This is a genomic window from Salinibacterium sp. NYA9b (genome assembly GCF_976973725.1).
This window is the reverse complement of sequence record NZ_OZ333476.1, coordinates 2,784,938-2,900,280: the sequence shown is the minus strand read 5'-3', so window position 1 is coordinate 2,900,280 and position 115,343 is coordinate 2,784,938. Positions and strand designations below refer to the sequence as shown.

96 protein-coding genes (2 of these 96 running past the window's edge) are annotated in these 115,343 nt (G+C 62.3%); 60 read left to right on the top strand and 36 right to left on the bottom strand.

From position 1 onward, the window contains the following. Positions 1-861, bottom strand: partial view of a sugar kinase gene (locus ACWFSR_RS13905; RefSeq protein ID WP_447522679.1) — the 5' portion only. It extends 48 nt beyond the left edge of the window; 861 of the gene's 909 nt are visible here — the first part of the coding sequence; its start codon is at positions 859-861; the stop codon falls past the left edge of the window. Positions 862-950: 89 nt separating this feature from the next. Between ACWFSR_RS13905 and ACWFSR_RS13900 the strand changes: the two genes are divergently transcribed. Further along, positions 951-1,688, top strand: coding sequence for an IclR family transcriptional regulator (locus tag ACWFSR_RS13900; protein ID WP_447522678.1), 738 nt, complete (start codon positions 951-953; stop codon positions 1,686-1,688). A gap of 37 nt (positions 1,689-1,725) precedes the next feature. Beyond that, positions 1,726-1,935, top strand: coding sequence for a hypothetical protein (locus ACWFSR_RS13895; RefSeq protein WP_447522677.1), 210 nt, complete (start codon positions 1,726-1,728; stop codon positions 1,933-1,935). On the opposite strand, the gene ACWFSR_RS13890 is transcribed toward ACWFSR_RS13895, so the two are convergent. From ACWFSR_RS13890 to mgrA, 3 genes are all read right to left on the bottom strand, one after another. Then, positions 1,932-2,699 carry a DNA alkylation repair protein gene (locus ACWFSR_RS13890; protein ID WP_447522676.1) on the bottom strand — a complete coding sequence of 256 codons (768 nt, stop codon included), beginning with the start codon at positions 2,697-2,699 and terminating at the stop codon, positions 1,932-1,934. The two genes, ACWFSR_RS13895 and ACWFSR_RS13890, sit on opposite strands and share 4 nt — an antisense overlap. An 86-nt stretch (positions 2,700-2,785) precedes the next feature. After that, positions 2,786-3,811 carry a DUF3179 domain-containing protein gene (locus tag ACWFSR_RS13885; protein WP_447522675.1) on the bottom strand — a complete coding sequence of 342 codons (1,026 nt, stop codon included), beginning with the start codon at positions 3,809-3,811 and terminating at the stop codon, positions 2,786-2,788. 128 nt (positions 3,812-3,939) lie between these two features. Next, positions 3,940-4,968, bottom strand: a complete 1,029-nt coding sequence (gene mgrA / locus ACWFSR_RS13880) for an L-glyceraldehyde 3-phosphate reductase (RefSeq protein WP_447522674.1) — start codon at positions 4,966-4,968, stop codon at positions 3,940-3,942. Positions 4,969-5,092: 124 nt separating this feature from the next. Between mgrA and ACWFSR_RS13875 the strand changes: the two genes are divergently transcribed. Next, on the top strand, positions 5,093-5,800 hold the full coding sequence (locus ACWFSR_RS13875) for a TVP38/TMEM64 family protein (protein ID WP_447522673.1): 708 nt from the start codon (positions 5,093-5,095) through the stop codon (positions 5,798-5,800). Positions 5,801-5,846: 46 nt separating this feature from the next. On the opposite strand, the gene ACWFSR_RS13870 is transcribed toward ACWFSR_RS13875, so the two are convergent. From ACWFSR_RS13870 to ACWFSR_RS13855, 4 genes are read right to left on the bottom strand one after another with little or no spacing between them, the layout of a single operon-like run. Then, on the bottom strand, positions 5,847-6,968 hold the full coding sequence (locus ACWFSR_RS13870) for an ABC transporter ATP-binding protein (protein WP_197109243.1): 1,122 nt from the start codon (positions 6,966-6,968) through the stop codon (positions 5,847-5,849). Beyond that, on the bottom strand, positions 6,965-7,852 hold the full coding sequence (locus tag ACWFSR_RS13865) for an ABC transporter permease (RefSeq protein ID WP_231603892.1): 888 nt from the start codon (positions 7,850-7,852) through the stop codon (positions 6,965-6,967). Before ACWFSR_RS13865 ends, ACWFSR_RS13870 begins: the two co-directional genes overlap by 4 nt. Next, positions 7,849-8,709 (bottom strand): ABC transporter permease subunit, encoded by an 861-nt coding sequence (locus ACWFSR_RS13860; RefSeq protein WP_447522672.1) that lies wholly within the window; start codon positions 8,707-8,709, stop codon positions 7,849-7,851. The genes ACWFSR_RS13865 and ACWFSR_RS13860 overlap by 4 nt, the downstream gene beginning before the upstream one ends. After that, the gene (locus tag ACWFSR_RS13855) at positions 8,709-9,986 is read right to left on the bottom strand and encodes an ABC transporter substrate-binding protein (protein WP_197109245.1); all 1,278 of its coding nucleotides are present in this window, start codon (positions 9,984-9,986) and stop codon (positions 8,709-8,711) included. The genes ACWFSR_RS13860 and ACWFSR_RS13855 overlap by 1 nt, the downstream gene beginning before the upstream one ends. A 141-nt stretch (positions 9,987-10,127) precedes the next feature. On the opposite strand from ACWFSR_RS13855, the gene ACWFSR_RS13850 reads away from it, so the two are divergent. Further along, positions 10,128-10,859, top strand: a complete 732-nt coding sequence (locus tag ACWFSR_RS13850) for a TVP38/TMEM64 family protein (protein ID WP_447522671.1) — start codon at positions 10,128-10,130, stop codon at positions 10,857-10,859. 50 nt (positions 10,860-10,909) lie between these two features. Next, a complete protein-coding gene (locus ACWFSR_RS13845) occupies positions 10,910-11,506 on the top strand; it encodes a CDP-alcohol phosphatidyltransferase family protein (protein ID WP_447522670.1) in 597 nt (198 codons plus the stop codon). Between the two features lie 29 nt (positions 11,507-11,535). Here ACWFSR_RS13845 and ACWFSR_RS13840 read toward each other — a convergent pair whose 3' ends face one another. Continuing rightward, entirely contained in the window at positions 11,536-12,975 is a 1,440-nt protein-coding gene (locus ACWFSR_RS13840; protein ID WP_197106779.1) for a dihydrolipoyl dehydrogenase family protein, read from the bottom strand. Between the two features lie 113 nt (positions 12,976-13,088). Here ACWFSR_RS13840 and ACWFSR_RS13835 point away from each other — a divergent pair, with 113 nt between their 5' ends. The 9 genes from ACWFSR_RS13835 to ACWFSR_RS13795 all read left to right on the top strand — a co-directional run bounded on the left by ACWFSR_RS13835 (position 13,089) and on the right by ACWFSR_RS13795 (position 21,295). After that, positions 13,089-13,838 carry a flavodoxin family protein gene (locus ACWFSR_RS13835; RefSeq protein WP_197106778.1) on the top strand — a complete coding sequence of 250 codons (750 nt, stop codon included), beginning with the start codon at positions 13,089-13,091 and terminating at the stop codon, positions 13,836-13,838. 9 nt (positions 13,839-13,847) lie between these two features. Then, positions 13,848-14,480, top strand: a complete 633-nt coding sequence (locus tag ACWFSR_RS13830) for a class I SAM-dependent methyltransferase (protein ID WP_197106777.1) — start codon at positions 13,848-13,850, stop codon at positions 14,478-14,480. A gap of 97 nt (positions 14,481-14,577) precedes the next feature. Beyond that, positions 14,578-15,273 (top strand): Crp/Fnr family transcriptional regulator, encoded by a 696-nt coding sequence (locus ACWFSR_RS13825; RefSeq protein ID WP_197106776.1) that lies wholly within the window; start codon positions 14,578-14,580, stop codon positions 15,271-15,273. Between the two features lie 81 nt (positions 15,274-15,354). After that, complete coding sequence (locus ACWFSR_RS13820) at positions 15,355-16,032, top strand: hypothetical protein (RefSeq protein ID WP_197106775.1); 678 nt, start codon at positions 15,355-15,357, stop codon at positions 16,030-16,032. 75 nt (positions 16,033-16,107) lie between these two features. After that, complete coding sequence (locus ACWFSR_RS13815; RefSeq protein WP_447522669.1) at positions 16,108-16,770, top strand: hypothetical protein; 663 nt, start codon at positions 16,108-16,110, stop codon at positions 16,768-16,770. 213 nt (positions 16,771-16,983) lie between these two features. Continuing rightward, positions 16,984-18,087: an ABC transporter substrate-binding protein gene (locus ACWFSR_RS13810; RefSeq protein ID WP_307783764.1), complete on the top strand. Its 1,104-nt coding sequence runs from the start codon at positions 16,984-16,986 to the stop codon at positions 18,085-18,087. 73 nt (positions 18,088-18,160) lie between these two features. Further along, entirely contained in the window at positions 18,161-18,961 is an 801-nt protein-coding gene (locus ACWFSR_RS13805) for an ABC transporter ATP-binding protein (RefSeq protein WP_447522668.1), read from the top strand. 22 nt (positions 18,962-18,983) lie between these two features. Continuing rightward, positions 18,984-19,841: an ABC transporter permease gene (locus ACWFSR_RS13800; protein ID WP_197106772.1), complete on the top strand. Its 858-nt coding sequence runs from the start codon at positions 18,984-18,986 to the stop codon at positions 19,839-19,841. Between the two features lie 86 nt (positions 19,842-19,927). Continuing rightward, a complete protein-coding gene (locus tag ACWFSR_RS13795) occupies positions 19,928-21,295 on the top strand; it encodes an NtaA/DmoA family FMN-dependent monooxygenase (protein ID WP_447522667.1) in 1,368 nt (455 codons plus the stop codon). On the opposite strand, the gene ACWFSR_RS13790 is transcribed toward ACWFSR_RS13795, so the two are convergent. Continuing rightward, positions 21,292-21,891: a PadR family transcriptional regulator gene (locus tag ACWFSR_RS13790; RefSeq protein WP_197106770.1), complete on the bottom strand. Its 600-nt coding sequence runs from the start codon at positions 21,889-21,891 to the stop codon at positions 21,292-21,294. The genes ACWFSR_RS13795 and ACWFSR_RS13790 overlap by 4 nt on opposite strands. Before the next feature lie 141 nt (positions 21,892-22,032). Between ACWFSR_RS13790 and ACWFSR_RS13785 the strand changes: the two genes are divergently transcribed. The 3 genes from ACWFSR_RS13785 to dcd all read left to right on the top strand — a co-directional run bounded on the left by ACWFSR_RS13785 (position 22,033) and on the right by dcd (position 23,649). Beyond that, on the top strand, positions 22,033-22,527 hold the full coding sequence (locus tag ACWFSR_RS13785; protein WP_197106769.1) for a flavin reductase family protein: 495 nt from the start codon (positions 22,033-22,035) through the stop codon (positions 22,525-22,527). Positions 22,528-22,569: 42 nt separating this feature from the next. Then, entirely contained in the window at positions 22,570-22,977 is a 408-nt protein-coding gene (locus tag ACWFSR_RS13780) for a riboflavin kinase (RefSeq protein WP_197109254.1), read from the top strand. 66 nt (positions 22,978-23,043) lie between these two features. Beyond that, the gene (dcd, locus tag ACWFSR_RS13775) at positions 23,044-23,649 is read left to right on the top strand and encodes a dCTP deaminase (protein WP_010204399.1); all 606 of its coding nucleotides are present in this window, start codon (positions 23,044-23,046) and stop codon (positions 23,647-23,649) included. Positions 23,650-23,699: 50 nt separating this feature from the next. Here the strand turns inward: dcd and idi are convergent, their stop codons facing one another. Beyond that, positions 23,700-24,230: an isopentenyl-diphosphate Delta-isomerase gene (idi, locus tag ACWFSR_RS13770; RefSeq protein ID WP_447522666.1), complete on the bottom strand. Its 531-nt coding sequence runs from the start codon at positions 24,228-24,230 to the stop codon at positions 23,700-23,702. 106 nt (positions 24,231-24,336) lie between these two features. Between idi and ACWFSR_RS13765 the strand changes: the two genes are divergently transcribed. Genes ACWFSR_RS13765 through ACWFSR_RS13745 form a run of 5 tightly spaced genes read left to right on the top strand, consistent with a single transcriptional unit; the run spans position 24,337 to position 28,276 of the window. Beyond that, on the top strand, positions 24,337-25,203 hold the full coding sequence (locus tag ACWFSR_RS13765) for a phytoene/squalene synthase family protein (RefSeq protein WP_447522665.1): 867 nt from the start codon (positions 24,337-24,339) through the stop codon (positions 25,201-25,203). After that, entirely contained in the window at positions 25,200-26,789 is a 1,590-nt protein-coding gene (crtI, locus tag ACWFSR_RS13760) for a phytoene desaturase family protein (protein ID WP_447522664.1), read from the top strand. Before ACWFSR_RS13765 ends, crtI begins: the two co-directional genes overlap by 4 nt. Next, positions 26,786-27,118: a lycopene cyclase domain-containing protein gene (locus ACWFSR_RS13755; protein ID WP_197106764.1), complete on the top strand. Its 333-nt coding sequence runs from the start codon at positions 26,786-26,788 to the stop codon at positions 27,116-27,118. Before crtI ends, ACWFSR_RS13755 begins: the two co-directional genes overlap by 4 nt. After that, a complete protein-coding gene (locus tag ACWFSR_RS13750) occupies positions 27,115-27,426 on the top strand; it encodes a lycopene cyclase domain-containing protein (RefSeq protein ID WP_197106763.1) in 312 nt (103 codons plus the stop codon). The genes ACWFSR_RS13755 and ACWFSR_RS13750 overlap by 4 nt, the downstream gene beginning before the upstream one ends. Further along, on the top strand, positions 27,419-28,276 hold the full coding sequence (locus ACWFSR_RS13745) for a prenyltransferase (RefSeq protein ID WP_447522663.1): 858 nt from the start codon (positions 27,419-27,421) through the stop codon (positions 28,274-28,276). Before ACWFSR_RS13750 ends, ACWFSR_RS13745 begins: the two co-directional genes overlap by 8 nt. Here ACWFSR_RS13745 and ACWFSR_RS13740 read toward each other — a convergent pair. The 3 genes from ACWFSR_RS13740 to ACWFSR_RS13730 all read right to left on the bottom strand — a co-directional run bounded on the left by ACWFSR_RS13740 (position 28,273) and on the right by ACWFSR_RS13730 (position 31,100). After that, complete coding sequence (locus ACWFSR_RS13740) at positions 28,273-28,734, bottom strand: hypothetical protein (RefSeq protein WP_197106761.1); 462 nt, start codon at positions 28,732-28,734, stop codon at positions 28,273-28,275. The two genes, ACWFSR_RS13745 and ACWFSR_RS13740, sit on opposite strands and share 4 nt — an antisense overlap. Positions 28,735-28,762: 28 nt before the next feature. Then, a complete protein-coding gene (locus tag ACWFSR_RS13735; RefSeq protein WP_447522662.1) occupies positions 28,763-29,566 on the bottom strand; it encodes an isocitrate lyase/PEP mutase family protein in 804 nt (267 codons plus the stop codon). Between the two features lie 76 nt (positions 29,567-29,642). Next, the gene (locus ACWFSR_RS13730) at positions 29,643-31,100 is read right to left on the bottom strand and encodes an MFS transporter (RefSeq protein WP_231603889.1); all 1,458 of its coding nucleotides are present in this window, start codon (positions 31,098-31,100) and stop codon (positions 29,643-29,645) included. A 362-nt stretch (positions 31,101-31,462) separates the two neighbouring features. Here ACWFSR_RS13730 and ACWFSR_RS13725 point away from each other — a divergent pair, with 362 nt between their 5' ends. The 20 genes from ACWFSR_RS13725 to ACWFSR_RS13630 all read left to right on the top strand — a co-directional run bounded on the left by ACWFSR_RS13725 (position 31,463) and on the right by ACWFSR_RS13630 (position 57,561). Beyond that, on the top strand, positions 31,463-38,737 hold the full coding sequence (locus ACWFSR_RS13725) for an SdrD B-like domain-containing protein (RefSeq protein ID WP_447522661.1): 7,275 nt from the start codon (positions 31,463-31,465) through the stop codon (positions 38,735-38,737). A gap of 236 nt (positions 38,738-38,973) precedes the next feature. After that, positions 38,974-40,842, top strand: a complete 1,869-nt coding sequence (gene dnaK / locus ACWFSR_RS13720) for a molecular chaperone DnaK (RefSeq protein WP_197106758.1) — start codon at positions 38,974-38,976, stop codon at positions 40,840-40,842. Further along, the gene (locus tag ACWFSR_RS13715) at positions 40,843-41,493 is read left to right on the top strand and encodes a nucleotide exchange factor GrpE (RefSeq protein WP_231603888.1); all 651 of its coding nucleotides are present in this window, start codon (positions 40,843-40,845) and stop codon (positions 41,491-41,493) included. It abuts the gene before it with no gap. A gap of 17 nt (positions 41,494-41,510) precedes the next feature. After that, the gene (locus tag ACWFSR_RS13710; protein ID WP_197106757.1) at positions 41,511-42,509 is read left to right on the top strand and encodes a DnaJ C-terminal domain-containing protein; all 999 of its coding nucleotides are present in this window, start codon (positions 41,511-41,513) and stop codon (positions 42,507-42,509) included. 5 nt (positions 42,510-42,514) lie between these two features. Further along, positions 42,515-42,949, top strand: a complete 435-nt coding sequence (locus tag ACWFSR_RS13705) for a heat shock protein transcriptional repressor HspR (protein ID WP_197106756.1) — start codon at positions 42,515-42,517, stop codon at positions 42,947-42,949. A gap of 13 nt (positions 42,950-42,962) precedes the next feature. Continuing rightward, complete coding sequence (locus ACWFSR_RS13700) at positions 42,963-43,748, top strand: YqjF family protein (RefSeq protein WP_197106755.1); 786 nt, start codon at positions 42,963-42,965, stop codon at positions 43,746-43,748. A gap of 241 nt (positions 43,749-43,989) precedes the next feature. Further along, complete coding sequence (locus ACWFSR_RS13695; protein ID WP_197106754.1) at positions 43,990-44,835, top strand: nitrilase-related carbon-nitrogen hydrolase; 846 nt, start codon at positions 43,990-43,992, stop codon at positions 44,833-44,835. Between the two features lie 73 nt (positions 44,836-44,908). Next, positions 44,909-46,372 (top strand): dihydropyrimidinase, encoded by a 1,464-nt coding sequence (gene hydA / locus ACWFSR_RS13690; protein ID WP_197106753.1) that lies wholly within the window; start codon positions 44,909-44,911, stop codon positions 46,370-46,372. An 81-nt stretch (positions 46,373-46,453) separates the two neighbouring features. Continuing rightward, the gene (locus ACWFSR_RS13685; RefSeq protein ID WP_197106752.1) at positions 46,454-47,470 is read left to right on the top strand and encodes a TIGR03842 family LLM class F420-dependent oxidoreductase; all 1,017 of its coding nucleotides are present in this window, start codon (positions 46,454-46,456) and stop codon (positions 47,468-47,470) included. Positions 47,471-47,474: 4 nt separating this feature from the next. Further along, the gene (locus ACWFSR_RS13680) at positions 47,475-48,428 is read left to right on the top strand and encodes an ABC transporter permease (RefSeq protein WP_197106751.1); all 954 of its coding nucleotides are present in this window, start codon (positions 47,475-47,477) and stop codon (positions 48,426-48,428) included. Continuing rightward, positions 48,425-49,315 (top strand): ABC transporter ATP-binding protein, encoded by an 891-nt coding sequence (locus ACWFSR_RS13675; RefSeq protein WP_197106750.1) that lies wholly within the window; start codon positions 48,425-48,427, stop codon positions 49,313-49,315. Before ACWFSR_RS13680 ends, ACWFSR_RS13675 begins: the two co-directional genes overlap by 4 nt. Beyond that, complete coding sequence (locus ACWFSR_RS13670) at positions 49,312-50,157, top strand: ABC transporter permease (protein ID WP_197109266.1); 846 nt, start codon at positions 49,312-49,314, stop codon at positions 50,155-50,157. The genes ACWFSR_RS13675 and ACWFSR_RS13670 overlap by 4 nt, the downstream gene beginning before the upstream one ends. Before the next feature lie 90 nt (positions 50,158-50,247). Further along, positions 50,248-51,390, top strand: a complete 1,143-nt coding sequence (locus ACWFSR_RS13665; protein ID WP_197106748.1) for an ABC transporter substrate-binding protein — start codon at positions 50,248-50,250, stop codon at positions 51,388-51,390. Positions 51,391-51,528: 138 nt separating this feature from the next. Next, complete coding sequence (locus ACWFSR_RS13660; RefSeq protein ID WP_447522660.1) at positions 51,529-52,854, top strand: aminotransferase class III-fold pyridoxal phosphate-dependent enzyme; 1,326 nt, start codon at positions 51,529-51,531, stop codon at positions 52,852-52,854. A 97-nt stretch (positions 52,855-52,951) separates the two neighbouring features. Beyond that, positions 52,952-53,383, top strand: a complete 432-nt coding sequence (locus ACWFSR_RS13655; protein WP_447522659.1) for a hypothetical protein — start codon at positions 52,952-52,954, stop codon at positions 53,381-53,383. A gap of 100 nt (positions 53,384-53,483) precedes the next feature. Continuing rightward, positions 53,484-53,906, top strand: a complete 423-nt coding sequence (locus ACWFSR_RS13650; protein WP_447522658.1) for a DUF6153 family protein — start codon at positions 53,484-53,486, stop codon at positions 53,904-53,906. Between the two features lie 89 nt (positions 53,907-53,995). After that, positions 53,996-54,586 carry a DUF305 domain-containing protein gene (locus ACWFSR_RS13645; RefSeq protein WP_447522657.1) on the top strand — a complete coding sequence of 197 codons (591 nt, stop codon included), beginning with the start codon at positions 53,996-53,998 and terminating at the stop codon, positions 54,584-54,586. An 83-nt stretch (positions 54,587-54,669) separates the two neighbouring features. Next, complete coding sequence (locus ACWFSR_RS13640) at positions 54,670-55,938, top strand: APC family permease (RefSeq protein ID WP_447522656.1); 1,269 nt, start codon at positions 54,670-54,672, stop codon at positions 55,936-55,938. Positions 55,939-55,969: 31 nt separating this feature from the next. Continuing rightward, the gene (locus ACWFSR_RS13635; RefSeq protein WP_447522655.1) at positions 55,970-56,314 is read left to right on the top strand and encodes an ArsR/SmtB family transcription factor; all 345 of its coding nucleotides are present in this window, start codon (positions 55,970-55,972) and stop codon (positions 56,312-56,314) included. Beyond that, on the top strand, positions 56,311-57,561 hold the full coding sequence (locus tag ACWFSR_RS13630; protein ID WP_447522654.1) for an MFS transporter: 1,251 nt from the start codon (positions 56,311-56,313) through the stop codon (positions 57,559-57,561). The genes ACWFSR_RS13635 and ACWFSR_RS13630 overlap by 4 nt, the downstream gene beginning before the upstream one ends. A 46-nt stretch (positions 57,562-57,607) precedes the next feature. Here ACWFSR_RS13630 and ACWFSR_RS13625 read toward each other — a convergent pair whose 3' ends face one another. The 4 genes from ACWFSR_RS13625 to ACWFSR_RS13610 all read right to left on the bottom strand — a co-directional run bounded on the left by ACWFSR_RS13625 (position 57,608) and on the right by ACWFSR_RS13610 (position 61,705). Further along, positions 57,608-58,420, bottom strand: a complete 813-nt coding sequence (locus ACWFSR_RS13625) for an ABC transporter permease (protein ID WP_447522653.1) — start codon at positions 58,418-58,420, stop codon at positions 57,608-57,610. A 7-nt stretch (positions 58,421-58,427) separates the two neighbouring features. Then, complete coding sequence (locus tag ACWFSR_RS13620) at positions 58,428-59,255, bottom strand: ABC transporter permease (RefSeq protein WP_197109274.1); 828 nt, start codon at positions 59,253-59,255, stop codon at positions 58,428-58,430. 101 nt (positions 59,256-59,356) lie between these two features. Next, positions 59,357-60,535, bottom strand: coding sequence for an extracellular solute-binding protein (locus tag ACWFSR_RS13615; protein WP_447522652.1), 1,179 nt, complete (start codon positions 60,533-60,535; stop codon positions 59,357-59,359). Positions 60,536-60,646: 111 nt separating this feature from the next. Beyond that, entirely contained in the window at positions 60,647-61,705 is a 1,059-nt protein-coding gene (locus ACWFSR_RS13610; RefSeq protein WP_447522651.1) for an ABC transporter ATP-binding protein, read from the bottom strand. Between the two features lie 131 nt (positions 61,706-61,836). Here ACWFSR_RS13610 and ACWFSR_RS13605 point away from each other — a divergent pair, with 131 nt between their 5' ends. Beyond that, on the top strand, positions 61,837-62,640 hold the full coding sequence (locus tag ACWFSR_RS13605) for a FadR/GntR family transcriptional regulator (RefSeq protein WP_197109277.1): 804 nt from the start codon (positions 61,837-61,839) through the stop codon (positions 62,638-62,640). Between the two features lie 97 nt (positions 62,641-62,737). Further along, complete coding sequence (locus ACWFSR_RS13600) at positions 62,738-63,442, top strand: cache domain-containing protein (protein ID WP_447522650.1); 705 nt, start codon at positions 62,738-62,740, stop codon at positions 63,440-63,442. On the opposite strand, the gene ACWFSR_RS13595 is transcribed toward ACWFSR_RS13600, so the two are convergent. The 6 genes from ACWFSR_RS13595 to ACWFSR_RS13570 all read right to left on the bottom strand — a co-directional run bounded on the left by ACWFSR_RS13595 (position 63,429) and on the right by ACWFSR_RS13570 (position 67,192). After that, positions 63,429-63,680 (bottom strand): hypothetical protein, encoded by a 252-nt coding sequence (locus ACWFSR_RS13595; RefSeq protein WP_447522649.1) that lies wholly within the window; start codon positions 63,678-63,680, stop codon positions 63,429-63,431. The two genes, ACWFSR_RS13600 and ACWFSR_RS13595, sit on opposite strands and share 14 nt — an antisense overlap. Continuing rightward, entirely contained in the window at positions 63,677-64,240 is a 564-nt protein-coding gene (locus ACWFSR_RS13590; protein WP_447522648.1) for a GNAT family N-acetyltransferase, read from the bottom strand. Before ACWFSR_RS13590 ends, ACWFSR_RS13595 begins: the two co-directional genes overlap by 4 nt. Before the next feature lie 43 nt (positions 64,241-64,283). Further along, positions 64,284-64,973, bottom strand: a complete 690-nt coding sequence (locus tag ACWFSR_RS13585; RefSeq protein ID WP_447522647.1) for a hypothetical protein — start codon at positions 64,971-64,973, stop codon at positions 64,284-64,286. Between the two features lie 64 nt (positions 64,974-65,037). After that, positions 65,038-66,138: a CU044_5270 family protein gene (locus tag ACWFSR_RS13580; RefSeq protein WP_447522646.1), complete on the bottom strand. Its 1,101-nt coding sequence runs from the start codon at positions 66,136-66,138 to the stop codon at positions 65,038-65,040. Further along, positions 66,104-66,685, bottom strand: coding sequence for an RNA polymerase sigma factor (locus ACWFSR_RS13575; protein WP_447522645.1), 582 nt, complete (start codon positions 66,683-66,685; stop codon positions 66,104-66,106). The genes ACWFSR_RS13580 and ACWFSR_RS13575 overlap by 35 nt, the downstream gene beginning before the upstream one ends. Before the next feature lie 213 nt (positions 66,686-66,898). Further along, on the bottom strand, positions 66,899-67,192 hold the full coding sequence (locus ACWFSR_RS13570) for a hypothetical protein (protein WP_197106724.1): 294 nt from the start codon (positions 67,190-67,192) through the stop codon (positions 66,899-66,901). A 193-nt stretch (positions 67,193-67,385) separates the two neighbouring features. Here ACWFSR_RS13570 and ACWFSR_RS13565 point away from each other — a divergent pair, with 193 nt between their 5' ends. Both ACWFSR_RS13565 and ACWFSR_RS13560 read left to right on the top strand, forming a co-directional pair. Continuing rightward, positions 67,386-68,198: a shikimate 5-dehydrogenase gene (locus ACWFSR_RS13565; RefSeq protein WP_447522644.1), complete on the top strand. Its 813-nt coding sequence runs from the start codon at positions 67,386-67,388 to the stop codon at positions 68,196-68,198. 35 nt (positions 68,199-68,233) lie between these two features. Continuing rightward, positions 68,234-69,070, top strand: coding sequence for an alpha/beta fold hydrolase (locus tag ACWFSR_RS13560; protein WP_447522643.1), 837 nt, complete (start codon positions 68,234-68,236; stop codon positions 69,068-69,070). 164 nt (positions 69,071-69,234) lie between these two features. On the opposite strand, the gene ACWFSR_RS13555 is transcribed toward ACWFSR_RS13560, so the two are convergent. The 5 genes from ACWFSR_RS13555 to gabT form a co-directional block, all read right to left on the bottom strand. Continuing rightward, complete coding sequence (locus tag ACWFSR_RS13555) at positions 69,235-69,783, bottom strand: DUF7010 family protein (protein ID WP_447522642.1); 549 nt, start codon at positions 69,781-69,783, stop codon at positions 69,235-69,237. Between the two features lie 61 nt (positions 69,784-69,844). Next, positions 69,845-70,636, bottom strand: a complete 792-nt coding sequence (locus ACWFSR_RS13550; RefSeq protein ID WP_447522641.1) for a CPBP family intramembrane glutamic endopeptidase — start codon at positions 70,634-70,636, stop codon at positions 69,845-69,847. A 263-nt stretch (positions 70,637-70,899) separates the two neighbouring features. Further along, on the bottom strand, positions 70,900-72,036 hold the full coding sequence (locus ACWFSR_RS13545) for a class I SAM-dependent methyltransferase (protein WP_447522640.1): 1,137 nt from the start codon (positions 72,034-72,036) through the stop codon (positions 70,900-70,902). 277 nt (positions 72,037-72,313) lie between these two features. Further along, positions 72,314-73,780: an NAD-dependent succinate-semialdehyde dehydrogenase gene (locus tag ACWFSR_RS13540; protein ID WP_447522639.1), complete on the bottom strand. Its 1,467-nt coding sequence runs from the start codon at positions 73,778-73,780 to the stop codon at positions 72,314-72,316. Positions 73,781-73,900: 120 nt separating this feature from the next. Beyond that, positions 73,901-75,277, bottom strand: a complete 1,377-nt coding sequence (gene gabT / locus ACWFSR_RS13535; RefSeq protein WP_197137190.1) for a 4-aminobutyrate--2-oxoglutarate transaminase — start codon at positions 75,275-75,277, stop codon at positions 73,901-73,903. A 160-nt stretch (positions 75,278-75,437) separates the two neighbouring features. Between gabT and ACWFSR_RS13530 the strand changes: the two genes are divergently transcribed. Together ACWFSR_RS13530 and ACWFSR_RS13525 are read left to right on the top strand one after the other, a co-directional pair. Then, entirely contained in the window at positions 75,438-77,009 is a 1,572-nt protein-coding gene (locus ACWFSR_RS13530) for a PucR family transcriptional regulator (RefSeq protein ID WP_447522638.1), read from the top strand. A gap of 85 nt (positions 77,010-77,094) precedes the next feature. After that, positions 77,095-78,459 (top strand): NAD-dependent succinate-semialdehyde dehydrogenase, encoded by a 1,365-nt coding sequence (locus ACWFSR_RS13525; protein ID WP_197106714.1) that lies wholly within the window; start codon positions 77,095-77,097, stop codon positions 78,457-78,459. A gap of 21 nt (positions 78,460-78,480) precedes the next feature. On the opposite strand, the gene ACWFSR_RS13520 is transcribed toward ACWFSR_RS13525, so the two are convergent. Both ACWFSR_RS13520 and ACWFSR_RS13515 read right to left on the bottom strand, forming a co-directional pair. Then, complete coding sequence (locus ACWFSR_RS13520) at positions 78,481-81,282, bottom strand: hypothetical protein (RefSeq protein ID WP_447522637.1); 2,802 nt, start codon at positions 81,280-81,282, stop codon at positions 78,481-78,483. Continuing rightward, entirely contained in the window at positions 81,279-83,138 is a 1,860-nt protein-coding gene (locus ACWFSR_RS13515) for an HSP90 family protein (RefSeq protein ID WP_447522636.1), read from the bottom strand. The genes ACWFSR_RS13520 and ACWFSR_RS13515 overlap by 4 nt, the downstream gene beginning before the upstream one ends. A 119-nt stretch (positions 83,139-83,257) precedes the next feature. On the opposite strand from ACWFSR_RS13515, the gene ACWFSR_RS13510 reads away from it, so the two are divergent. After that, positions 83,258-85,420 (top strand): ATP-dependent Clp protease ATP-binding subunit, encoded by a 2,163-nt coding sequence (locus tag ACWFSR_RS13510; RefSeq protein WP_197106711.1) that lies wholly within the window; start codon positions 83,258-83,260, stop codon positions 85,418-85,420. A 58-nt stretch (positions 85,421-85,478) separates the two neighbouring features. On the opposite strand, the gene ACWFSR_RS13505 is transcribed toward ACWFSR_RS13510, so the two are convergent. Beyond that, positions 85,479-86,315 (bottom strand): exodeoxyribonuclease III, encoded by an 837-nt coding sequence (locus ACWFSR_RS13505; RefSeq protein WP_447522635.1) that lies wholly within the window; start codon positions 86,313-86,315, stop codon positions 85,479-85,481. 71 nt (positions 86,316-86,386) lie between these two features. On the opposite strand from ACWFSR_RS13505, the gene ACWFSR_RS13500 reads away from it, so the two are divergent. From ACWFSR_RS13500 to ACWFSR_RS13490, 3 genes are read left to right on the top strand one after another with little or no spacing between them, the layout of a single operon-like run. Beyond that, complete coding sequence (locus ACWFSR_RS13500; protein WP_197109292.1) at positions 86,387-86,530, top strand: hypothetical protein; 144 nt, start codon at positions 86,387-86,389, stop codon at positions 86,528-86,530. A 30-nt stretch (positions 86,531-86,560) separates the two neighbouring features. Beyond that, the gene (pyrE, locus tag ACWFSR_RS13495) at positions 86,561-87,112 is read left to right on the top strand and encodes an orotate phosphoribosyltransferase (protein ID WP_197106708.1); all 552 of its coding nucleotides are present in this window, start codon (positions 86,561-86,563) and stop codon (positions 87,110-87,112) included. Next, positions 87,109-88,587 (top strand): septum formation family protein, encoded by a 1,479-nt coding sequence (locus ACWFSR_RS13490; RefSeq protein ID WP_447522634.1) that lies wholly within the window; start codon positions 87,109-87,111, stop codon positions 88,585-88,587. Before pyrE ends, ACWFSR_RS13490 begins: the two co-directional genes overlap by 4 nt. A gap of 56 nt (positions 88,588-88,643) precedes the next feature. On the opposite strand, the gene ACWFSR_RS13485 is transcribed toward ACWFSR_RS13490, so the two are convergent. After that, positions 88,644-89,417, bottom strand: coding sequence for an HAD-IIA family hydrolase (locus tag ACWFSR_RS13485; RefSeq protein ID WP_197106707.1), 774 nt, complete (start codon positions 89,415-89,417; stop codon positions 88,644-88,646). Continuing rightward, on the bottom strand, positions 89,414-90,274 hold the full coding sequence (locus tag ACWFSR_RS13480) for a DNA-methyltransferase (RefSeq protein ID WP_197109293.1): 861 nt from the start codon (positions 90,272-90,274) through the stop codon (positions 89,414-89,416). Before ACWFSR_RS13480 ends, ACWFSR_RS13485 begins: the two co-directional genes overlap by 4 nt. A gap of 232 nt (positions 90,275-90,506) precedes the next feature. On the opposite strand from ACWFSR_RS13480, the gene ACWFSR_RS13475 reads away from it, so the two are divergent. The 7 genes from ACWFSR_RS13475 to ACWFSR_RS13445 all read left to right on the top strand — a co-directional run bounded on the left by ACWFSR_RS13475 (position 90,507) and on the right by ACWFSR_RS13445 (position 113,374). Continuing rightward, positions 90,507-108,734: a DUF7507 domain-containing protein gene (locus ACWFSR_RS13475; RefSeq protein ID WP_447522633.1), complete on the top strand. Its 18,228-nt coding sequence runs from the start codon at positions 90,507-90,509 to the stop codon at positions 108,732-108,734. Continuing rightward, on the top strand, positions 108,731-109,180 hold the full coding sequence (locus tag ACWFSR_RS13470) for a hypothetical protein (RefSeq protein WP_197109295.1): 450 nt from the start codon (positions 108,731-108,733) through the stop codon (positions 109,178-109,180). Before ACWFSR_RS13475 ends, ACWFSR_RS13470 begins: the two co-directional genes overlap by 4 nt. A 75-nt stretch (positions 109,181-109,255) precedes the next feature. Further along, positions 109,256-109,894, top strand: a complete 639-nt coding sequence (locus ACWFSR_RS13465) for a TrmH family RNA methyltransferase (RefSeq protein ID WP_447522632.1) — start codon at positions 109,256-109,258, stop codon at positions 109,892-109,894. A 6-nt stretch (positions 109,895-109,900) separates the two neighbouring features. After that, positions 109,901-111,148 (top strand): NAD(P)/FAD-dependent oxidoreductase, encoded by a 1,248-nt coding sequence (locus tag ACWFSR_RS13460; RefSeq protein ID WP_197106702.1) that lies wholly within the window; start codon positions 109,901-109,903, stop codon positions 111,146-111,148. A gap of 170 nt (positions 111,149-111,318) precedes the next feature. Then, positions 111,319-111,897, top strand: coding sequence for a hypothetical protein (locus ACWFSR_RS13455; protein WP_447522631.1), 579 nt, complete (start codon positions 111,319-111,321; stop codon positions 111,895-111,897). A gap of 8 nt (positions 111,898-111,905) precedes the next feature. Continuing rightward, positions 111,906-112,469: a signal peptidase I gene (locus ACWFSR_RS13450; RefSeq protein ID WP_447522630.1), complete on the top strand. Its 564-nt coding sequence runs from the start codon at positions 111,906-111,908 to the stop codon at positions 112,467-112,469. Positions 112,470-112,477: 8 nt separating this feature from the next. Then, positions 112,478-113,374: a hypothetical protein gene (locus ACWFSR_RS13445; protein ID WP_447522629.1), complete on the top strand. Its 897-nt coding sequence runs from the start codon at positions 112,478-112,480 to the stop codon at positions 113,372-113,374. A gap of 18 nt (positions 113,375-113,392) precedes the next feature. Here the strand turns inward: ACWFSR_RS13445 and ACWFSR_RS13440 are convergent, their stop codons facing one another. Together ACWFSR_RS13440 and ACWFSR_RS13435 are read right to left on the bottom strand one after the other, a co-directional pair. Beyond that, positions 113,393-113,737 carry a protealysin inhibitor emfourin gene (locus ACWFSR_RS13440; RefSeq protein WP_231599623.1) on the bottom strand — a complete coding sequence of 115 codons (345 nt, stop codon included), beginning with the start codon at positions 113,735-113,737 and terminating at the stop codon, positions 113,393-113,395. A 126-nt stretch (positions 113,738-113,863) separates the two neighbouring features. Further along, positions 113,864-114,967, bottom strand: a complete 1,104-nt coding sequence (locus ACWFSR_RS13435) for a M4 family metallopeptidase (protein ID WP_447522628.1) — start codon at positions 114,965-114,967, stop codon at positions 113,864-113,866. Between the two features lie 168 nt (positions 114,968-115,135). Between ACWFSR_RS13435 and ACWFSR_RS13430 the strand changes: the two genes are divergently transcribed. After that, a protein-coding gene (locus ACWFSR_RS13430) for an adenylosuccinate synthase (protein ID WP_197106697.1) crosses the window boundary here: on the top strand, positions 115,136-115,343 show its 5' portion. 1,079 nt of this gene lie beyond the right edge of the window; the window shows 208 of its 1,287 coding nt (coding positions 1-208); its start codon is at positions 115,136-115,138; the stop codon falls past the right edge of the window.

Below are 115,343 nucleotides of genomic sequence, written 5' to 3'. Positions count from 1 at the left end.
GTCGTGGCCGAGGCTCAAGCGCTGTTCCGGAGTGAGCCCGGTGAGGTAACCGCTGAGGTAGCCGGCAGCGAACGCGTCGCCCGCTCCGACGGCTTCAACGACGTCAACCGTGTGGGCGGGCACGAAGACGCTGCCCTCGGCGCTGAACTCTGTCGCGCCGACGTCGCCGTCTTTGATCACGAGGATGCCGGGGGCGTCGAGCAGCGCCCGCACTTCTTCCGGCGTGGTCGTACCCCACAGCACTTCGGCCTCATCGAGACCGACGAGCACGATGTCGGCGCGGCGGGCGAGAGCGAGAAGGGTAGGGCCTGCCTCTTCGACCGGCCACAGCGCGGCGCGGTAGTTCACGTCGAAGCTGACGACAGTGTCGCTGAGCCTGGCGCGGTCGAGAACCGCCTCGATCAGTGCGGTGCAGCTAGCGGAGAGGGAGGGCGTGATTCCCGAGATGTGGGTTATGGCCGCGTGCTCGAACGGAACGGTGGCGAGATCATCCGGTGTCATTGCCGATGCCGCAGAACCCGCGCGATAGTAGGTCACACCGTTGCCGGGATCTTTGAAGTAGAAGCCGGTGGGGGCATCCGGGGTGAATTTCACGAGGCTCGTGTCGACACCGCGCTCGCGGAGTTGGCGTTCAACGCGGCGACCGAAAGCATCGGTGCCGAGGTGGCTGGCCCACGCGGCGTGATGGCCGAGAGCGGAGAGGTGAACGGCGACGTTTGACTCGGCGCCACCGGTTTCGAGGTGGAACAGCTCAGCCGTTTCGATGGGCTCGGCGACCGTGGGCGTGATGAGCACCATGGTCTCGCCGATCGTAATGATCTCCGGCTTCGTTGTCGTTTGCACAGTCTTACTATCGACCATGTGCGCATTCTGTGCAACACTGTTGCATATACTGCAACACGCGCGTGAGGCGAGTCAGCCGACCTGCGCGGCAATCAGAGGGAGCCCGGATGTCGCAAAGCGTTCGTCGAGCAGCGCGCATCATCGACTCGGTTGCCCTTCGCCCGGCTAGCGTGAGTGAGCTCGCCGAAGAGTTCAGCGTGCACCGCTCCACGATGTTCCGCGAAGTGCAGTCGCTCGAAGAAGTCGGCTACCTGCGCAAGCGAAAGAATGGCGAGTACGTGCTCGGGCTGCACCTCATTGCTCTGGCTCATCAGGCATCCGACAGCCTTGATCTGCGGGAAATTGCGCACGATCGACTCGCGAAACTCCACCGCACGGTCGGTAACACCATCCATCTCGCGGCGATGGTCGACCACAGCATTGTCTACGTCGACAAGATCGAAGACACCAGCGGGGTGCGCATGTATTCGCGCATCGGCAGCCCAGCCCGGCCCTACTGCAGTGGCGTTGGCAAGGCGATCCTCGCGGAACTTACTGCCTCTGACCGGGATGCCGTGCTGCGAAACGTGGTGTGGGAGAAGTTCACGCCCAAGACGCTCACGACGCGCCCCGAGCTCGATGCTGAACTCGCGATCGTCTCCGCCCGCGGCTGGGCGGTCGACGACGGCGAGTTTGAGGACTTTGTGAACTGCGTCGCCGTGCCGATCTATGGCCCTGCCGGTGTCGTAGGCGCACTCTCGAACACAGCGATTCGGATGGTCGCCGACCTCAATGCGCTCAAAGCCAACCTGCCGCTGCTGCAGAGCGTGGCGCGCGAGATCTCGACGGAGCTCGGCGCGGCCTGAACAGAATTTTCCTCGCGTATTCGCCTAGGGTTGCAGCATGGCCAACTTCACCGCGTTCCTCTATCGCCTCGGCGCGACGGCGGCGAACATCGCGCAGAGCGTTCTGCAAGCCAACGGCGGCGGTAACGGTGATCCCCAGGTTTTCGACGAAACGTCGAAGCGTAAGCGTGACTCGGCGGCTGAAGCCAGCCCCAACGTTAAACCCGACGCGGGGCCCAAGGCTGAGCCCGAAGCCGACCCGAGCTAAGCAAGCGACGCGCGAACGCGGTCGCGCTCGGGCTGCGGCAGGCGCTCGGTGGCGCGACGAATTGCCGGCCGCGGCAGGCGCTCCGCGTGCGTCTCAAGAAACGCGAGTACGGCATCCGGATGCACGGCTAACAGTTCGCGCAGCACCCAACCGAGCGCGCTCGAGACTGTTTCGCGCTGGTCATCGACGCAGTTGGCGAGCAGACGAAGGCACGGGTCGATCGGCATGAAGACGGCGTTCTTGCCGCTGTAGTGGATGAGGCTCACCACCGCGATACGCCGTTGCCATTCGCCGTCGGCACGGCTCCACTCCTCGAGCGTCGGGATCACAAGCTCCGGCTGGTCAGCCAGCGCGAACGAATACAGCCGAGCCAAGTCGTCGGCGTGAGCCCAGTTGTCGATGCGCCCGATCCAGCCGACGGCGGTGCTCCAGAGTTTGGCGCTGTCGTCAGCAGTCCAGGAGCGCGAACCGATCCGGCGCCGATAGAAATCGAGTGCCGCGAACATCACGTCGCCGTTGTTGGTCAGGTTCCAGATCTGATCCCACGCAGCGAGTACGGATGTCGAATCTTGGTCGGTGAACGAAAAGCCAGCCTCAACCCGGCGGCGTCGGTCGGGCGTTCGGAGTCCGAGGTACTCATAGTCGGAGCGCCGGTCGGCCCGCACGAGATCGCCTCGTTCGGGCGAGATGCCGGTCTCGGTGGCGAGCGCGGAAAGCGCGCCGAGTACTTCGGCGAGGTGCTGATGCGTGTCGGAAGAACTCACGCCCAACCTTCCCACAGCACACTCCGCGCGGCGAGGCGGATGCTCGGCCCATTGCGCACCAAGGGCAGTGCGCGCGCAGGTGACCCCTACCGCGTGGGGTCGAAAACTTCACCGTCGTCGTTTTGCACAGCCCAGCTGAACCACATCTCGAAATAGAACGGAATCTCAGCTCCGTCTGGCCCGATGATCTCCAGCTCGCCATCAGTCTTCGTGAGCGAGACCGTGCCCTCAGCGACAGTGGTTTCGTAACTGATGCCGTCGTCGAGCGTCAGCCACGGGGCTGCCACGTGGGTGTCGCCCACCGTGAACGCCACGAAGATTTCTTTGGACGGGTAGCGGTCATCTACTCGGCTGGGCACGAAGTAGAAGCTGTCGCTGTCGTCATAGCCGGCGTAGGGATTGTTGGAGTAGTCGCGCGTATGGCCGGTAGCTTCGCTGAGCACCACGGCATCCGGGTGGCGCTGCTTGATCTCACCCAGACTGAGCAACTGGAAGCTGTGCAGCTGGAGTTCGCTCGGGTAGTGCGTGCCAGCCAAGGCGTTGCCGGTGCTCTGCTGCCAGAGCGTCTCAGTCTCACGGTCGAACATGATCATGTTGCTCTCGAGAAGTCCGCCGCTCACTCCGAAAGTAGTGACGGTTCCGTCGGGCAGCACGCTGTCGTACACGGCTGCGCTGCCGCAGAGCGGGCAGAAGCTCACAGCGATCGGTGCACCATCGATCGTGTCGTTCACAATTTCGTGCCAGACCAGAATGTTGTAGGGGTACACCTTCGTTTCGGTGTCGCCCTGCACCACAATGGCGAGAACGTCATCCGGATGCTCGAAGTCGGCTACTGGCTCAAAGCGGGGCTCATCGATCGCCGGGATGCCATCTTTGGGCGGCCCGCCGCTGAGCGCCTGGCTGATTGCCGGGTCGGCCTGCGACCAGTCGGTGGCGGCAAAGCCTTGCTCAAGGAAAGGCGGGATATCAACCGCGCTGGATGACGAACCTGTCGTTCCCGCGGAACCGCTCGGCGAGGTGAGGTTACTGCCGCTCAATGCAATGCCCGCGACGATGGCTGTGATTCCCGCGACGGCGGCGGCAATCACGATTGCGGTTGTTCGCTTCTTCATGAGCTGGCTCCCGGTCGTGGCGCGTGGTATTCGCCCAGACTAAGAGGAGCCTGCTATTCGTGTCTGTGACATGGCGCACAGAGCGGTCGATAGCGCGCTATCGACCGCTCTGCCGCTAAGAATTCGGTTTAGGAAACCGCGCTCGATGCTGCCCACAGGTTGATGCCGGCATCCTTGGCGTGCTCGTCGATCGCAGCCAGTTCAGCATCCTCGAACGAGAGGTTCTGAACCGCAGCAAGGTTCTGCTCAAGCTGCGTCACGCTCGAGGCGCCGATGAGGGCCGACGTGACGCGGTCGTTGCGCAGCGCCCACGAGATGGCGAGCTGCGCGAGCGACTGGCCGCGTCCGGAAGCGATGTCGTTGAGCGCCTTTACGCGACCGAGCGTTTCATCGTTGAGCATTCCCGACTTGAGCGAGCCACCCTTGGCTGCGCGCGAGTCTGCGGGAACTTCGCCGAGGTAGCGGTCAGTGAGAAGACCCTGAGCGAGCGGCGAGAAGGCGATAACGCCGAGGCCGAGTTCGTCGACGGTGTCGAGAAGGTCGGCTTCGATCCAGCGGTTGAACATCGAATACGAAGGCTGGTGGATGACCAGAGGCGTTCCGAGGTCATTCATGATGCGAACGGCTTCGCGCGTGAGTTCGGGGGAGTAGCTCGAGATTCCCGCATAGAGTGCACGGCCCGAAGTTACGGCGGTGTGCAGCGCACCCATCGTCTCCTCCAGAGGAGTGTCGGGGTCGGCGCGGTGGGAGTAGAAGATGTCGACGTAGTCGAGACCGAGTCGGTTGAGGGACTGGTCGAGGCTCGCGAGCAAATACTTGCGCGACCCCATCACACCGTAGGGGCCTGGCCACATGTCGTAGCCGGCCTTGCTCGAGATGATCATCTCGTCGCGGTACGGGCGGAAGTCTTCGCGCAGAATCTGGCCGAAGTTCGACTCGGCAGAACCGGCGGGAGGGCCATAGTTGTTGGCGAGGTCGAAGTGAGTGACGCCGAGATCGAAAGCGCGGCGCAGAATGGCGCGCTGATTCGCGATCGGTTTGTCATCTCCAAAGTTCTGCCAGAGGCCGAGAGACACGGCCGGCAATTTCAGGCCACTACGCCCAACACGGCGGTAGGGCATCGGTTCGTAACGGGCATCATCAGCGACATAGACCATTCGCTAATGCTGCCATAACTTTCCTCACTGCAGCAGGGAACGGGAGTTCCTCATCGGGACCAGTCTGCTGCTGAGTAAGTCACATCACACTTCCGGCCAGTGCGGGAGCCGTAGCATTGGCCTAATGACAAAGCCCCGCACCTCAACTCTGTGGCGCGCTGGCGTGCTTCTTGTCATTTTTGTGGCAATTGTGGTCGTCGCGTTGACGGTGCAACTTCCTTCCGTGGATGAGATCCACGAGTGGACCCAGAGCGCCGGAAGTCTCGGGATTGCCCTTTTTGTGATCGGCTACGCGCTCCTCACGCTGACTCCCATTCCCAAGAGCGTGCTGAGCATGGCTGGTGGTGTCGCGTGGGGACTCTGGGTAGGCACTCTTATTGTGCTGATCGGCGCCTTGATCGGTGCGACCCTCTCGTTCTGGCTGGGCAGAGTACTAGGGCGGGATGCTGTCGAACATTTCACGGGAGGGCGAGTGCGCGCCGTCGATGAGATGTTGCAGCGCCGCGGACTGCTCTCGGTGATTGCGTTGCGACTCATCCCTGTGCTCCCGTTCACGCTCATCAACTACGCGGCAGGACTGACTGCTGTGCGCATCCGGGATTACGCCCTGGGCACTGTCATCGGGATCATCCCGGGAACCTTCGCGTATGTCGCCGTTGGGGCGTACGGGGCAGAGCTCAACAGCGGGTTCTACATCGCGGTGGGAGCACTTGGCGTGCTCGCCCTAGGCGGTGTGATTATTGCGCACCGCATCCGCAAAGATGACTCGGCGCCAGAAGAAGTTGTGCCAGAGCAAGCTGCTCCAGAGCAGGCTGCTCCAGAGCAGGCATAGTCCTGCAGGGGCGGATGATCGCCCCAAGGTCGCCGCGTCTGTCCCGCTAAGCGGGCACCGTCCACAGCGCTTCGCAGGGCAAGCTCACGGTGACGGGGTCGCCGACCGAGAGTAGATTGCCGGGAGCTGCCTCGGTGTGAACATCCGCATCTCCGACCCGCACGACAAGTTCGCGGCGCGGGCCACGTTGAACGGCAGCCGTGACGGTGCCGCGAAGCTCGCGCGGGCCTAATCTTTGGCAGGCCGCAGCATCAGGGTGGGCAACGGTAAGCCCCGCATCGCTGGAAGGGCTGCCCGTGAGACGCAGGGACGCGGTTACTGCTTCATGACGGAACACCAGCGTGGCGGGGCCCGAAGCAACGTGCGCGTCGATGGCGACAGCACCGATCGCGGAATGGTGCACGCCATTGTCGATCACGCCCGCAAAAGCATTCTTGCCGCCAAGCAACCGGGCGACGGCAAGCGACGCAGGCTGATGAAAAACATGATCAACGGTGTCGTGCTGCAGCAGTTGACCGTTCTCCAACACGACGATCCGTTCGGCCATCGCGCTCGCTTCGTCGCGGTCGTGAGTAACGAAGAGAATAGTCGGATTCACGGCCGCACGAATGCTCGCAATCATCGCGTGCATTTCATCCTTCAGCCCGGGATCCAGGGCACTGAATGGCTCATCGAGCAACAGCACCGAGGGCTTCGCTGCGAGAGCACGCGCCACGGCAACGCGCTGCTGCTGACCGCCCGAAAGCGACTGCGGTGAGCGAGAAGCGAACGTGCCCATCTGCACCATCTCGAGATGTTCGCGGGCCTGTTCCCGCGCCTGCGCACGGCTGACGCCCGCAGCGCGATCGGCGAACGCGACATTGTCGAGCACCGTCAAATGTGGAAACAGCAGCGGGCGCTGGAACACCATCGAGATACCGCGCTGCTCCGGGAGAAGCGCGGTGACATCCCGGCCGCTGAGGCGCACACGGCCACCATTGGCATCCTCAAGACCAGCAATAATGCGCAGAATCGTGCTCTTGCCTGAGCCACTCGGCCCGACAATGGCGGTGCTCGTGCCCGGCAGAATGTCAAGGTTCACGCCGTGCAGCGCGGCTGGCGCGGTGGTCGAATAGCTCTTCGTGACAGACGTGAGCGTGATCGCAGAGGTCATCAATTCAGTGGTCATCGTTGTCTCCCTGGGTCAAGATTACGGCTGCGAGCGATGAGGCCAAGCAGAATGAGCGGCGGAATCACCGCAGACAACGACAGCACCGCCACACTTGATTCGTTGCCGACCCCGGATGCGCTTGACGCAATAATCAGCGGCAGTGTCACCAGGTGGCCACCTCCCACCACCAAGGTGATGAGGTAATCGCTCCACCCGACGAGGAACGCGAGAAACGCGGACCGTGCCAGCGCCGGAGCAATCAGCGGCAGGTGGATGCGCCACAACGTCAGCCGCGAACTCGCCCCGAGCGTGCGGGCGGCTTCATCGTACCCATCGTCGTAGGCGGCGTAGGCGGCACGCATCGAGAAGGTCGTATACGGAATCGCGACGGCCACCAGCACGAGAACCACGCCAACAACGGGAGGAACCCACGCCCGCAACAGCAGCACATTGAGACCGAGTACCGCAGCAAAGGGCGGCAGCATCACCGGCGAGAAAAGCAGAACGCTGATCGCCTTGCCGAAACGCACCTGACCGCGAGAAAGGGCGCGGGCGGCCATCGCACCGAGCGGGGTTGCGATCGCGGCCACGACAAGTGAGAGCGCAAGCGAATGGAGGAAAGCGCGCCCGCCCCCGTTGGCGATAGCGGCGGTGAGGCCGTCGGTGCCGGTCTCCATCGGAAACGCTGCGGGGTGCATCCATTGGTCAGCAAACGACCACAGCACGAGCGGTAAGAAAGGTAACGCGAACCACAGCGCAATCAGCACGGTCGACAGGATGCGCAGGGCACGGGCGAGCCCGCGAGACTGGGTCAGGGGCCGACCGTGATCTCCGGGCATCCGCCGCTGCTGCTGGTTGCTGCGCGCTGTGTCGAGGTCGACGCTCGTGGTGGTGACGGTCATTGCCACGCTCGCATCCGGCGGAGTCCGAGCATGGCGAGCACGACAACGGCGGCAGTGAGAAGCAGAGTAATCACGGCAACGGCGGCCGCTTCTGGTCGCGCGGTGAGGCTAGCCGAGTTGAAGAGGCGCAGCGCCATCACCGAGAGCGGTTCGGGGTAGGTCTTGCCGAGCAGCCATGCGACCTCATAGGAACCGAGCGTGTAAGCGAAAGCGATAGTGGATGCCACGAGCAGCGACGGGGCGGCCAGCGGCAAAACGACGAAGCGCAGCCGTGCTCCGCGGTGAGCGCCGAGCACCGCGGCAGTTTCGTCGTAGGACGTGATGCGGGTGGCGAGGGTGCCGACAATGATGAGCGCGATGAACGCTGACTCTTTCCACGCGTACTCCGCGATCACGGCAAACCAGGTGGGGCCGGCGACGAGCGCGGGCCATGACTCTGGCGGGATGCCGAAAATGCGCGCGAGCACACCAGAGTCGGAGAGGAGGAGTCCAACGCTCGCGGCGCCGACGAGGTGGGGCACGGTAACGGCGGCAGCGCTGAGCGCACCCACGATGCGGCCGCCCCAGTTTCCGGAGATGATCAGCACGGCGGTGAAGAAGCCGACGACGGCAGCGATCGCGGTTGAGACGACGGCGATCCCGAGGGAGAGCAGCGCCGAGCTGAGGAGACCGTCGGTGCCTTCGAAGGCCTCAACGCTCAACGCGGGCGTGCCCACGAGGGGCATGAGGCCGAGACTTTGCACCACTGTGGTGCCGATGCCACCGATCACCACAATCGCGACCGGGATCACCGCCGGCAGCACGAGAAGGGTGGCGCGCACCCCTCGGCGTCGCGGCCGGCTCAGCATCGCTGTCATCAGCGAGCAGCGATCCTCGTGCGCCAAGCGTCATCGAGAGCGGGAACCCATTCGGCCGAAAGTTCGGGGTTGGCGTTCTGCGAAAGGATGTCAAAACTCGGCACGACGGGCGATTGCGGCAGCGCATCGAAGAGGGCACGGTCATCGGCAGAGAGAGCATCCAGATCAAGAACCGTGAACTGGCCCCACACGGCCGGGTCAGCCTTCGCGACCTGCTGCTCAACCGACAGGGCCTCGTTGGCGACGACCATGGCGCCGGCAATGTTGCCGGAGTTGCTGGGGATGCCGAAGAAGCTGGCGTTGCCGAGCGTTCCGTCGTCGACGGTCAGCACTCGCGTCGTGTCGGGCAGGGTGCCGTTCTCGACGAGGGCGGTAAGGGTGGCTGGCCCGTAGGTCATCATCATGTCGATCTCACCATCGGCAAAGAGCTTGGTGAGTTGTTCGGATGTTGCGGGGTACGTGCTGCCTTCACGCCACAGCGACGGAGCGAGGGCGTCGAGGCGGTCGAACAGCGCCGGCGAGAGTTCGTCGAAAGCCTCATCGCTGAAGGTGGATGGGACGTTCTCGTAGCCACCGGACTCGCTGTAGAGCACCGACCGCAAGAAAGCGGAGCCGGTGAAGTCGGGGGCGGCCGGATACGTGAAGCGGCCGGGGTTGGCTTCAGCCCACTCGAGGATGCCTTCGATCGTGGTTGGCGGGTTCGGCACGGTCGCCGAGTTGTAGACGAACGAGAACTGCGCTTTGTGCCAGGGCGCCTCGCAGCCGTCGACGGGGGTGCCGAAGTCTTCCGTGAGGAGCGGGTCGGTGGCGGAAACTGCCGTCATGTTAGGTAGGAGGTCTGTCCACTCGCAAAACCAGGCATCCGCCTGTTTGCCGGTGCGGAAGTTGTCGCCGTTGATCCACACGAGGTCGACAGCGCCATCCGTATTGCGGCCAGCCTGCAGCTCAGTGAAAACGCGGTTGAGCGCATCCTTGGTGTCGGCAATCGGTACGCGTTCGAGCGTGACGCCCTGCGCCGCCGCGGCCGGAGCTAGTACGTCGTCGACGTAGGCGTTGCCCTGATCGTCGCCGCCCCACATCCACAACTTCACGGTCTGGCCGTCAGCAGCAACCTGTACGTCAGACCAATCGAAGAACTCAGGACCGCTCGGAGCGGTCGTCGGCGCCGAGCACGCGCTCAGGGCCAATGCGGTCACTGCTGCCGTAGCAAGCGCGGGAAGGATGCGGCGGCGTGCGGTCGTGGAGTGTTGAGGGCGAAACGGATTGCGAATCGGCACGCACGTGCTCCTTGACGGTCGACGGAAGAGGAAGCGCCAGACACCCAGCGCAGCGAACTCTAAGACTAAGTGCGAACTTCTTCATTGCTCAGTAAGCCACATCACATACGCAGCGCGGAGCCTCGACATAACATTGGCCAAATGAAAAAGAACCGGTCCTCTTCCCTGTGGAAAGCTGGCGCGTTTGTCGTCTTCCTCATCGCAATTGTGATCGTGGCGTTCACGATCGAAATCCCGTCCGTTGACGAGATTCAAGGATGGGCGGAAGGCACCGGACTGCTGGGTGCTGTGATCTTCATCGTCGCCTACGCCGTGCTTACCCTCACTCCAGCGCCGAAAGCCGTGATCAGCATTGCGGCCGGGCTCGCCTGGGGATTGTGGATCGGCACGCTGCTGGTGCTCGTGGGTGCCGTTATCGGCGCAGCCCTCTCCTTCTGGATTGGCCGCCTTCTCGGCCGCGATGCCGTTGAGCAGTACACCGGCGGCAAGGTTCGCGCCGTCGACGAGATGCTGCAGAAGCGCGGACTGCTTTCCATGATCGCGCTGCGCCTCATCCCGCTCATCCCCTTCACTGTTATCAATTACGCCGCTGGCCTCACCGCCGTGCGAGTGCGCGACTACATGATCGGCACCGCCGTCGGCATCATCCCCGGCACCATGGCCTTCGTCGCCGTCGGCGCCTACGGGGCCGAACTCAACAGCGGCTTCTTCATCGCCCTCGGAGCGCTCGGCGTGCTCACTATCGGCGGCGGCATTGTTGCTGGCCGGCTGCGCAAAAAAGATGCTGCGGCCGCAGCGGCTCCCGGTGAGAGCCCGGTGCTCGCGACAACCGACGACGTCACAACCGGCGACGCGGCTGCGGAGAACAACTAACGATGCTGGATGTCCAGCTGCGTCGGGCGGTCAGCAAACCTCTCAACGCAATGGCTTCCGCGCTCGACGTGCCCTGGATCACGCCCGACCGCCTCACCATCGCCGGACTCGTGATCGGGTTGAGCAGTGCGGCGCTCGCCGCAACTCAGCTCTGGGCGCTGGCCCTCGTGGCGTGGTTGCTCTCGCGAGTGTTCGACGGGCTCGACGGAACGCTGGCTCGCCGCCGGCGCGCTGCGGCATCCGTTCCCCGGCCCGCCACGGCGAGCGAAGCGGGCGGTTTTCTCGATATCGTCGCCGACTTCGTGGTTTACGGCGCGACGGTTCTGGGCGTCGCAATCGGCGCCACGGCTGCCTTCGATGCGCCGTGGTGGCCGTTCTTGGTCGTGCTGTTCGCGTACTACATCAATGGCGCTGCGTTCTTGGCGTTCTCATCGATCGCTGAACGCACCGGCCGCACGCTTTCAGACGACGACAATCGCTCGCTGTTCTTTCTCGGACGCATCGCCGAGGGCGGCGAAACCGTCTTCGTTCATACCCTCTGGCTCGCGCTGCCGTTCATTGCCTGGCAGATCGCACTCGTCTGGAGCGTTGTCGTTCTCGTCAGCGCTGCCCAGCGGATGATCGTCGGCTACCGCATACTGCGCTAGCGCCGCCTTCTCGCCGGGCCGCCTCACCTCTAGTCGCGGGGCGTGCCCAACAGTGCACGCCGCACTCGAGCCAGCAGTTGGATGCCCGACTTCACGACTCCGCTCTTCAAGCGGAATTGCACGTCGGCGATCGCGGCATTCCACAGCGCATCGGTGAACGTCGGGTAGGCGTGAGTGGCGCTGGCCAGAGTGCTCGTGGAGAGTTTTGCGCTCACGGCAACCGTCAGCTCGCCGAGGCTTTCTCCGGCACGGGGGCCGACGATTGTTCCGCCGAGCACGCGCCCGCCGGAGTTCACAACGATCTGCGCGAAGCCGTCGTCGTCGCCTTCAGCAATGGCGCGATCAGTGGCACTGTGTTCGCCGGTAAAGACGCGGTGCTTTCCTTCGACGGCATCCGCTGCGGTGAGGCCAACCGCGGCAATTTCGGGCGAGGTGAACGTCACACGCGGCACGACTGCGTCGTTGAATTTGCGGCGCAATCCGAGGATGGCGTTGGTGCCGGCGGTGCTGCCGCTCACGCCAGCAACGTGGCTGAACTTCGGCAGCCCGGCAACGTCTCCCGCCGACCAAATGTGCTTGTTTGTGGTGCGCAGCGAGGCATCCACGTCAACGTAGCCCTGATCGGTGACGGCAACGCCGGCCGTTTCGGGGGAGAGAGTGTCGAGGTTGGGGGTGCGGCCGATAGCGGCGAGCAGGCGATCGAAGGGAACGCGGGTTCCATCATCGAGCACGAGTTCGCCACTGAGGCCATCGCTCGAGACGACCTCAACGGCGCTGCGGTTGTGAAGCATGGTGATGCCGTCGCGCTCGAACGTGGCGTGAAGCACCGCGCTCGCGCGCTCTTCTTCGCCGGGGAGGATGCGGCTGCTGCGGTTCACGATCGTGACGTCAGAACCGAGCCGTGCCATTGCTTGGCCGAGCTCGCTGCCGATTGCGCCGCCACCGAGAACCACTAAGCGTTGAGGGAGTTCGTCGAGTTCCCAGATGGTGTCGCTCGTGAGTATCTGAACGCTGTCCGCGCCGGGGAAAGAGGGAACGCGCGGCACGGTGCCGGTCGCGATGACCGCCTGCACGAAGGTGTGGCGAGTGCCGTCGATCTCGAGAGAGTGGCGCCCCGTGAAGCGAGCATCGCCGTGGGCGACTTCGATGCCGAACTCGGCAAAGGCTTCAACCGAGTCGTGTGGTTCGATCGTGGCTACCGCATCCTGAACGTGGCCCATCGCGCGAGCGAAATCGACCGTCACGTTCTCGGCGATGACGCCAAAGCGTTCCGAGGTGCGCGCAACGTGCGCGGCATGAGCGGCAGCAATCAGTGACTTGGAGGGCACGCAGCCGGTCCATAGGCAGTCCCCACCGAGGCGGTGTCGTTCGACAAGCAGCACGCGTGCTCCAAAACGGGCGGCGGTCTTGCTGGCGACAATTCCGGCGCTGCCGGAGCCGATGACGATGAGATCCCACTGAGCGGGCATGCGTGTTCCTTTCGAGAGGGCGTTTGCCCCCAGTCATGTTTAGCAGCGCATTGTTCAGCGAACCGTACGCTAGATCACAGTTCGCAGGGAGGGCTCGCCCGTAACATCGGGTCATGGCTACCGAAACTAACGCGAACACCGTTCCTGCTGACGCTCCCCGCTACGACGGGCTCAAGGCCGTCTTCATTAACTGCACGCTCAAGAAGAGCCCCGAGATGAGCCACACCCAGGGGCTCATGGATTCCAGCATCCAGCTGATGCGCAGTGCCGGAGTGCACGTCGACAACGTGCGCTTCATTGACCACGACATCGCGATCGGCGTCTACCCCGACATGCGCGAACACGGCTGGGAGAAGGACGCCTGGATGGACGAAGTCTGGCCCCTCATCGAAGCGGCAGACATCCTCGTCATCGGCGGACCAATCTGGCTGGGCGACAACTCCTCTGTCACCCGGATGCTCATCGAGCGCCTCTACGCGATGAGTGGCGAGTTCAACGACAAGGGCCAGTACGTCTTCTATGGCAAGGTTGGCGGCGCGCTCTTCACCGGTAACGAGGATGGCGTGAAGCACTCCGCCATGTCGGTTCTCTACAGCCTTCAGCACATTGGTTACGTCATCCCGCCCGCAGCGGATGCCGGCTGGCTCGGCGAAATCGGCCCCGGCCCCAGCTACCTCGACGAGGGTTCAGGCGGCCTCGAGAACGACTTCACGAACCGCAACACGACTTTCATGTCGTGGAACCTCATGCACATGGCCTCGATTCTCAAGAACGCCGGCGGCATCCCCGCTTACGGAAACACACGTAAAGCGTGGAACGACGGCGAGCACTTCGGCTTCGAAGCCAACCCCGAATACCGCTAGGCGCACGACATGGCTTGGAAGAAATACCGCTTCGGCACGCAATTTTACGATGCGATGTCTGGCGAATGGGCGGTCTATCGTTCAGGCCGTGTTGCCGGTATCGAGCTCATGGGGCTGCGCCCGGGAGACACTGTTGTGGATCTCGGCTGCGGCACCGGGCTCAGCTTTGAGTTGCTCGTCGATGCGGTTGGCCCAACGGGCCAGGTGATTGGCGTCGATGCGAGTGCCCAGATGTTGCAGGTCGCGGCCAAGCGGGCGGCCCGCAAAGGCTGGTCGAACGTGCGTGTCGTACAGGCGGATGCCACGAAAATGTCGGCAGAAGATCTTGCGATAGATGGTTTAGCACCCACCATCGATGCCGTCTTCTCGGCTTACGCGCTCAGTGTGATGGGGAGCCACCCCGAAGTGCTGGCAGAAGCAGAACGGCTGCTCACCCCTGGTGGTCGAGTCGGCATCGTCGACATGCAGCGACCTGTGGGGATGGCGAAAGTGTTTACCCCGCTCGCGCGCCTCGCGTGCCGAATGGGTGGCGCCGATATCGAAGCGCATCCGTGGAAGTGGCTAACCGAGCGTGCCGACGACGTGCTGCAGGCAAGCCGTCGCGGCGGTCACATTCAAGCCGTCACGGGAACACTCAAGTGAGCATGTCATGATGGATCCGTGTGGCGAGAGAGTGGCGTCAGCCCCTGTGGCGGGCGAACGCCCGTGGTCGCCTCAGCGAAGGGATCCTGAACCACTCATGCCGATCGACAACGGTTCATTTAGTTGCCTCAGCGAAGTCGACCTGTTCGCCGACCTCTCGCCTGCCGAGATCGAGCAGATGGATCGCATGGCGCCCTCGCGCTCGTATTCGCTCGGCGAAATGGTCTTCAGCCAGAGCCAGCCCGTCACGGCACTCTTCATTCTGAAGAAGGGCCGCATCCGCATCTTCCGGGTCACCGAAGACGGCAAGGCGCTGACGATGGCCATTCTTGAGCCCGGCGCAGTCTTTGGCGAAATGATGATGGTCGGCCAGCGCATGTACGACAACTACGCCGAAGCGATCGACAACGTCGAAATCTGTCTCCTCAATACGGCGGATGTCGAACGGTACCTTCTTGCCGACCCACGCATCGCGATCCGCATTTCGCGCCACCTTGGCGAGCAAGTAGTTCGGCTCGAAGAGCGCCTCACCGATCTTGCGTTGCGCCCGCTGCAATCGCGCGTGTGCAGCACCCTGGTGCGCTTGGCGGAAACCTCGCGCACCCCACGCTTCGCGAACCCCACGATTCGACTCAGTCACGACCAGCTCGCTGGGCTCCTCGGCGCGACCCGCGAATCCACGAGCAAGGCCATGTCTGATCTGGCCAGCCGCGGCATCATCCGGCAGGGCCGCGCCCGCGTCGTCATTCTCGATGCGGATGCCCTCGGCCAGCTTGCGCGTCAGTCCAGCTAAGGCGCTCGCGAACGTCCCGCTCGCGCGATGAAGTAATTCTTACTCACGCGCAGGGTAGAGCGGTTGTTCTACCTTGCTGTTATGGATGTTCTACAGGGCCCAAAAACAGGGGTGGCGAGTTCACCCGTTCGCGCGATCGTGGCGTCAGCCGGAGCGTTTCTCGTTGCGCTTTCGCTGGCTGGGTGCACGCCAGCTAGCCCTGATGGGGGAGCGCCGTTGCCATCGCAGCCGCCAACCACGGCTGAACCAGGGCCGTCAGTGTCGTCAGAGCCCGAGGTTGACCCACTGTCTCTTCCGGAATGCGACACGTTGTATCCGATCGCTGATGCACGGGCCCTGTGGGGTGCAGCAACCGAGCTCTACTTCGAGGGAGACGGGTCAGATGCCGCGCACTTCACTGCCGAGCCCATCGCGGCTATCGATACTGCGGGGGCGAACGCGACGGTAGGGCGCACCTGCTTTTGGGGCCTCCCCAACTCGGGTGCGATTTTCGGACTCACCGTTGCCGATATCGCGCCGACAGACGCCGACCTGCTCTCGGCGGCTCTGATGGGGGCTGGGTATTTCAGCTTTGAAAGCCGCGGCGCAACGTCCCTCATGCTCGAAGCAGATGGTCCGATAGAGGCCAGTGGCCGAACGCATTACCTGATCGATGACCTCTGGGTTTACGCCGCAGGCACCAGCTTCAGCATTACGGTTCCCGTCGCGAATAGCGCGCTTGAGCAGGTTCGCGCAGCCAACCCGACTCGTGACTACTAGAGGCCTGAGAGCGGCGCGCGCATCAGCCGGAGTTGCCGTCTTCCGGTGCGAGCCGTACGGGGTTACTCTTCAATCATGAACAGTGGGTGGGGCGAAAAATTGGTACTCGGGCGTCGACAACAGACGCGGATGATGGTGGCTGCGGCATCCGCACTGCTCGTGAGTGGGGTGCTTGCCGGGTGCGTTCCCGCGGCGCCAGAAAGTTCAACGACATCGAGCGCGCCTTCGGCCACTGCCTCACCGAGCTCCACTCCGATTCCGACGCCGGATCCGCTGATCCTTCCCGGCTGCGCCACTTTGCTGCCGTTGAGCGACGCGAAGAGTCTGTTCTCTCCCTCAACCGTTGTCTTGGGCGCTGACGACACGATTCCGATTCGCGGCGATGAACTGCCCGAAATCGAGACCGCGGCAGGCAACGCCTCGATCGCCAAGAATTGCATTTGGGGTGTTCCGAACTCCGATGGTGGCTTCACCGTGATCGTCACCGACATTTCAGAGGCGGATGCCACGAACCTCCAAGACGCGCTGCTAGCAACGGGATTCACCGGTGCAAGCGCGGGAACGGTGACGACTCTGGAGAAAGAGTTCGAAACCGCGGTGGGCTGGAGCGCTCAGACTCACTACTTCGTGAGCGACCTCTGGGTGTACGTCTCCGGCACGAGCACCGAGCTCACGGTTAACGTCGCTGACGCGGTGCTCGACGAAGTGCGAATGGCGAACCCCACGCGCACCTATTGACTCTCGCTGCCCTCCGCTAACGTCAATAGCAACCATCCGTGTGCCGTCGGGCACACGATTTGTCTACCCGCGACACAATTATTGGCGCGCACTGTCGGCGCGTGGTGGCAGTCAAAGCGACCGTAAATCAAGTTTGCACAGTCAATCTTGATCATGTACGTTTTGTCTAGCCATCCAATGACGGATACGGCCTAGGAAGGAACCTGGATCCAAGTGACTACACCTCTTGATTCCAAGAAATTGCGAGGCTTCGGCATCGCAGGACTCTTGGTAACAGCACTCACGCTCTCCGCCTGCACAGCCCCCGCAGAAGAATCCACGCCCGACGCCGGCGACCTCCTGATTTCTCAGGAAGCCTGCGACCGCAACGCCGCGGTGGGCACCATCACCTACATCTCCGGCTACGGATACTCGGCCAGCGCTGGCCAGCTCGACGTATTCCTCGCCGAAGAGCTCGGCTACTTCAAGGACCTGTGCCTTGACGTAGAGATCAATGCCTCCGGTGCGAACGGACAACAGCTCGTTTCCTCCGGCCAGGCCGAATTCACCGCCCTCGGTTCGGCATCCGATGTCATGCTTGCCGCCGCCAACAGCAAGAACCTCACCGCGGTAGCGACCTACGGCAACACCCCGCCGTTCTCGATCTTCGCCAACGAAAAGATCGAGAGCCTCAAGGATCTCGAAGGTGGTTCGCTCGGCTATTTCATCAACCTCACCCCGATCGCATCCGCCATGTTGGATGCCGCTGACGTCGATGTCAGCAAGGTCGAACTGATCAAGATGACCAACTACGACCCCACCGTGGTCACCCGCGGACAGGTCGACGCCATTGTCGGCTACGCCTCAAACCAGCCCGAGAACCTTCGCGCTCAGGGTCTGCCGTTTAGCGAGTTCTTCCCCTCTGATGTGGGCGTCGAAGGCACCTACAACGTCATGGAGATCAACTCCGAGTTCCTCGCCGACAACCGCGAAGTCGCCGCTGACTTCATGCGCGCATCGCTGCACGCCCTGCAGTTCTGCCTCGACAGCTCCGACGAGTGCCTCGACATGATCGCCCAGCTTGCCGAAGACAACGGTCAAGGCTCTGCTTTCCCGCGCGAACAGCTCGAGCGCACCTGGAATGTGGAATCGCAGTGGGTCGAGGACAGCAACAGTGGGCTCCCCGGAACCCAGACTGCTGCTGACTGGGAGGCCGAGTACGAACTCGTGAAGAAGTTCGGCAACGTTGACACCCTTCCCGCTATCACCGACATGATGGATGAAACGCTCGTCGCTGATCTCTATGCAGACGGCGAACTGATCTGGCCGGGCAACTAACCCGACCACCCCGCTCGGATGCCGCACCAACCCACCCGGTGCGGCATCCGGCTTCACAACTCAGGGAGTAACTGTGGAAACCGCACAGCCACACGCGGGCGTTCATATCGAGAACGTCTCTAAGAGCTTCGGCCCCGATGGGGCTCGCACGCTCGTGCTCAATCAGGTGAGCCTCTCGATCAAGATGGGCGAGTTTGTCTCCGTGATCGGACCAAGCGGTTGCGGCAAGTCGACACTGCTCAAGACGGTCGCTGGCCTCATCGACGCCGACAGCGGCACCGTCATGGTCGACGGGATGACGGTGAAAGCCGCGACGAAGAACAAGATGATTGGTCTTGTTCCCCAGTCCCCAGCGCTGCTCCCGTGGCGCACTGTGCTCGACAATGTGCGGCTGCCGATGACGGTGAACCCGAAAGCGAATGCGAACCGCAACCTGCGAGACCCTCGCGAGATTCTGGAGTCGTTCGGGTTGGGTGCCGCGCTCGACAAGTACCCCGGTCAGCTCTCGGGCGGAATGCAGCAGCGGGTCGCTATTGCCCGCGCGTTCGTGTTCGACCCGAGTGTGTTGCTCATGGACGAGCCCTTCTCGGCACTCGATGAGATGAACCGTGACGCTCAACGTTTGGGGCTGCTCGATTTTTGGCAGTCCAACCGCAAGGCCGTCATGTTCGTGACCCACTCGGTGCCGGAGGCAATCATGCTCTCCGACCGCATCGTCGTGATGGGAGCCCACCCGGGCCACATCGCCGAGATCATCGATGTTCCCCTGCCGCGCCCTCGCACGATCGACGTGTACGCGACCGACGAATTCCGTGACCTTGAAGGCCAAGTTCGTGGCACGTTGCGCGAAGTGATGGGACAAAAGAGTGCCTAAGTCACGCAAGAACGAGGACACCATGTCAACAACCGACACGTCAGCGCTCGCCGTTCAGGCGGCCACGAGCGCTACCGGCCGACGCTTCTCACCGTTGGCCTCGGCCAAGTTCAAACAGAATCTGCGCTGGAGCAACTGGGCTCCCGCCGTCATCACCTTTGTGATTGCTGCTGCGCTCTGGCAGATCACCGCGATCGCGAACCCGTACGTGATTCCGACCATCGACCAGGTGTGGGTGAGCCTCATCAAAGATGCCGACACTTACTGGGCGAACATGCTCGTGACGGGGCTTGAGGTTCTCGTGGGCGCTAGCTCGGGCATCATCGCCGGTTTCATTCTGGCGATCATCATGGCTGAGTTTCAGGTCATGGAACGCGCGGTCATGCCGCTCGTCGTTGTCGTCATGGTTACGCCGATCGTGGCCATCGCACCGGCTCTGGTCGTGGCCTTCGGCTTCGGCATGACGCCCAAGTTCATTGTGACCGCACTGGTCGTGTTCTTCCCGATGCTCGTCAACTCGCTTGCCGGGCTGCGAGATGTGGATGACCGAGCTCTCGACGTGATGAAGACACTGCATGCCAGCCGCTGGGAGATCTTCCGCGACCTGCGTTTCACCGGTTCAATGCCCTACGTGTTCGCGGGACTGCGCATTGCGCTTCCCCTCGCGATCGTTGGTGCAGCCGTTGCCGAGTTTGTCGCTGCCGGTCAACAGGCGGGGCTCGGATCCCTCGTGACGATCGCCGCAGCCCAAGCCAACTTGCCCGTCACCTGGGCCAGCATCACCTTGCTCTGCTTCATGGGCGTCGTGCTCATTTCACTGCTCGCTCTCGTGCGCAAGCGAGTGCTGTGGTGGAGCGATGGAGCCGCCGTCGGCCGCTAGTTTTCGGCTCCGCCCACCTTTTCCCGCTACCACTCTGACTTTTTTCACCACCACCTGACTTTTTCACCACCACGAAAGGTTTCACCATGAAGAAGCTTCGCTTCGGTCTATTCGAAAACCCCCAGGCCAACGACTCGGGAACGTCCACGTGGCGTCACCCCGACAACAAGCGCGACATGTTTGACCGCCTCGACTACTGGCGCGAAATCACCACCATGTGCGAAGAAGCCGGCTTCGATTTCATGTTCTTGGCGGATGCCTGGGGCTGGGCTGACGTCAACGGCGAGCGTCCCGAGATCTGCTCGGTCGAGGGCCTCGACCTGCCGCGTCTCGATCCGGCGATTCTGGCTGCTGCCCTCATCTCGACCACCACGAACCTCGGACTCGTGCTCACGGGATCCACTCTTCTTGAACAGCCCTACGCTTTTGCTCGCCGTATCGCGAGCCTCGACCACCTTTCGGGTGGCCGCATCGGGTGGAACGTCGTGACGACGGGAACGGCCGAGACGGCATCGCAAGCCTTTGGTGTCCCGATGGTCGCGCACGACGAGCGCTACGACATGGCCGATGACTTCATGGAGGTCGTCTACAAGTTGTGGGAGGGCGCCTGGGAGCGTGACGCGCTTGAGCGTGACAAGAATGGTCGCTTCGCTGACCCCGCCAAGGTTCACCGCATCGAGCACGATGGTCCGTACTTCACGTCGCACGGCTACGGAAATTCCTCGTACTCGCCGCAGGGCACCCCGGTGCTCTTCCAGGCCGGCACCTCACCGCGCGGTCGCGAGTTTGGCGGCAAACACGGTGAAGCTGTCTTCCTCGGTGGCGGAGCCGTGGAGAAAGTGGCCGAGCAGGTCGCATCCATTCGTGAAGAAGCGGTGAAGAACGGTCGCGCCGCCGACTCGGTCAAGATCATGTCGGCGTTCACGTGCGTCATCGGCGACACAGCCGACGAAGCGAAGGCCAAGCTGCAAGCGGTGCTGGATGCCGAGAGCCCCGACGTTGCTGTCGCCTCCTACGCGTGGTTCACGGGCCTCGATCTCTCATCCTTCGACCCGGCAACCCCGATGAAGGAGCTCCACACTGAGCTGTCGCAGACTCAGGTCACCCGCTTCGGCGACCAGACCGTTGGCGATGTTCTCGCTCAGTGGCACGGCAACGGTGTGCGCAGCAAGCCTTTCGTGGGCACTGCTGAGCAGATCGCTGACGAGATGATCGCTCTCGCTGAGGGTGCTGACCTCGACGGCTTCTTGCTGACGCCGATGATCCAGCCCAGCTCGACGGTCGAGTTCATTGAGAAGGTGCTGCCGATTCTGCGCGAGCGGGGAGTTGCTGGCGAAGGCTATGACGCTCCGACGCTGCGCGAGCGTCTGCTCGGCACCGACGATTCGATCTTGCGCGACGACCACCCGGGTGCCGCCTACCGGGCGACAGCCGCGGTCGAAGCGACGAGCTAGCTAGTAGCGCGTCGAGCGGGACGGTCGCCATCTTCTCCGGCAAAGACATAGTCGCCGGAACGGATGCGACCGATCACGTCTCGAGCCCACTGCTGTTCTCCGCGCAAGCGAGATGTCGCAAGTTCGAAGATTTCGCGAACGTAGGCGGGAGTGGAAGTCGAGGTCGCAACATCGCCGATGTGGTACGCGTTGCTGGCAATGCGGGCATCAATTTCGGTGACGCGATGCTCAAGGCCGGCGAGCACTTCTTCGCGCTGCAGGGCGTACATAAACGAGGTGAGCACCATGACGGGTTTGGTGTCGAAGACCTCGACCGTCCAGAGGGCATCGCGCAGCATCCGGAGCAGTTCAACTTCGCCGGCTTCGGTGACGCGGTAGGTCGTGCGCTCGGGTCGGTTGCCAGCAGACTCGGTGCCGTTCTCTGCGAGGTAACCGTCGTTGGTAAGCGATCGCAGCGCGTTGTAGATCGAGCCGGGTTGGATGTTGGCCCATTCGTCGATGTGCCAGGTCATGAGTTCGCGGCGCAGGAAGTAGCCGTGAACTGGCTGGAACTGGTTTACAGCTCCCAGCACGACCAAGCGAGTTGTAGTCGACATGCCCCCAATCGTAGGCCAAGCGATGTGCGTGCAGGGCAGAAAGTCAGTTGTTTACATGATCAAAAATGACTAACATGTAGTCATATGTTCAAACTTGACTAGCAGTCGCTGGTTGAACATTTCAAGCAAAGGAGTCCGCCCATGTCGCATCAGACCACCGCGGAAGAAGTTCCCCCACAGGTTGCTCTTCGCCGAGCACTCTCGCTCTTTCCCACCGGCGTCGTCGCTCTCGCGGCCGTCGTTGACGGCGCGCCAACCGGCATCGCGGTCAATTCGTTCACCTCCGTGTCCCTCGACCCACCCCTCGTGGCCGTGTGTCCCGCGCGCACCTCCACCACGTGGCCGGTGCTCGCTCGCGCCACTCGCATTGGTCTGAGCGTGCTCGGCGCCGATCAAGAGAGCACTGCGCGCAGTCTGGCGTCCCGCACCGGCGACCGTTTCGCCGACATCGCGTGGCGTGCCACCGAAGGTGGAGCAATACATATGGATGGCGCCGCGCTCTGGCTTGAGTGCGAGATCCGCAACAGCTTTGATGGCGGCGACCACGAGATCGTGACTCTCGAAGTCATCCACTCCGAGGCATTCCCCGAAGTCACTCCTCTTGTCTTTCACCTCAGCCAGTTCCGCGGGCTGTAGGCCGCGAGCGTGCTCGGCAGGCCCGCCGCTAGGGTGGGGCTAATGGAGCATCCACCGACGCTGAGCTTTCGTGGCATCGTCGTGCACGGCGATAAGCGTGGTCGCGAACTGGGATTTCCCACCGCGAATATTGCGGTCACCGACCACGCGGCGTTGCCTGTCGACGGTGTGTACGCGTGCTGGGTGACCTTCCCGCCGGCTGCCACCCGTCATGGCGCGACCATCAGCATCGGTGACAACCCCACTTTTGACGACGTGACCGAGCGTCGAGTTGAAGCCTTTATTCATGATTTCGACAGCGACCTTTATGGCGCTGAGGTCGAGTTCACGGTGCACGCCTGGTTGCGGGGAATGTTCCGTTACGAGAGCCTCGACGAACTCATCGAGAAGACGGCGGCGGATGTCGCGGCCTCCCGCATCGCTCTCGCTCTCCCGGCGCAGCGCCCGTAACTTTCGCGGCTCCCCAGATTTGCTCATCTGAGCACTACGCAGCCGGGATTTCGTTAGTCTTAGGCCATGCTTCTCAGTGATCGTGACATCCGGGCCGAACTTGCCACTGGCCGCATCGGCCTTGACCCTCTCGATCTCGACATGGTGCAACCGTCGAGTGTTGATGTGCGGCTCGATCGCTTCTTCCGCCTGTTCGATAACCACAAATACCCATTCATTGACCCGGCCGTAGATCAGCCAGACCTCACTCACCTCATGGAGGTGGATGCCGACCAGCCGTTCATCCTTCACCCCGGTGAGTTTGTGCTCGGTTCCACATTCGAACTCGTGACTTTGCCCGACGACGTTGCGGCTCGCCTCGAGGGCAAGAGTTCACTCGGGCGCCTCGGTCTGCTCACGCACTCGACTGCTGGCTTCGTTGACCCTGGCTTCTCGGGTCACGTCACCCTCGAACTCAGCAATGTGGCGACCTTGCCGATCAAGCTCTGGCCAGGCATGAAAATTGGGCAGCTGTGCTTCATCAAGACCACGTCGCCGGTTGAGTCGCCTTACGGCTCGGGGCAATACGGTTCGCGCTATCAGGGCCAGCGTGGTCCAACGGCTAGTCGCAGCTTCCAGAACTTTCACCGCACCGACGTGCGCGCGAATGACGCGGGTTCGCTCGGGGGCTAGCGCGCGATTACTCGTCGTGCGAGCTCCGCGTGGTTCACTTGACGCGGCTATTAGTCGCGCTGAGCGTCCAGCTGCTCCAACTGCCAGCCGAGCCACGGGCTAAACGCGAACGGAGTTGCGGCCACTGAGGTGTGCAGCGACTGAGGATCGACCCAGTCGAATTCGTCGACCTCGGCCGGGTTGGGGGCTGCGGCATCCGTCGTCACGGCACGGTAGACGGGGCAGATCTCGTTCTCGACGATGCCGGAGGAGTCAACGGCGCGGTAACGAAAATCGGGCAGTACGAGTTGCACGTCGCTGACGGTAATTCCGAGCTCGTACTTGGCCCGGCGGATGATCGCAGCGGCCATGTCCTCGCCGGGAGCCGGATGCCCGCAAAACGAGTTTGTCCAGACGCCAGGCCAGGTGAGCTTGGAGAGTGCGCGACGAGTGACAAGTACTTTGCCGTCGGCGTTGTAGACGTGGCACGAGAACGCGAGGTGCAGGGCGGTGTCGGTCGTGTGAACGAGGGCCTTGTCAGCGACGCCAATGTGCTCGCCGGACTCGGAGAGAAGTACAACCTGCTCAGGGATTTCACTCATGATCGCGATAGTCTGCCTAGGTGGAACGAATCGAAATGCCGCACCCCATGTGTCGGCCTGCACTCAGCCTAACTAATGTGCCTGAGCATGCTGAAGGCGGGCGCGCGTGAGCTCACGCCTCAAGTTGTATGACCGTGTCGCCGAAGACGCGGCCGGTATCGTCATCCGCAGCTATTCCACGTCATTTTCCGCGGCATCCCGCCTTCTCGGCGCGGATGTTCGCCAGCACGTTGAGAACATTTATGCGCTCGTGAGGGTTGCCGACGAAATCGTCGACGGTGGGGCTGAAGAGGCCGGACTCGACCTGATCGCCACCGGGCGCCAGTTGAACGAGCTCGAGCGAGAAACCGAAAATGCGATCGAGAGCGGTTTCAGCTCGAACCTCATCGTGCACGCTTTCGCCCTCACCGCGCGTGAGGTGTCGTTCGGCGCAGAACTTACAGCTCCCTTCTTCGAGTCGATGCGCATGGATCTCAGCCAAAAAGAGCACGACCAGGCCAGCTTTGACCGCTACGTCTACGGCTCCGCTGAGGTTGTTGGTCTCATGTGCCTGTGTGCCTTCTTGCATGGCCACGATGTCAGCGACGAGCAGCGCGCCAAGTTTGAGCACGGCGCACAAGCGCTCGGTGCTGCCTTTCAGAAGGTCAACTTCTTGCGCGATCTTGCCGACGACTTCGAGACTCTCGGGCGCAGTTACTTCCCCGGCATTGATGTCGCGTCGTTCACCGAAGCGGAGAAAATCCGTCTGCTCGACGATCTCGACTCCGATCTGGGGGATGCCGCGATCGGTGCCGAGCTGCCGGCGAGCAGCAAGAAAGCGGTTGCGCTCGCGCATTCCCTTTTTGCCCAACTTTCCAAGCGCATCCGGGCAACTCCGGCGAGTGAATTGGTGAAGACCCGGGTGCGGGTTCCAGATGTTGTGAAACTGCGGTTGGCTGCGGCTGCCGCGATGGGAGTTACCCCTCGATCATGAGTGACGTTGTTGTTATTGGTGGCGGAATTGCCGGGCTCGCGAGTGCGGCGCTATTGGCCAAAGAGGGCCATTCGGTCACGCTGCTCGAGGGCCGCCCCGAGGTGGGTGGCCGTGCTGGCTCGTGGGAGCACGACGGGTTCCGTTTCGACACGGGGCCATCCTGGTATTTGATGCCCGAGGTCTTCGACCACTTCTACAAGCTGATGGGCACGACTGCCGCCGAGCAACTCTCGCTCGTCACCCTCGACCCCGGTTACCGGGTCTACTTTGAGGGAGAGAAAGAATCCCTCGACATCTCGACCGATCTCGAAGAGAACCTCGCGCTCTTCGAGAGCATCGAGCGCGGTTCGGGCGCCCGCATGCGCAAGTACTTGGCCTCGGCCGAAGACACCTACGAGCTCGCTAAGAAGTACTTTCTCTACACGAGCTTCGCCGATCTGCGCACGAGCGCGACGAAAGAGGTGCTCGCGAAGGCGGCACGCTTCATCCGGTTGCTCATCGAGCCCCTGTCGAAGCTGGTTGCTCGCACCGTCAAAGACGACCGCTTGCGCAAAGTGCTCGGCTACCCGGCCGTGTTCCTGGGCTCCTCGCCGTACCTCACGCCGAGCATGTACCACCTCATGAGCCACCTCGATCTCTCGGATGGCGTGCTTTACCCCATGGGCGGTTTCACCCGGGTGATCGAGAGTATTGCCGACATCGCCCGGGCTGCTGGCGTCGACATCCGCACCGGTTCGGCGGTCACGCGCATCGTGACGGTCGATGGCGTTGCAACAGGTGTTGAATACACGGATGCCGCGGGCAAGCGTCACACTCTGAACGCCGACACCGTGGTTTCTGCGGCCGACCTCCACCACACCGAGACCACGATGCTCGAGTCAAGCGAGCAAACCTATCCCGCGGAGTACTGGGAGAAGAAGGTTCCTGGCCCCAGCGCGCTCCTGTTGTATCTGGGTGTGAAGGGTGAGCTGCCTGAGCTCGAGCACCACACGCTGTTGTTCATGAAGGACTGGCAAGAGGGCTTCGAGGCCATCTTCGGTGACGAGCCCAAGGTGCCCGAGCCGGCATCGCTCTACATTTGCAAGCCCAGTGGCGTTGACCCGAATGTGGCGCCCGAGGGATATGAGAATGTGTTTGTGCTCGTGCCGATTCCGGCCGACCCCGCCATTGGTCACGGTCAACTGGCGGGCGCTGGAGCTGGCGATGAGCGCATCGAAAAGCTCGCCGATTCGGTGATCTCGCAGATCAGTGAGTGGACCGGCATCCCCGACCTCGCCGACCGCATCACGGTGCGCCGCACGGTGGGCCCTGGCGACTTCGCCGACGATCTCAACGCGTGGCGTGGCACCGCACTGGGGCCGGCTCACACGCTCAAGCAGAGTGCGTTTTTCCGCGCGGGCAATGTGAGCAAGAAGGTCAAGGGGCTCTACTACGTCGGTGGGTCCACCATCCCCGGCATTGGTCTTCCCATGTGTCTGATCAGCGCCGAAGTGCTCGTCAAGCGACTGCGCGGCGACACCTCTGCCGGCCCGCTTGCTGAGCCGCTGACGCCCGTGGTTGCGCCCCAACCGAGGCCCTGGCCGTGATCGTTCTCTACCTTCTTGCTCTGCTGATTTCGCTCACCGGGATGGTCGTGCTTGATCGACGTTTCTCGCTGTTCTTCTGGCGGGATGCCCGGCGTGCACGCATCGTGCTGCCGGTCGGGGTTCTGTTCTTCCTCGTGTGGGATCTCTTCGGAGTGGGGCTCGGCATCTTCTTTCGGGGAGAGACCGACTTCATGACCGGGCTGCTCGTCGCGCCCGAAGTTCCGCTCGAAGAAGTGTTCTTCCTCACGCTGCTCTGCTACCTCACGATGAACGCCTACGGGGCACTCTCCCGTGAGCGTTCGGCGGCGATCGAGGAGAGCGCAGCATGACCTACTGGCTCCTGAACGCCGTGTTCTTGGCGCTCGTCGCCGCCCTCGTGATTGCGGTCGTCGTGCGTCGCCGCTCGCCGCAGTGGCGCGCCATCGCTATCACGATGGGCATTTTGCTCGTGATGACCGCGGTCTTCGACAACGTGATGATCTCGGTCGGGCTGGTCGGGTACAGCGCGGATGCCATCAGTGGTGCGTTCATCGGTGTCGCCCCGCTCGAAGACTTTGCGTACACGATCGCAGCCGTCGTCGGTCTACCGTGCTTGTGGATGCTGCTGGGTTCTCGCCGAAAGGACTCCAATGCTTAAGGATCTGTTCCTCTCCTCGCGTCCGCTCAGTTGGGTCAATACGGCGTTCCCGTTTGCGGCCGCGTATTACCTGACCGCGGGTGCGATCGATCTCACGTTCGTGCTCGGCACGATTTTCTTCCTCGTGCCCTACAACCTGGCGATGTACGGCATCAACGACGTGTTCGACTACGAATCCGACCTGCGCAATCCGCGCAAGGGCGGCGTCGAGGGTGCCCTTCTTGACCCACGGATGCACCGGCCAACGCTCATCGCCGCCGCCGTCACGACTATCCCGTTCCTGATCTATCTCGTGATCGTCGGCAACCCACTCTCGTGGCTCGTGTTGCTGATCAGCATGTTTGCCGTCGTCGCTTATTCGGCGAAGGGTTTGCGTTTCAAGGAGCGCCCGTTCCTCGACTCGCTCACCTCGAGCACCCACTTTGTCTCGCCCGCGATCTACGCGCTCGTGCTGACGGCAGCCTCGTTCACTCCGCAGCTCTGGGCTGTTCTCGGCGCATTCTTCCTCTGGGGAATCGCCTCGCACGCCTTCGGCGCGGTGCAAGATGTGCTGGCCGATCGTGCCGCCGACATCTCGTCGATTGCGACCGTCATCGGAGCGCGAGCCACCACTCGCTTCGCCGTTGTGGCTTACGTGACCGGCGGCATCCTCTTGCTCTTCTCTGCCTGGCCAGGCCCACTCGCCGCCATTCTCGTGCTGCCCTATGCGGCCATGTGTGCGCCATTCTGGAACATCACGGATGCCACAGCCGAGTCAGCAAACCGCGGCTGGAAGAACTTCCTAGCCCTCAATTTCGTCACCGGGTTCTTCGTGACGATGCTGCTCATCTGGTGGGCGTTTATCCGCTAAACGGGTCGGCCGGTGAGGTGCGGGGTGAGGTTTCTCGCCATGGTTTCGAGCACCGTGACCGTCGTGTCGTACTGCTCAGGCGTGACGCCCTCGGTCGCTTTCTGGCGACCATCGGCAATCACGATGGTGAGGCGGTCGACAACAACACGGCCGCGATCAGTGAGTTCATACAGCGCACCATCGGTGGTGAGCCAGTCGCTTTCGACGAGTTCGGTGAGCGACTCGAGCGACGTGGTGTGCAAACCCTGGGTCGGAGGAACCGCACCATTCGGGCGGTCTAAGAAGGGCGCGATTTCGATGTCGAGAAGCTCGACACCGGCAGCGCCTTTCGACAGCACGGTGAGCAGTTGCCATTGGCGGCGGGTGATTCCGTGCTCTTCGAGGGTGGTGGCGAAGAGCTCATCAACGATGCGATCGACGAGCTTCACCCAGTAGCTGATGGGTTGTTGCGTGTCCATAATCCGACAGTACTCCTCACCCCGCGAATTAGTAGACGAAACCGAGTTCTTCGGGGTAGTCGCCCAGAGCGGTGAGCTGAGTGGCAGCCTGCTGTAGGTGGGACAGCGTGAGACCCAGCGTGCGCGGTCCAAAGCTCACGCGGGCGACCCCGAGCTCGGCGAGAGTCTTCAGCGGCACATATCCTGCTCCGCCAATCACTGAAATGGGCCCATCGATCTGAGCGATCGCTTGGGCGACCATGTGCTCGTCGGCGAGACCGAGAACGAAAATGCAGTCGGCGCCAGCGGCAAGGTAGGCGCTCGCTCGGGCGACCATGTCATCCCATTCCCCGCCACCGGCCAGCACATCAACGCGGGCATTGATGGCAATCGGCACGCCGGTAGCCTCGCCTGCTGCGCGGACCGCAGCAACGCGGGCGGCCGCATGCTCGAGGTCAAAGAGGGGCGCCTTGGCCGGGCCAGAGCTGTCTTCGATGTTCAGCCCAGCAGCGCCGGCCGCGATCAATCGTTCGACGTTTGCTTGCACGCCGGCGGCATCCGAAGAATAGCCCTTCTCGAAGTCCACAGAGACAGGAATCTCGACGGCGTTGCACATGATGGATGCAGCGTTGATCGCTTGGTCAACCGTCAGGCCTTCGCCGTCGGAAACTCCGTGCGCGAAGCTCACGGCGTGGCTCGCGGTGGCGAGGGCACGCACTCCGGGGGCTTCGGCAACGATGCGGGCGGTGATGGCGTCCCACACGTTGGAGACGATCAAGGGCGTGCCGGGGATGTGGAGTGAGCGGAGAAGTTCCGCGCGGGCGGCGGGGGAGCTGGGGGCGATTTCAGTCATGAGCCAAGCATCCTCCGCGTGCGCGCTCGGCGCCAGCGAATTTCAGACGTGACCAGCACACTCTCGCAAACGAGAACTAGTCGATCACTGACTGCTTCGCCTTCACCGGCAGCATGAGCGCGAGGCCGGCGAGCAGCACGATCACGATTCCGATGAGGCCGTAGCGAGTGTCGCCCGTCATCGCGACGAAGAGAGTGAAGAGGCCGGGAGCGAGGAAGCTCACGGCACGACCCGTTGTGGCATACAGGCCGAAGATCTCGCCTTCACGCCCGACCGGTGTGATGCGAGCGAGGAAGCTGCGGCTTGCTGCTTGAACTGGTCCGACGAAGAGGGTCAAGAAGAGGCCCGCGATCCAGAACCCGGTTTTGGCGTCGCCGACGAAGAGCACTGCCAAGCCGGCGAGTACGAGACCGATCAGTGAGCCGATGATCACGTTCTTGGCGCCGAGCGTGTCGTCGAGCCATCCGCCAATAAAGGTTCCGATACCGGCGACCAAGTTGGCGGCCACCGCGAAGTAGATGACCTCGCTCGGGCTGAAGCCGAAGACCTGGGCCGCAATGATCGCGCCGAAAGTGAAGACGGCGGCGAGACCATCACGGAAGACCGCGCTGGCGAGCAAGAACATGAGAACCTGCGGGCTCTTCTTGGCGAGCGTCTTGATGGTGCCAAAAAGCTTGGCGTAGCTGGCCAAGAAACTCACGCGGTTTTCACGAGCTCCCGCAGGAATCTCGGGAACTGCAATCAGTACCGGAATAGCGAAGATCGCGAACCACGCTGCCGAGGCCAGCACGGCATAACGGATGTCGAGAGCCCCGCCCTCGGTGCCAAACGGAACGTTCAGGAGGCCGTTGCCGGTGTCGCTTCCGAAGTTCTGGATGAACAGCACGAGCAGGATGATCAGCAGCACGATTCCGCCGATGTAGCCCATGCCCCAACCGAACCCGGAGACCCGACCGACTGTCTTGGGCGTGGAGACCTGCACGAGCATCGCGTTGTAGTTGACGCTGGCGAACTCGAAGAAGATGTTGCCGGCGGCCAGAAGGGCAGCGCCGAGGTAAATGTAGGAGGGCACCGGGGCGACGAAGAACATCGCGCCCATCGCGACCACGACAAGGCCAGTGTTGATCGCGAGCCAGAGCTTGCGACGCCCCGACCCGTCGGAACGCTGACCAAGAATCGGAGCCAAGAGCGCAACGAGGATGCCGGCGATAGTGAGGGCACCGGAGATGACTGTGGTGTTGTTGGCCTTCGCGAGCACGAGCGCGGGATTCTTCTCGTCATCACCTGCGGCGGCAATGATCTCAGGATCGATAAATAGACCACTCGCCAGGTAGGTGCTGAACACAAAAGTGGTGACGACGGCGTTGAACGCGGCGGAGCCCCAATCCCAGAGCGCCCACGCGCGAACGCGGCTCTTGGGGATCGTGGCATCCGTGATGAGGCCTTGCCCGACAGTGCCGATCGCGCGGGTATTCGAGACGCGCGGAACAGCCGGGGTGCTGGGGGCTTCGTTGTCGCCGGTGTTGTCCGTCATGCGAACAGGCTAGTGGTGTGCGGTTAACAATGGGGGCCGCGCGGGCAGCAATCTGCGTGTTATCAAAAAGTTGTTTCGAAGGCGGGGCTCGTGCGCGGGACGAAAATTCGCGCACATCCCCGCGTTTCCGGGCTTGTCAGCGCTTGGGGGGACAAATCGGGGGACGTAGACAGACCGTTTCACCCACCTACTAGGGCTACAAGCGATCATGGGCCCTCACGTACCGTGGTGCACGGTGTTACAAATCTGTCCTCCATAGGGGGGACTCATCCCGAATAACACCAACCCGACACCACCCGAGTTATCTATGGCCTACACCCGAATCTAGGTAGGCCCTAGGTCAATCTTTAAGGCTCTTACCCGTGAAGTTTCTGCTGCGCTCATTACTCATTGCTGCCCTGCTAGCCGCCGGAATTACCGTGCCCGCCGCAGTGGCAACTGCCGCCGAGGCAACTATCGCCGTCGACCTCCAGCGCCAGGTGAGCGCGTCGACGTTGTTTGGCGACGATGTCTCCGTGACGCTCACAGCACAGCAAACCTCGGGCACTAACGCCTACAACCTGACGTTCACCGACATTCTGCCCGCGGGAGCAACGCTGGTTACGAACTCCAACTACGGCGCACCGCAGCGGATTCCGCTCGCCGATGGCAGCACCAAGCTCATCTGGAACAATGTTGCCGACCTCTCGTCAGGCGCCGTCGTTTCATTGACCTATTCGTTCTCGTACCCGACGACGGGCACCTACAAGGTCGGCGACACATTCACGGGTGCCGCTGAAGCGCTGGCCAACACCAACGAGCGCACGCTGGTGAAGTTCGATGCCAACACCGGTGATGTCATCGAAGACTCACGCGATGTCGGCGGAGCCGCAGAATCAAGCACCACGCTCGTTCCCTTCGTACTCGACAAAGCCGAGCTAACCACCACGGAATCTGAACTGCTGCGCGGTGTGCACGATCACCAGACGGTGTACGAACTCACCATCACCAACAACGGTGTGAACCCCAGCTCCGACTTCACCATCACCGACTACCTACCAGCGGGCCTAGAGTTCCTCGGGTGTGAGGCCGCCGATAACAGCGCAGCCGACACTGAGGAATACGCCGGGTCTGGTCGCATCGTTAACTTCCCCAGTGCGGTTGATTGTGACGGCTTGGTCCCGACCACGAGCACCGTTGTGGTTGACCCTGATGGAGCTGGCCCGCTCGCCGAGGCCGTCTACACAAAGGTTGTGTGGACTATCGATCGCGAGCTCGCGGCCGGCGAAGTAGTGACCATTGCCTATGCTGCTGCGATCCCGCTGCGCGAAAATGTTGCGTTCGATGGCGAAGCGACCGCGAACCTCGACAACAACACGGGTGATCTCACTTACGACGAGCAACAGCTCACGAACTACGCCGAAACGAGCGGCACCTACTCCGGCGACGGTGAGAGCTACACCGACGACGCCACAGCAACTGTCTCGGCTGAAGATGTCGCCATCCAGAAAACAGTCGACGTGGATGCCATCACTCAGGGTTCCGACAGCGTCTGGACGCTCGACTACCAGTCGTCTGAATATGCGCTTTCCACCGACACGATCGTGATCACCGACACGATTCCCGACGGACTCGAATTCGAAAGCAGCATTCCTGATCCGACCTCTGGCCCCACCTACAACGACGACGGAACCATCACCGTGTCGTGGGATGCTGCAGCATTTGACGAAGCGTCCGACAGTGGAGAAATCAAGGTCTTCACGACCGCGCTCGCCTCGTACCGCGTCACAGGCTCTGGTGACGTGGAACGCCCCGTCAGCTCGAACGACTCGTGGACGAACACCGTTGACCTAGCGACATCCACCACCATCATCACCGACAACGAGGCCACGACTTCAGTTTTCGAGATTCTTGACACCTCAAGTGCCAGCCAGCAGGCCGAAGGCATCACGCTCACCAAAAAGGTAGCTGAGCCAGTAGCCGCCATGACGGGCACATGCGACACCATCAGCGGTCTTGATTTCAAGGATGAGCTTGCCGTGGGTGCGTTCCACCCGGGCGATTGGGTTTGCTACGAGCTGACCGTCACGTTCCCGAGCCAACTCGACACGCTCGACAATGTCGTGAATGACTTCTTGCCGGCCGGCTTCACTTTCGTTGACTACACCGAAACCGCGCTCAACAACGTTGCCTCCACGTTCGTGCCGGAAGATCCCGCCGACCCGTCACGTCTGCTCACGTGGAATATCGGAAATGTCGACAAGGGAACGACGTTCCAGGTTCTCGTCACCGCCGAAATCACCAATCCTGCGGCCATTACAGATGGCGACATCACATCGAACCTCATGAAGATGACGTACCAGAACACAGCTGGCGATGTCTTTCAGCTGCGGGACAGTGCAGACACGCTCGTCGAGAAGCCGATCGTGACCCTCAGCAAGGGCATCACTCACCTCAACACTGACGCTGTTACCAATGGCCCGCTCAACACTCTTAAGGTGCAGGCGACTGATCGCGTCACGTACGCGGTTGTCGTGACCAACAGTGGCGGCCAGGATTCCGAAAACGTCTCCATCCGTGACAACCTCCCGGGCCTCTTGGAGTGCTCGGATGTCGAGAACATCAGCGATGTGGGCGTCTGTGGCAGTGACCCGCTACTCCCGCGCTCAATCGAGTGGACGATTCCTTCGCTGGATGCTGGCGACTCCTACACGGTCACCTACGACGTCATCACTCCGGCAGATTCGTCTGCCGGTGACACCTTCCTCAACACTGCCGGTGTTCGCAACTACGAAGGCGTCACAAACACGGGTGACCAGCAGGTCTACGTTCCGGTCAACAACATCGACCCCACGCTTGAGGACGATGCGAACAGTGTCGAGGCGAAGGACACCGCCAGCACGAGCGTGCGCCTGCCTACGATCCTGAAGACTGCGACGACCTCGATCACTGAGTCCACCTACAACACCCTGAGTGAAGCGACCATCGGTGAGGAAATCACCTACACGGTCACGACGACGATCCCCGAGGGTTCGTCGGTCTACCAGAAGCCTGTGGTCTCTGACACGATCGACAGCCGGTTTGTGATCGTCGGTACGCCTACCTTCACTGTCGAGGGCGGTGCCAGCCAGAATGCAACCGTCACAGGGCAAAAGGTTGAGGCGCCCTTGGGGGAAACCTACGAGAACCTTCCGAATAGTGGCGATGATGCGGTAGTTCTGACAATCACCGTACGCGTGCTGGATGCTTCGGGGCCGGTGCGTAACAACAACGTCAACAACACGGCCAGATTTACGTGGAAGCCGGTCAACGGTGACGCGAAGACGATCTCGAGTTCTGCAGCTATCCGCATTGTGGAGCCAGTGATTTCAGTCGCTAAGACCAGTGACGCAGTTGCTGGCCGCGTCATTGCTGACCAGGTTGTGGAATACACACTTGCTGTGCGCAACAGCAGCACAGCCACCGCTTCAGTTGCTCATGACACCACCGTTGTGGACCACGTCCCCGACACCATCCAGCCCGTTGATGCGAGCAATAACCCGGTGACTACGAGTCAGATTTTGCCCGGTGGAGGCGCGTGGGACCAAACAGCGCGCACCATTACTTTCACGGTCACCAGCATCAACCCCGGTGCCGGCCCCAACCTCAAGTACAAGGCCCGCGTGATCGACCCGCTGTTGAGTGGAACTGAAATCGTGAACACGGTTGATGTCACCACGACATCACTTGCGGGCACCGATCCCAACGAACGAACCTCAACGTCAACGACGGGTTCTGCAGCGTACAAAGACGACGATGTGCTGACACTGCGGGCGCCAGACTTGGGCGTTAGTAAGTCAGCATCGCCCGGAACCCGCACCATTGGTGAGGTCGTGACGTACACGATCGACGTAACAATTCCGAAGAACGTCGTTGCGTACGACGCGACAATCCTCGACACGATGCCCACCAACGTGCGTTTCGGTCAGTTCCTCGACTCGACGTGTGACCAAAATGGCACGCCGTGTGCTGCCGCGGCCACACTCATCGGATCGCCGTCAGTGACCGACCGCACCATCGGCTACTTCATCGGCGACCTCGACCCGGCCGAGGCCGAAGCTCGCACCGTCACGATTACCTACACCGGCATCGTGACGACTGCTGCAGCATCCGGAAACACTCTCGTCAACACGGTTCGCCCGTACTGGAACAGCGTTAACACCATCACGGGAACCCCCACAACGGTGCCGGCACCCGGCGACTTCGACAAGGTGGGAACGCCGTCGACCGCCAACGTTTCGGTTATCGAACCGCGACTGACTATCGATAAGGATGTTGCTGGCCAGGTTGGCGACAGCGACACTCGCCGCGCCAAGCCCGGTGAGCCGCTCGAGTACACGATTGTTGTGCGCAACGCGGGCAACTCCCCTGCGTATGACGTGACAGTCACCGACACTCCTGACGTTCGCGTCACGGACTTCACCTCCGCGGGAGTTGTGGGAGTTTCCCCGACCGATATCGATCCGTCAGACGGAACGCTCGGCTGGACGATTGCTGGTCCGATTGCGGCTGGCGCATCCGTGACGATCAAGTACACCGTCACGATGCCTGTCGTCGACGAAACGAGTGAAATCGTTGCGTCGCAGGAAGTCATCAACACGGCTGACGTGCCGCACTACTTCGGTGTTGCTCCTAGCGCGCAGGTCGATGACATCGACTACAAGGACTACGACAATGTGACCCCGGATGTGGTGAGCGTCGAACTCGACCTCGCCTCCATCGGTGACTTCATCTGGTTCGACGTCAACAACGACGGCGTGCAGGATGCCACCGAGCCCGCTCTTGAAGGAGTCGGCGTCACGGTTCTCTACGCGGGAGCAGACGGAGTCTTCGGCAACGCCGACGATGAGACGTTCACTCGAACGACTGACAGCGATGGCGAATACCTCGTCAACCAGCTGCCCGGTGGTCTCTACCGCGTGACAGTGGATGCCTCAACGCTTCCCGCCGGAATGACTCCGAGCTTCGACCTCGACGGCACCACCGCAACGCCTAACGGCATCTGGCAGGGCACCCTCGCCGAGAATGCCAAGAAGCGCGACGTCGACTTCGGCTACACGGGAACCGGTTCGATCGGTGACTTCATCTGGTTCGACCAAGACAAGGATGGCGTTCAAGACACGAACGAGCCCGGCCTGCCCGGCGCGACCGTCACGGTTGTCTTCGGCGGCCTCGACGGGGATCTCTCCACGACTGACGACAACATCACGTACACAACGTCGACGGATGCCGATGGCGAGTACACGGTTGGCCTACTGCCTGCTGGTCCGTACACCGTCACGGTGAGCGACCTGCCCGCAGGCTACGCCGTTGTCTCCGACCCCAATGGCGGAACGAGCACGAGCTCGACAACCGCATTGACGGCCGGCCAGAACCGTGTTGACCAAGACTTTGGCTACGCCGGTACGGCATCCATCGGTGACTTCGTATGGATTGACCGCAACGGCGATGGTGTTCAAGATGACGCCGAGCCCGGAATCTTTGGCGCTCAGGTTGAACTGACCTGGTTTGGCGAAGACGGTGTTCTTGGCGGCGGTGACGACGGAGTCTTCACTACGACGACCGACGGCGACGGCCTCTACAGCTTCCCGAACCTGCTCCCGGGCAACTTCTCGGTAGCGGTAACGGGTGGCCTGCCGGCCGGCGCTACGAACAGCTTCGACCTCGATGCCGACAACGACTCCGAGGCGCCTGTGACGCTCGAGAACGGCGACGCTGTCACCAATGTTGACTTCGGCTACGACGTGACCTCCGTTATCGGAGATCGCGTGTGGTGGGACCGCAACAAGGATGGCGTTCAAGACAGCAACGAGCCTGGGTTGGCTGGCGTGAAGATTCTCGTCACCTACCTCGGTACCGATGGTGTTCTTGGCGGCTCAGGCGCTGCTGGTGACCTCGAGTTCGAGGCAACGACGGACAGCAATGGTGACTGGACTGTCACCGAGATCCCCGACGGTAACTTCATCGTCGAGGTTGTCAGTGGCGTGCCTGCTGGCTTCAGCCCCACCTTCGACAACGACAGCGGCACGACGTCACCTGACGAAGAGTCGGCTGTAACGCTCGTCGGCTCTGATCTCAAGCAGGACTTCGGTTATGCCGGCAACTCCAGCATCTCCGACACCGTGTGGCTCGACCTCAACAAGGATGGCGTCAAGGATGCTGGCGAGCCCGGCTTGCCCGACGCCGAGGTCACCCTCGTCTGGTTCGGTGCGGATGGCGTAGCGGGTGGCGGCGATGACGTCACGTTCGTTGAAACCACCGACTCCAACGGCAAGTACCTCTTCGACGGTCTGCCCGAGGGCAACTACACCGCCACGGTTGACACGACGACGCTGCCTTCTGGCGTGACGCCGACGTTCGATGCGGATGCTGGACCCAACCAGCCGACGGCAGCCACGGTTGCTTCCGGTGTTGGCCCCAACTCCACGACCGCCGTTGCGCTGCCTGCAGCGACCGATCTCGACAACATCGACTTCGGTTACGTAGGCACCGGCAAGATTGGCGACACTGTCTGGCTTGACCAGAACGGTGACGGCATTGTTGACGCGACTGAGCCCGGCATCGCCGAGGTAGTCGTCACGCTCACTTGGGCTGGCCTCGACGGCGTACTCGGCAATGCCGACGATGTGGTCTCGACGACGAAGACGGATGCCAACGGCAACTACCTCTTCGAAGACCTTCCTTCGGGACTCTTCACCGTCGAACTCTCGAACCTGCCTGCAGGGCTGACCTCAACGGTTGACCCCGATGGTGGAGCCGACGACGCTTCTGAGCTTCCGCTCCGTGGCGGCGAAGAGAACCTCGATCAGGACTTCGGTTACCGCGGTGACGCGGGAGTCGGCGACCTGCTCTGGCTCGACGTCGACAACGACGGAGTTCAGGACACCAACGAGCCCGGACTTTCCGGAATCGTCATGACGGTGACGAGCCCCGGCTCCGACGGAATCTTCGGTAATGAAGACGACCTCGTCATCACCACCACGACGGATGAGAACGGCAACTACCTCGTTGAGGGACTGCCGGCTGGCGAAGTGAAGGTCTCCTATGACCCCACGACGTTGACCGAAGGTTACGTGCCGAGCTCGGACCTCGACGGCGACGTGTTCTCCGAGACCACGGCAACGCTCGTCTCGGGTGAAACTCGCCTCGACGTTGACTTCATCGTGGTCGGTAGCGCAACGCTCAACGGCATTGTGTTCGATGACCCGAACGGCAATGGCGTCCGCGACAGTGGCGACAAGGGCATCCCGAACGCGGAGTTGGATGTCGTGTGGGATGGCCCGAATGGTCCGGTAACCGTGCGCGTCACCACCGACGCGAATGGAGCGTGGGAACTCACGAACCTGCCTGCCGGTACCTACACGGCAACGGTCGACCTCGCGTCGGTTGCCGCCGAGTACCGCCCGTCGACGGGAACTACTTCAACGGTCGAGCTGCCTGCCTTTGGCACACGCTCGGTCATCCAGGGACTCACAACGTTGATGCTCGCCTTCACGGGTTCGAACATCGCGTTAGGAGGATCGCTCGCAGGGCTGCTCCTGCTCGGCGGACTGTTCCTTCTCTTGCCGGCACGTCGGGTGCGTGGCGGAGAAAAGCAGAAGCAGATAACAAGTAGCTAGCAGCGCTAGCGAGTTGGCGCGGTGAGCGTGTGGGGCGTCGGGCCCTGTGCATGCTCACCGCGCCATTTGCTTGTGCCCTCGTGGCTCGTCAGTCATTGATTGAGCCAACGACGTTACCTTGAGTCACTCCCACTCAACTTTCAGCTACGCGGCTTGACTCTCGGCGCGAGCAGGCGCAAACTTGATACAGCGCGACTCAAGTTCGTGCTTCACGAGACTTAAAGGAGTAAGAGCACATGGCTCGAGCAGTAGGTATTGACCTCGGAACCACCAACTCGGTAGTTGCCGTACTCGAAGGTGGAGAACCCACCGTCATTGCAAACGCCGAAGGAATGCGCACCACGCCATCCGTCGTCGCATTCACCAAGGATGGCGAAGTCCTCGTTGGTGAAACCGCAAAGCGCCAGGCCGTCACTAACGTCGACCGCACCATCGCATCCGTCAAGCGCCACATCGGTACTGACTGGACCGTCGCGATCGACGACAAGAAGTACACCCCGCAGGAAATTTCCGCTCGCACGCTTGCCAAGCTCAAGCGCGATGCCGAACAGTACCTGGGTGAAGACGTCACCGACGCAGTAATCACCGTTCCCGCCTACTTCAACGACGCTGAGCGTCAGGCAACGAAGGAAGCCGGTGAGATCGCGGGCCTCAACGTTCTGCGCATCATCAACGAGCCCACCGCTGCTGCACTGGCCTACGGCCTCGACAAGGGTAAAGAAGACGAACTCATTCTGGTCTTCGACCTCGGTGGCGGAACGTTCGACGTCTCGCTGCTCGAAGTGGGCAAAGACGACGACTTCTCCACCATCCAGGTCAAGTCGACCTCTGGAGACAACCGCCTCGGTGGTGACGACTGGGACGCCCGCGTCGTTGACTACCTGATCAAGCGCTTCAAGGACTCGACCGGTGTTGACGTTTCTGGCGACAAGATTGCCAAGCAGCGCCTCAAGGAAGCTGCCGAGCAGGCCAAGAAGGAACTCTCCTCGCAGATGACGGCAAGCATCCAGCTCCCGTATCTCTCGCTCACCGAGAGTGGCCCAGCCAACCTCGACGAGACCCTCTCGCGCGCCAAGTTCGAAGAGCTCACCGCCGACCTGCTCGAGCGCGTTCAGAAGCCCTTCAACGATGTCATCAAGGAAGCCGGCGTCAAGCTGAGCGACGTTGCACACGTTGTACTCGTGGGTGGATCGACTCGTATGCCCGCCGTCGTTGAGCTCGTCAAGAAGCTCACCGGTGGCAAGGAACCCAACAAGGGCGTTAACCCCGATGAGGTCGTAGCCGTTGGTGCTGCACTCCAGGCTGGTGTGTTGAAGGGTGAGCGCAAGGACGTTCTGCTTATCGACGTCACCCCGCTGAGCCTCGGCATCGAGACCAAGGGCGGAATGATGACCAAGCTCATCGACCGCAACACGGCAATCCCGACCAAGCGCAGCGAGACCTTCACCACGGCGGATGACAACCAGCCTTCCGTGTCGATTCAGGTCTTCCAGGGTGAGCGTGAGTTCACTCGCGACAACAAGAACCTCGGAACCTTCGAGCTCACCGGTATCGCACCGGCGCCTCGTGGAATCCCGCAGGTTGAGGTCACTTTCGACATCGACGCTAACGGCATCGTGCACGTGTCCGCTAAGGACAAGGGCACCGGCAAGGAGCAGTCGATGGTCATCACGGGCGGTTCAAGCCTGTCGAAGGACGACATCGAGCGTATGGTTCGCGAGGGCGAAGAGCACGCTGCAGAAGACAAGGCCCGCCGCGAGGCAGCCGAGGTTCGCAACAACGCAGAGCAGCTCGCGTACTCCACCGGAAAGCTCATCACCGACAACGCTGAGAAGCTGCCGGAAGACGTCAAGACTGAGGTTCAGGCCGACGTTGACGCACTCAACACTGCGCTCGCCGGAGACGACGAAGCAGAGGTCAAGACCGCGTTCGACAAGCTCACCGAGAGCCAGCAGAAGCTGGGCGAAGCAATCTACAAGCACCAGGAAGAAAACCCTGAGGCCGCTGCAGAGGGCGAAAGCGCTGCCGCTGACGAAAGCTCCGACGAGGACATCGTCGACGCTGAAGTTGTCGACGAAGACGAAGCTGACACGGACAAGAAGTAGATGTCTGACAAAAACACGGACCACGACGACAACCAAGAGCCGGTGAACGACGACGAAAGTCGTGTTGATCCGGAAACTGGCGACGTGAGTGCGGCCGACTCGGCTGCTGCAGAGGAATCTGCGGCAGCCGAGGGGCAGCCTTCCTCTGACGAGGAGCCTGCCGAGGACGCCACGAAGGCCCCCGATGAGCTGAGTGAAGAAGACAAGCGTCTTCTTGAGGAAGCTAGTCGGGACCTCGTCGCTGAGATGCGTGATCAGATGTTGCGTGCTCAGGCTGAGTTGGTGAACTTCCGCACTCGCGTTGAGCGGGATCGGGTCGCGAACCGCGAAGCCGTAATCGCCGACGTCATCCGTTCACTGCTTCCCGCCCTTGATGACCTCGATCGTGCCGACAAGCACGGCGACATCCTTGAGGGAACCCCCATCGCGCTTGTCGCACAGAAGATCAACTCAAGTTTTGAGCGGTTCGGACTGCGCAAGATCGGTGAAAAGGGCGAAGTCTTTGATCCTGCGTTCCACGAGGCTGTTGTTCATTTGAACGATCCTGAGGCGACCGAAAACACGATCGCTGATGTCGTTGAGCCGGGCTACATTCTTGGTGAGCGCGTTGTGCGTGCCGCGAAGGTTGCTGTCTCCGGCCCCGCTGATTAGGTCGGGGGTGGCGTGTAGTGGCTAGCCAAGATTGGTTCGATAAGGACTTTTACAAGGTGCTCGGGGTGTCGAAAGACATCTCCGAGGCCGAGTTGAAGAAGACCTATCGCAAACTCGCGCGCCAGTTTCACCCGGATTCGAACCCGGGAGATCCGAAGGCCGAAGAGCGCTTCAAAGAAATCAGTGAAGCGCACTCCGTGCTTTCTGATGCCGAGACGCGCAAAGAATACGATCAGGTTCGTGCCATGGGCTCGGGCGCTCGCTTCCAAGCGGGTGGCCAAGGTGGTCAGGCCGGCGGCTTCGAGGATGTCTTCGGTGGCATGTTCGGTGGCGGTGGCCAGAGTTATGGTGGCGGTCAGAGCTACGGCGGAGGGCAATCAAGCGCAAGCTTCGAAGACCTTCTCGGTGGCATGTTCGGTGGCCAAGCCGGCCCCGGCGGTGGCCCCGGATTCCGTGGTGGCCCCGCAAAGGGCCGCGATCTGGCAGCAAACACGACACTCGATTTTGCAACCGCGATAAACGGCGAAACGATCAAACTCCAGCCTGCTGGCGGTCGTCCGATGAACGTCAAGATTCCTGCGGGCGTCAGCGACGGTCAGAAGATCCGCCTCAAGGGCAAAGGCGAGGCGAGCCCCAATGGTGGCCCCGCTGGCGACCTGGTGCTCACGGTCTCTGTGCGCAAGCATCCGGTGTTCGAGCGTGACGGCAGCAACCTTCGTGTTGTTGTTCCTGTGACGTTTGCGGAAGCTGTGCTCGGCGCCACTATCGAGGTGCCGACCCTGGGCGGTGCACCGGTGAAACTGAAGGTTGCGCCGGGAACCCCGAGCGGACGAGTATTGCGAGTAAAGGGTCGCGGAGTGGCGACAGCGAAAGCAACCGGAGACCTGCTTGCTGAAGTGCAAGTGGCGGTGCCTAACCGCATCCCAGAAGCTGCGCTCAAGCACCTCGAGGCCTTTGCTGAAGCGATGCCCGCGGAAAATCCGCGGGAAGAACTGATTGCCAGAGCCAGGAGCTAATAGTCATGGATGAGCTGAGTCCCGCCTTTGCTATCGCCGTTGCGGCGGAGTTGGCGGGCATGCATCCGCAGACACTGCGACAGTACGACCGTCTGGGTCTCGTGTCTCCCACGAGAACCAGCGGTCGTTCGCGGCGTTACTCCATGCGCGACGTGATGCAGTTGCGTGAGATCGCAGCGCTCAGCGCTGAAGGTCTCAACCTTGAGGGCATTAAGCGGATCCTCGATCTTGAGAATCAAGTGTCCGAACTCAGTACGCGCGTGCGCGAACTCGAAGCGGCGCTTGCCGATGAATTGCTGTCAAAACCGGGCCGACGCGTCTTCGCGGCCGGTTCTGCTGGTGAGGTGATCTCGCTCAAAGCGGGAACCCGCACCGAGCGCGCCAATCAGGTCGAACTGTGGCGCCCCTTCGTGAGGCGCGATAACCAACTTCCCCGGTGATTGCGGGCATCTGATGATGTTTCGGCAAGCCCCACCGCTCGGCGGCTCCGCTATTCTGCGGCAGCGCTGGAGCGAAGTTACGTTCCTGCACTGGCGGGTTGATCCTGCGGTCGTGGCTCCGCTGCTGCCCGCGGGATGCCGCCCCGATACGCTCAATGGCAGCACGTGGGTGGGGCTCATCGCCTTTCAGATGTCGCAAAGTTCCTTCTTTGGCGGGCCAAGCATCCCGTGGCTCGGTGACTTTCCCGAAGTGAACGTTCGCCTGTACTCCGTTGATGAGCACGGGCGGCGCGGAGTGGTCTTCCTCTCGCTCGAAGCGTCGCACCTGATTCCGGTGCTCACCGCGCGGCTCGCTTTTGGGCTGCCGTACCAGTGGGCGTCGATGAAGATCGGGCAGCGAGACGGGCAGATTGCCTACAAAACGAAACGGCACGGCCAGCCGGATGCCGCATCCCACATCATTGTGAAACCGGTGGATGATCCGGCGGCGAGTGTTGCGCTCGCGGCTGACCCCTTGGCTACGTTCCTGACCGCTCGGTGGGGGTTTCACGAAACTCATCGTGGACGCACGATCTACTCGCGCAACCACCACGAACCGTGGCCGTTGCAATCGGCTGAATTGGTCTACCTCGAGGATGGCTTGCTCGCTGCGGCTGGTTTTGAGGGCCTGGCCGACCGTGTTCCGGATTCGGTGATGTACGCGAGCGAGGTGACGACGGTGTTTGCGGCGCCTCGCCAGCCTGCTCTTGCGCGTCAGCCCCGAGCGAGCGCAATCTGGACATTCGCGCCGACTTCGTAAGTATTTCGAGAAATATTGTGGAATTGTATAGACAATTTTGCACAACATGGTCTCATCAGCACAAATGAGCATTGCCTCTTGCGCTGGAGAGGGACATGATGAGTAACCACACCGTCACATAGGCACAACACGATTGAAACGATGAACCTAGAGAATGGGTGAACGGGGATAGTTCCCGTTCGCGTGTCATTTTCCCGGTTCATCGCCGCAGGCAATGACGCCGAATAACGCAGGAGGCACAATGACAACGGTTCGCGCAGCAATCACTCAGACCACTTGGACAGGCGACAAGGAGTCGATGATTCAGAAGCACGAGCAGTTCGCTCGGGATGCGAAGGCGCAAGGCGCCCAGATCATCTGCTTCCAAGAGCTTTTCTACGGTCCCTATTTCGGGATCACTCAGGACAAGAAGTATTACCGCTACGCCGAGCCTGTTGATGGCCCGATCGTGACGCGCTTCCAAGCCCTGGCTAAAGAGCTCGATATGGTCATGATTCTGCCGATCTACGAAGAAGCGATGACGGGCCTGTATTACAACACCGCCGTCGTTGTTGACTCCGATGGCACCAACCTTGGTTCGTACCGCAAGCACCACATTCCCCACCTCGACAAGTTCTGGGAGAAGTTCTACTTCACGCCCGGCAACTTGGGTTTCCCGATGTTCAACACCGCCGTCGGCAAGGTGGGCGTTCACATTTGTTACGACCGCCACTTCCCCGAGGGATGGCGCGAACTCGGGCTCAACGGCGCCGAGATCGTCTTCAACCCGAATGCCACGAAGCCCGGACTCTCCAACCGCCTCTGGGAGGTTGAAGGTCCAGCAGCAGCAGTGGCCAACGGCTACTTTGTGCTTCAGCCCAACCGTGTTGGTCTCGAAGACAACGAGTACGGCGACGAAGCTGTCGACTTCTACGGCACCAGCCAGGTCATCGACCCCCGCGGAAACTTCGTGGGCGAACGTGGCTCAGGAACCGATGAAGAGATCATGATTCGCGATCTCGACATGGATCTCGTGCAGGAAATGCGCGACGACTGGCAGTTCTACCGTGACCGTCGCCCCGACGCCTACCTGTCGATCCCTAAGTAAGCCATAACTTCAACCCCAGGTTGTTTTGGCGCCTGGGGAACAGTAGGCACACGACATCGCAGAGGAGCGAATCATGGCCACCACTCTCATTTCCGGCGGTACGGTCGTCAGCTCAACGGGGCGCGCCCCAGCAGACGTCCTGATCGACGGCGAAGTAATCAAAGCTGTGTTGTCTCCCGGCAGCACGCTTTTTGGAACCGACATTGCGGCATCCGTCGACAAGGTCATTGATGCCACGGGAAAGTACGTCATTCCCGGTGGCATCGACGCCCACACGCACATGGAGCTGCCCTTCGGCGGCACCGCGGCAATCGACACGTTCGAGACGGGCACTCGCGCTGCGGCGTGGGGCGGCACGACCTCGATCATCGACTTTGCGGTGCAGACCTTTGGAGAGCGCATCCAGGATTCGCTCGCTGCGTGGCACGGCAAAGCGGCGGGCAACTGCGCCATCGACTACGGCTTTCACCAGATCGTTGGCGACGTCACTCCCGAGTCGCTCAAGGCGATGGAGAAGCTGCCCGACGAGGGCATCACGAGCTTCAAGATGTTCATGGCGTACCCCGGAGTTTTCTACTCGGATGACGCACAAATCCTCAAGGCAATGCAGGTGTCTCGCGACACCGGCTTGATGACGATGATGCACGCCGAGAATGGGCCGGTCATCGACGTTCTCGCCGAGCAGCTCGTGGAGCAGGGCAAGACTGACCCGTATTATCACGGTGTCGCTCGTGCCTGGGAGATGGAAGAGGAAGCGACGCATCGAGCGATCATGCTCGCGAAGCTCACCGGCGCCCCGCTCTACATCGTTCACGTCAGTGCGAAGCAGGCGGTCGAACAGATCGCCACCGCTCGTGACCGCGGCCAGAACGTCTTTGCTGAGACCTGCCCGCAGTACCTCTACTTGAGCCTCGAAGAACAACTCGGTGCGCAGAGTGAGCAGTACGGCCACTTCGAGGGTGCCAAGTGGGTGTGCTCGACTCCGCTTCGTTCACGCGAAGAGGGTCATCAGGATGCCATGTGGCAGTCGCTGCGCACGAACGATGTGCAGATGGTCTCCACCGACCACTGCCCGTTCTGCATGAAGGACCAAAAAGAGTTGGGCCTTGCGGACTTCCGCAAGATCCCCAACGGCATGGGAACCGTCGAACACCGCATGGACCTCATGTATCAAGGTGTTGTCACCGGCGAGCTCACGCTCGAGCGTTGGGTCGAACTGACGAGCACCACCCCCGCTCGTATGTTCGGAATCTACGGACGAAAGGGTGTCATCCAGCCCGGCGCCGACGCCGACATTGTGGTCTACGACCCCAACGGTCACACCTCGATCGGTATGCCGGTCGACGAAAACGGCAACCCCACCGGCAAGAAGCACCACATGAACATGGACCACGCAGCCTGGGAGGGCTTCGAGATCGATGGTCACGTTGACACCGTTATCTCGCGCGGCAAGGTCATCGTCGATGACGACCAGTACCTCGGCACCAAGGGTGACGGTCGCTTCATGAAGCGCGGCCTCACTCAGTACCTGACCTAAACGGTTTCGCTGCAGCATCCGCTGGCTACCACCAGCGGATGCTGCACTTTAAACGACCTTCCACCACGAATGAGGAGCCCCATGGACTTCGGAGCAGTACTTCAGACCAACCCGCCGTCAGCACGAACCGTTCAACTCGCGAAGCTTGCAGAGGCGCACGGCTTCACCTACGTCTGGACTTTTGACTCGCACATTCTGTGGCAAGAGCCCTATGTGATCTATAGCCAGATTTTGGCCGAGACCCGCAAGGTGATCGTCGGACCGATGGTGACCAACCCGGCCACGCGCGACTGGACCGTCACGGCGTCAACCTACGCCACGCTCAACGAGATGTACGGCAACCGCACCGTCTGTGGCATCGGCCGCGGCGACTCGGCTGTGCGCGTGACCAACGGCAAGCCCACGACCCTAAAGGATCTGCGGGAGTCGATTCACGTCATCCGCGAACTCGCGAACTCGCGTTCGGTTGAATACGGCGGAGCGCAGTTGCAGCTGCCGTGGAGCAAGGGTTCTGAGCTCGAGATGTGGGTTGCGGCCTATGGCCCGCTCGCGCTCAAGCTCACCGGTGAAGTCGGAGACGGCTTCATCTTGCAGCTCGCTGACCTCGACATTGCCGCCTGGATGATCAAGAAGGTGCGCGACGCTGCTGAAGCTGCGGGACGCGACCCGATGTCGATCAAGTTCTGTGTTGCAGCGCCGATGTACATCGGTGATGACTGGGAGCACATGCGCGACCAGTGCCGCTGGTTCGGAGGCATGGTGGGAAACCACGTGGCCGACATCGTGAAGAAGTACGGCTCTGACGGAGACGTGCCGAAGGCTCTCACCGACTACATCGAGAAGCGTGAAGGCTACGACTACAACCAGCACGGTCAAGCGGGCAATACGCACGCGGCGTTTGTGCCCGACGAGATCGTCGATCGGTTCTGCGTCATGGGAACCGCTGAGGAGCACATCGAGAAGCTCGAGAAGCTGCGCGAGCTCGGTGTCGATCAGTTCGCCGGCTACCTGCAGCACGACAACAAAGAAGAGACCATGCGGGTCTACGGCGAGACGGTAATCCCGGCCCTCACCGAAACAGTGACGGCGAAGGTCTAACCCGATGACGGCAACCCGAAACGATAAGCGTGGGGAGGTTGCCGTCCGCCCTGCGAGTTCGCCGGGTGCGGTGGCTAACCCCGCGCGCACTCGGCTGCTCGGCGGCTTCCTCTGGGGCATCGCTGGCGTAGCGCTCATCGCACTCATCTGGGAGGGCTACAAGTTCTTCGGTCCAGACAACGGCGTGCTCATCGGCGAACTTCGCGTGCTTCCGCGCACGACCGACCTCGCTATGCCTCACCTGTGGGACATGATGACGCGGCTCGCGGAGCCCGTCACGCGAGCAGATGGTGCGCTTCCGCTCTGGGCAGTCGTGGCGCTTGCCTCGCTCATGACGCTCGGAATCGCTGCTGCTGGCTGGGCTGTCGGAGTGATTGTGGGAGTCGTTTTTGCGCTCCTCATGCAACGCTGGCGTCTCGCCGAATTCGGCCTCCTGCCCTGGATCGTCATCAGCCAAACCGTGCCGCTCATCGCCTTTGCGCCGATCGTCAAGAGCTGGGGCTCGCGCGTGGAGATCGGCTCCTTCGAGTGGCAAGACTGGATGTCGGTCGCACTCATTGCGAGCTATCTGGCGTTCTTCCCGATCACCGTTGGTGCGCTCAAGGGGCTGCAGTCTCCCGACCGCATCCACGTTGAGCTCTTCGACACGTATGCCGCTGGCTACTGGCCGACGCTCGTGCGACTGCGCTTGCCCGCAGCCGTTCCATACCTTCTGCCTGCGCTGCGACTCGGAGCAGCGAACGCTGTCATCGGCGCGGTTGTCGCGGAAGTATCGACCGGACTTCAAGGCGGCATCGGACGCCTACTCATTCAATTTGCCGGTCAAGCATCGGGCGACCCCTCGAAGGCGTGGGGCCCCATCTTCGGCGCAATCGTGCTCGGGCTTGTGGCGGCCGGTTCCGTTGCACTGCTCGGCATCATTCTCAAGGACTACCGACGAACCGAGGAGGCCGCATGAGCGACCAGATCCCGACCACCACTCCCGCCGCAGAAACGGTGACGACCGATGTTTCGGATGCTGCTGTTGCCGTTCGCGGTCTCAACAAACAGTTCCAGACTGCCTCGGGCATCGTTCACGCGCTTGAAGGAATCGACCTCACCGTTGAGGCCGGCGAGTTCGTCTCCCTCATCGGCCCGTCGGGCTGTGGCAAGTCAACGCTCATGAGACTCATTGCCGACCTCGATGTTCCGACTTCGGGGGAGCTGACGGTGTTCGGCAAGACGGCGACGCAGGCTCGACTCGACCAGGACTACGGCATCGCTTTTCAGCAGGCCGGGCTTTTGCCGTGGCGCACGGTGGCAGCGAACGTTGCGCTTCCGCTGGAACTGCACGGGGTGGCATCCGCTGCTCGGCGCACTCGCGTTGCTGACCTGCTCGAGATGGTTGGCCTCACCGAGTTTGCTGATCGTTTTCCTGACCAGCTCTCGGGCGGAATGCAGCAGCGTGTGGCGATTGCCCGCTCGCTGGCGGAACAGCCGCGACTGTTGCTGATGGATGAACCGTTCGGCGCCCTCGACGAGATGACGCGCGAGAAGATGCAGACCGACCTTGTGCGCATCGCCGCCGACACCGGAGCTGCTGTCGTATTCGTGACTCACTCGATTCCTGAAGCCGTGTTCCTCTCCGACCGCGTTGTGGTCATGTCGCCGCGGCCCGGTCGCATCAGCGACATCATCCCGATGCGATTGGATGCTGCTGACGGCCGCGAAGAACGTGACGACGACCTGCGCGAAGCATCCTCGTTCTTCGAGATGGTGACCGAAGTGCGTGAAGCACTGCACGGCGGAGCCTCGGATGCGGAAAACCCCGCACCGCGCGCCGCCAGGGGAGTGGACACCCGATGACGACAAACACGACCGCCAACGCGATCATCGGTGCCGGAACCGGTGCCACGCGCACCAAGGGCTGGAGCCCGCGAACGGAGTCGATCCTTCGCGTGGTCGCGCCCGTCACGCTCGGAATCATCGTGCTCGCCATCTGGCAGTTTCTCGTCACCGTTGGTGGCGTCTCCGACTACCTGCTGCCGAGCCCGACATCGATCATGGCGGAACTGGTCGCATACTGGCCAGCCGTCGTCTCGGCAACGGTGCTCACCGGCACGAACAGCCTCCTGGGTTTGCTCGTCGGTTCGCTGCTCGGGATCGTTCTCGCGGCGGTCGCCGCACGGTGGCGCATCGCCGACCAGATGAGTGCACCGATCATTGCCGCGCTCGCGGTTGTTCCGATCGTGGCTCTCGCCCCTGTGCTCAACTCCATGTTTGGGGCCGACAGCCAGTTCGGTCGCCAAGCGATTGCCGCTATCGCGTCGTTCGTTCCCATCTTCATCAACACCCTGCGCGGGTTCCGCCAAACGCGGCCAGTGCACCGTGACCTGATGAAGGCTTACGCGGCAAGCTCCGGACAGATGTTGCGCTCGCTCACCCTGCCGACAGCCCGCCCCTTTATCCTCACTGGCATCCGCATCGCTTCGTCGCTCGCCGTCATCTCTGCCCTCGTGGCGGAATACTTCGGTGGACCACGCGGCGGACTCGGCAGCCTGATTGCGACCTCGGCAGCCTCAAGCGCGTATTCCCGCGCGTGGGCCTATGTCGGGGCATCCATCGCTCTCGGTCTGCTCTTCTACCTCGCGACGCTCGCACTCGAACGACTAGTGCTGCGCCGTGTACCGACCGGGGGCTCCCGATGACAGCACCCCGCGCAGAAAAGGGAAGGAGATAACCGCTCCACCAGCTCTACCAGCAGTATCCACTTGCACCGTGAATCTGGAAGGTCTGACATGAAGTTCACCAAACGCCGCGCACTCGCGGCTGGAGCGTTCGCCGTAACGGCAGCGGTCCTCCTCGCAGCATGCTCCACCGCCGAAGAGCCCACCAGCGAATCTGGTGAAGCCCTCACCGAAGTGAAGCTCCAACTCCAGTGGCTCCCTCAGGGACAGTTCGCTGGCTACTTCGCCGCAGCCGATCAGGGCTATTTTGAAGAAGAAGGCCTCAGCGTCGAAATCATCCCGTCGGGTGGCGACATCGTTCCGCAAGACGCTCTCGCCAACGGCGACGTTGACTACGCCGTAGCTTGGGTTCCCAAGGTTCTCGGCTCCATCGAGCAGGGCGCCAACCTCACCGACATTGCTCAGATTTTCCAGAAGTCGGGCACCCTTCAGGTGTCGTGGGCTGACTCGGGCATTGACTCCGTCGCTGACTTCGAGGGCAAGAAGATTGGCTCGTGGGGCTTCGGAAACGAGTGGGAGATCTTCGCAGCAATGGCTGCTGAAGGACTCGACTCCTCGACCGTGCAGATCATCACGCAGGACTTCAACATGAACGCGTTCCTGCAGGGCGACATCGATGCCGCACAGGCCATGACGTACAACGAGTACGCTCAGCTGCTTGAGTCGACCGACCCCGACACCGGAGAGCTGTACCAGCCTGAAGACTTCAACGTCATCAGCTACGAAGACACCGTAGGCGCCATGCTCCAGGATGCAATCTGGGCTGACACCGACCGTCTCGACAGCGACGAGGACTACCAGGAGACCACGGTCAAGTTCCTCAAGGCCGTTGTTAAGGGCTGGATCTACTCGGCTGAGAACCCTGAAGATGCTGCCGAAGGCACCGTCGCTGCTGGTTCCGGTTGGGGCCCCAGCCACGAACTGTGGATGGTCAACGAGACCAACAAGCTGATCTGGCCGGCCGAGAACGGCATCGGCGTCATCGATGAAGCCGCTTGGGACCGCACCGTTGAAGGCGCCATCAGTGCCGTCAACGAGACGGGCGCGAGCCCCATCACCACGGCACCGCCGGCAACAGCATGGTCGAACGACTGGATCATGCAGGCACTTGAAGAGCTCGAAGCCGAGGGTGTAGACACCACCGGTTCCAGCTTCGCACCGATCGACGTCACCCTCCTCGAGGGCGGCAACTAGTCACACTGAATAACCGCTAGTCGGATGCCGCCCTTACTCTGGTGAGGGCGGCATTCGTTGCGTTCACGGCGTCACACCAGCGCCCCGCGCCACCATCTCACCATCTCCTTGCCACCCCGGATCGAAAGGCCTCGCGCCATGACCGAGCAGAACACCCCCGACCTCGATGCCTACGCGCTCGAGCTCGATCAGGCGCACATCTTCCATTCGTGGTCGGCGCAGACTCCCGCCCATGCTGCGGCCGTGAGCATCAAGAGTGGGCTCGGCACCCGCGTGTGGGATCACGCCGGAAACGAATATCTCGACTTTTCTAGCCAGCACGTCAATGTGAATCTGGGGCACCAGCATCCGGCCCTGCTCGAAGCTATCCGGGTGCAGTCTCAGCTGCTCGCGACGATCTCACCGCCGACGGCCAACATCACTCGTGGCGAGGCGGCAAAGCGATTGGCTGCCATTGCGCCCGAGGGATTCAATCGCGTTTTCTTCACCAACGGCGGCTCTGACGCCAACGAGAATGCAATGCGGATGGCGCGGCTCTACACCGGGCGCGACAAGATTCTCTCGGCGTACCGCTCGTATCACGGCAACACCGGCAGCAGCATTGTGGCCACGGGCGACCCGCGTCGCATCCCCAACGAGTTCGCGCGCGGCCACGTGCACTTCTTCGGCCCTTACCTGTATCGCTCCGAGTTCTGGGCGACGACGCCCGAGCAAGAAAGCGAACGTGCGCTGCAGCATTTGCGACGCGTGATCGAGGCCGAGGGCGCAGAGACGATCGCCGCAGTGCTGCTCGAACCCGTGCCGGGGACTCCGGGCATCATGCTTCCGCCGCCCGGCTACCTTGCCGGCGTGCGCGAACTGTGTGATCAGCACGGCATCCTGCTGATCTTCGACGAAGTGATGTGCGGCTTCGGGCGCACCGGCGAGTGGTTCGCGTTCGACGCCTTCGATGCGCGCCCCGACCTCATCACCTTCGCCAAGGGAGTGAACTCGGGCTACGTTCCCATCGGCGGTGTGATCATCGACGACCCGATTGCGGCGCACTTCAACGACCGGGTGTTCCCCGGCGGGTTGACGTATTCGGGGCATCCGCTGGCTGCCGCCACCGTCGTAGCCTCACTCGACACGATCGCCTCCGAAGGCATTCTTGAGCACGTGCGCGATATCTCGGAGAACCACCTCGGGCCGGCGCTGCACGCGCTCGCCGAACGGCATCCGTCGATCGGTGAAGTGCGCGGTCGCGGAGTGTTCTGGGCTCTCGAGCTCGTCACCGACCGGGCGACCCGTGAACCCGTGCCGGCCGCAACGATGGGGCGCATTCGTGCTGGCCTTGTGGAGCGCGGGCTGCTGCCCTTTGTGGCAGAGAACCGCATCCACGTCCTGCCGCCGTGTGTCGTCACGCCCGCCGAAATCGCTGAGGCGATGGAGATCTACGATGCGGTGCTGACGCTCGAATTGGGGTAACCCGGGAGCTGTGACGCACGGTTCAATCGCGCACCCGATTCGTATACTTGGGTGAAACTCAATTTGTGGGTTCGGTGAGGGGATGACCATGGTCGAAATGAGCGGCACGCCTGGAGGGTCGGAAGATCCGCACGAATTGACCAAGGACTATGCGGAGCTCGAAGAGTCAGAATTCATGCTCGCCCCGCGCCGGTACGACCCCGACAACCTTGCCGCCGGAAAGAAGCTCAACGTAGCGAAACTGCACAAAGCTCTCCTCGCAATGGACGAATCCCTCGGTGGTGGTGGCACGATCACCGACCCTGCCGAGTGGGTCACTCAAGAGACCACGGATCTGGCGCTCAGTGATTTCGCCGGCGTGACGATTTTTGCCGAGGATGGCGCGGTGCGGGCCGTCGCGATCGAATTGGGCTCGCCGACTAAGCAGCAGTGGAGCACTCTTTACCCGCAATTGCGCCGTCTTGCGAGAACCCTCTGGGTGCACTTCGCGCATGATCAGTCTGAAACCTGGGCAGCGAACCGGGAGTAGCCGTTCTCGAGTCACAAGATCACGGGAATTGCACAGGGTGATGAATCAGAATCTGTGCGGAGCAATCGAAGATTCACGCGTGTAGAAAATAGTGAGAGCAATGACCCCCATCGCCGCAGAACGAGCATCGTGGCGGTTCGTCGCGATGGCCTGCCTCGCGCTGGCACTCATCACGGGCATTGTGGCGATGCACTCACTTGTGTTGTCCACCTCTCATTCTGAGTCGGCGATGGCGGCCACCATGTCGATGGGGAGCCCCACCGTCGAGGAAGCAACTTTGATTACCCCAGCGCTCAGCGCAGTTGACTGCTCGGGATGTGGTGGCGACGCATCCATGGCTCTTATGTGGTGCGTGCTCGCCCTCCTCACCGTTTCGCTCCTCCTTGCCTCGCCCAGACTGGTGCGAGGATGGGGTCAATACCTTGAGCAGCGGTTGATCGCTCCGGCGCAGTCTCCGCGATGGGCGCGTGTGGTGCCGTCGCTGCATCCTGATCTCATAGCTCTCTGCATTAGTCGCACCTAGGAGGCGCACTGTCGATTTAGTTTCGACACGCCTTATGCGGGACCGTTCTGGTCGCGCGCCTTTAGCGATTAATTTGGAGAACTTGAGAGATGAAAAATCGAACCGCAGCTACGGCTGCAATCGCCCTAACCGCGCTGGTTGCGCTCTCGGGGTGCGCAAACGCTATGACCCAATCTGGCCACAACCCCGACTCGTTGCCCACAGAATCGGTAGTGGTCGCCGACGCGAACAGCGCGGATGTCATGTTCACGGCCATGATGATTCCGCACCACGAACAGGCGGTTGAGATGGCTGACATGGTGTTGGAGAAAGACGGCATCGACGAGCGCGTGGTGACGCTCGCCCAAGAGATCAAGGCAGCTCAGGGCCCCGAGATCGAGCTCATGACCTCGTGGCTAGAGGGCTGGGGTGTCGGGATGACAGACGGTATGGACGGCATGGGTAACGGTGACGGGATGATGAGTGATTCCGACATGGCCGACCTCGAAGCAGCGAACGGAGACGATGCTTCTCGCTTGTTCCTCGAGCAGATGATTGTGCATCACGAGGGCGCTATCGACATGGCTGAGCTGGAGATTGATTCGGGACAGAATGAGGATGTCCTTGCTCTTGCCCAAGAGGTAATGGATGCGCAGACCACGGAAATTTCGCTCATGCGGAGCATCATTAGTTCGCTGTAGCGACGCAGGGTCCGCCGTTTTCGGGCGGCGGGCCATTGCTGTCGTGCAATGCTCAATTGGCTTCGCAACAGATAGGTACTCGCATGGCTACACGTACAGACAAAATTTCGCTCATGGGCTCAGTGTCGTTAGGCACGGGGGTGATGATCGGCGCGGGAATTTTCGCTCTCGTCGGCCAGGTCGCGGAGTTCGCTGGAGACTTCTTCCCGCTCGCCTTCTTACTTGGCGCAATCGTTGCCGCCATCAGCTCATACTCCTACGTTCGCTACTCCAGCGTGAATCCCTCATCGGGCGGGATCGCGATGTTGCTGAAGGATGCTTACGGGCCGGGAGTCGCCGCCGGCTCGTTCTCGCTATTCATGTACGTGTCGATGGTGGTGGCGGAGAGTCTGCTGGCGCGCACCTTCGGCACCTACCTGCTGCGGCCGTTTGGGCTTCAAGATTCTGTGATTCTGGTTCCCATCTTGGGCGTTGCCGCAATCGTCACTGCCGCGATTGTGAACTTCATCGGCAACACCATGGTCGAACGCTCGGCGACAATCACCGCAGTCGCCAAGATCATCGGGATCGCCGTTCTCGCTATTGCGGGTCTGATTGGCGTCGCGGCGGTAGGTGACGGATTTTCGGCGAAGTCTTCTGGTGACCCCATCAATATCGTCGGGGTCTTGGCCGGAACAACGCTGTGCGTTCTGGCCTATAAGGGCTTCACGACGATCACCAATCAGGGTGACGACATCCGAGATCCGAAGCGAAACATTGCTCGCTCCATCCTCATTTCGCTGGCAATCTGCACCTTCCTGTACTTGCTGATCACGGTTTCCGTGAGTTCGAGCATCGGTGCGAGTGGAGCGGTGGATGCTCGCAACTACGCTTTGGCACAAGCAGCGGAGCCCTTCTTCGGCGCGTGGGGTGTCGGCATTACCGTTGCGATCGCCGTCGTGGCGACGCTCTCAGGGTTGCTCGCGAGTCTCTACTCAGTGTCGCGGCTCTACGGGATGCTGCAGGAGATGAAGCAGGCTCCGTCGTTGCCGAAGTCGGTTCCGCATCAGCCCATGGTCATCACGGCGGGCCTCGCCATTCTCGTCACCGTTTTTCTCGATCTCAGCCAGATCGCGTCGATGGGTGTCTTTCTCTATCTGACGATGGATATGGCGGTGCAGTGGGGTGTTATCCGCCGATTGCGGGCCAAGATTGAGGCGCGAATCTGGCTTCCGGTGCTGACCATCGTGCTGGATCTCGCCATCCTGATCCCGTTCGCGGTTCTCAAGGTTCAGAGCGATCTCTTTACAGTGATCGTGGCCGCCATTGTCGCGGCTCAGGTCGTGACGGTTCGCACGCGTTCGAGTCGGTAGGGGTAGAGGTGTGCTGGCGTAGTATCTAAGCATGCATGCGGATACGAAGATAGAGAAAATTCAACCGGATAACGACTATGTGGAGATCGCGGTTGAGGTATTTCGGCTATTGGCAGATGCCACAAGAATTCGCATCGTGTTGGCGCTGCACGATGACGAGCTGTCGGTGAACCATCTCGCCGACATCGTGGACCGCAGTCCGGCCTCGGTGTCTCAACATTTAGCAAAGTTGCGGTGGGGCAAACTCGTGCAGGTGCGCAAGCACGGCAATCGTGTGTTTTATCGGTTGACCGACGAGCACGCGAAACGGTTAGTAATCGAGGCCATCCTTCAAGCCGAGCACACAGTGGATGAATCGCCCGCGCACCACGCATGATCGAGGTTCTGCGCAACAGGACCTACCGAGCACTGTTCAGCGCGCAAGTGATTGCCCTTCTCGGGACAGGGTTACTCACGGTCGCCTTGGGGCTACTGGCGTTCGATCTTGCCGGGGATGCCGCTGGCCGAGTGCTGGGAACGGCTCTCACTATCAAGATGGTCGCCTATGTGGGTGTTGCACCTGTGGTCGCGGCGCTGGTCGACCGGATTCCGAAAAAGGCTGTCCTAGTCGGGGCCGACATCGTGCGCATCGCAATCGCGCTGATGCTGCCCTTCGTCACGGAAGCGTGGCACATCTATGTGTTGGTTTTCATACTGCAGTCCGCGTCGGCAACCTTTACTCCAGCGTTCCAGTCGCTAATCCCTGCCGTGGTGCCCGAGGCACGTGACTATACGCGGGCCTTATCGCTATCGAGGATGGCTTACGACCTTGAGGCCTTGCTGAGCCCAACGATCGCCGCAGTGTTGCTGACCGTTGTCAGCTACAACAACTTGTTTGTTGGCACTGCGATTGGTTTCGCTGGGTCTGCGATGCTGGTCGTGGCGACTGCACTTCCGCGGCATCCGTTGGATCAGGAATCCGGCACCTTCTGGCAGCGGCTTCCGGCTGGCGCATTGGTGTTCTTTCGGACCCCGAGCTTGCGGTTTCTGATGCTGACAAATGTTGTTGTCGCAGCGGGAACTGCGCTGGTTCTCGTGAACTCCGTTGTCTATGCCAAGGGAATCTTCGAGCTAAACGATGCTGCGTTGGCAATTGCTCTCGGTGCCTATGGCGTCGGCTCGCTTATTGTCGCGGTGAACGTACCGAGGCTTGCCGATCGCATCGGCGTGACGCGCACGATGCTCGCCGGAGTCGTCGTCGTCGTTGGTGGGCTGATTGCTGCCATCGCCGTCACCATTCTCGCTGTCACCACCTCGACCGGATGGTGGGCACTGCTCGCGACCTGGCTGGTCCTCGGCATGGGGAGCTCCCTCATCAGCACGCCATCGTCGAGGTTGCTTGCCGACGCGTCCACGCATGCTAACCGCAATCTTGTTTATACCGCGCAGTTCGCGCTCTCGCACTCGTGCTTCCTAGTGACCTATCCGGTGGCGGGATGGCTGGGAGCCGTTAGCCTTCCGATCGCCACGGCCAGCCTCGCCCTCGTTGCGCTGGCGGGTGCTGTCGGCGCGTTTCGTATTCGCCGGCGCGCGATAGTTCTCTCACAGTATTGGGGAAACACGGAATCACGTACTGGTCGCTAAGGACTCGGTGCCGGATGCGAGCCGGCCATCCGCTATTCGCGCCTCGCTATTCGCGCTCGTCGGCTCCGCGGGCGAGGCGTTGCGAGACCCAGACGGGAATGAACGAGGCGAGAATCACGACGGTTGCCACGACGTTGACGAGGGATGCCTCGTTGGGTCGTGCCATCTGGTTCATGATCCAGAGCGGCAGGGTGTCGACTCCGGGCGGGGCCGTGAAGATCGTGACCACAACTTCGTCGAAGCTCAGCGCGAAAGCGAGAATCGCGCCGGCAACGAAGGCGCTGCGGAACTGCGGGAACGTCACGAGCCGGAACGTCTGCAGCGGGGTCGCTCCGAGGTCGCGGGAGGCTTCTTCGATGCTGGGGTTGATGCGGCGCAAGCGGGCGAGCACGTTGTTGAAGACCATGACAATGCAGAAGGTGCCGTGGGCGATGATCATGCCGAAGTATCCGACCTCAATGCCGATCGGTTCGAGCACCTGGTTATAGGTGTTGTTGAGGGCGACACCGGTCACGATGCCGGGTAGGGCGATTGGTAGCACGACGAGCAGGTTCACGGTCTGCTTGCCGAAGAAGGTGTAGCGCTGCAGGGCGAAGGCCACGAGCGTGCCGAGGATGAGGGCGATTGTCGTTGCGCCGAGGCCCACGATTACCGAGTTGAGCAGGGCGGCCCGGATGGGTTCGCTCACGAACGCCTTCTCCCACCAGATGGTGGAGAACTCGGCGATCGGCCAGCTCGATAGGCGCGCGGCGCTGAAGGAGTTGATCACGACGAGGAACAGCGGGATGTACATGAACGCGAGGGCAATCGCGACGATAGTGCCGAGGGTGAACTTGGCGCCGAGGGAGAGTGTCAACATGGCGGCATCACATCCGTTCCAGTGCGCCAGTGCGTTGAACACTGAGCAGATAAATGACCACGAAGGCGATCGGCACGAGCGAGAACGCGGCGGCGATCGGAGGGTTCAGGTTGATGTTCGAGGCGATGATGCTGCCGATCATCTGCGTTGACCCACCGACGAACTTGGCGGCGATGTAGTCACCGAGGCTCAGTGAGAACGTGAAGATGGAGCCGGCAATGATCGCGGGCTTAATAAGAGGGAGAACCACGGTGCGGATCGTGAACCCCGCCCCAGCGCCCAGGTCAGACGACGCGTCGAACAGGTTCGGTGGCAGCTGGCGGATCGCGGTGTACACCGGCACCGCCATGTACGGCAGCCACAGGTAGGTGAGCGTCAGCACGACCGTGACAATGCTGAAGCCGGGGCCGCTGATGCCGAGCGGGCCGAGCATTGAGTTGAAGAAGCCTTCTTCGGTGAAGGTGATGCGCATGGCCAGAATCTTCACGAGGTAACCGGCCCAGAGCGGCAGAGTGATCGCGACGGCCAGAATGGCGCGCAGCTTGGGCGAGGCGACCTTCGCCATGAAGATGCCGAGCGGAACCGAGATCAGGATGCTCAACACCGTGACCGCGAGGGCGATGCCGAGAGTGCGCAGCGAGGTGGTGGCATACGCGGGGTTCGCGATGATCTGCTCAAAGTTGCGGAGAGTGAAACCCGGCTTCACCTTGGAAGTAAAGGGGTCGGTCACCCAGAACGCCGTCACGAGAAGCATGACGAGCGAGAAAATGTAGATGCCGATGAGCCACAGCATGGGCAGCGCCAGCAGTGCCGAGAGTTGCGCGCGGCGATTCATGGGAGTCCGATCGGTTGGTGCGTGTGGGGAGCTGCTGGTCGAAGCTTGCTGGTCGAGCGAGGGATGAGGGGTGGGGTGGTGAGGCCCACCCCTCGGGCTAGCTAGCTCTTGACGGAGAGCCAGGCATCCGTCCACTGCTGGAAGTTCGTGCAGGTGACGTCAGTGCGGCCATCGATGCACTGCTCGATGGGGGTGGTCCAGAACCACACGTTGCTGAAGTACTCTTCGTCGGTGGCGTTGAAGTACTCGCAGTGTGCTGCGGCCTCGTCGCTCGTGTCGCAGAAAGCAGCGTTGGCGGGAGCCATACCGAAGTTGGTAGCGATAGCACCGTTCACTTCGGCGGAGCTCGTGTAGTCAACCCAGGCGTAAGCACAGTTGGGTGATTCTGATTCGGCGGCGATCATCCAGGCATCCGACCAACCGGTCGAACCCTCTTCAGGAAGAACGCTCTTGAACTTGTCGTCGTCGGTGAGCTTGCGCAGGATCTCCCACGAGGTGCCGAGCGCAGTGGTGCCACCGGCGAACGAGGTGATCTGAGCGGCAGGGTCGGCCCAGTACTCGGAGACGATCGAGTTCTGCTGCTTGAGCAGATCGATCGCAGCGTCGAGCTGCTCCTGGTCGAGGGCGTACGGGTTGGTGATGCCGAGGTCAGGCTCGTGAGCCATCAGGTACACGGCAGCGTCAGCGATGTAAATCGGTGCGTCATACGCGATGATCTGGCCGGCGTAGGGGCTGTCGAGCTCCCACGCAACATCCCAGCTCGTGGGCTCTTCGGTCACAACATCGCTGTTGTACTGCAGGATGTTGGCGCCGCGGCCAATGGGAACACCATACGACTGGCCGTTGATGGTGTCATAAATCTGACCCTTCATGCCCTCAACGATGTCGTCACCGAAGTTGGGAACCAGGTCGAGGTTGATCGGCTGAACGTCGCCACCGGCGATGAGGCGCAGGCTCGCGTCACCCGAAGCGGAGACGAGGTCGTAGTCGCCCGTGCGCATGAGTTGAACCATCTCGTCACTGGTACCGGCGACGCGACGGTTGACCGTGCATCCGGTTTCTTCAGTGAATTCGTCGGACCATGCCGGCTCAACGAAGCCGCTCCACGCGACGATGTTGACTTCGCTTTCCATCTCGCCCAACTCTTCGAGCATCGGGATGTCAGGAACGTCGATAGAAAGCCCACCGGTTGCGGTGCTGTCGGTTGCAGCCGAACAGCCCGTGAGGGCGAGAGCGGCAACAGCGATGAACGCTGCGCCGGTCATGATTTTGGATCTCATGATTACTCCTTGATGTGATGAATGGGTGCTGTGCTGTGCTGTGCTGTGCTGCTGGTGTGGATGTGGCTGGCCCGGTTGTGCCGGAATCGCCGGTATTGCAGGGGTGATCTGTTAGCCGATGCGCGAAGCGTGATCGGTGGTCCATTCGACGCGCACCCGGTCGCCGCGTGCGAAGGCGGACTCGGCGGAGGGGTGATGGTCGTTGGCTCGTTCGGCTATCACGCGCACACCTGATTCGGTGTCGACGAGAAAGCGCGTGGTTGGGCCGGTGTAGACGGTTTCTGACACCGTGCCGAGCAGGGAGACGGCTCCGGCGCTCGCCGCGGTGTCGGCGGTGAGCAGGCGCACACGTTCGGGGCGCACGCTCGATTGCACGCCATCCGCAGAGAGTTCGGCGGGGATGAGGTTGGAGAGCCCCAGGAAGCGGGCGACGAACTCGGTCGCGGGAAATTCGTAGACTTCGCGGGCGGTGCCGACCTGTTCGACGCGGCCGTTGTTGAAGACGGCGACGCGGTCGCTCAGGGTGAGGGCTTCTTCTTGGTCGTGGGTGACGAAGATGAACGTGATGCCGACTTCGCGCTGAATTTGCTTGAGCTCGATCTGCATTTCTTCGCGCAACTGCTTGTCGAGCGCACCGAGCGGTTCGTCGAGCAACAACACTTGGGGGCGCAGGATGAGCGCGCGAGCCAGCGCGATGCGTTGGCGTTGGCCGCCCGAAAGCTGGTGGGGCAGGCGATCGGCCACGGCCGAGAGGCGAACCTGCTCGAGCGCGACGCCTACCTGGGTTGCCCGTTCGGCCCGGCTGACGCCGGCAACCCGGAGGCCGTAACCGACGTTCTCGGCGATCGTGAAATGCGGGAACAGCGCGTAGTCCTGAAACACCGTGTTGACCTGGCGGGCGTGCGGCGGAACGGCGGTCACGTCAGTTCCGCTGAGGTGGATGCTGCCGCTCGTGACGTTCTCGAAGCCGGCGATCATCCGCAGCACGGTGGTCTTGCCCGAGCCGGAGGGGCCAAGCATCGAGAGGAACTCGCCGGGCTTCACGTCGAGGTCGAGTGCTTCGACGGCGGTGAAGTCACCGAATGTCTTGGAGACACCGGCGAGACTGACGGCGCCGGGCGCAGGAGTGGGATCCGTGGCGGACGGGGCTTGCTGGGCGGACGCATGCACGAGTGACTCCTTGGAACGACGGTGATCTCTGAGTGAGAGTAAACCTATAGAACCAGAGTTCATATTTCAAGCGTGTGTCCAAATCGTCACAAAAGGGCAACGGCTCAGGTGATCGGTGCGAGAATTGGCCAATGCACTCGACCGACTCGGCAGACGCGCCGCGAAAAAGTGCGGTGGTCGCCGATGACACCGCACGCTCTCGCGATGCCTCGAGGCCCGGCCGCTTGCAGGGCGCGCTCTTCCAGTCGATCGGTGATGCCGGTCGCGCCGAGCTCGTTGAACGCCGTCTCGCCAGCGCAATTACGGGCGGCCATCTGCGGGCAGGGGAGCGTCTTCCCTCCGAAAACGACCTCGCGCGAAGCTTCGGCGTAGCGCCGACTACCGTGCGCGAATCGCTGCTGGCTCTGCGCAGCCAGGGCCTCGTGGTGACTCGTCGCGGTCGCAATGGCGGCAGCTTCGTGGCGGACTCAGCCGATCCGGTTGCCCACGCGCGCACCGCCTTGGCGGCAACATCCCGCGTCGCACTTCGTGATTTGGGCGCCCACTATGCCGCCATCACTGCTGCGTGCGTTCGCTTAGCTGCGCGCCGAGCGGTGCCCTCGGAGGTTCAGCAAGTGCGCTCCCGCTTGGCCCGCCTCGACGAGTCAGATCTCGAACAGTGGCGCAGCACCCTCGACGATGCGCAGATCGAACTCGTCGCGCTGAGCCAGTCGGCTCGACTCACTCGTGAACAGATGCGATTGCAGGCCGAAATGTCACCGATGCTTCGCCTGATTGACGTGGATGAGACATCCCGTCAGGCCCAACCTGCGCTGTTGGCGAGTGTCGTGGATGCGGTGGAAGCCGGCGACGACCACGAAGCCGTTGCGGCCACCGAACGCATGGTGGATGCCGTGATCAACGCCCTCATCGATTTGCAGTCGCAATCACGCTGAACTAGCGGTGCAGGGCATCTGGTGCATAAGATGCCACGAACAGGATCAGTCAGAGTAGGCGGCACCCGATGATTACCAGCCATAACGCGGCGCAGCGATGACGACAGCAACGAGCACGAGCACAGCAGCTCGCGCGGCGGCCATCGTCTCGCAGTATTTCAGCGCCCCGATCGCCAGTCTCGAAGCCACCGCACTTCTGCTCGGCACCGAGCTAGCGGCATCCGGAAACCTCGGCCCGCTTTCGTCTCAGCAGATTGACGCGCTAGTGGAACCGCACGCTCTCGCGACGGTTGCGCTGCCCGATGTTCACATCTACGGTGCCGGGTTCATCGCCGCCGTTGGACTGCTGACGGATGAGCGAAACCACCTCTCGTGGTGGCAGGGCGATGACCCCAAACGCCTGCTTTTGGCCGCGCAATCGGTGAACAAAGAGCACATCGATTACAGCGAACTCGAGTGGTTCCGCGTGCCGATGGAGACCGGCCGTGGCCACGTTGCCGGGCCCTATGTTGACTACCTGTGCAGTGACGAATACACGATCACGATCGCCGCGCCCGTGCACATCGATGGCACCTTTGTCGGCGTCGCCGGCCTCGATTTACTGATCGATTCGGTCGAGCGACAACTGCTGCCGAAGCTCGCCGAACTCGGCGACAACGTAACCCTCGTCAACACTGTCGGCCGCGTCGTTATCTCGACGGATCCGCGTCACGCGACCGGCGATGCCGTGCGCGGTGGCGCACTTGCCGAACTCGCGCGCACCGCCTGCGCGGGCGTCGCGCTGGAGATTATCGCGGAGTAGTCGGGTCGCCAGTTTTCTCGGCGGGGCTCACGGCGATCGCGAGCAGAACAATCGCGGAGATGGCGAAGAGCCCGATGCCGAAGATGGTAGTGGTGCTTACCCAGGGCGAAGCCCAGACCGGGTCGAGGCCCTGTTGTTCGCGAAGGCGGTAGTTCATGCCCTCGATTACGGTGAGGGTGATGGCGGTGATCAGGCCGAGGCCGCCGACGACAGAGAACCACACAACGATGCGCTTCATGAGACGTTTTCCAATCCTGCGCTGCGAGAGGAGTTCGCGAGCGTCTTCGTAAGAACTTCGAACTGCAAGTCATCGCGCCTCGGAGTGCCGACGCGCTGATCCCCGTAGGGAAACGGTTTAGTGATGCCGGTGCGCACGTAGCCGCGGCGTTCGTAAAACGCGATGAGTTCTTCCCGCACATCGATCACGGTCATCTGCATCACAGTGATTCCCCACTCCCGAGCCGCGTAGTTCTCAGCCTCGGCGAGCACGATGGATCCGAGTCCGCTGCCCTGCTGAGTGGGATCGACCGCGAACATCCCGAAGTAGCCCTCGCCGTTGACATCCGCCACATGCGCGCACGCCACGAGTTGGTCGCCACGTTCGGCGAGCAAGATTATTGAACGCGTGCGAGTGAGATCCGCTTCGAGCGCCGCGGCGTCGATGCGCTCGCCATCGATCAAGTCGGCTTCGCTCGTCCATCCAGTGCGGCTGGCTTCGCCGCGGTACGCCGACGTGACCAGCGCAACCAGGGCGGGGATGTCGTCGGTCGTTGCTGCGCGGAAGGTCAGGGTCGTCATGGCAGCAGCTTAGGCGCGAGTCTGCTGCGGAACTTCACGCTTCTCATTTCTGCTGATCGCGAGTGGCGAACTCAAGCGTGATGAACGGGAGATGCTCGCGGGCAACTACGGCGGTGAGTGTGCCGCCGCTCGCGAGTTTCGCCCCCACCGCGTACACAAAAGGATCCGTGTCCATCTCGACGCCACGCACCATGTCTCCGTCGATCGCGACGTCAATGGGCCGCGTAGCTCTGCGCTCTGGCAAGAGTGTCGGCGCCTCCCCATCGTGCGCGCTGAGTCCGAGTTCTTCGCGGAATTGATTCATGAGGATGTAATTGGTGTGCTGGTTGAGGAGGAGGCCGAGCTCGTTGAGCTCTGATTCCTCGCGGTGCCAATGCGTCTGGACCACCTCCCACAGCGACGGGTATCGCATCATTTCGACCCGCTCAATCAACCACTCTGGTCGAGGCCATGGTGGCACCTCTTCAATCGCGCGGCGAGTGCTGTCATCCATCTCAGCAAGGTTCGCGGGGTCAGCCTTGTTGTCAGGATTTCGCCACAGGATGGCTGAGATGCTGGCGGTCATGGAGGAATAACCGTCGCTGTCGGTGGCGAAGCTGACGCCGACATCCGTCTCGTCGATCGCGCTCTGCCCGGCGAACCCCATCACCGGGATGGGCATGTGGTGCAGCAATTCAGCGTGGTGCATCCGTGGGTCAGGCGCGTCTTCGGGGAGAACTCCGGTGAAATCCATGTTCTCATCGTGCGCTGGCACGAAAGAAATGACAAGTACTCGATACGAGGACCTTGGTCAAAAGTCAGTCGGTCTGTGGCCTATCGGGGTCAGTGCACTGGCCGCTGCCAAGACCTTTGAGCGGTTCGCCGCCATTGCCGCAGAGGGTGCCACCTGTCGGCGCCTCGTCGACCACAGTTGTGGTGATAGCTGTCCACCCAACAATTTCTCCGGCAAACACCGGGACAAGCTTGCTGTCGACTAGCTGGACGGTGCGCTCACCGATGAGGAGCCCAGTATCCGGGTCGATGATGATTTCATGGAGAAATCCATCGCTTTCTTCTCGGCCGAAGGCGACTCCGGTTCGGCCGTTCAAGGTCGCAGCCTCATCGGTAATCTCGACGCCAGGTATTCCGGCTGCAGCCAGGTAGAGCGCCGCACGAAGCTCGGCGGGAACCACACCTGTTCGCAGCGTTGTGGAGATAAAATCGAACGCCTGCCCGTCGGCGCTCACGCCGTGACCTGCAGTCACTCGATAGACATAGTTGAGCAGCCGCTGGGGGTCGCGCGGCAACTCATCCAATCTCCAGTCTCGAGGTTTCGAATTGTCGAATCCGCCGTACGGCGCCCGGCTGATTTCCTCCTTATCGAAGGTTGCCCGAGCGGCCTCCTGCGCTTCCTCTTCGAAGCCTTCGCCAAAGACCTTGATCGCTGCTCGCGGTTCGGTTACGAGAACCCACTCGTCTGAGTGGTCGGCAGGAATATACAGTTGTGAGTTTTGGGTTCCGAGATAGGCAAAGTTCTCCCAATCCGCGGTCTGCCCGCCTCCTTCGAAGACCGCCTCGGTGTCGACTTTCAAATACTGGCCGGGGCCCACAACTGGATCGGAATTCTCAATGGCGGCGGCCGCAGCGTCGCTGAGTGCGGATGCGGCAGCAGCATCCGCCCCACCTTGCCAGCCGGCCAAGCCGAGCACGTCGGTGAATACAAGAGTCGCCACGAGTGCGCCAGCGGCGAGGGCGGTGGTGCCGCCGAAGAACGCAAAGCGCTTCTTCGAGTTGGGCTTAGCGATTGCTGGCTGTAGCCCGATGTGTTCCACGAGACCTCTGCGGCCTCGGCTGAGAGCGTCTGCTGACGGATCGGCAACATTCTTACCGAATGCTCGGAGCTGTTGAAGTTCGTCCACGATCCACCTCCTGTGCTGGCGCGATGCCAGCGGATAGGCGCAGCACTCGCCGCGCGCGATTGAGACGTGACCGAACAGTCCCAACGGGAATGTTCAAGGCGAGTGCAACGCCCTCATAGTCGAGGTCGCCCCACGCATACAGCAGCAGTGCATCCCGGTCGCGAGCAGGCAGCTTGCGAATCGCTCCCGCCAAAGCGCGAACGGAGAGGTCTGCGTCGAGGCGATCATCGTGATTCTCAACGACCGTCGCTGGTGGCCCAGAAGCCACAACCGCCCGCAAGAACCGCGCTTCAGAACCCCGATGTTTGCGGATCAGCACTGTCGCGATTCCGAGCAACCACGGCAGAGCACTCTCGAAGGCGCTATCGAAGCGGTTTCGCCGCTCGAACGCCACCAGAAAAGTTTCGGCCATGATGTCATCCGCTGTGTCAACGCCCGCTCGCCGTGCCGCATACCGATAGACGGATGTCGCATGGCGGTCGTACATCTCCGCAAAGACCGCAGGGTTATCCCACGACCTCCGGATGATCTCGTTATCGCTAGTCACACTAGGTATTGCTCCCTAGCTTGAATTAAGTTCACGATTGGCTCCTCGGGCGAGCGTACCGCAGCCATCTTTCCTGCGGAGCGTGCTCCACTAATGCCAGAGAGGTATCAGTTGTGCGCTCTAACTGATGCTTCTCTGGCATTACTGCGACGTCTCGTGACGCACAGCGTGAGACGAAGTGCGTGATGCGTTGGTAACGCTGACTTGGTGCGCTCAGGCGTTGTCATTCACATGAATGACTATTCTGCCGTCGGCGAGATCGGGCAGTGCGTTGTCGTCGTCGCTGTCAGGGGCGGGAGCAGGGATCGATTGTTCGGCCTCCCACAGGAGATGTGCGGAGTATGCCGTGGGATGAAAAACTTCGTCGAACGGGGCGATGAATCCACCCGACATCCGCTTTCGGGGACTCGTTTCGCGTTCTCGAGATATCTCCCATTTTCGCCACAGCGGCCAGAGAAAGGGCAGGACGACAACTGCTACACCGATGATTGCTAGCGTGATCCCCATGACGTCACGATAGTGCGGTAGTCCGCAGTTTGCGCTGATGGTGAGAAAAAATCTGGGATTGGGTTGAAGCCGTCGGGTGTGGGCGGGTCGAGGTTTCGCAGTCGCCGCTGGCAACCTAAATCCGTCCCCGTCCCCGTCCCCGCCGCCGTGCTGAGCACGGGATACTCGTTTGCGCCGCGACCATAATGGGTCAATGCCGATCCTCAATAAAGACATGACCCTGTGCATCTCGTTGGCCGCACGCCCCTCTAACCTCGGCACGCGATTTCACAACTATCTGTACGACGAACTCGGCCTGAACTTCATCTACAAGGCGTTCACGACCAGCAACATTGAGGATGCCATCGCCGGAGTCCGCGGCTTGGGCATCCGGGGCTGTTCCGTTTCGATGCCGTTCAAAGAGGCAGTGCTTGAGCTTGTGGATGTTGTCGAGCACTCCGCCGCGGCGATCGAGTCGGTGAACACGATCGTAAACAATGACGGCGTGCTCACGGCATCCAACACTGACTATGAGGCTGTCGCGGATCTGATCGCCCGCCACCAGCTCGACCCGAGCTTGTCGGTGCTGGTTCGCGGATCGGGTGGCATGGCCAAAGCGGTTGTCGCCGCCTTCCACGGTGCCGGTTTCGCTGACCTGACGGTGCTCGCGCGCAACGTCGCGGCCGGCGAAGCGCTCGCCACGAAGTATGGCTACCGCGCCGTGAGCGTCGACCCGCAGCCCGGCCACGCGGTGATCGTCAACGTCACCCCGCTCGGGATGGCAGGCGACTCCGCCGATGAATTAGCGTTCACGCCCGACCACATTCGCGCCGCGCAAACGGTGTTCGATGTGGTGGCATTCCCGGCCGAGACACCGCTCATTCGGGCCGCTCGGGATGCCGGAAAGCTCGTCATCACGGGCGCCGAAGTCATCGCACTCCAGGCTGCGGCGCAGTTCGTTCGCTACACCGGGGTCACGCCGACGCCGAAGCAGATTGAGCGCGCATCGGCGTTCTCGCGGGAGTAGTTCTCTCCTTCGATAGCGCCGTGTAGCTTCAAGTAATGCCAAGCTACGAAGGTTCCGACGGGGCGACGCTCCATTACGATGTCGTGGGCGGCGACAGTGACCCGATTATTTTGCTTGCCGGGGGAGCCGCGCGCCATCCCAGTTATCTAGGCGATCTCGCCGGGCTCAGCGAAAGTCACCAACTTATCGTTCCCCACCTCAGAGGTGTGGGTCGCTCGCCGATGCAAGTTGTCGAAGAGCGTGGCTCGTACTGGAGTCAAGCTGACGACATCGAACGCCTACGTATCGACCTAGGTCTTGATCGCGTGGTTGTTGTGGCGCATTCCGCCGGCACCAGGCTGGCCATTGCGTACGCCGCCCAGTTCACGAAATCTCTTGCCCGGATGGTGCTGATCACCCCTCCGGCGATATATCTCGTCGGCGAAGCATCCGATGTCGACGTTCTCAGCCAGAAACGACGGGGAGATCTGGTTTTTGAATCAGCTTTCGCCGCACTAGCTGCAGGTCCGCCAGTAACGGACGATGCCGGTTACGCCGCGTGGCAGCAGCAAACAGCGCCCGCAGGCTACGCACAGTGGGGCGCGAAGGAGCAATCCCACGCCCAGATCGGCAACTGGAGTCTGGCCGCGACGAAGGCATATTTCAGCGTCAGCCCGCCAACTAACCTTGCCGTGCGGTTGGAAGATATCTCAGCGCCCGTGCTTGTACTCGCCGGCGCCGAGGACTGCCTCACTGGCCTCGCCCCAGTGGTCGCGCTCGCAGGCCTTTTTCCGTCTGGGGTCGCCGAAGTGATTGAGCGCAGCGGGCACTATCCGTGGGTCGAGCAACCCCTAGCGTTTAGGCGAGCGATCGATGCTTTTCTGGAAGCTTAGAGGGCCCGGACTGACGGGCCCGCACCATTGTTCCAATCGAAGAGCGTGAGATGCCACAGTCCCGGCCGCTTTCGTGAAGGGTCGATGAGTCCGTGAGCGCCGAGCTCAATGAGCTTGTTCCGGATGCCCAGCGACGCTGGCCCTCGTCCGTTCGCTCTCGACGCTTAGTCGCCTTGAGGTCCGGTTGGTTTCCCTGCCCGATACAGAACGGGCACGAAGACAGCGAATACTCCCGCTCCGACCCAGCCGCTAATCGGCGCGATCGCGGGGATGAAGAACAGGGCGATAGTTCCGACGAGAACGAGCGCGCCCGCAAGTGCCGCGAACGACTTCATCCCGTAAAGCGAGATGAAGGTGAGGTAGTGGGCACCGACGATGATCAGCGAGGCTGGGAAGAACAACTCGGGGGCGTAGGCGCCTAGGGCAATCGCGACAAGAAGCCCCAATGGGATGGTGAAAGCTGACTGCATTGCAAGGCCAATCGAGGGATGCCCTTTAGGAAGCGCGCTCTCGCCTGACATGAGTTTGAGGACTACGGCGGAGAGCGGAAATATCAGCATGCCGCCGAAAAATAGGGTGACCATCGCAGCCCCCGGTGACACAAGGAAGTAGACCGCGTTTGCGACGCCCCAGAGGATCGCGGACACGAGTGGACCGCTATACCCGCCTCGGTAGATTCGGCGAACATCCGCTTGTGCCTGAGTTATCGTCATGCTCTATTGAAGCAGGAAATCTCGTCGCTTCCCCGGCGAATGACCACTATCGAGCCGCAACTCACGAAGGGATGACGCCCGTCAACTGCAAGGCGGGAAAGATGACGGCGGGGGAGCTCGTCATTAGATTCACCACGAAGTGTGAGATCGCGATGGGCATGAGTCGTTTCTGTTTCTGAGCGATCAGCGATGAGCCGACGCCCCAGACCGTGAAGGCCACGACGTAGACGATCATGGCGTCAACGGTGGGTGCGAAGAACGCGTGCTGCAATCCGAACGCAACGGAGCAGGCGGTGATCGCGAGCGCTCTTGGCCAGGCTCCGCTGAGTCGAGAGAGCGCGTAGCCGCGATACACAGCCTCCTCGGCAGGAGCGTTCAGCGGTGCGAAAGTGATGACCGCGACGATCCCCAGCACGAGCGCCCAGCCCGGGGAAACGACGGATGCGGCATCCGGGTTGACGAATACGGTTTCGAAGGCGGTGAACGTGTTCGCCCCGTGCAGAAGCCACATTGTGCCAATGATGGAGGCGACGAAGGGAATGTAGAGCACGGCGATCCAGAGAAAGCCCCACCCGATGTCTGCGACAAGTCCCACTCCGCGTCGTGGAGCGAACAGGTCGCGAAGAGATTGGCCGTCGGCGCGCAGCAGGCGGATCACGAGCCACAACGAGAGCAGGTTGACCGGCAGTAACGAGAGCGAGAGCAGCATCGGTGAAGGCGGGAACTCTGCACCCTGGTCGAAGCCGAAAGCGAAAAGCCACACGAGCACGGTGGCGAGGCCGACGAGGGCCAGTCTCGCGCCGAGGAGCCCGAGGGCGCGTGTGGCGGAAGCTGAGACAGTGTCGGATTTCACGGGTCGAGCCTAGCAATCGCTCCGGTTTCGAGACCGATACGGGTGAGAGTGACGTCAGCGGGATTGTGCTTGTGATAGTTGAGCGGTGTACGGCTTGCCTTTAGTGTTGTATTCAACACCCCGGATCCGTCCCTGTAGTCCTCGTTTGAGGACCGGTCACACGGCCGGGGTTTTGCTTTTAACGATCCTGCCACTCCAGCGCTCTTTGCCTCCGGAGTATCCACATCGCTTCTTCCCGGTAAGGCGACACTGCGATTGAGCAGCTACTCGCGCACCGACACCGTCACCGTGAACTTGCTGTTGCGTCCCGCCTGGCGGGTGGGGCCGACGGTGCGGTTCAGGTAGTCGCGGTATCCGAGGTGGGTGTTGAAAACGACCCACAGTTCTCCGCCGGGTTTCAGCACGCGGCGGGCGTCAGCCAGCATCCGCAAAGCGACGCCGGCATGCACTGTTGCGCCGGTGTGGAAGGGCGGATTGCACACAATCAGATCAGCACTGGCCGTCGGCCGTTCGGTGAGAGCATCTTCGCGCGCGGCCTCAACTCGCGCTCCGACACCGTTTGCGTCGGCCGTTTCTCGGGTCGATGCCACGGCGGCACTGGACTGGTCAACGGCGACCACCTGCAGGTCGGGGCGGGCGAGAGCGAGCGACACGGCGAGCACGCCGGTGCCGCTGCCGAGGTCAACGGCGGTGGTGGCATCCGGTTTCATGTCGGGCAAGAACGTCAACAAGAATCGCGTGCCCATGTCGAGGGCTGCGCCGGCGAAAGCTCCACCGTGGGCGCTGACCGTTAACTCGTCAACAGGAAGTTCTGGTTCGCGCAACACCGACGTGATCGGGTAGCGAGCTTCTACGGCGTCGCGCTTTGCGCCCAACGAGGTAAGCGTGCGCGACTTCTGACGTCCACGGCCCGCATTCACATCATCGAACGAGCGACCGAGCACTTCATTCATCGCCAAGGTCATGTGCTTAATGCGCCCACCCGAAATCACCGTCACGTCAGGCGACGCGTAGCGGGCAATGGCTTGGGCCCATTCATCCAACTCGGCCAGGCTGCGCGGCAACTGCATCAACACCAGCCGTGCGCCCTCGAGCAACTCGGCACCCAAAGCGTGCGAGCTGTAGTGCGGGGCAAGGTCGCCGGCGTTCTCGGCCAGAGCAAGCTCCGACACCAGAGAATCTTGAAACACGCGGATGCCGCGGCAGTCGTGCAAGGTGGCAGCCCCGAGCGTGAGCGCCCCATAGTTGTCGCCCATCACCACCAATTCACCCGGCTGGGTGTCGGCCAACTGCGGAGCAGCCTCATCGAGAATGAGGCGATCGCTGGCATCCACCGCAAAAAGGTTAGGGGCTTCCACGTCGGGCCAACGTCGCAGAGTGGCGAACAGGTGCTCAGACATGGGGACTCTTTCGGTGGCGCGGCACCGCACACAGCGCGTGCGGCGGAGTCTCAAGCGTAACCGAGCGCCCTGAACCAGCCCGGCGTACAGAACTGAGCGACCCCGGCGCACCGCAGGCCGAACGCGTCAACCCAGCCGGTTAACCCAGAAAGCGAGCAGCCCCGGCACTAGTGGGGCCACTCGCTCACGGGAATCTAGTTGTAGCCGCGCGTGATGTGGGGCTCGTCAATGCACAGAGGGCATTCCTCTAGATGCGCCGACGGGATGCAATCGCACATTAGCTACTGGGAACGAGCGTGTACTTAGTAGAGAGGTACTCGTGGATGCCTTCCGAGCCGCCTTCGCGACCGATGCCGGACTGCTTGACTCCGCCGAAGGGGGCGGCCGCGTTGGAGAGTACGCCAACGTTGAGGCCCATCATGCCGGTGTCGAGGGCGTCGATCATCCGGTTTCCGCGCGCCAGGCTTTCGGTGAACACATACGAGACGAGACCGTATTCGGTGTCGTTCGCGAGGCGTACGCCTTCGGCTTCGTCGGTGAACTCAACGATCGAGACGACCGGTCCGAAGATTTCTTCCCGCAGGATGTCGCTGTCGGCGGGAACGCTCGACACGATCGTGGGCTCATAGAAGCTTCCTTCGCCGTCAACGCGCTTGCCGCCGGCGACGAGGGTCGCGCCGCGCTTCACGGCGTCCTGAACCAGTTCGTCGGCCTTGTCGACAGCCTTGTCATTGATGAGCGGGCCGATGTTGACGCCGTCTTCGGTGCCGCGACCGATCTTCATGTCGGCGACGCGAGCAGCGATCTTCTCGGCGAACTCGGCAGCAACTGAGCTGTGCACGATGAAGCGGTTGGCGGCGGTGCAGGCCTGGCCGATGTTGCGGAACTTCGCGGCGATCGCGCCGTCCACGGCCTTGTCGAGGTCAGCGTCGTCGAAGACAACGAACGGGGCGTTGCCGCCGAGTTCCATCGAGGTGCGCAGAACGTTTTCGGAGGCCTGCTTGATGAGCGCCTTGCCGACTGGAGTGGAGCCGGTGAACGAGAGCTTGCGCAGGCGCGAGTCCGCGATGATCGGCTCCGACACTTCGGAGGAGCTCGAGGTCGTGACGATGTTGAGCACGCCAGCGGGCAGGCCGGCCTCTTCGAAGAGCTTCGCCAAGAACAGGGTGCTGAGTGGAGTGAGCGCGGCGGGCTTCACGACGACCGTGCAACCGGCGGCGAGCGCGGGTGCAATCTTGCGGGTCGCCATTGCGAGCGGGAAGTTCCACGGCGTAATAAGGAAGCACGGACCAACTGGCCGCTGCGAGACGATCATGCGACCGGTGCCCTCAGGGGTGTTGCCGAAACGGCCCGAGATGCGCACGGCCTCTTCGCTGAACCAGCGCAAGAACTCGCCACCGTAGGTGACTTCACCGTTGGCCTCGGCGAGTGGCTTGCCCATCTCGAGCGTCATGAGCAGGGCGATCTCGTCGCGGTGCTCCTGCACGAGGTCGAAGGTGCGACGCAGAATTTCGCCACGCTCGCGAGCTGGCGTCGCGGCCCAGGAATCCTGAGCGGCCACTGCTGCGTCGAGTGCGCGCATGCCGTCCTCTGCCGAGGCATCCGAAATGGTGCGGATGACCTTGCCGGTAGCCGGGTCAGTCACGTCGAGTGTCTTGCTGCCTGTTGCGGCAACCCACTCACCGCCGATGAACAACTGGTTCGGCACTGCTTCAAGAAGCTGGGTTTCGGTGGAGTTCGTCATTCGGTGTGCACCTTTCGTGGTGGGGAAATCTGCAAGTCAGTCAAACAGCGCTAGCTGAACTTCGGCTTGGCGCCGCGTGGGCGGGCACTGAGCGCGCGCCCAGTGCCCGCTGGCCGCGAGCTAGGCCTTGGCGAGAGCGTCGCGAACGACGTCGAGGCCGTCAGCGATGAGCTCGTCAGAGATGGAGAGCGGCGGGAGGAAGCGGATGACGTTGCCATAGGTTCCACAGGTCAGCACGACAACACCGGCGGCGTGCGCTGCAGCCGCAACCTTCGACGTGAGGGCCGCGTCGGGCTCTTTCGTGGTGGGGTCAACGAGTTCCATCGCGATCATGGCGCCACGGCCACGAACATCTCCGATGCGGGGGTCGCCGGCGCGGAGTCCGTTGAGGCGGCCACGGAAGGTGGTTCCGATTTCACGAGCACGCTCAATGGCGCCCGATTCTTCGAAGGTGCGGATCGTGGCGAGCGCTGCGGCACAGGCGATGGGGTTTCCACCGTACGTTCCGCCGAGTCCGCCGACGTGGGCGGCATCCATCACATCGGCACGGCCGGTGACAGCCGAAAGCGGGAGGCCGCCGGCGATGCCCTTGGCGGTCACCATGATGTCGGGAACGAGGTTCTCGTGGTTCGAGGCGAACAGGTCACCGGTGCGAGCGAAGCCGGTCTGCACTTCGTCAGCGATGAAGATCACGTTGTTGGCGGTGGCCCACTCGCTGAGGGCTGGCAGGAATCCGGGGGCTGGCTCAATGAAGCCACCCTCGCCCTGGATGGGCTCGATGATGATCGCGGCGAGGTTGCTGGCGCCGATCTGCTTCTCGATCTGCAGGATGGCGCGGGCGGCGGCATCCTCACCACTGATTCCGCCATCGCGGAACGGGTACGACATCGGAGCGCGGTAAATCTCGGGCGCGAAGGGACCGAAGCCGCTCTTGTAGGGCATCGACTTGGCGGTGAGACCCATCGTGAGGTTGGTGCGACCGTGGTACGCGTGGTCGAAGGCCACCACGGCCTGCTTGCCGGTGAAGTAGCGGGCGATCTTGATCGCGTTCTCGACAGCTTCGGAGCCCGAGTTGAAAAGAGCGGTGCGCTTCTCGTGGGTTCCGGGGGTGATTTCGTTGAGCTTCTCGGCGACCTCGACGTAGCTTTCGTAGCCGTTGATCATGAAGCACGTGTGGGTGAACTGGGCGACCTGCGCGGTGACAGCTTCGACAACGGCGGGTGCCGCGTTGCCCACACCGGTCACGGCGATGCCGGAACCAAAGTCGATGAGTGTGTTGCCATCAACGTCGAGAAGCACGCCACCACCGGCAGCTTCCACGAAGACGGGGAGAGTGATGCCGATAGCGGAAGGAACCGCCTGCTTCTTGCGCTCGAGCAGTGCCTGCGAGCGGGGCCCGGGAATCGCGGTGACGAGGTTGCGCTTCTGCGGAAGCGAGGGGCCGCCGACCGGGGCCGGGGCCGCGGGAGCCGTGGAGGTGGAAGAAGAAGTAGACATGGCCACCGGTATCCAATCTGTGTAGACGATGTTCGTTCGTGCAGGCGAGCTGCGGCGTGCAAACGTTTGGTTCAATTTAGTTCGCGGATGCCCGGCACAACAGGCACAGAGTGGCACTCTTTGCGGCAATAACTGACAGAATGGCAGCAGGAGGATTGCCATGCCCACACCCCTCGCCGACGTGATCGCGACTGAGCGCCTCGCGCTGCGTCCGCTCACCGCCGCTGACACCTTCGAGCGCTCCGTCACGTGGGTGCACAACTCCGACCTCGACGATCCAACGCCCTTCGTCACCGAGGGCCAATTGCTGCTCACGACCGGGCGCCAATTCGTCGACAACGCCGCCCCGGATGCCGTGCCCGACTTCGATTCTTACGTCGCCAGGCTCACGAGCGCTGGCGTCGCGGCGATCGGTTTCGGCACCGAAGTGATCACCCACGGAGTGCCAGCCGGCCTCGTCGCCGCGTGCTCTGCCGCCGGGCTCCCGCTCTTCGAAGTGCCGTACCGCATCCCGTTTATCGCCATCAGCCGCCTCGTCGCCGACAACGAAGCCGAGCAAGCGCGCGCCGGCTTCGACCGCGCCCTCGCCGCCCAAAACGACATCGCCAGCGCCGCCGTCGGCAAAGGCCGCCTGCCTGCTGCGGCTGCCCGCGCCGCCGAGCACCTCGACTGTGGCGTCTGGATTTTTGATGCCGACGGCGAGCTCGTCAGCGACAGCTCCGAACCTCAGCGCGGCGGCCCAAGCGGGCGCGGAGTCGCCGGCCGTGCATCCGCCAGCCGTCCCGCGGATGCCGCCCCCGCCATCCGAAGTTCGGTCACGACCTTGCTGGGTCGGGCTCGTCGCGCGCGCGTCGTTGAGCAGTTGCCGGGTGAGCACCGCGTGGTGCAAACGCTGGGCCCGAGCGGACGCTTGTGCGGGGCCATCGCGTGGTCGCGCGACACCGAATTTGGGGCACTCGACAATTCGGTGATGACGGTGTTGGCGGCGCTCGCCGAGGTGTCGCTCGAGCAGACCGAGAATTTGCGGGTGGGCCATCGGGCGATTTTGGAGCAGCTCTTTCAGTTGTTGAAGGATGGCCGGGTCGACAGTGTGCGGCGTGCGGTGCGGGTGGCGGGCATCGAGTTGCCGGCGGAACGTTTTGCGGTCGCGGCGCTGGAGTTGAGCCAGACCACGGCGAGCGTTCGCGATGTGCTCGAGCGTCGGGCCGCTCGTGCCGAGAGCACGTTTTTTGCGGTGGCCGATGGCCGGCACTTGCTGGTGCTAATCGATGACAGCCAGTTGCGTGCCGAGAAACGATTCTTTGCCGCCAACGAACTCACCGTTGGGCTCTCGGCGGTGCTCGGGTGGAGCGAGCTGAACGTCGCGATCACTCAGGCGGTTCGCTCGCTTGAGGCGGCGCCGACCGGAACAATCACTGAATTCGACAGCCTCGTGGGCGAGAGCTTTTTCGGCCTGCTGGCTTCCAGCTCGGTGGCCGATATTGCCCACGCCCGCCTCGCCAGCGTCATCGAATCGGCCGACGGCCTCTCGCTCCTGCGAGCCGCGCAAGTGTGGCTGCGGCACAACGGTCAGTGGGATCCCGCGGCACGCGAGTTGGGCATCCATCGGCACGGGTTGAAGTCGCGGATGCAGCGGCTCGCCGAACTCACCAATTTGAGTCTCGACACCTTCCAGGGCCGTGCCGAGTTGTGGGCGATGTTGGCGGCGATCGACCTCGGCGAAAAACCCTAACTTCCAATTTTCAGGATTTCGCCTGTAGCCTACGAACAAATCTCGGCGGCGTCGCCGGTCATTTTCGAGCAGCGAGGAGCCTCTCATGAAGACCTTTCAAGTGATCAATCCCTACACCGGCGAAGAGGGCACGGCCCACCCCGCTGTCAGCGACGAAGTGATCGAGCAGATCGTCGCCGCAGCCCACTCTGAATACAACGGCGGAATGAACCGTGATCAGGTAAAAGAGCGTGCAGCGATCGTCACGCGTATCGCCGACCTTCTCACCGAACGTTCGGCCGAATTCGGCGAAATTATCGTGCGCGAAATGGGCAAGCCTTTGGCCCAAGCGGTGGGTGAAGTTGAGTTCTCCGCCGACATTTTCCGCTACTTCGCCGACAACGCTGAAGCGTTCCTCGCCGACGAACAAATTCCCGCCGGATCGGGCACTGCGTGGATTCGCAAGAGCCCCATCGGCCCAGTTCTGGGCATCATGCCGTGGAACTTTCCGATCTACCAGATCGCTCGTTTCGCCGGCCCGAGCATCGTTCTCGGCAACCCTGTTTTGGTCAAGCCAGCCCAGCAGTGTCCCGAATCATCGGCGGCGCTTGAAGCCCTCATTCACGAGGCCGGTTTGCCGATCGGCGGCTACCAAAATGTGCTCGCCGACAACGACCAAATCGCCGCGATGATCGACGACCCCCGCATCCAGGGAGTCTCGCTCACGGGCTCCGAGCGTGCCGGTGCGATCGTCGGCGCTGCGGCCGGAACCAACCTCAAGAAGAGCGTGCTCGAACTGGGTGGCTCCGACCCGTTCATTCTCATGTCGACTGACGACATGGATGCCACGGTCGAGGCCGCAGTGGCGGCTCGTGTCGATAACAACGGCCAGGCCTGCAATGGCGCCAAGCGCTTCGTCATCATCGACTCGCTCTACGAAGAGTTCGCCGAGAAGTTCAGCGCGGCGATGGGTGCCATCACGGTCGGTGACCCCATGGATGAGAGCACCGAGCTCGGACCACTGTGTTCTGTAGCGGCCGCCGAAAACCTCGAAGAGCAGGTCGCAGAAGCAGTGGCTGCCGGCGCCACCTTGCGCGTCGGAACCGGCAAGCGCGACGGCACCAAGTTTGCGCCAGCCGTGCTCGAAAACATCAGCCCCGAGAACCCCGCCTACACGGTCGAGTTCTTCGGACCGGTTGCTCAACTGCACCGCGTAGCCAGCGAAGAAGAGGCCATCGTGCTCGCCAACGCGACGCCGTTCGGTCTCGGTTCGTACGTCTTCACAACGGATGCCGAGCAGGCCGACCGCATCGCTGACGGCATCGACGCTGGCATGGTTTACATCAACGAGGTCGGCGCGGATGCTCCCGAGCTGCCTTTCGGTGGAGTCAAGAACTCCGGCACCGGTCGCGAACTTGGTTCGCACGGCATCGACGAGTTCATGAACCGCAAGCTGGTCAAGCGCCCGTAAGTGCCGGGGCGCCTCGGCGCCCTACGCGCCTTCAGCGAGAGCTCGGGCGGCCGCTGCTTCAGCGGTTCGTCCGAGCTTGTCGAGGCTTTCGGCCAGGTCGAATGCGGTGATCTGACGCAGGCGCTCGTGGTCGGCAGCTTGCTCCATCACTGACTGCAGCACCGCCACAGCTTCGTCGTGACGGCCCTCTCCGGCCAAGACGTTGGCAACGAAGCGTTCGCAGTTCGCACCGGCAACGGGATCGCCCGCCGCGCGGTATTCATCCGCTGCCGTGAGTGCGAGTGCCACCGACTCCTTCGGCTTGCCGAGGCTCGCGAGAGAGCGTGCCTTCGAGTCGGTCACGTCGGCGTGCAACCAATCGGCGTTGTGTTCGGCAGCCAACGCCAGCACCTCATCCAGTGCCTCAAGGCCGGCGGCGTTGCCCGCTTCGGCGTGAGCGCGCCCCGACTGGTGCAGCACGCGCACGAGCAGGTTGAGGTCGTCGGGCGTAGCGCGAGCATGCGTCACAGCATTCTCAAGCAACGTTGCGGCCGTCTCGTGGTCGCCGTGTTGCGCGTGCACACTCGCGCTGTCAGCAAGAGTCCGTGCTGCGCTCTGAGTGTCTCCGGACTCAAGGTACAGCTCCGTTGCGGTCTCCCAAGTGCCAACAGCAGAACCCGGTTCGCCAGAGTCAGCGAAACCGTGCCCGAGCCAAAACAGAGTTTCGCCGCGGCTGCCGGGCGCGGCCTGCGCAGCAGTTTCTTCTTCGAACAGCGAGAGCAAAAGCTCGATGGCTTCTGCCGACTCTCCGCCGCGCACGAGCGCTCGGCCGAGGGCGTAGCGCGCCCCTACGGTCTCGATCTCGAGGCGTTCGGCATAGCGGATTCCGAGACGGAAGCGACCAGCGGCATCCGTGAACTGTTCGGCTTCGTCATAGAGGCGTCCGGCCAGAATGGTGGTGTCGTGCAGCGGGCCAGCAGCATCGATTGCATTGGCGCATTCGGCCGCCGCATCCGCGCTAGCGGCACCGGCAGCGAACTGGCCGCCACTGCCCAAAATGCGGGCACGAAGCGCGTGAGCGTGGGCCAAAACACCGCGGTTGGATGTCGCCCCCAGCAGATCATCAAGGTGCGCGAGTGCGCGATCAGTGTCGCCAGCGGTGGCCGCCAGGTCGGAAAGATACCGCAGCGCGTGGGCGCGCAGCAGGGGCATCTCGCCAGCCTCGGCGTGCACGAGCGCACTCGCCGCGAGCTTCGTCACAGCCTCGAGGTCGGGCTCCTCGCCGCGCAGCAGCACGCTCAGCAGTGACAGTTCAATGTCGGCGATTTGGGCGGGAGCCAACTCCTCCGAGACGCCAACAGCGACGCTCAGTTTGTCGAAATCGTCTTGCTCGCCGCGACCAAACAGAGAAAGGCCGAGCAACTCTTCGAGCGACGCTTGCGCCTCGTTGCCGTGCTCACGGAGAGCCGGGATGCGTTCGGCGAGAGCAGCCTCGGCTGCAGCGAGATCGCCGGTAGCCACAAGTCCGGCAACCAACGTGCTGAGGGCAGCCGTGCGCTCCGTGCCCGTTGCCAATTCCGCAGCCTTACGCGCGGCGGGCAATGCGGTGGGAAGCCAACCGATAGCGGTCAGCTCTTCTGCTCGCAGCAGCCAGCCGGCGGCATCCGTTGGTTCGGCGTCGGCGGGAGTGGGGGCGGCAAGAGTTTCACTCGTGAGGCTCAGGGGATAGTTCTCGTTAGCGAGATTCTTGGCCTTCTGGATGCGCGTGGCGCGGTAGTTGTTGCCGGCGCGTTCGTCGAATTGGTCGCCGATCCGGCGCGCGGCGGCCCACGTGGCGGTGGCAAGTTCTTCGGCGGTCCAGGTGCCGTCGTGCTCTCCGAAGAGTGCCGTGAGTTCGTTGCTCTCGGCGCCGCGAACAACTTGCTCGCCGAAGCCCGCGGCGGTCACGGCGTCGAGCAGCACACCAGCGGCGACGAGACCGGAGAACTGGCCGTCGGCGTTGAGCTGGTCGTGCACAAACCACGAGAGGTGGCGTTCGAGCATGGCGAGGCCACGGGCTTCATTGCCGGTGACGGCGCAGAAGATGAAGTGATTCGCGATGATGCTGAGGTTGTCGGCGTTGTCGCGGGCGAGGTTGTAGCTGCGAAAGTGGGCGGCGCGAGCATCATCGAGGCGGCCGGCGCGCAGGTAGGGGAGCAGGGCGCGCGAGAGGGCGGCTTCGGGCTCATCGCCACAGCTGTAGCCACCTTCGATGAGTTCGTCGAAGAGCACGATGGCTTCGGCGTCGCGCCCTGTTTCTGTGAGGAAGCCGCTGGCATCGCTGCGCACGCAGGCGTCACAGTGGCTGTAGTCGTCGCGGGGCGTCACGGCGAGCTGGGCGCGCAATTCTTCGGCGCGGTCGAGCTGGCCAAGACGCCAGGCCGTGGCGAACTGGGAGGTCAGCACGCCGCTCTGGCCGATTCCGGCGTCGCGGTAGTGGCTCTCCATGTCGGCGAGAGCGCCGGAGATGTCGTCGGTGCCGAAGATGGGTGAGCTCGCGAGGGTCGTGGCGATCCACTTGAACTGCCACATGAGCCCGGCACCGCCTTCGACCACGTCGTCGGGAAAGCGCACAGGGTCAGCGTCGTGCTTGGCGAGGCACCACGCGAATGAGGAGAGCAGAGCTTCGGTGTCGCCAAGCTGATTCGCGGATGCCGTCAGCCGAATGCGCGCACGGTACTCCAACTCTTCGTCCCCCAGTTCGACCGCGAGCGCAATCGCCTCATCGACGCGAGCTCGTTCCTCGGGGCCGAAGGCCATCGTGTCGATCTCGCTGAACAGTTCGGTGATGCGGGCGACGCTCATAGGGAAGAACTTTCTGGGAGGGAATCACCGAGTGCGACACTCATGGCGATCAGGTCTGACATGGAGTTGGTCATCATGGCGCGGTCGCGCACGCTGAGGGGGCGTTGGCTGGTGAGCAGGGCTTGAACGTAGAGCAGTTCGATGGTGCGGGAGAAGACGGCGTCATCACTCAGGGTGGAGAGGGTGACGACGACGGGGTTGTTCCAGTTGAGGCACAGGCGGGCGAGGGATTTGCTGGTGCCGTCGCTCGCGAGGCGTTCCTCGGCGAACGCATCCATTTTGCCGAGCACGTCTTTCCACAACCCGGGGCGACTGATTTCGCGGGCCGCCCGACGGTCGATGGAACGCAAGACTTCGGGGTCGGCGAGGTAGAGGCCCGTGACGTCGGTGGCGGGAACGCCGCGCACAATCACAGCGCAGCCGGCATCCGCGAGCACAGCGCTGGCACGGTCTTCGAGCTTTGCGACGACACTGCGCGCGTCAAGCGGTGGCACCTCGAGAAAGTCGAGTTCGTCGAGCACGCTCACGCGGTCGACGGTGAGTCCGTTGACAAGAGTGGGGAGCAGGCGGGCGATCTCGGTGTCGTAAATATAGCCACCGTTGATCACTGGACGGTCGGGGCTCGCGATGCTCGCGATCTGCCGAAATTCGTCCACCGTTTCGGCATAACGCAACTGCGTGTGATCCCGGGTGAGGCTCTCGATCGTCATGCGCCCGAGCGTGGTTTCGACGCTCAGCCACGGAGTGATGAACTTCGCTAGTTCTTCGTCGTGGATCACGAGCGACTTGAGGGCGAGTGAATGAATCTGCACAAAGTCGTTGAGTTGGGCCGGATGCCGGGCCGCCATCTCCAGCACCCACTGCCGCAGCACCGTGCCGATTGCCGCCCGCGTGTGCTCGAGGATGTCGTCGTCCACGAGCGATTCACGGCTTGCCGTCGGGGTGAGCGAGGTGCTGTTCAGCACGACGCGCACGAAGAACGCCCAGTCGGGCAGCAGCGCATCCACGTTCTCGCTCAGCAGCATCCGGCCCAGATAAACGCGGTTCGCTTGACGAGCTCCTGGCGGTGGCGAGTGGGGCAACACATAGGCGACACCCGTGGTGCTGGTGCCGGGCACACTCAACGGAATAGCGGCGAAGGGCTCAACGCCGAGCAACTCGCGACCGTAGATCAGCAGCTCGGATGCCGTAGCCGTGTGCGCATCAAGGAACGGAGCATCGTGCGTGACGGTTTCAACGCCGCCGCCGGGCAGGTCAACGCGAACCCCCACCGGCAAAAACTCGGCGAAGGTCTTAGCCAGGGCGAGCACCGTCGAAGTGCCGAGCAAGTCGTGCTGATCGAAGCGAGGCTTGAGCGAGACGGTGGTGCCGATGGGGAGGTCACCCTCCAACTCGCGCACGCTGAACGTGCCGTCGCTATTGCCAATCCACTCCACTGGGGCTGAGCCGCGAGCGGAGCGTGACTGAATCACAATCTGGTCGGCCACCATGAAGCAGCTCAATAATCCGATGCCGAACTGCCCGAGGTAGTCGCTGCGGGGCAGATCGAAGATGTCGCGTTTCGAGGAGCGCCCGACGGTCGACAGCAGCTCAGTCATTTCGTCGGCGGTGAGCCCGATGCCGTCATCCTGAAATCGGAATGTGTCGTTGTGCTCGCTGAGGGGAGTGATGCGGATGCCGCGGCTCGCGTCAGCGCCGTCGAGCTCAACCCGAGCTGCCAGCGCATCGCGCCCGTTCTGCAGCAGTTCGCGCAAATACACTCGCGGGCTCGAGTAGATGTGCTTGCTCAGGAGGTCAACGACTCCCGTGAGGTTCACTTGAAAGGAGTGGAGATCGTCTCGGGAATCGGCGTTCACCCCAAAAGTCTCTCATCTGTTGACCGATCTCTCGAAGTACACAGCGTTCACCTAGCCACGAGTGACCGCGCGGGTATAAAGTTGAGTCATCTCAACTCAAGTTTGTGGAGGGTTTGTAAATGGCGAACATGCAGGGTGCCCCAAGTACCGATGAAGAGCAAAAAAGTGCTCTCGAAAAGTACGGGGTAAATCTCACCGAGATTGCACGCAGTGGCAAACTCGACCCCGTGATCGGGCGTGACGCCGAAATTCGTCGTGTCAGTCAAGTGTTGACGCGACGCACGAAGAACAACCCTGTACTCATTGGTGAGCCCGGCGTCGGAAAGACGGCTGTTGTTGAAGGCCTCGCTCAGCGCATCATCGCCGGAGACGTTGCCGACTCCCTCAAAGACAAGCAGCTCATCTCCCTCGACCTCGCTGCTCTCGTCGCCGGTGCCAAGTACCGCGGCGAGTTCGAAGAGCGCCTCAAGGCTGTGCTCAAGGAGATCAAAGACTCCGACGGCCAAGTCATCACGTTCATTGACGAACTTCACACCCTGATGGGCGCCGGCGGTGGCGACGGCTCGGTCGCGGCATCCAACATGCTCAAGCCCATGTTGGCCCGTGGTGAACTGCGACTGATCGGTGCCACAACGCTCGACGAGTATCGCCAATACATCGAGAAGGATGCCGCACTTGAGCGCCGCTTCCAGCAAGTATTCGTCGGCGAACCTTCCGTCGAAGACACCGTCGCGATTTTGCGTGGCCTCAAGGAGCGTTACGAAGCTCACCACAAGGTGACCATCGCGGACTCCGCGCTGGTGGCCGCCGCAGCACTCAGCAATCGCTACATCTCGGGCCGCAAACTGCCCGATAAGGCGATCGACCTCATCGACGAGGCTGCAAGCCACCTCAAGATGGAGATCGATTCCTCTCCCGTTGAAATCGACAAGCTCAAGCGTGCTGTTGACCGCCTGCGCATCGAAGAGCACGCTCTCAAGAAGGAAAAAGACGAGGCCTCGAAGGCGCGACTCGCGAAACTCCGCGAAGATCTCGCCAGCCAGAGCAAGTTGCTGAACGAGTTGGAAGGGCGCTGGAAGCTCGAAAAGGCGAGCCTGACCGACGTCGGTGAGCTGAAGACTCGCCTCAACGATGCTCGTATTGCCTCCGAGCGCGCGATGCGTGACGGCGACTACCAAAAGGTGTCGAAGCTCGAGTACGAGACGATTCCATCAATCCAACGCGCCCTCGTCACCGCCGAAAGCAACGAGCCAACCGGCCCCCGCATGGTCAATGACCAGGTGACCGAAGAAGACATTGCTGCCGTTGTGGCCGCGTGGACGGGCATCCCTGTCGATCGCCTCACCGAGGGCGAGACTGAGAAGCTCTTGCACCTCGAAGCGGAACTCGGCAAGCGTCTCATCGGTCAAAAGGAAGCCGTGCAAGCGGTCTCCGAAGCGGTTCGCCGCACGCGGGCCGGAATCTCCGACCCCGACCGCCCCACCGGCTCGTTCCTCTTCCTCGGCCCCACCGGCGTCGGAAAGACCGAACTCGCGAAGGCGCTCGCGCAATACCTCTTCAACGACGAGAAAGCTCTCGTGCGCATCGACATGAGCGAGTACGGAGAGAAGTTCTCTGTCTCGCGCCTCGTCGGTGCCCCTCCCGGTTACATCGGATTCGAACAGGGCGGTCAGCTGACCGAGGCTGTGCGCCGTCGCCCGTACTCGGTGATCCTGCTCGACGAGGTCGAAAAGGCGCACCCTGAGGTCTTCGACATTCTCCTGCAGGTGCTCGATGATGGCCGTCTCACCGATGGTCAGGGCCGCACTGTCGACTTCCGCAACGTCATCCTGATTCTCACCAGCAACTTGGGCAGCCAGTTCATCACTGACCAAGAGCTGCCGTGGGATGCCCGCAAGGCCGCCGTTGACGACCTTGTGCGCAAGTCGTTCAAGCCGGAGTTCATCAACCGTCTCGACGACATCGTGGTGTTCCAGCCGCTCTCGACCGATGACCTCAGCCAGATCGTTGAGCTCGACATCGACCGTTTGGGCAAGCGCCTCACCGATCGTCGCCTGCAGCTTGCTGTGACCCCGGATGCTCGCACCTGGCTTTCGGAGCGTGGCTACGACCCCATCTACGGCGCACGACCGCTCCGCCGACTCATGCAGCGCGAGATCGACGACAAGCTCGCCAAGGCGTTGCTCGCTGGCGAGATTCGCGATGGTGACACCGTGCTCGTGGGGCTCGCCGAGAACGGCGAAGGCCTCGAGGTGTCTCGGTCGGAGCCTGACGCCGGCTAACCCGCGCGCTTAGGCAACCGCTAAGGCGACCGCTAAGGCGACCGCTGAGACGAACTGCTTAGAGGAACATGGGCCGATCGTCGTCGTTCTCGGTGTCGATCGCGAGTTCGACGACGACGGGAACGTGGTCGCTTGGGCCATCACCCTTGCGCTCTTCGCGGTCAATCGATGCGCCCGTCACGAGTTCGTCGAATGCGGGCGAACCGAGCACGAAGTCGATGCGCATTCCCTCATTGCGAGGGAACCGCAGGCGCTGGTAGTCCCAGTAGGTATAGCCCTCGATGTTGCGGCTGCGGAGAGTATCGATCATCCCGGCCTCTTCAAAGGCCCGGAAGGCTGCGCGTTCGGCGTCGCTCACGTGAGTCTTGCCCTCGAAGGCTGCGATGTCCCAGACGTCGTGATCGAAGGGGGCAATGTTGAAATCACCCATCAGGGCGAGGGGCTGTTCCGGATTGTCGCGCATCCATTGAGCAGCTTGCGTCTTGAGGTTCGCGAGCCACTCGAGCTTGTACGGGTAGTGCGGGTTGTCGAGCTCGCGACCATTGGGCACGTAGAGGCTCCACAGCCGGGCGCCCTCAACGGTGACACCAAGAGCGCGCGCTTCGATCGGCACTGTGCCGTCATCGAGCGCTTTGCCGAACCCTGGCTGGGTCTCGAAGCCGACCGAGACATCCTCCATGGGGAGGCGGCTCGCGAAGGCCACGCCATTCCACTGGTTGAGGCCGTGGAGTTCGACCTCGTAGCCCGCTTCGGTGAACGCTTCGAGAGGAAATTGCTCGGGCTTGCACTTGATTTCTTGCATCGCCAGTACGTCAATATCTTCGCGGAGCAGCCAGTCAACGACGCGGCTGACTCGGGTTCTGATGGAGTTCACGTTCCAGGTGGCAATGAGCATGCTTCAACGGTAATAGGTCTACCCCCGCATTGGGCGACGACAGGTGCGGCCTCGCCCCGTAAAGTCATCGTATGCAGCAAGATATCCTTCTCGACGAAGCTGCGGCAAAGGCTGACCGTCTCGACCGCCGCAACGCGACAATCCTCGCCATCTTGGGCTTCGTGGGCGTCACCATCTCGGGTGCTTTGCTGGTTTTCGGCGAGACCATCCTCTAGGAGGTCCGCGACAATGGGTATTCTGTACTCGTGACCGACGCCAAGCAACAGCTCATTGAGCACATTTCCGCCGATGCCGTGTTCCACGGTGATTTCACTCTGACGAGCGGAAAGAAGGCCACTTACTACGTCGACATGCGTCGCGTAAGCCTCGACCACCGCGTCGCTCCGCTCATCGGTCAGGTCATGATTGACCTCATCGCCGATGTGCCAGACATCGTTGCTGTCGGAGGGATGACGATGGGGGCCGACCCGATCGCCGCCGCGATTCTTCACCAGGGTGCGGCCCGCGGCCTCACCTACGACGCTTTCGTCGTGCGCAAGGAGCCCAAGGATCACGGCCGTGGTCGTCAGGTCGAAGGGCCTGAGCTCGAGGGCAAGCGCGTCATTGTTCTCGAAGACACCTCAACGACCGGCGGTTCACCGCTTGCCGCTATCGAGGCGCTCGAGAAGGTCGGCGCGATCATTGCCGGTGTTGCCGTTGTCGTTGATCGTGACACTGGCGCCAAGGAGCGCATCGAGGCCGCCGGCTACCCCTACTTTTCAGCGATCGGGCTTGGTGATTTGGGGCTTACTCCGTGACCTCTGGCGACAACGGCTCGGGCGCTGGTGACAACCAGGAACCTCGCGAGTCCTCCTTCAACTGGGGACTCACTCCGACCGAGCCCGAATCGCCACCCAAGCCCACACGGGCAACTCCTGTAGACCCGGAACAACCCGACGATTCTGACGTTCCGGCGAGCTCACCGGCACCCGAACACCCCCAGGCTCCTGCGGCTCCCCAGGCGCCCACACCTCCGCAGGTTCCCGAGCATCCCGAAACATTCGTTGCCCCCGCTGTTCCGCAGCCAACCGCGCTTGAAGTTCCTTTGCCGCCCATGACGCCATCGCCAGGCACGCCGCCGCCGGCAACGCCCGAGGTTCCTGGGCTTCTCAAGCTCCCGCCGATGCCGGGCGAACAGCCTCCCGTGCAGCCGCCAGCATCCCCTGCCGCGTCACCAGCGGCCGCCCACTCTGCCGATCCTGCGCAGCCCGCCGATCCCGTTGTTCCTCCGCGCGAGCCTCTCATCGAGCCGCCGCCGACCGAAGCAATCAACGTCGCTGACCTGCCAACCGGCGCCATGGATATCTCTGATCTCCCCACTGGGGCGATGGACATTTCCGATCTCCCGACCGGCGCGATGGATATCGCCGACCTGCCGACCGCCGCGATCAGTTCGGCTGATCTGCCGACAGCTGCAATGGATGCCGCCACTCGGCGACAGGCTCAGCTGCCGGCTTCGGTTGACCAATCGCTGGAAGGCGCGACCGAAGTCATGGGAGCGCAGTCGCTCGAAGGCATCTCGGCAGAGTCGGAATCCGTCGAGCACGACGCCGTGAGCGACCTCTTCGGCGAAGACAAATTCGTGGAGTACGAAGATCAGGCGCTCGTCGCGCAGGTGCCAGCGGTCATTTCACGACCGCGGGTTCCCCAGCCTCCTCGGCCGCCGATTCCGCGCGGTCAATTGATCGGGCTGGCTATCGCCGGAGGTCTGGTCGCGGCGCTCGCCTTGGTCGCACTGTTCTTGGCGGGTACTCGCCTCGGCCCCTCCGTAATGCCTGCTGCGGTTGCCTCGCCGACCCCGTCGGCGACAGCTACTGCCGTTGTTCCCGTTGTGGGCCCTCTAGCGCCGGGAACCTATCAGTGGAATGAACTCGCCGGCGGCGAGTGCCTTGACCCCTTCGCTTCTGCCTGGGAGCAGGAGTACACCGTGATCGATTGCACGCAGCCTCACGCCGCGCAGCTGCTCACGGTCGGCCTGTTCGAGGATGCAGCGTCGGATCCTTATCCAGAAGCAGAAGAGCTCGCATCACGCACAGCAACAGCCTGCTCTACGGACGCTGTGATCGACTTCGCGGCGGCGCAATCATTCTCTAACCTCGAAATCGTGGCGAGCTTCGCTGCAAACGCGAGCGACTGGGATGCCGGAAACCGCGACTACTACTGCTTCGCGACGCGCTCCGGTGATGCCGCTCTCACGACATCCGTCGCTCAACCGCAAACGCCCTCCGAATAGCGGGCTGGCCGGGACTGGCCGGGGCTGCCGGTTCAGAGTGATCGGTGCGTGGCCAACTAGTTCAGCAGGTCCGCGACGCTGTCGAGAACTTCGTTGGGGCGGAACGGGTAGCGGTCGATTTCTTTCTGATCGCTGATTCCGGTGAGCACGAGAACAGTGTGGAGACCTGCCTCGATGCCGGCGACGATGTCGGTGTCCATGCGGTCACCAATCATGCCGGTGGTTTCGCTGTGGGCGCCGATCTTGTTGAGCGCCGAGCGGAACATCATCGGGTTCGGCTTGCCGACGATGTAGGGCTCCCGACCAGTGGCCTTGGTGATGAGAGCGGCGACCGCGCCCGTTGCGGGCAGGGGGCCGTCAGCACTCGGGCCGGTGGCATCCGGGTTGGTCACAATAAAGCGGCTGCCGTTGCCGATGAGGCGGATGGCCTTGGTGATGGCTTCGAACGAGTAGTTGCGGGTTTCGCCAATCACGACATAGTCGGGGTTGGTTTCCGTCATGATGAAACCGGCTTCGTGAAGGGCGGTCGTGATGCCAGACTCGCCGATGACGAACGCGCTGCCGCCCGGAATCTGCTCTTTCAGGAAGTCAGCCGTCGCGAGCGCAGAAGTCCAAATTGCCGACTCGGGAACATCGAGACCCGATGCCTTGAGCCGGGCGCTCAGATCGCGCGGGGTGAAGATCGAGTTGTTGGTGAGCACCAAGTAGGGCTTCTTCTCATCGCGCCACTGCTTCAGCAGTTCTGAGGCGCCGGGAACGGGATGGTTCTCATGAACGAGAACACCATCCATGTCGGTGAGCCAGCATTCGATTTCGTCACGATTCCTCATGCGCTCATGTTAGCGAACACCGTCTCCTCTGACAGCCGTTTGGTGATGATGGCGATCGCGTCGGGATTCTGTTCGACGAGCACCACGCGACGCTTGAGGGCTTGGGCGACGGCACCGGTTGTGCCGCTTCCAGCGAAGAAATCGAGCACCCAATCGCCGGGCTGGCTGGATGCCTGAACGATGCGTCGCAGAATGCCTTCCGGCTTCTGCGTGGCGTAGCCCGTTTTCTCTTTACCGGTCGGGGACACGATGGTGTGCCACCAGACATCCGTCGGCAGTTTGCCGCGGGCTGCCTTTTCTGGCGTCACAAGACCGGGCGCCATGTAGGGCTCGCGGTCGACTTCTTCGTTATTGAAGTAGTAGTTCTTCGGGTTCTTTACATAGACAAGGATCGTGTCGTGCTTCGAGGGCCACTTCTTGGTGGCACGGGCGCCATAGTCGTAGGCCCAGATGATCTCGTTGAGGAAGCTCTCGCGCCCAAAGAGAGCGTCGAGAGCGACTTTGGCGTAGTGCACTTCGCGGTAGTCGAGGTGGAGGTAAAGGGTGCCGCGGTCGTCGAGCAGGCGCCAGGCCTCCTGCAAGCGTGGCTCTAAGAATTCCCAATAATCGGCGAACGTGTCGTCGTAGGAATACAACACTCCCTTAATCGTGTCGTAACTGTTGCCTCCGAAGCCCACGCGCGTACCTTCGGTCGAACGTTGCGTGGTTAAGGCTTGACGGCGCTGCGTCCGCCCAGTGTTGAACGGGGGATCGATGTAGATCAGCCGGAAGCTTTCGTCAGGCAAAGTGCTGATCACGGGCAGGTTATCGCCGTGCACAACAAGGTCGGGTCCATCGGAGGTCCAAGGCGGCTGCATCCCTTGAGATTAACAGCCGGTGGCGCGCTCGGGTCACACCGGCACGAAGCACCCTATGAGGTCGCTAAGAATCAGAGTTCTAGCCCCAGTGCGGGGCGGCTTCGGCTGGTTAGGCTGTCCAAAACTTCGACCAACGGTTTATGGTTGGAGGAGATGCGCTCACCCGAAGGGCTATTCGTTGACGATGCGATGACCCGCAAAGTCAGGGATTTTGACTCGGGGGAGAGAAATAGTGCGGCACAACAGCATCAACGTGGAGCGCACGCAGCGTAGTGCTCGAAGCACGTTCATGCGTGGCGTCGCATCCGTCGTCGCCTTCGGTCTTCTCGTGGCCGGACTGACTGTCATGCCGTCATCGCCCGCCGAAGCTGCCGTCGTGCAGTGGGGAACCAACGCCGGTACGTCGCCGAGCTACCAAACCACCGTCAACGGTGACTTCCTCATGGCCGGTAACGGCGTTCTCGCCTGTAACCGACCGCTCTACTCGGCGGCGCAAATTGGTACCTGTATCGACCTGCACTCGGCATCGGGTGGAAACGGCAATACGGCCAACGACAACTTCTACCTCGAAAACTCGAACACGGTAGCCGGCTTCACCACCAACTCGAGCTCGGCAAATATCACCATCCCCGCGGGCGCCGGCGTCAAGAAAGCTTTCCTGAGCTGGAGCGCCAACACCGGTGCCTACACGGGGATCACGGAAAATGCGTGTGCGAGCCCGAACGCGACGCGCGGCACCGCTCTTATGCCTGCCGGTTCGGCAACCGGTTACCGCACTGCGCCCGCCAAGCTCAAGGTGGGCACTGGCGCCGTCACTACCGTGGCGCCGACGACACTGCTCGAAGACCCGGTCGGCACGCCCTCGTCGATTTATTACAGCGCAAGCGCTGACGTCACCACAGCTTTCGCTGGAGCGGTCACGGGAACCCCGCTCACGGTATCCGCTGGTGACCTGTGGGCACCGCAGGGTGCTGGTTGCTACGCCGGCTGGACTCTGACGGTCGTTTACGACTACGGCATTTACATTCCGAGCCAACCGCTGTCGCAGCCGCACCGCATCATCTTCTACGAAGGTCACGTTCGCATGACCGCCGCAGAGGCGCCGCTGACGGTTGCCTTCAACGGTTTCAGCGCGATTGCCACCGGAACTCGCGCTGGATTCTCGCTCTACGAGGGTGACCGCATCATCCAGGGCGACATCGCTGAGTATTCGCGCGGCAACGGCGGCTACACCCAGATAGCGAACAGCGCGGGCAACAACAACAACATCGGAATCGGTCGAGGAGAGGGCTCTGTTCGCTACACGGCACCCACCGATATCGGCCCCTTCACTAACCAGAGTGTGGATGTCGCGACCGTCAACCTAGCCAACGTGCAGTCGGGCGACACCTCCGTCAACCTCCGCATGAGCACGAGCGGGGACTCGTACCTGCTGCAAAACGCGATCCTGTCCGTGCCCAGCGCCGGAATCAATATCTCCAAGAGCTATGACGGAACGCTCGACCAGCAATCGCGCACGGCAACAGAACCGGCAACCTTCACGATCACCGTAACCAACTCGGGCGTCGGGGTTCTGCAGAACATTGTCGTCGCAGACGACCAAACCAACTGTGCCCGCACGTTGACCGGCGTGACGCTTGCCCCGCTTGAGTCGTATACCTACACGTGTGTCGCGAATGGTCCAACGACCGCCAGCTATGACTCGACTGCCTCAGTGACGGCGAGCACTGTGGTGGGAAACAGTCCGGCGACAGGGAGCGACTCCACTCGCGTGCTGCTTTCCTCTCTCTCGCTCGCCAAGACGAGCGCGCTCGCCGGTGGAGCAACCGGTCGCGCCGGCGACACCCTCAACTACACCTTCACCATTAAGAACAACGGCGACTCGCCCCTTACCGGAGTGGCGGTCACTGACCCGCTGCCCGGACTTTCCGCCATCACCTACTCCTGGCCGACAGGAACCGCTGGCGCCCTCGCCGCTGGTGCCTCCGCGACGGGAACGGCAACGTACACGCTGACGCAGGCAGATGTCGATGCCGGTTCGATCGCGAACACGGCGAGCGCCACCGGCACGGATGCCGACGGCGGTATCAAGCCCGTCGCGACGGCCAACCGCACCACGCCGATCCCGGTGAATGCTGTTCTCGAGACTAAGAAGACTGCAGCGTATGCCGGTGCTGGCGTCGGCAATGTTGGCGATACCGTCAACTACTCGTTCTCTGTGAAGAACACCGGTAACGTCACGCTCACTTCGGTGACGCTGACTGACCCGCTCACCGGCCTCTCGGCGATCGCCGTCACATGGCCGGGCACCGCGGGTCGCCTCGCACCGGGCCAGACCGCCACGGGAACCGCGACCTATACGGTCAAGCAGGCGGATGTGAACGCCGGCAAGATCGTGAACCAGGCGAGCTCCACCGCACGAACTCCCAAAAATGTTGCCGTCACGGGCGTCAGTAATGAAGTGACGCTGGCCACGGCGCCTGCCTCTCCCGCGCTCACCACGACAAAGTCGGGAACAGTAGCCAACCCCAAGGGTGTCGGCAGTGTCGTTACCTACAACTTCAGCGCGAAGAACACCGGAAACGTCACCCTCACCGGCGTCGCGATCACTGACCCGCTCGCCGGGCTTTCTGCTCTGACCTACTCCTGGCCGGGCACCGCCGGCACCTTGGCTCCTGGCGAGACCGTCACCGCCACGGCGACTTACACCGTCAAACAGTCGGATGTCGATGCTGGCCTCGTGCGCAACACAGCCTCCAGCTCGGGAACATCACCCGGCGGCACGACCGTCACTGCGGCATCCCCTCGAGTGGATGTTGCGCTTCAGACTCGCACCCCCGCCGTTTCGCTGACAAAGTCGGGCGCGCTCGCGGGCGGTTCAACTGCTGGCAGCACCGTGAACTACTCCTTCGTTCTGACGAACTCGGGCAACGTGACGCTGACCAATGCGGGCATCACTGACCCGCTCTCGGGCCTCTCTTCGATCACGTACGGCACGTGGCCGGGCACCGCAGGCACTCTCGCGCCCGGTCAGTCCGTCACAGCAACCGCGACCTACACCGTGAAGCAATCGGATGTCGATGCCGGTGCGGTCGTGAACAGTGCGACGGCGAAGGCCACACCTCCGACCGGTGCTGACGTGACGCGGACGACTCCCGCGACGGTTCCGATCACGGCTGACGCCAAGATGGTTGTCACCAAGTCGGGCGCGTACACGACAGGATCCGGCGCTGTCGGCTCGGTTGTGACCTACACCTTCAGCGTGAAGAACGACGGAAACGTCACCCTCAGCCAGGTGGCTTTGGCCGACCCGCTCTCGGGACTCAGCCCCATCGCGGTGACCTGGCCCGGAGCATCCGGAGTATTGGCTCCCGGTCAGACGGCTACGGGAACCGCGACGTACACGGTGAAGCAATCCGACGTGGATGCGGGTTCGGTTAAGAACACGGCAACGGCTACGGCGAAGACTCCCACCGGCGGCACGGTGACACAGGCCTCCACGCAGTCCGTAGTGCCCACGGTCGCACCGACTCGACTCATCACGACGACGAAGTCGGCAACGATTGCCGGCGGCGCAACGGGCAAGGTCGGCGACGTCATCAGCTACGCGTTCAGCGCGAAGAACGACGGTAACGTCACACTCTCCGGTGTCACGATCGCTGACCCGCACGCTGGCCTCTCGGCGCTGACCTACACGTGGCCCGGCGCCACTGGCGTGCTCGCACCCGGCCAGACCGTCACCGCGGTCGCGACTTACACCATCAAGCAATCCGATGTGGACGCCGGCTCGGTCAAGAACATTGCCACCGGTAGTGGAACTCACGCCGGCACTACCGTGAGCAACCCCTCGTCTGAAATCACCGTTCCGACCGTCACGGCGAACCCCGTTGTCACGACGCTCAAGTCGGGTGCGCTCGCCGCCGGTTCGACCGGCCGCGCTGGCGACACCGTGAACTTCTCGATCAAGCTCACCAACTCGGGCAACGTCACCCTGACCTCGGTCTCGGCCACCGACACGCTCCCCGGTCTCTCGGCGCTCACTTACGGCACGTGGCCCTCGGGCACCGCCGGAACGCTCGCGCCCGGACAGTCGGTTACGGCCACCGCTACCTACACGCTCAAGCAGTCAGACGTGGATGCCGGATCGGTATCGAACACCGCCACCGGTTCCGGCACCCCGCCCACCGGCGCCGCCGTCACCAGCGTCAGCCCCGCTACGGTTCCGATCACTGCCGGCCCCGCGCTCAGCGTCTCGAAGTCGGGCGCGATCACGACCGGAAACGGTTCCGTGGGCGATACCGTCACCTTCTCCTTCGTTGTGCGCAACACCGGTAACGTCACCGCCACTGGCGTTGGCATCTCCGACAGCCTCGTCGACCTCTCCGCCGTGACCTTCGGCACCTGGCCGAGCGGCACAGCAGGCACGCTTGCTCCCAACACTCAGGTGACCGCTACGGCCACCTATCTGATCAAGCAGGCTGACGTTAACGCTGGCTCTGTGAAGAACACGGCCACGGCATCCGGAAGCACGCCGTCGGGCGGAACCGTGACGGCAACGTCCCCGCAGGCTGTCGTGCCAACCGTCGCATCATCACCGGCAATCGACACTCAAAAGTCGGCAAGTATTGCCGGCACGGGTGCTGTCGGCGATGTCATCACGTACACGTTCACCGCGAAGAACATCGGTAACGTCACGCTCACGGGCGTCTCGATCGCGGACCCACTGACCGGGCTTTCGGCTCTGACCTATGGCACCTGGCCCGGCGGAGTTTCCGGAACGCTTGCGCCCAACGCGCAGGTCACGGCCACGGCGACCTACACAATCGCTCAGTCGGATGTCGACGCGGGTTCTGTCAAGAACACGGCGACCTCGCAGGGCTCGTTCGGGGCGACGACGGTCACTGACCCGTCACCTCAGATCACGACGCCCACGATCGCCTCGGTTCGCACCATATCGCTGACCAAGAACGCGGTCCTCGCGGCGGGCGCAACCGGCGTCGCTGGCGATGCCGTCAACTACAGCTTCGTCGTGCGCAACACCGGTAACGTCACGCTCACGGGCGTCGGCATCACCGATCCGTTGCCCGACCTTTCGGCCGTCACGTTCGGCACTTGGCCGAGCGGAACAGCCGGTCGTCTCCTGCCGCAAACACAGGTCACGGCTACTGCCACCTACATTTTGAAACAGTCGGATATTGACGCCGGCTCAGTCGCGAACACTGCGACGACCCGCGGCACCCCTCCCACCGGTGCCGTCGTGTCGGCGACCGCTCCCGCTACCGTTGTCGTCGCCTCGAATGGTGCCCTTGCGGTAACGAAGACGGGTGCGGTCACCTCAGGCACCGGCGGTGTCGGCAGCACGATGACCTTCTCGTTCTCGATCACGAACCCCGGAAACGTCACGATGACGGGTGTCGCGATTGTGGATTCCCTCGTGGGCCTTTCCGCGCCGGTATACACCTGGCCGACCGCGACGGCCGGACGACTTGCTCCGGGCCAGACGGCGACCGCGACCGCGACGTATACGGTGAAGCAGGCCGATGTAAACGCGGGCTCGGTAGCGAACACGGCAACAGTGTCGGGCAAGACTCCGACGAATGCAACGGTCACTTCTGCACCGTCGACCGCGAACGTGCCCACGATCACGGGTGCCCCTGAGCTCACCACCACAAAGTCGGCGAACGTCACTTCGGGAGCCAAAGTCGGCGACTCGATCACCTACTCCATCGCGATCTCGAACACGGGTAACCAGACCATCACCGGCGTCGCTCTGACGGACTCGCTCGTCGGTCTCTCCACTCCTGTTGTCACGTGGCCGGGTGTGGCGGGAACCCTGGCTCCAGGCCAGACGGCTACAGCCCTCGCAAGCTACACCGTGAAGCAGTCGGATGTTGATGCTGGCTCGATCGCCAACACGGCGTCAGCAGCGGGAACGGCTCCGGGCGCGACTCCCGTCAGCGATGACTCCAACCCCGTGGTGACGACCACCGTTACTCCGGCACCGACTCTCTCGCTCGTGAAGTCCGGCACGCTGCCGGCTGGTTCCACATCCGTTGCGGGCGAAGTAGTGACCTACAGCTTCGTCATCCGCAACACCGGCAACGTCACGATCACGGGTGCCGCGGTCAGCGACCCACTCTCTGGTCTTTCGTCGATCACGTATGGCACCTGGCCGTCGGGCACCACCGGAACGTTAGCGCCGAACACTCAAGTGACGGCCACCGCTACCTACACGGTGAAGCAGACGGATGTTGACGCGGGTTCGATCGCGAACACCGCGACCGCAACGGGAACGGGCGTCATCGGCGGTGCTGCTGCTCCGAAGACCAGCAGCGCTACGGTTCCGCTCGCCTCGACTGCCAAGCTCACCGTCTCTAAGACGGGTGCGGTTGCTGCTGGTGCGAACAAGCTCGGCGACACCGTCACTTTCTCGTTCGTCGTCAAGAACACCGGAAACGTCACGCTCTCGAGCGTCGGCATCACCGACACTCTTGCGGACCTCTCGGCTGTCACCTTCGGCACCTGGCCGGGCGGCACGACCGGAGTTCTCGCTCCCAACGCGCAGGTCACCGCTACCGCGACATACACAATCAAGCAGTCTGACGTGAACGCTGGCTCCGTCAAGAACACGGCTACGGCATCCGGAACGCCGCCATCGGGCCCCGTTGCTACGGCATCCTCGACCCAGGCTGTCGTGCCGACTGTTGCCGCTTCGCCTGCGCTCGTCACGACCAAGAGCGCTGTTGTCGGCGGCACGGGAACCGGCGCGATCGGCGACACCGTCACCTACACCTTCACAGCGCGCAACTCCGGTAACGTCACGCTCACCGGCGTCACGCTGACCGACCCGTTGAGCGGGCTCTCCACCCCCACCTACGCGTGGTCGGGTGGCGTTAGCGGCCAGCTCAACCCGAACGGAACCGTCACCGGAACCGCCACCTACACAATCACGCAGGCGGATGTTGACGCCGGCTCGGTCAAGAACATTGCGACCGCAACGGGCACGCCTCCCACGGGCGCTGCCGTGACTGCTCCGTCGCCGCAGCTCGTCACACCGACGATCGCCTCTGCACCGAAGATCGGTGTGACCAAGTCGGGCGCTCTCGCGCCGGGCGCGCAGGGCGTTGCTGGTGACGTTGTCACGTGGAGCCTCTCGCTCACAAACTCGGGCAATGTGACGCTCACCTCGGTAGCGGTCACTGACTCGCTTCCCGGCGTCTCCGCCGTGACCTATGGCACGTGGCCCTCGACGGCAGGAACCTTGGCTCCGGGCCAGAGCGTGTCAGCCACGGCAACGTACGTTCTCACGCAGGCCGACATCGACGCCGGCGCTGTCTCGAACACCGCTAATGGTTCGGGTACTCCGCCGCGCGGTTCACCCGCGACGGCCACTGCTCCCTCAACCCTTCCGCTCGCATCGAACTCCAGCATCACGCTCGATAAGACCGCAGCCATTGTGTCTCCCGGCACGGGCGTGGTGGGTGACACCATCCGCTACACGTTCACCGCCGAGAACACGGGTAACGTCACCCTGACCAACGTGATCATCGCCGACCCGCGTCCCGGACTCAGCGCACTCACCTACGGCACCTGGACCAGTGGCACTGTTGGCCGCCTCGCTCCGGGTCAGACGATTACGGCAACGGCTGACTATGTCATCCGTCAGGCCGACCAGAACGCCGGCGTTGTGAACAACACGGCGTCCGTTTCGGGCAAGCCTCCCGCAGGCGCGAACGCCACGGCGTCGTCTGCTGCGGTAGCTACTCCGACCGCAACGCGCGTTCCCGGTATCCTCACCACCAAGACCTCGAGCGTGGCCGGAACCGGCGCCGTTGGCGATGTCATTACGTACACGATCACCGTGCGCAATACGGGAAACACGACCCTCACGTCGGTATCGGCGAGCGACCCACTCTCGGGACTCAGCACGCTCACCTACGGTGCGTGGCCCGGGGGAGTAACCGGAACGCTCCAGCCCAACACCCAGGTTGTTGCCACCGCGAAGTACACGATCAAGCAGTCCGATGTAAATGCGGGCTCGGTCACCAATACCGCAACAGGTCAAGGCACGTCGCCCTCCGCCGGAGTCATCACCGACCCCTCGGATGAAGTCGTTACGCCGACGGTTGCGGCGAACCCCGTGGCGACCTTCGCGAAGTCTGGCGCGCTCGCCCCCGGTTCCGTTGGTGTTGCCGGCGACGTCATCACCTACACCTTCACCACGAAGAACACCGGAAACGTCACACTCACGGGTGTCTCCGTCGCCGACCCGCTGGCTGATCTCGGCGCCATTTCGTACACGTGGCCAGGTGCCACAGGTGTGCTCACCCCGGGTCAAACCGTCACCGCTACCGCCAACTACACGGTGAAGCAGTCCGATGTGGATGCTGGCTCTGTCAGTAACGCCGCGACGGCCACCGTCACTCCGCCTTCCGGCACGCCCTTCAGCGAGACGGACTCAGAGACGGTCTCGATCACGCCTGCTCCCGGAATCTCGGTCAGCAAGGTTGCCTCCGTCGGTGGAACCGGTGCAGAAAACGACGTCATCACCTACACGATGACGATTCGCAACACGGGTAACCAGACACTCACCGTCGTGACGCTCATCGACAACCTGCCTGGTTTGAGCGCTCCGACCTTCGTCTGGCCGGGAGCGGACAATGAGCTTGCGCCAGGCCAGACAGCCACGGCGACCGCAACGTACACGATCGATCAAGACGACCTCAACGCCGGCGAGGTAACCAACACCGCCAACGTGACCGCGCAAACTCCGGGCGGCGGCCCCGAGGTGGCGGCAAGCTCTGGCGCCGTCGTTGTCGCGACCGGTGCCCAGCGTCCCGAGCTCACGACAACGAAGACCGCCAGTGTCGTGCCGAGCCCGGCCGCTGAAGGCACCACGATCACGTACTCGTTCCTGGTGGAGAACACGGGAAACGTGACCATCGAGAACCTCGTTCTCAACGACCCGCTCCTGGGTGCAGCAACACCGACGTTGTCCGCGACATCACTCGACCCGGGTGAATCCGCCACAGCAACGGCGAACTACACGATCACTCAGGCCGATGTCGACGCCGGTTCGGTGACGAACACGGCGAAGGCTGCCGGTGCCACCACAGCAGATCCCGCCGTGCCGGTTGAAAGTCCGGTCTCTTCGGTGACGACTCCGACCGCGCCCGCTGCCCCCGGCATCTCGGTCGCTAAGTCGGGAACCGCCGCTCAAGACGCCGGCGACCTGATCGACTGGAGCTTCACTGTTACCAACACCGGAAACGTCACCCTCAGTGGCGTGACCCTCAACGATGCTCTCGCCGGCGTGACGCCCGTCTTCGGAACCTTCCCCAGCGGCATCTCTGGTCAGCTGAACCCCGGCGATAGCGTCTTGGCCACCGCTGACGACTACGTCGTGACGCAGGCGGATGTCGACGCGGGCTCCGTCGTGAACACCGTGACCGCATCCGGTACTCCGTCGCGTGGTGCCGTCGCCAATTCGACCACCGCCGCGACCGTGCCGCTGGCGCCGGACGCTGGCATCACGATCGTCAAGTCAGAAGACGCCACTCCGGCCGCCCGTGGTCTCGGTAATCCGGTGAACTTCACGTTCACCGTGACCAACACGGGTAACGTCACGCTGAGTTCGATCAGCATCATCGACGAACTCGACGGTGTCTCGGCGATCTCGTATGACTGGACAGGCAACCCCTCCCAGACTCTCGCTCCCAATGCTGTGCTTACCGCGACCGCGACGTACGCCCTCACGCAGGAAGACATCGACCGCGGCTTCGTCGATAACGACTCAAGCGTTCTCGCTTCGACTCCTGCTGGAGCGATCCTCGATGAGGATTCCACCACCGTTACGGTCACTACTGAAGCGTCCGCCCCGGTTCTCGTGACGACCAAGAATGCCGTGCTCAACGGCACGGGTGTCGTTGGCGACACGATCAGCTACACGATCACGATGCTGAACGACGGAAACGTCACCGTGACGGATGCCGCAATCACCGACTCTCTCGCAGGGCTGAGCGCTCTCGTCTACGGCGAGTGGCTTTCTGGTGTGGACGGCGAGTTGGCTCCCGGCGAGTCCGTCTCGGCCACGGCGAACTACACCATCACTCAGGCGGATGTCGACGCTGGCTCGGTCAGCAACGTCGCGACCGGCGATGCCGAGTCCGCCCGCGATGGCGCCGCGGTTACTGATGATTCCCCTGCTGCGGTCACGTCTCTCGTTGCTCAGGCCCCCGCCATTTCGGCGACAAAGAGTGGCGCACTTGAGTCGGGTGCTGAGGGCGAAGCTAACGACACTGTCGAGTTCTCGTTCACCATCACGAACGACGGAAACGTCACGCTGACCGGCGTGACGTTGGCTGACCCGCTCGCTGATCTTTCGACCATCACGTACACGTGGCCTACGGCGACCGATGGTGTGCTGGCTCCTGGCGCCACGGCAACCGCTGTCGCGACCTACGAACTCAAGCAGAGCGATGTGGACTCCGGTTCAGTAGTCAACCTCGCGACGCCGTCAGGTATCGACCCCGGTGCCGTCACGGTTGATGGCTCCGAAGTAGCGGCAACCGTTGTCGTCGAGCCCGATGCGAGCCTCAGCGCGAGCAAGTCGGGCGAGCTCCGCGCTGGCGGAATCGGTCAAGTCGGCGACATCGTCGACTACGTACTGATCGCGACGAACACGGGAAACGTGACACTCCACGACGGAGAACTGCTCGACCCGCTGCCCGGAATCACGCCTCCGGTCATCACGTGGCCGAACCCGGCAGAACCTGGCGTGCTCAAGGTTGGCGAGTCCGTCACGGGAACCGCGTCGTACGCGCTCACTCAAGACGACGTTGACCGCGGATTCCGGGACAACACGGCGCGCGTTCAAGCCCTCACGCCGAATAACGTCCTTGTTCCCGCGATCACGAACACCGTCATCATTCCGACCGTTCGCCCCGCTCCTCTCCTTACCGTTGACAAGTCAGCGGTCGTTGCTGACGCTGGCGAACTCGGCGATGAGATCGCCTACTCCTTCACGATCACCAACGACGGAAACATCACCGTGGCTGGCATCACCTTGGCCGATCCTCTGCCAGGCCTCACCGATCTCACCGTCAACTGGCCTGCCGCCAACACCACGCAGTCACTCGCACCCGGTGAAAGCGTCGGAGCAACCGCAACCTACGAAATCACTCAGGGCGACGTCAACAACGGTGACGTCACCAACACGGCAACCGCGAGTGGAACCGACGCGCAGGGCACAGCGGTCACCGGTGACTCTCCTGAGGTCGTTACCGAGATCGTCGCCGCCGCTCCCTCGCTCAGCGCGACCAAGAGCGCGGCCCTTGCTGCGGGAGCAACGGGAGTCGCGGGCGACACTGTTGAATACAGCTTCACCGTCACCAACAACGGAAACGTCTCCCTGACATCCGTCAACCTCATCGATCAGCTGCCGGGACTCACTGGTGTGACGTTCGGCACGTGGCCGACGGCGACTGACGGCCTGCTCAATCCAGGCGACGATGTCTCCGCAACCGCAACGTACACACTGCTGCAGAGCGATATCGATGCTGGTTCTCTCGCGAACAGCGTCAACGCGATGGGCGTTCCGCCGACCGGATCTGCTGTGACACAGCCAGCCTCCGCAACGCTTCCGCTCACCCCAGCCCCCGACTTCACGATCGTGAAGACCGGAGACCTCGGCGCGCAGCTTGGCGAAGTCGGCGACGTTGTTGACTACTCCTTCAGTATTACCAACTCGGGCAACGTGACGCTCTCGGGTGTTGTGCTCATCGACTCCATGCCTGGTGTCAGCGCTCCGGTCATCGTGTGGCCAGGGGCTGAACGAGTTCTTGCTCCCGGTGAAACAGCCACAGCCACTGCCGAATATACGATCACTCAAGACGATGTCGACGCGGGTTCTGTAACCAACATCGCTGAAGCCTTGGGCGCGACCCCCGACGGTAGCGAGTACTTCGAATTCTCCGATCCTGCGGTGAACCCCACCATTGAGCGCACGGCATCCGTCACGATCGACAAGGTCGGTACAACTCCGGATGGCGCGGCTCTTGGCGACCTCGTTCACTACAGCTTCACCGTGGAGAACACCGGAAACACGACCCTCACCGATGTTGCGATTGACGACCCGCTCGTCGGACTGTCGACCATCGTCTATTCCTGGCCCGGTGCCGACGGCGAGCTCGCCCCTTCTGAGACAGCCACGGCGACCGCAACGTATGCGATCACGCAGGCTGACATCGACCGCGGCTACGTGCGCAACTCGGCGGATGTCGACGCAACGTCACCGCTGGGTGCCGTTGATGATTCAGTCGGCCCCATCGATGTGCCGACCGTCATTGCTGCTGCAGCGATTGAGACCACCAAGAACGGTGCGCTCGAGGCTGGTTCAACCGGCTTCGCTGGCGACATCATCGACTACTCGTTTACCGTGCGAAACAGTGGAAACGTCACGCTCACGGGCGTCACGCTGACTGACCCACTCACGGGTCTCAGCGCGCTGACCTACACGTGGCCGACCGCGACGGATGGCACACTCGCGCCCGGCCAGAGTGCAACCGCGGTTGCCACTTACGAGCTCACGCAGGCTGATGTTGATGCGGGCAAGGTTGACAACACGGTGACGGCCGAGGGAACAACTCCTGCGGCAGGCACCGTCGACGACACTGCCGATGAGACAGTGGCGATCACGCCAGCACCCGTGCTCACGCCCTTCAAGTCGGGAACGATTCTGAATGGTGGCGTTGGTGCTGTGGGTGACACCGTGCAGTACACGCTCACCGTGACCAACGACGGAAACGTCACCCTCTATGAGGGCCAGTTGCTCGACCCGTTGCCCGGACTCTCGGTTCCGGTTATCACGTGGCCAGATAGCGAAAAGCCTGGTGAGATTCCGGTTGGCGAATCTGTCATCGGTATTGCGACGTATGTAATCACGCAGGCAGACGTCGACCTCGGCTATATCCCCAACACGGCAGACATGTCGGCGAAGACCCCGCAGGGTGTCGTCATTGTCGAAGCCTCGAACGAAGTTATTGTGCCGATGGTGTTGCCGGCTCCGAACATCACGGTCACGAAGTCTGGTGCGCCTCAGGGCTCGGCTGACCTCGGCGACACAATCGACTACTCGTTCGAGATTCTCAACTCGGGTAACGTCACCCTCGATTCCGTCACACTGACGGACCCACTGCCGAGCCTCTCGGCGATCACGATCACGTGGCCAACTCCGACAAGCCCTGGCGTGCTCGCTCCCGGTGAGATCGCTACCGCCACGGCGGACTTCGAGATCACTCAGGATGACGTGGATGCTGGCGCTGTTCTGAACATCGCGACCGCTGATGGCGTTGACCCCAACGGCACCGACGTCACCGATGACTCTGAAGCGAACACTGTTCCGACAGAGACGATTCGCGCCGAGGTGGAACTCACCAAGAGCGGCGTTCTCGCTGACCCGGCTCGCGCCGACGAGGGCGACACCGTTAACTGGTCGTTCGAGCTCAGCAACACCGGCAACGTCACGCTCACCGGTGTGGAGATCGTCGATTCCCTTGCGGGGATCTCGGCTCTGACCTACACGTGGCCCGGCGCCGACGGCACGCTCAAGGTGGGCGAATCGGTCACCGCAACGGCGACATCCGCGCTCACCCAGGAGCAGATCAACGCCGGAACTGTGGCCAACGACGCTGTCGGTTCGGGCACGCCTCCACGCGGCGATGCCGTGAGCGACCCCGCGACGGCAGCGGTTGTGCTCGCCTCGCAGGCTGGCATGGACGTAACGAAGGTCGGAACCGTGGATGGCGTCGGCAATGCTGGCGACACGATCGATTACGACTTCGGCATCACAAACTCCGGAAACGTCACCCTCACGCTCGTCGACCTTGTTGACGCTCTTGCTGGTGTCAGTAACCCGGTCTTCACTTGGCCAGGAACCACCGGCGAGTTGCAACCAGGTGAGACGGTTACGGCCATTGCTGATTACACGATCACTCAGGATGACGTCGACCGCGGCTCTGTCTCCAACGTGGCGACCGCCAGCGGAAAGCCGCCCATCGGTGACACGATCACGGTGAGCACGACGGTCACCGAAACGACCGTCGCTCCGGCCGCTGCTTCGCTGCTGCTGAGCAAGTCATCGAGCACGGGTGCCAGCGCCGGTGTCAACGACATCATCACCTACACGTTCGAGGTGGAGAACACCGGAAACGTCACGGTCGACGCGATTGTTATCACCGACCCGCTTCCCGGCCTCAGCACCCCCGTGGTGAACTGGCCGGGCGACAACGGCGTTCTTGCGCCGGGGGAGATCGCCACAGCGACCGCAACCTATGCGATCACCCAAGCTGATGTGGATGCCGGCTCAGTAGATAACACTGCTGTCGCCAACGGCACCTCACCGACCGATGCTGCGGTGCCGAGCAACACGGCTCTCGAGTCGACGCCGACGGATGCTGCTGCCCCCGACATCCTCGTCACCAAGAGCGGTGCCCTCGCTCCCGGTTCGACCGGCTTCGAGGGTGACCTCGTGGAGTACGAGTTCTCGCTGACAAACAACGGAAACCAGACCCTCACGGCGGTCTCGCTGGCTGACCCGCTGCCAAACATTTCGGCTCTGGACTACTCGTGGCCGACCGCGACGGCAGGAACACTCGCGCCGGGCGCTGTCGTCACCGCGACGGCAACGTACGAGCTGACTCAGGCTGATATCGACTCGGGCTCCGTCGCGAACGTGGTGACCGGTAGCGCGACACCGCCGTCTGGCGTCGCCTTCACCGAGGATGCTCCGGCTGCAGTAACGATCGCGGCCAATGGCGAGCTTGACGCTAAGAAGTGGGGTGAATTGCGTGCTGGTGGAATCGGACAGGTCGGCGACTGGGTTGACTACCGTCTCGAAGCGATAAACATCGGCAACGTAACGCTCCACGATGGCGAACTGCGCGACCCTCTTCCGGGTCTTAGCGTTCCGACCATTACGTGGCCGAACCCGGCTCAGCCCGGTGTTATCTTGCCCGGTGAAAGCGTGATCGGTGAGGCTTCAGTTCAGCTCACGCAGGCTGACATCGACCGTGGTTACATCTCCAACATCGCGGATGTGGGAGCTACTGACCCGAACGACATCGATGTTCCGGCAACCACCAACGAGGTCATCATCACTACGGTTCAGCCGCAGCCGAGTATGACGGTTGTGAAGTCGGGCGAGATCGCTGTGACGGGCGAGAACGGCGTGGGCGACACCGTTGACTTCGAGTTCGAGGTTCGCAACACCGGTAATGTCACGATCGGTTCGATCGTGGTCACTGATCCGCTTCCCGGAATGACCACGCCCACCGTGCAGTGGCCGACCGCGTTAGAAACTCTTGCCCCGAACGCGACGGTGACCGCAACGGCCAGCTACGACATCCGTCAGTCGGATGTTGACCGCGGCTACGTCGAAAACACGGCGAGTGCTACGGCCGTTCCGGCGCGCGGCGACCCCATCGCTGCGGTATCGAACACGACCCAGGTGCCTACCGTGGCTCCGAGCGTGGTGGTTTCGGTGACCAACGTTGGTGCTTTAACCGATCCAGGCCCGGCTGAGGCTGGCGACACTGTCACGTGGAACTACAGCTTCACGAGCACGAGCAACGTGACGCTCTCGGGCGTTGAGCTGAGCGACTTTATTGGCTCGCTGCCCGCCGGCGATTACACTTGGCCCGGCGTCGTGGGCGTTCTCGCTCCCGGCGACACGGTCACGGCAGTTCGCGTGCAAACGCTGACTCAGGCCGATATCGACTCGGGTGCTGTGTCGAGCGTTGTCACCGGTGAGGGAACTCCTCCGGTGGGCGCTGCGGCAAGCGCCACTGCTCCGGCGACCGTCACTCTCGCGGCTGATGGCCTGCTGCAGGTGACGAAGTCGAGCGAGCTGGCTGTTGCGGGCGAGAACGGTCCTGGCGACACGATCGATTACACGATTGTGGTTACCAACATCGGAAACGTCACGCTGCGCACGGTGACCATCACCGACAGCATCGACAACGTTTCGATCAACTCGATCGTCTGGCCCGCCAACAGCGGCGTGCTGGCTCCGGGTGAGTCGGCGACGGCGAGCGCCACGTACGTTCTCGAACAGGATGACGTTGACCGTGGCTACGTCGACAACACGGCATCCGTCCGTGGCGTCACGCCGGGCGGCGACCCTGTCACGGCGACCTCGAACGTTGACCGGGAACTGACTGCAGTTTCTGACCCCAGCATCACAGCCGAGAAGTCGGGCGTAATGACCTCGGGTTCGGGTGAAGTCGGTTCTGAAATCACGTACAGCTTCATCGTGAAGAACACCGGAAACGTGACCCTGCGCCTCGTAGGAGTTCTCGACCCACTGATCGATGTTGTTCCCTCCGACCTCACCTTCCCGTCGGCCACCGGTATTCTCGGCCCGAACGAGCAGGCTGTTGGCTCCGTCGTGTACACCGTCACGCAGGCAGATGTCGACAGCGGCACCGTGGAGAACACGGCGACCGCGATCGGCACCGCGCCTGACGGCAGCGAAGTTCAGGGCGTCTCGAACACTGTATTCAACCCGACCGAGGATGCTGAACCTTCCATCGTCACTTCCCACACCGCGGCTCTCGCTGCGGGAGCAACGGGTGTGCTCGGCGACGGCATGGACTACACGTTCACCATCACGAATGACGGAAACGTCACGCTCGATGGCGTGACGCTCTCGAACACGATCCCGGGCCTCACCGGCTTCGTCTACACCTGGCCAGACCCGGCCGCTCCTGGCGTTCTCGCACCGGGCGAAAGTGTCACCGTCACGGCGACCCGTCTTGTTGATCAGGCGGATGTCGACGCTGGTGAAGTACGCAACGTCGCGACCGGCGAGGGTAACTCTCCTGCCGCAACCGCCGTTGATGCTGATTCTGCGGTCACCGTGGTGCCGCTCATCGAGGCGCTGTCGAGCATCGACATTGCCAAGGCTGGCGAACCGCGCGACACGGTGAACCCCGTCGTCGTTGGTTCGTGGATCGACTACACCTTCACCGTCGAGAACACGGGCGAAACCACACTGAGTGGTGTCACTGTTGCTGACCCGAAGGTCGGAACGACTGCGGTCGTGTACGGCACGTGGCCGGCAGCAGCCGGCGTATTGGCTCCGGGGGAGTCGGTTACGGCAACCGCGAGCTACCAGGTCACGCAGGCTGAGTTCGATGCCGGTTCGGCATCCAACACCGCCAACGTGACATCGACGAACCCGGCGGGCGACACCGTGATCGACACCTCCAACACTGTTGTGGTGCCGACCGCTGCTGGCGACCCCGACATCCAAATCACGAAGACTCAGGTGCTGGCCGCTGGCGCGACCGGCAACGCGGGAGACGTCGTGGAGTACAGCTTCGAGGTCACCAACACCGGTGATGTCACGCTGAACGGTGTCACGATCGCCGACGACCAGATCGATCTCAGCACGCTGACGATCACCTGGCCGGGTACTCCGGGCGTTCTCGCTCCGGGCCAGTCGGCCACGGCAACCGCAACGTACGTGCTCACTCAGGATGACGTGGACGCTGGCTCGATCAGCTCCGACGCCTCCACGGCGGGAACGCCGGTCGTGGGTGCTGTGGTGACGGATACGGCCACCGGCTCAACGCCGATTGTCGAAGACCCGTCGATGACCATCACGAAGACAAGCTCGTTCGCGACCTTCGCTCAACAGGGTGCAACCGTGAACTACGTCATCCAGGTCGTCAACACCGGTAACGTCACGCTGACCGCAGTGGTGATCAGTGATCCCAAGCCGGGCGTCTCCGCGCTCACCTACAACTGGCCGGGTACTCCGGGCGAGTTGGCTCCGGGGGAGTCGGTTACTGCAACGGCAACCTATGTGATCACTCAGGATGACGTGGATGTCGAACAGACCACGAACGTGGCCACGGTCGACGCGAACGCGCCCTCGGGTGCCATCGCGCCGGAAGAAGCAACCGACGTTCTCGCGATCCCGAACGTGCCGAACATCGCACTGACGATTTCGGGTGTGCTCGGTGCAGGCCAGCAGGGCTACCCCGGCGATGTTGTGACGTTCACCTACGTGGCGACGAACACGGGAACGCTGCCGCTGACGAATGTCACGATCGCCGACCCGCGGTCGGGACTGTCAGCCATGCGCTATGGCACCTGGCCGGGAGCGATTGGTTCGCTCGCACCGGGCGAATCGATCACCGCAACGGCAACCTACGTCATCCGTGAAAGCGATGCCGGAACGACGCTGTACGAAACGGCAACGGTCACGAGCACCGAGATCAACTCGGGAGACCCCGTGGTCGCAACCGCACAGACAAGTTTGCAGCTACCTACCAAGGCACTCTCTTACACTGGGTCAGACCCCCGAGGAACCCTCGCAACCGGGTTGGGCACACTGCTCGCCGGCCTCGCTCTGATCCTGCTCGCCCGCAGAAGACAACGACAGGAAAATTCATGAAACTCCGCACACGACTGACCGCTACCGCTGTTCCTTTTGCGATTCTCGCGCTCACGCTGGCGGGATGCACCAACGGCACTGAGGAACAGCCTGACGCCACCGAAAGCTCGGCAGCGGCAGAGCAGACCCCCGGGGTAACTGACATTACGGATGCTCCTGGCACCGGCGAGAACCTTGAAGGTGCTCTTGCTGATTCCACCGTTGAACAGTGCGAGCGCGATGGCGACGACTGGGTCGTGAACGGGTCTGTCACGAACTCCACCGATGCCAGCGCCACGTACCGCATCTACGTCTCGCTCCTCAATGGAGCCAATGACACCCGCGCTCTCACTCAGGTGGATGTCGAGGCAACCGAGCCCGGTGCGACCACCGACTGGGAGACTGTCATTCCTGTCGCCGAAGACGAGCTCACCTGCGTGCTGCGCGTCGAGCGCTACGAAGGCTAGTCGCGAACGGTCGCCCCGCACAGGGATGCCGTCACGAGGCGGTACTCAGGCTAGGCCGCTGACGACTATCGTGGAATGGTGACTGAACCGAACCCCAGCGTCGAGCTGTCGACCAACGGCGTGGGGCCCTGGCAGGGCGAATGGCCCACTGACGCCCACTACGATCCTGCGCTGCTCGAACGCGGGGATAGCCGCAACGTCATTGACCGGTATCGCTACTGGAACATGGAAGCGATCGTTGCCGATCTCGACGTGACGCGTCATCCATTCCACGTTGCCATCGAGAACTGGCAGCACGACATGAACATCGGTTCCATCGTGCGCAGCGCCAACGCGTTCGGCGCCGACACTGTGCACATCATTGGGCGGCGGCGCTGGAACAAACGCGGCGCCATGGTCACTGACCGCTACCAGCACGTGCTGCATCATCCGGATGTCGCGGCCTTCGTCGAGTGGACTGAAGCCAACGACCTGCCGATCATCGCGATCGATAACGTGCCCGGCAGCGTCATCATCGAAACTTTTGACATCCCGAAGCGCTGCGTGCTGCTGTTCGGCCAAGAGGGCCCCGGGCTCTCTCCCGAAGCAATCGACGCTGCCACGGATGTCGTGGAGATCAGCCAGTTCGGTTCAACCCGATCCATCAATGCGTCAGCCGCGGCTGCCGTAGCGATGCATAACTGGATTACCCAGCACGTCAGCTTCACGAAGTAGGGAACTATGACACAGCCCGCGAAAGTCACCATTATTGGCGCCGGAATCGTAGGGCTGTCAACGGCCTGGTTCTTGCAGGAGCGTGGCGTGGAGGTCACCGTGCTCGACCGCACGGGTGTCGCCGCTGGTGCTTCGCTCGGTAACGCCGGCTGGGTTGCTCCCGCACTGACGCTTCCGCTGCCGGAGCCGTCGATCTTCAAGGTCGGCATCAAGGCAGTTATCGACCCCACCTCGCCCGTGTACGTTCCGGTCGCCGCCAACTCGACGCTGCTGCGCTTCCTCGCTGGCTTTGCGCGTCACTCGACGCCCAAGATGTGGCGCCGCAATATGGTCACGTTCGCCGAAATCAACAAGTGGAGTCTCGAATCCTTCGACCGAATGGAAGACGGCGGAGTCTCTGCAGCCCTCAAGCACGCCGACCCCTTCCTTGCTGCTTTCACTAATGAATCCGACCGCCAGGTCATCACCCACGAATTCGATGAGGTCGCGGCCGGCGGCGGTCACGTGAGCTTTGAGAAGATCACCGGCGACGAGCTGCGCGAGTTCGAGCCGAGCGTCTCCAAGCTCGTGACTCATGGACTGCGCGTGGATGGCCAGCGCTTCATCAACCCTCCCTCGTTCATGGAGGTGCTCGCGGCATCAGTGCGCGCTCGCGGAGCCACGATCGTGGAAGGCGCGAAAGCGACCGGCATCCGCGACCTCGGTGCTGCCGGTGTCGCCGTTGATGTCGAAGGTCAGAACGCGGTGCTCAGCAACGAAGTCGTTATTGCTACCGGAACGTGGCTCGGCGACCTCGCCCGCCAGTTCGGCGTGCGCCAAGTCGTGCAGTCGGGCCGCGGGTACAGCTTCAGCGTGAAGCCGCCCGTGATTCCCACGCACCCGATCTACCTGCCCGCCCAACGCGTTGCCTGCACACCCCTCGGGGATCGGCTGCGCGTGGGAGGCATGATGGAGTTCCGGTCAGTCGATGCGCCGGCCGATTCTCGCCGCATCCAAACCATCGTCAACGCGGCCAGCCCGATGTTCGACGGCGTCGACTGGGATGCCCGCGAAGAAGAGTGGGTCGGCTCGCGCCCTTGCACTCCCGACGGCCTACCGCTCGTCGGCGGCACGCGCTCGCCGCGCGTTCACGTCGCTGGCGGTCACGGCATGTGGGGCGTCACCCTCGGTCCCTTGACGGGGCGGATTCTCGCCGAGTCCATCACCGGTGGCGACAAGCACCCGCTGCTCACCGCCTTCGACCCGCTGCGCTAAGACATTTCGACGATGGATGAAGGAGGGGAGGCGCTCCGTGAGGGAGTTCGTGCCACCCCCAGTTCGCGCCTGAAACGCTGACGCATTATCGTTTTTCCCGCGCGCGGGATAGCGTCGCAGTGCGACCATAAATCGGAAGAGTGGTTGCTCGCAGTCTCTGGGGGGAGATTATGTCTGTGCTGCCCGGGAGCAAATCTCGAAAGACTTCAACGATCATCCGACTGGTGCTGGCCAGCGTGGCTCTGGTCGGTATTGGTGCTGCCGCCACGAGCGCCGCGTGGACTGCCCAGACGACCCTTTCTGCCAGCGCGAAAGCGGCATCCATCGAGCTCTACGGAGCCCTGGCTGTCAACGGCACCTGCCCGACCGCTCAAGGATCGCCCTACGTCGAAGCAGACACCAGCGCGGGTGCCGTTGCCATCACTCTCGCGTCGGGAGAGTTTTCTGCCCTCGTGCCTAATCAACAGCGCACAGTCGCTATCTGTGTGCGCAACGGCGGGGACCTGCCCCTTAACGTTTCGCTGAACCCCCTTGCCGTCAGCAGCAACAGCATCTTCGGTGGGTCTGCGCCGGCCACGATCGAGGTTCGCACGAGTGCCGCCGCATTCACCTCAACAGTTCTCGCTGCTAACGCGACCCTTCCGCTGAACGTTGTCGTCACGACGCCGACGAGCTGGCCCACTTCATATCAGGGCCTCTCCTCCGGCGCGGTCGAGATTGTCTTCAGCGGCTCTACGGATGTGCCCTAGTGCGCGCGATGAAGGTAATCCGGGCTGCCGGTGATGGGCTGCTGTGGGTCATGGCCGTCATTGGCGCGCTCACCGGAGTGCTCTGGATCGCTCACGCGTTCGGCCTGATTCAGCCGCTCGTGGTGGTGTCGGAGTCGATGCAGCCGGCGATTCGAACCGGTGACCTGCTCGTCGCGTTCCCCGTTCCCGTCGAAGATCTTGCCGTGGGAGATATCGCTAGCCTGCCTTCCACGATCACTGGCAATCTCATCACGCACCGCATTATTGATGTCGCGACCGATGGTGACGCTGTGTACCTGGAAATGCAGGGTGACGACAATGATGCTCCGGATGCTGAAACCTACGAGTATGCGCTCGGTGACACTGTGCTGCATCCGATGCTCACTATCCCCCGAGCAGGCTCCGTGCTGACTGCGCTTGGCTCGCCGATGATTGGCATCCCGCTCTTCGTCGCGATTGTTGCGTCGATTCTCTTGACGGTGCTCCCGTCGAACCCTCGCAAGCTCGACGAGAGCGGCGAAGCTGACGAGCAGTTGGCGCTCTCCGGCGCTGCCGCTGTGACGGAGGAATGAACAGGCTGATGAAACGCATTCTTGTGACAATCGTTGCGCTAGCAGCGACCGTGGCACTCTTTGCTGGCGCGACCACTGCCACGCCGAACACGACGGTGGCGGCCTGGACTGACCCCGCTGTGTTTGTCGCTGAAGCGTCGACCGGCACATGGGGCAGCTCCACCCCCACCCCGAGCTCTATCGTGATCGTTGCGGGAAACACCTCAACCTCGCTCGACTCGACCGCCTGGGATATCCCAGCCTCCGCGACAAGTTCCAGCTTCTGCGTCGACGTGACCGTGCGCGGAACGGATGCCACTGCGCGCGCGTGGGAACTGCATGCCGACATGACCTTGCCACCGTTCAACGGCCGCACGGGATCCGGCGGAATCTACTCGCGGGGTTCGACGCAGGCGTCATTCTCGACCAGCTCTGCTAGTCCAACCACTCTTGTGATTACGGGTGCCGGCTCAGGCGGTTCGAACTGGAATGAGTCCTATAACAACCGACTCCTCACCGATACTCAGCAGCTGATCATCACGATCTGTGTGAGCAGTGTGCCCATTGCTGCTCCGGGCGCCAGCAGCTACTACTCGGTGACGCAGACGCACGCTACCTGGACAGACACGCAGGCCTGTGTCGCCGTCACCGCTACGGGCAAGGTGACCGACCTGCAAGCCAACCCCTTCTACTTTGGGTGGGAGGCAACAGTGAACCTCGCCGCAGCGAAGAACCGCATCCTGAGTGCAGGCAAGACGGTGAATTACGTGGGTTGGTCGCCGTCACCCTCTTCTGGTTATCAATACACGACGGTGCCGACGACCTACTACCCACCCGCGGATTCCTACGCGATCACTTCCGGCCGCGCCACCGCCATCAAAGGCACCCAGTCGAGCACTATTACGGCGTGTGTATACGGCTACTAGTTGGTGCGCTGCGGAGACCTAGTCGCATTCGATTTCGGGCTCGGGCTCGGGCTTGGGTTGAGGCGAAGGTGCGGGCTGCGGCTCGGGTGCAGGGCGTGAGGGCTGTGAAGCCTCGCGCACGCGATCAACGAGTTCACGCCACGGGCCAACGAGCTGCTGCTCGGGGATGACCGCTTCGTGCGGTTCACAGTGAATTTCGTAGATGTAGCGGTCGGGCATCGTGTTTTCGACCGGATGCTCGTGCCACGGCAATTCTGCAATCAGCACGTACCACCGCTCGGGGTCGGGCTGCTCATCGACGACGACATCCCATTCGATGCGGCGACCGAGAAGCCCACCGCTGCGCCACACCTGTACCTTCACACGTGCATGCTATCCCGTCGCCGTGCGGGCGAACAGGGTGCAGGCGAACAGGGTACGACGAACAGGGTACGACGAACAAGGTGCGAATCAACGCAGCGTCTGCGAGCGAGGTTCTAGGTCACGGCGTCACGCTTCGGCGGGAATCACTCCGACTAAGGCCCAGCCGGCTTCGACCGCGCGCTGTTCGTCCGAGCCGTCACCGAAGCGCGTGGCGGCAGCGGCGATGGTGGCGGCAGCGAATTCGGAGAACTCGCTGCGGGGTGTGAGCGAACCGTTGGTGAGGGTGTCGTACCAAATCTGCCCGGCGCGCTCCCACGCGAAGCCGCCAAGAGTGTCGGCGGTGCTCCAGAAGGCGCGGTTGGGGATTCCCGAGTTGAGGTGCACACCGCCGTTGTCGTCTCGCGTGACGATGAAGTCATCCCAGTGGGCGGGTTGAGGGTCTTTGCCGAGCACATCGTCGTCGTAGGCGGTGCCGGGCGCTTTGAGAGACCGCAGAGCATTGCCCTCGACCTCATCGGTGAAGATGCCTTCGCCGACTAACCACGATGCTTCGGCCGCGGTCTGGCGCCAGGCGTGCTGCTCGACGAGTGCCCCAAACACGTCGGAGACGTGCTCGTTGAGGGCGCCGCTCTGGCCGCGGTAAACAAGGCCCGCGGTGAATTCGGTGACTCCGTGCGCAAGCTCGTGGCCGATGACGCTGAGCGAGCGAGTGAAGCCGGTGAAAATTTCACCGTCACCATCGCCGAAGACCATGCGGCTGCCATCCCAAAAGGCATTGTCGTAGAGCGAGCCGAAGTGCACGGTCGCTTCGAGCGGCGACGAACGATCGTCGATCGAGTCACGCTCAAACACTTCCCAGAACAACGCGAACGTGTAGCCAAGGCCGTCATAGGCCTCCGTCACCGAAGCGTCATCTGTCTCGGGGTCTCCTTCTGAGCGCACGAGGATGCCGGGCAGAGTCTCCCCGGTCTGGGCGTCCGAAATGGCGCGGCTCACAATGCCGCGCTCTGCTGGCTCGTCGGGGCGAAGTGACCGCGGCGGAAGTGTGTGTTCGTGGCGCCCATGATCGAGGTGGTCATGCCCGATGTCGATGAGGGATCGCTGCGCGGCATGAGCTGCTCGCTCAAAGCGGGGGTCGTCGAGCGTCGCGATTCGCGACAACAAAAACGGGGGAACGATCGCGCACAGGGCGCGGGGCGATTCGGCGGGGGAAACGTGTTGCAGTGGCATCCGGAACATGATTCATGCTGACACGAACCACTGACGCTGGCGACGATGGCTCACGATTCTCACGGAGTCCCCAGCAACGCCGCCACGCAAGAAATCGCTACGACAAGCAAAAGACTGCTCTCGGGTAGACTGAGGTGTAATCCCCCCACTTCTTCGAAGGGATCCACCATGCCAGCAATCGTCATTATCGGCGCCCAATGGGGCGACGAGGGCAAGGGTAAAGCAACCGACCTCCTCGGTAGCCGCATCGACTATGTCGTCAAATTCAACGGCGGAAACAACGCCGGACACACGGTCGTTATCGGCGACGAAAAGTACGCGCTCCACCTTCTGCCATCTGGCATCCTCACCGAAGGTGTCACCCCGATCATCTCCA

Bases quoted from the DNA above. Each gene is read 5' to 3' on its own strand.
- ACWFSR_RS13480 (WP_197109293.1), bottom strand. From the start codon at position 90,274: ATGCAGCCGCCTTGGACCTCCGATGGACCCGACCTTGTTGTGCACGGC.
- ACWFSR_RS13655 (WP_447522659.1), top strand. From the start codon at position 52,952: ATGAGCGGCACGCCTGGAGGGTCGGAAGATCCGCACGAATTGACCAAG.
- ACWFSR_RS13525 (WP_197106714.1), top strand. From the start codon at position 77,095: ATGAAGACCTTTCAAGTGATCAATCCCTACACCGGCGAAGAGGGCACG.
- ACWFSR_RS13830 (WP_197106777.1), top strand. From the start codon at position 13,848: ATGGCTTGGAAGAAATACCGCTTCGGCACGCAATTTTACGATGCGATG.
- ACWFSR_RS13600 (WP_447522650.1), top strand. From the start codon at position 62,738: ATGACGACAGCAACGAGCACGAGCACAGCAGCTCGCGCGGCGGCCATC.
- ACWFSR_RS13875 (WP_447522673.1), top strand. From the start codon at position 5,093: ATGACAAAGCCCCGCACCTCAACTCTGTGGCGCGCTGGCGTGCTTCTT.
- ACWFSR_RS13670 (WP_197109266.1), top strand. From the start codon at position 49,312: ATGACGACAAACACGACCGCCAACGCGATCATCGGTGCCGGAACCGGT.
- ACWFSR_RS13780 (WP_197109254.1), top strand. From the start codon at position 22,570: ATGGAGCATCCACCGACGCTGAGCTTTCGTGGCATCGTCGTGCACGGC.
- ACWFSR_RS13450 (WP_447522630.1), top strand. From the start codon at position 111,906: ATGAAGGTAATCCGGGCTGCCGGTGATGGGCTGCTGTGGGTCATGGCC.
- ACWFSR_RS13660 (WP_447522660.1), top strand. From the start codon at position 51,529: ATGACCGAGCAGAACACCCCCGACCTCGATGCCTACGCGCTCGAGCTC.
- ACWFSR_RS13510 (WP_197106711.1), top strand. From the start codon at position 83,258: ATGGCGAACATGCAGGGTGCCCCAAGTACCGATGAAGAGCAAAAAAGT.
- ACWFSR_RS13705 (WP_197106756.1), top strand. From the start codon at position 42,515: ATGGATGAGCTGAGTCCCGCCTTTGCTATCGCCGTTGCGGCGGAGTTG.
- ACWFSR_RS13700 (WP_197106755.1), top strand. From the start codon at position 42,963: ATGATGTTTCGGCAAGCCCCACCGCTCGGCGGCTCCGCTATTCTGCGG.
- ACWFSR_RS13900 (WP_447522678.1), top strand. From the start codon at position 951: ATGTCGCAAAGCGTTCGTCGAGCAGCGCGCATCATCGACTCGGTTGCC.
- ACWFSR_RS13470 (WP_197109295.1), top strand. From the start codon at position 108,731: ATGAAACTCCGCACACGACTGACCGCTACCGCTGTTCCTTTTGCGATT.
- ACWFSR_RS13560 (WP_447522643.1), top strand. From the start codon at position 68,234: ATGCCAAGCTACGAAGGTTCCGACGGGGCGACGCTCCATTACGATGTC.
- ACWFSR_RS13460 (WP_197106702.1), top strand. From the start codon at position 109,901: ATGACACAGCCCGCGAAAGTCACCATTATTGGCGCCGGAATCGTAGGG.
- ACWFSR_RS13590 (WP_447522648.1), bottom strand. From the start codon at position 64,240: ATGACGACCCTGACCTTCCGCGCAGCAACGACCGACGACATCCCCGCC.
- ACWFSR_RS13840 (WP_197106779.1), bottom strand. From the start codon at position 12,975: ATGCCCGCTCAGTGGGATCTCATCGTCATCGGCTCCGGCAGCGCCGGA.
- ACWFSR_RS13630 (WP_447522654.1), top strand. From the start codon at position 56,311: ATGATCGAGGTTCTGCGCAACAGGACCTACCGAGCACTGTTCAGCGCG.
- ACWFSR_RS13620 (WP_197109274.1), bottom strand. From the start codon at position 59,255: ATGAATCGCCGCGCGCAACTCTCGGCACTGCTGGCGCTGCCCATGCTG.
- ACWFSR_RS13845 (WP_447522670.1), top strand. From the start codon at position 10,910: ATGGCTTCCGCGCTCGACGTGCCCTGGATCACGCCCGACCGCCTCACC.
- ACWFSR_RS13640 (WP_447522656.1), top strand. From the start codon at position 54,670: ATGGCTACACGTACAGACAAAATTTCGCTCATGGGCTCAGTGTCGTTA.
- ACWFSR_RS13485 (WP_197106707.1), bottom strand. From the start codon at position 89,417: ATGAGGAATCGTGACGAAATCGAATGCTGGCTCACCGACATGGATGGT.
- ACWFSR_RS13595 (WP_447522649.1), bottom strand. From the start codon at position 63,680: ATGAAGCGCATCGTTGTGTGGTTCTCTGTCGTCGGCGGCCTCGGCCTG.
- ACWFSR_RS13570 (WP_197106724.1), bottom strand. From the start codon at position 67,192: ATGGGGATCACGCTAGCAATCATCGGTGTAGCAGTTGTCGTCCTGCCC.
- dnaK (WP_197106758.1), top strand. From the start codon at position 38,974: ATGGCTCGAGCAGTAGGTATTGACCTCGGAACCACCAACTCGGTAGTT.
- ACWFSR_RS13735 (WP_447522662.1), bottom strand. From the start codon at position 29,566: ATGACTGAAATCGCCCCCAGCTCCCCCGCCGCCCGCGCGGAACTTCTC.
- idi (WP_447522666.1), bottom strand. From the start codon at position 24,230: ATGAGTGAAATCCCTGAGCAGGTTGTACTTCTCTCCGAGTCCGGCGAG.
- ACWFSR_RS13730 (WP_231603889.1), bottom strand. From the start codon at position 31,100: ATGACGGACAACACCGGCGACAACGAAGCCCCCAGCACCCCGGCTGTT.
- ACWFSR_RS13680 (WP_197106751.1), top strand. From the start codon at position 47,475: ATGACGGCAACCCGAAACGATAAGCGTGGGGAGGTTGCCGTCCGCCCT.
- ACWFSR_RS13665 (WP_197106748.1), top strand. From the start codon at position 50,248: ATGAAGTTCACCAAACGCCGCGCACTCGCGGCTGGAGCGTTCGCCGTA.
- ACWFSR_RS13465 (WP_447522632.1), top strand. From the start codon at position 109,256: ATGGTGACTGAACCGAACCCCAGCGTCGAGCTGTCGACCAACGGCGTG.
- ACWFSR_RS13645 (WP_447522657.1), top strand. From the start codon at position 53,996: ATGAAAAATCGAACCGCAGCTACGGCTGCAATCGCCCTAACCGCGCTG.
- ACWFSR_RS13585 (WP_447522647.1), bottom strand. From the start codon at position 64,973: ATGGATTTCACCGGAGTTCTCCCCGAAGACGCGCCTGACCCACGGATG.
- ACWFSR_RS13505 (WP_447522635.1), bottom strand. From the start codon at position 86,315: ATGCTCATTGCCACCTGGAACGTGAACTCCATCAGAACCCGAGTCAGC.
- ACWFSR_RS13455 (WP_447522631.1), top strand. From the start codon at position 111,319: ATGTCTGTGCTGCCCGGGAGCAAATCTCGAAAGACTTCAACGATCATC.
- ACWFSR_RS13635 (WP_447522655.1), top strand. From the start codon at position 55,970: ATGCATGCGGATACGAAGATAGAGAAAATTCAACCGGATAACGACTAT.
- ACWFSR_RS13530 (WP_447522638.1), top strand. From the start codon at position 75,438: ATGCCCACACCCCTCGCCGACGTGATCGCGACTGAGCGCCTCGCGCTG.
- ACWFSR_RS13870 (WP_197109243.1), bottom strand. From the start codon at position 6,968: ATGACCACTGAATTGATGACCTCTGCGATCACGCTCACGTCTGTCACG.
- hydA (WP_197106753.1), top strand. From the start codon at position 44,909: ATGGCCACCACTCTCATTTCCGGCGGTACGGTCGTCAGCTCAACGGGG.
- ACWFSR_RS13695 (WP_197106754.1), top strand. From the start codon at position 43,990: ATGACAACGGTTCGCGCAGCAATCACTCAGACCACTTGGACAGGCGAC.
- ACWFSR_RS13740 (WP_197106761.1), bottom strand. From the start codon at position 28,734: ATGGACACGCAACAACCCATCAGCTACTGGGTGAAGCTCGTCGATCGC.
- ACWFSR_RS13685 (WP_197106752.1), top strand. From the start codon at position 46,454: ATGGACTTCGGAGCAGTACTTCAGACCAACCCGCCGTCAGCACGAACC.
- ACWFSR_RS13815 (WP_447522669.1), top strand. From the start codon at position 16,108: ATGAACAGTGGGTGGGGCGAAAAATTGGTACTCGGGCGTCGACAACAG.
- crtI (WP_447522664.1), top strand. From the start codon at position 25,200: ATGAGTGACGTTGTTGTTATTGGTGGCGGAATTGCCGGGCTCGCGAGT.
- ACWFSR_RS13545 (WP_447522640.1), bottom strand. From the start codon at position 72,036: ATGTCTGAGCACCTGTTCGCCACTCTGCGACGTTGGCCCGACGTGGAA.
- ACWFSR_RS13435 (WP_447522628.1), bottom strand. From the start codon at position 114,967: ATGCCACTGCAACACGTTTCCCCCGCCGAATCGCCCCGCGCCCTGTGC.
- ACWFSR_RS13650 (WP_447522658.1), top strand. From the start codon at position 53,484: ATGACCCCCATCGCCGCAGAACGAGCATCGTGGCGGTTCGTCGCGATG.
- ACWFSR_RS13835 (WP_197106778.1), top strand. From the start codon at position 13,089: ATGGCTACCGAAACTAACGCGAACACCGTTCCTGCTGACGCTCCCCGC.
- gabT (WP_197137190.1), bottom strand. From the start codon at position 75,277: ATGTCTACTTCTTCTTCCACCTCCACGGCTCCCGCGGCCCCGGCCCCG.
- ACWFSR_RS13715 (WP_231603888.1), top strand. From the start codon at position 40,843: ATGTCTGACAAAAACACGGACCACGACGACAACCAAGAGCCGGTGAAC.
- ACWFSR_RS13825 (WP_197106776.1), top strand. From the start codon at position 14,578: ATGCCGATCGACAACGGTTCATTTAGTTGCCTCAGCGAAGTCGACCTG.
- ACWFSR_RS13850 (WP_447522671.1), top strand. From the start codon at position 10,128: ATGAAAAAGAACCGGTCCTCTTCCCTGTGGAAAGCTGGCGCGTTTGTC.
- ACWFSR_RS13750 (WP_197106763.1), top strand. From the start codon at position 27,115: ATGACCTACTGGCTCCTGAACGCCGTGTTCTTGGCGCTCGTCGCCGCC.
- ACWFSR_RS13625 (WP_447522653.1), bottom strand. From the start codon at position 58,420: ATGTTGACACTCTCCCTCGGCGCCAAGTTCACCCTCGGCACTATCGTC.
- ACWFSR_RS13520 (WP_447522637.1), bottom strand. From the start codon at position 81,282: ATGAGCGTCGCCCGCATCACCGAACTGTTCAGCGAGATCGACACGATG.
- ACWFSR_RS13500 (WP_197109292.1), top strand. From the start codon at position 86,387: ATGCAGCAAGATATCCTTCTCGACGAAGCTGCGGCAAAGGCTGACCGT.
- ACWFSR_RS13885 (WP_447522675.1), bottom strand. From the start codon at position 3,811: ATGAAGAAGCGAACAACCGCAATCGTGATTGCCGCCGCCGTCGCGGGA.
- ACWFSR_RS13865 (WP_231603892.1), bottom strand. From the start codon at position 7,852: ATGACCGTCACCACCACGAGCGTCGACCTCGACACAGCGCGCAGCAAC.
- ACWFSR_RS13565 (WP_447522644.1), top strand. From the start codon at position 67,386: ATGCCGATCCTCAATAAAGACATGACCCTGTGCATCTCGTTGGCCGCA.
- dcd (WP_010204399.1), top strand. From the start codon at position 23,044: ATGCTTCTCAGTGATCGTGACATCCGGGCCGAACTTGCCACTGGCCGC.
- ACWFSR_RS13555 (WP_447522642.1), bottom strand. From the start codon at position 69,783: ATGACGATAACTCAGGCACAAGCGGATGTTCGCCGAATCTACCGAGGC.
- ACWFSR_RS13605 (WP_197109277.1), top strand. From the start codon at position 61,837: ATGCACTCGACCGACTCGGCAGACGCGCCGCGAAAAAGTGCGGTGGTC.
- ACWFSR_RS13445 (WP_447522629.1), top strand. From the start codon at position 112,478: ATGAAACGCATTCTTGTGACAATCGTTGCGCTAGCAGCGACCGTGGCA.
- ACWFSR_RS13820 (WP_197106775.1), top strand. From the start codon at position 15,355: ATGGATGTTCTACAGGGCCCAAAAACAGGGGTGGCGAGTTCACCCGTT.
- ACWFSR_RS13800 (WP_197106772.1), top strand. From the start codon at position 18,984: ATGTCAACAACCGACACGTCAGCGCTCGCCGTTCAGGCGGCCACGAGC.
- ACWFSR_RS13745 (WP_447522663.1), top strand. From the start codon at position 27,419: ATGCTTAAGGATCTGTTCCTCTCCTCGCGTCCGCTCAGTTGGGTCAAT.
- ACWFSR_RS13895 (WP_447522677.1), top strand. From the start codon at position 1,726: ATGGCCAACTTCACCGCGTTCCTCTATCGCCTCGGCGCGACGGCGGCG.
- ACWFSR_RS13790 (WP_197106770.1), bottom strand. From the start codon at position 21,891: ATGTCGACTACAACTCGCTTGGTCGTGCTGGGAGCTGTAAACCAGTTC.
- ACWFSR_RS13540 (WP_447522639.1), bottom strand. From the start codon at position 73,780: ATGACGAACTCCACCGAAACCCAGCTTCTTGAAGCAGTGCCGAACCAG.
- ACWFSR_RS13795 (WP_447522667.1), top strand. From the start codon at position 19,928: ATGAAGAAGCTTCGCTTCGGTCTATTCGAAAACCCCCAGGCCAACGAC.
- ACWFSR_RS13675 (WP_197106750.1), top strand. From the start codon at position 48,425: ATGAGCGACCAGATCCCGACCACCACTCCCGCCGCAGAAACGGTGACG.
- ACWFSR_RS13860 (WP_447522672.1), bottom strand. From the start codon at position 8,709: ATGACAGCGATGCTGAGCCGGCCGCGACGCCGAGGGGTGCGCGCCACC.
- mgrA (WP_447522674.1), bottom strand. From the start codon at position 4,968: ATGGTCTATGTCGCTGATGATGCCCGTTACGAACCGATGCCCTACCGC.
- ACWFSR_RS13615 (WP_447522652.1), bottom strand. From the start codon at position 60,535: ATGAGATCCAAAATCATGACCGGCGCAGCGTTCATCGCTGTTGCCGCT.
- ACWFSR_RS13785 (WP_197106769.1), top strand. From the start codon at position 22,033: ATGTCGCATCAGACCACCGCGGAAGAAGTTCCCCCACAGGTTGCTCTT.